Origin of the sequence: Citrobacter sp. MGH100 (assembly GCF_001034465.1) — a bacterium.
GTDB lineage: Bacteria > Pseudomonadota > Gammaproteobacteria > Enterobacterales > Enterobacteriaceae > Citrobacter > Citrobacter youngae.
In genome coordinates this window covers 1,658,350-1,773,692 of the sequence record NZ_KQ089800.1, presented here as the reverse complement: position 1 = coordinate 1,773,692, position 115,343 = coordinate 1,658,350, and the positions used below count along the sequence as shown (strand labels likewise).

The 115,343-nt window shown below is 52.3% G+C and carries 103 protein-coding genes and 1 tRNA gene (2 of these 104 only partly in view); 54 read left to right on the top strand and 50 right to left on the bottom strand.

The features are described from left to right. Positions 1-1,678, top strand: the 3' portion of a protein-coding gene (pepN, locus tag SK32_RS08420; RefSeq protein ID WP_048212126.1) for an aminopeptidase N. 935 nt of this gene lie to the left of the window's left edge; only the last 1,678 of its 2,613 coding nucleotides appear in the window; its start codon lies off the left edge, out of view; its stop codon occupies positions 1,676-1,678. A gap of 104 nt (positions 1,679-1,782) precedes the next feature. Here pepN and ssuB read toward each other — a convergent pair whose 3' ends face one another. The 5 genes from ssuB to ssuE are packed head-to-tail and all read right to left on the bottom strand — an operon-like array spanning position 1,783 to position 6,033. Then, positions 1,783-2,550 carry an aliphatic sulfonates ABC transporter ATP-binding protein gene (ssuB, locus tag SK32_RS08415; protein WP_048212125.1) on the bottom strand — a complete coding sequence of 256 codons (768 nt, stop codon included), beginning with the start codon at positions 2,548-2,550 and terminating at the stop codon, positions 1,783-1,785. Next, entirely contained in the window at positions 2,547-3,338 is a 792-nt protein-coding gene (gene ssuC, locus SK32_RS08410; protein ID WP_048212124.1) for an aliphatic sulfonate ABC transporter permease SsuC, read from the bottom strand. Before ssuC ends, ssuB begins: the two co-directional genes overlap by 4 nt. A gap of 10 nt (positions 3,339-3,348) precedes the next feature. Further along, entirely contained in the window at positions 3,349-4,494 is a 1,146-nt protein-coding gene (gene ssuD / locus SK32_RS08405) for an FMNH2-dependent alkanesulfonate monooxygenase (RefSeq protein ID WP_048212123.1), read from the bottom strand. Then, entirely contained in the window at positions 4,491-5,465 is a 975-nt protein-coding gene (locus SK32_RS08400) for a sulfonate ABC transporter substrate-binding protein (protein ID WP_048212122.1), read from the bottom strand. Before SK32_RS08400 ends, ssuD begins: the two co-directional genes overlap by 4 nt. Beyond that, entirely contained in the window at positions 5,458-6,033 is a 576-nt protein-coding gene (gene ssuE / locus SK32_RS08395; protein ID WP_048212121.1) for an NADPH-dependent FMN reductase, read from the bottom strand. The genes SK32_RS08400 and ssuE overlap by 8 nt, the downstream gene beginning before the upstream one ends. 243 nt (positions 6,034-6,276) lie before the next feature. Between ssuE and pyrD the strand changes: the two genes are divergently transcribed. Next, entirely contained in the window at positions 6,277-7,287 is a 1,011-nt protein-coding gene (pyrD, locus tag SK32_RS08390) for a quinone-dependent dihydroorotate dehydrogenase (RefSeq protein WP_048212120.1), read from the top strand. Between the two features lie 166 nt (positions 7,288-7,453). Beyond that, on the top strand, positions 7,454-7,996 hold the full coding sequence (gene zapC, locus SK32_RS08385) for a cell division protein ZapC (protein WP_048212119.1): 543 nt from the start codon (positions 7,454-7,456) through the stop codon (positions 7,994-7,996). Here zapC and SK32_RS08380 read toward each other — a convergent pair. Beyond that, positions 7,993-9,099 carry a YcbX family protein gene (locus SK32_RS08380; RefSeq protein WP_048212118.1) on the bottom strand — a complete coding sequence of 369 codons (1,107 nt, stop codon included), beginning with the start codon at positions 9,097-9,099 and terminating at the stop codon, positions 7,993-7,995. The genes zapC and SK32_RS08380 overlap by 4 nt on opposite strands. A 98-nt stretch (positions 9,100-9,197) precedes the next feature. Between SK32_RS08380 and rlmKL the strand changes: the two genes are divergently transcribed. From rlmKL to rmf, 6 genes are all read left to right on the top strand, one after another. Further along, entirely contained in the window at positions 9,198-11,306 is a 2,109-nt protein-coding gene (gene rlmKL, locus SK32_RS08375) for a bifunctional 23S rRNA (guanine(2069)-N(7))-methyltransferase RlmK/23S rRNA (guanine(2445)-N(2))-methyltransferase RlmL (protein WP_048212117.1), read from the top strand. A gap of 12 nt (positions 11,307-11,318) precedes the next feature. Then, complete coding sequence (locus tag SK32_RS08370) at positions 11,319-13,226, top strand: ABC transporter ATP-binding protein (RefSeq protein WP_048212116.1); 1,908 nt, start codon at positions 11,319-11,321, stop codon at positions 13,224-13,226. 14 nt (positions 13,227-13,240) lie between these two features. Next, a complete protein-coding gene (gene pqiA / locus SK32_RS08365) occupies positions 13,241-14,494 on the top strand; it encodes a membrane integrity-associated transporter subunit PqiA (RefSeq protein WP_048212115.1) in 1,254 nt (417 codons plus the stop codon). A gap of 4 nt (positions 14,495-14,498) precedes the next feature. Beyond that, on the top strand, positions 14,499-16,139 hold the full coding sequence (pqiB, locus tag SK32_RS08360) for an intermembrane transport protein PqiB (RefSeq protein WP_048212114.1): 1,641 nt from the start codon (positions 14,499-14,501) through the stop codon (positions 16,137-16,139). After that, entirely contained in the window at positions 16,136-16,699 is a 564-nt protein-coding gene (pqiC, locus tag SK32_RS08355; protein WP_048212113.1) for a membrane integrity-associated transporter subunit PqiC, read from the top strand. The genes pqiB and pqiC overlap by 4 nt, the downstream gene beginning before the upstream one ends. A 256-nt stretch (positions 16,700-16,955) precedes the next feature. Further along, positions 16,956-17,123: a ribosome modulation factor gene (gene rmf, locus SK32_RS24545; protein ID WP_003035871.1), complete on the top strand. Its 168-nt coding sequence runs from the start codon at positions 16,956-16,958 to the stop codon at positions 17,121-17,123. A gap of 121 nt (positions 17,124-17,244) precedes the next feature. Here the strand turns inward: rmf and fabA are convergent, their stop codons facing one another. Then, complete coding sequence (fabA, locus tag SK32_RS08350) at positions 17,245-17,763, bottom strand: bifunctional 3-hydroxydecanoyl-ACP dehydratase/trans-2-decenoyl-ACP isomerase (protein ID WP_003035875.1); 519 nt, start codon at positions 17,761-17,763, stop codon at positions 17,245-17,247. Between the two features lie 68 nt (positions 17,764-17,831). Next, complete coding sequence (locus SK32_RS08345; protein WP_048212112.1) at positions 17,832-19,592, bottom strand: AAA family ATPase; 1,761 nt, start codon at positions 19,590-19,592, stop codon at positions 17,832-17,834. 185 nt (positions 19,593-19,777) lie between these two features. On the opposite strand from SK32_RS08345, the gene matP reads away from it, so the two are divergent. Next, entirely contained in the window at positions 19,778-20,230 is a 453-nt protein-coding gene (gene matP, locus SK32_RS08340) for a macrodomain Ter protein MatP (RefSeq protein WP_048212111.1), read from the top strand. 98 nt (positions 20,231-20,328) lie between these two features. Here the strand turns inward: matP and ompA are convergent, their stop codons facing one another. Next, the gene (gene ompA / locus SK32_RS08335) at positions 20,329-21,378 is read right to left on the bottom strand and encodes a porin OmpA (protein ID WP_048212110.1); all 1,050 of its coding nucleotides are present in this window, start codon (positions 21,376-21,378) and stop codon (positions 20,329-20,331) included. Positions 21,379-21,733: 355 nt separating this feature from the next. Beyond that, positions 21,734-22,243, bottom strand: a complete 510-nt coding sequence (gene sulA / locus SK32_RS08330) for an SOS-induced cell division inhibitor SulA (RefSeq protein WP_040231828.1) — start codon at positions 22,241-22,243, stop codon at positions 21,734-21,736. A gap of 216 nt (positions 22,244-22,459) precedes the next feature. On the opposite strand from sulA, the gene SK32_RS08325 reads away from it, so the two are divergent. Continuing rightward, positions 22,460-23,074, top strand: a complete 615-nt coding sequence (locus tag SK32_RS08325; RefSeq protein WP_048212109.1) for a TfoX/Sxy family DNA transformation protein — start codon at positions 22,460-22,462, stop codon at positions 23,072-23,074. Here SK32_RS08325 and yccS read toward each other — a convergent pair. Both yccS and SK32_RS08315 read right to left on the bottom strand, forming a co-directional pair. Next, on the bottom strand, positions 23,052-25,205 hold the full coding sequence (yccS, locus tag SK32_RS08320) for a YccS family putative transporter (protein ID WP_048212108.1): 2,154 nt from the start codon (positions 25,203-25,205) through the stop codon (positions 23,052-23,054). The genes SK32_RS08325 and yccS overlap by 23 nt on opposite strands. A gap of 18 nt (positions 25,206-25,223) precedes the next feature. Further along, positions 25,224-25,670, bottom strand: coding sequence for a YccF domain-containing protein (locus tag SK32_RS08315; RefSeq protein ID WP_005123514.1), 447 nt, complete (start codon positions 25,668-25,670; stop codon positions 25,224-25,226). Positions 25,671-25,795: 125 nt separating this feature from the next. Between SK32_RS08315 and helD the strand changes: the two genes are divergently transcribed. Continuing rightward, entirely contained in the window at positions 25,796-27,850 is a 2,055-nt protein-coding gene (gene helD, locus SK32_RS08310; protein WP_048212107.1) for a DNA helicase IV, read from the top strand. Positions 27,851-27,885: 35 nt separating this feature from the next. On the opposite strand, the gene mgsA is transcribed toward helD, so the two are convergent. Together mgsA and csgI are read right to left on the bottom strand one after the other, a co-directional pair. Continuing rightward, on the bottom strand, positions 27,886-28,344 hold the full coding sequence (mgsA, locus tag SK32_RS08305) for a methylglyoxal synthase (RefSeq protein WP_048212106.1): 459 nt from the start codon (positions 28,342-28,344) through the stop codon (positions 27,886-27,888). Between the two features lie 93 nt (positions 28,345-28,437). Beyond that, the gene (gene csgI / locus SK32_RS08300; protein ID WP_048212105.1) at positions 28,438-29,100 is read right to left on the bottom strand and encodes a curli synthesis inhibitor; all 663 of its coding nucleotides are present in this window, start codon (positions 29,098-29,100) and stop codon (positions 28,438-28,440) included. A 172-nt stretch (positions 29,101-29,272) separates the two neighbouring features. Here csgI and SK32_RS08295 point away from each other — a divergent pair, with 172 nt between their 5' ends. Continuing rightward, positions 29,273-29,686, top strand: a complete 414-nt coding sequence (locus tag SK32_RS08295; RefSeq protein WP_006685217.1) for a CoA-binding protein — start codon at positions 29,273-29,275, stop codon at positions 29,684-29,686. A gap of 74 nt (positions 29,687-29,760) precedes the next feature. On the opposite strand, the gene hspQ is transcribed toward SK32_RS08295, so the two are convergent. Beyond that, the gene (hspQ, locus tag SK32_RS08290; protein WP_005123508.1) at positions 29,761-30,078 is read right to left on the bottom strand and encodes a heat shock protein HspQ; all 318 of its coding nucleotides are present in this window, start codon (positions 30,076-30,078) and stop codon (positions 29,761-29,763) included. A gap of 57 nt (positions 30,079-30,135) precedes the next feature. After that, the gene (gene rlmI / locus SK32_RS08285; RefSeq protein WP_048212104.1) at positions 30,136-31,326 is read right to left on the bottom strand and encodes a 23S rRNA (cytosine(1962)-C(5))-methyltransferase RlmI; all 1,191 of its coding nucleotides are present in this window, start codon (positions 31,324-31,326) and stop codon (positions 30,136-30,138) included. A 94-nt stretch (positions 31,327-31,420) separates the two neighbouring features. On the opposite strand from rlmI, the gene yccX reads away from it, so the two are divergent. Then, positions 31,421-31,702, top strand: a complete 282-nt coding sequence (yccX, locus tag SK32_RS08280) for an acylphosphatase (protein WP_048212103.1) — start codon at positions 31,421-31,423, stop codon at positions 31,700-31,702. On the opposite strand, the gene tusE is transcribed toward yccX, so the two are convergent. Further along, positions 31,699-32,028 carry a sulfurtransferase TusE gene (tusE, locus tag SK32_RS08275; RefSeq protein ID WP_048212102.1) on the bottom strand — a complete coding sequence of 110 codons (330 nt, stop codon included), beginning with the start codon at positions 32,026-32,028 and terminating at the stop codon, positions 31,699-31,701. The genes yccX and tusE overlap by 4 nt on opposite strands. Positions 32,029-32,116: 88 nt before the next feature. After that, complete coding sequence (gene yccA, locus SK32_RS08270) at positions 32,117-32,776, bottom strand: FtsH protease modulator YccA (RefSeq protein WP_003035917.1); 660 nt, start codon at positions 32,774-32,776, stop codon at positions 32,117-32,119. A gap of 270 nt (positions 32,777-33,046) precedes the next feature. Here yccA and SK32_RS08265 point away from each other — a divergent pair, with 270 nt between their 5' ends. Both SK32_RS08265 and SK32_RS08260 read left to right on the top strand, forming a co-directional pair. Then, the gene (locus SK32_RS08265) at positions 33,047-34,675 is read left to right on the top strand and encodes an ABC transporter substrate-binding protein (RefSeq protein ID WP_048212101.1); all 1,629 of its coding nucleotides are present in this window, start codon (positions 33,047-33,049) and stop codon (positions 34,673-34,675) included. A gap of 143 nt (positions 34,676-34,818) precedes the next feature. After that, positions 34,819-34,906: transfer RNA gene (locus SK32_RS08260), tRNA-Ser, on the top strand. Positions 34,907-35,250: 344 nt separating this feature from the next. Here SK32_RS08260 and cbpM read toward each other — a convergent pair. Both cbpM and cbpA read right to left on the bottom strand, forming a co-directional pair. Continuing rightward, on the bottom strand, positions 35,251-35,544 hold the full coding sequence (gene cbpM, locus SK32_RS08255) for a chaperone modulator CbpM (protein WP_048212100.1): 294 nt from the start codon (positions 35,542-35,544) through the stop codon (positions 35,251-35,253). Further along, entirely contained in the window at positions 35,544-36,464 is a 921-nt protein-coding gene (gene cbpA, locus SK32_RS08250; protein WP_048212099.1) for a curved DNA-binding protein, read from the bottom strand. Before cbpA ends, cbpM begins: the two co-directional genes overlap by 1 nt. Positions 36,465-36,738: 274 nt before the next feature. On the opposite strand from cbpA, the gene SK32_RS08245 reads away from it, so the two are divergent. Next, positions 36,739-37,041, top strand: a complete 303-nt coding sequence (locus SK32_RS08245; protein WP_048212098.1) for an antibiotic biosynthesis monooxygenase family protein — start codon at positions 36,739-36,741, stop codon at positions 37,039-37,041. A gap of 112 nt (positions 37,042-37,153) precedes the next feature. On the opposite strand, the gene dsbA is transcribed toward SK32_RS08245, so the two are convergent. Further along, a complete protein-coding gene (gene dsbA, locus SK32_RS08240) occupies positions 37,154-37,777 on the bottom strand; it encodes a thiol:disulfide interchange protein DsbA (RefSeq protein WP_048212097.1) in 624 nt (207 codons plus the stop codon). Positions 37,778-38,189: 412 nt separating this feature from the next. Between dsbA and SK32_RS08235 the strand changes: the two genes are divergently transcribed. The 16 genes from SK32_RS08235 (at position 38,190) to agp (ending at position 53,945) form a co-directional block, all read left to right on the top strand. Next, positions 38,190-38,552: a hypothetical protein gene (locus SK32_RS08235; protein ID WP_048212096.1), complete on the top strand. Its 363-nt coding sequence runs from the start codon at positions 38,190-38,192 to the stop codon at positions 38,550-38,552. 48 nt (positions 38,553-38,600) lie between these two features. After that, complete coding sequence (locus SK32_RS08230) at positions 38,601-40,481, top strand: protein-disulfide reductase DsbD family protein (RefSeq protein WP_048212095.1); 1,881 nt, start codon at positions 38,601-38,603, stop codon at positions 40,479-40,481. Next, positions 40,478-41,101: a DsbA family protein gene (locus SK32_RS08225; RefSeq protein ID WP_048212094.1), complete on the top strand. Its 624-nt coding sequence runs from the start codon at positions 40,478-40,480 to the stop codon at positions 41,099-41,101. Before SK32_RS08230 ends, SK32_RS08225 begins: the two co-directional genes overlap by 4 nt. Beyond that, the gene (locus tag SK32_RS08220; protein ID WP_048212093.1) at positions 41,091-41,597 is read left to right on the top strand and encodes a protein disulfide oxidoreductase; all 507 of its coding nucleotides are present in this window, start codon (positions 41,091-41,093) and stop codon (positions 41,595-41,597) included. The genes SK32_RS08225 and SK32_RS08220 overlap by 11 nt, the downstream gene beginning before the upstream one ends. Positions 41,598-41,791: 194 nt before the next feature. Next, complete coding sequence (nqrC, locus tag SK32_RS08215) at positions 41,792-42,544, top strand: NADH:ubiquinone reductase (Na(+)-transporting) subunit C (protein ID WP_048212092.1); 753 nt, start codon at positions 41,792-41,794, stop codon at positions 42,542-42,544. Between the two features lie 272 nt (positions 42,545-42,816). Beyond that, positions 42,817-44,766 (top strand): FTR1 family iron permease, encoded by a 1,950-nt coding sequence (locus SK32_RS08210; protein WP_048212091.1) that lies wholly within the window; start codon positions 42,817-42,819, stop codon positions 44,764-44,766. Between the two features lie 29 nt (positions 44,767-44,795). Next, positions 44,796-45,323, top strand: coding sequence for an iron transporter (locus SK32_RS08205; RefSeq protein ID WP_003035987.1), 528 nt, complete (start codon positions 44,796-44,798; stop codon positions 45,321-45,323). Between the two features lie 200 nt (positions 45,324-45,523). Next, positions 45,524-46,903: a Fe-S-containing protein gene (locus tag SK32_RS08200; protein ID WP_048212090.1), complete on the top strand. Its 1,380-nt coding sequence runs from the start codon at positions 45,524-45,526 to the stop codon at positions 46,901-46,903. A gap of 4 nt (positions 46,904-46,907) precedes the next feature. Further along, positions 46,908-48,191, top strand: coding sequence for an ABC transporter permease (locus tag SK32_RS08195; protein ID WP_048212089.1), 1,284 nt, complete (start codon positions 46,908-46,910; stop codon positions 48,189-48,191). Further along, positions 48,181-49,311: an ABC transporter permease gene (locus SK32_RS08190; RefSeq protein WP_048212088.1), complete on the top strand. Its 1,131-nt coding sequence runs from the start codon at positions 48,181-48,183 to the stop codon at positions 49,309-49,311. Before SK32_RS08195 ends, SK32_RS08190 begins: the two co-directional genes overlap by 11 nt. Positions 49,312-49,315: 4 nt before the next feature. After that, positions 49,316-50,011, top strand: coding sequence for an ABC transporter ATP-binding protein (locus SK32_RS08185; RefSeq protein WP_048212087.1), 696 nt, complete (start codon positions 49,316-49,318; stop codon positions 50,009-50,011). Further along, a complete protein-coding gene (locus SK32_RS08180; protein ID WP_048212086.1) occupies positions 49,998-50,483 on the top strand; it encodes a TlpA family protein disulfide reductase in 486 nt (161 codons plus the stop codon). Before SK32_RS08185 ends, SK32_RS08180 begins: the two co-directional genes overlap by 14 nt. Positions 50,484-50,507: 24 nt before the next feature. Beyond that, the gene (locus SK32_RS08175; protein WP_005122128.1) at positions 50,508-50,996 is read left to right on the top strand and encodes a hypothetical protein; all 489 of its coding nucleotides are present in this window, start codon (positions 50,508-50,510) and stop codon (positions 50,994-50,996) included. A gap of 86 nt (positions 50,997-51,082) precedes the next feature. Continuing rightward, positions 51,083-51,838, top strand: a complete 756-nt coding sequence (locus SK32_RS08170) for a sulfite exporter TauE/SafE family protein (RefSeq protein WP_048212085.1) — start codon at positions 51,083-51,085, stop codon at positions 51,836-51,838. A gap of 69 nt (positions 51,839-51,907) precedes the next feature. Further along, positions 51,908-52,615: an ArsR/SmtB family transcription factor gene (locus SK32_RS08165; protein WP_048212084.1), complete on the top strand. Its 708-nt coding sequence runs from the start codon at positions 51,908-51,910 to the stop codon at positions 52,613-52,615. Positions 52,616-52,703: 88 nt separating this feature from the next. Beyond that, positions 52,704-53,945, top strand: coding sequence for a bifunctional glucose-1-phosphatase/inositol phosphatase (gene agp / locus SK32_RS08160; protein ID WP_048212083.1), 1,242 nt, complete (start codon positions 52,704-52,706; stop codon positions 53,943-53,945). Between the two features lie 38 nt (positions 53,946-53,983). On the opposite strand, the gene SK32_RS08155 is transcribed toward agp, so the two are convergent. Beyond that, a complete protein-coding gene (locus SK32_RS08155; protein WP_048212082.1) occupies positions 53,984-54,211 on the bottom strand; it encodes a YccJ family protein in 228 nt (75 codons plus the stop codon). 20 nt (positions 54,212-54,231) lie between these two features. Next, positions 54,232-54,828 (bottom strand): NAD(P)H:quinone oxidoreductase, encoded by a 597-nt coding sequence (gene wrbA / locus SK32_RS08150; RefSeq protein WP_003832057.1) that lies wholly within the window; start codon positions 54,826-54,828, stop codon positions 54,232-54,234. A gap of 385 nt (positions 54,829-55,213) precedes the next feature. Here wrbA and SK32_RS08145 point away from each other — a divergent pair, with 385 nt between their 5' ends. The 3 genes from SK32_RS08145 (at position 55,214) to rutR (ending at position 57,161) form a co-directional block, all read left to right on the top strand. Beyond that, positions 55,214-55,387 carry a con-10 family general stress protein gene (locus SK32_RS08145; protein WP_003036022.1) on the top strand — a complete coding sequence of 58 codons (174 nt, stop codon included), beginning with the start codon at positions 55,214-55,216 and terminating at the stop codon, positions 55,385-55,387. A 162-nt stretch (positions 55,388-55,549) separates the two neighbouring features. Then, complete coding sequence (locus tag SK32_RS08140) at positions 55,550-56,464, top strand: DMT family transporter (protein ID WP_048212081.1); 915 nt, start codon at positions 55,550-55,552, stop codon at positions 56,462-56,464. A 58-nt stretch (positions 56,465-56,522) separates the two neighbouring features. Next, positions 56,523-57,161, top strand: a complete 639-nt coding sequence (rutR, locus tag SK32_RS08135) for an HTH-type transcriptional regulator RutR (protein ID WP_048212080.1) — start codon at positions 56,523-56,525, stop codon at positions 57,159-57,161. Here rutR and SK32_RS08130 read toward each other — a convergent pair. Both SK32_RS08130 and putA read right to left on the bottom strand, forming a co-directional pair. After that, positions 57,158-57,553, bottom strand: a complete 396-nt coding sequence (locus SK32_RS08130) for a lysozyme inhibitor LprI family protein (RefSeq protein ID WP_005122117.1) — start codon at positions 57,551-57,553, stop codon at positions 57,158-57,160. The two genes, rutR and SK32_RS08130, sit on opposite strands and share 4 nt — an antisense overlap. Before the next feature lie 58 nt (positions 57,554-57,611). Then, positions 57,612-61,574 carry a trifunctional transcriptional regulator/proline dehydrogenase/L-glutamate gamma-semialdehyde dehydrogenase gene (gene putA, locus SK32_RS08125; protein WP_048212079.1) on the bottom strand — a complete coding sequence of 1,321 codons (3,963 nt, stop codon included), beginning with the start codon at positions 61,572-61,574 and terminating at the stop codon, positions 57,612-57,614. A gap of 422 nt (positions 61,575-61,996) precedes the next feature. Between putA and putP the strand changes: the two genes are divergently transcribed. The 5 genes from putP (at position 61,997) to phoH (ending at position 68,336) form a co-directional block, all read left to right on the top strand. Continuing rightward, positions 61,997-63,505, top strand: coding sequence for a sodium/proline symporter PutP (gene putP, locus SK32_RS08120; protein WP_048212078.1), 1,509 nt, complete (start codon positions 61,997-61,999; stop codon positions 63,503-63,505). A 213-nt stretch (positions 63,506-63,718) separates the two neighbouring features. Continuing rightward, on the top strand, positions 63,719-64,552 hold the full coding sequence (gene efeU / locus SK32_RS08115) for an iron uptake transporter permease EfeU (RefSeq protein WP_048212077.1): 834 nt from the start codon (positions 63,719-63,721) through the stop codon (positions 64,550-64,552). A gap of 58 nt (positions 64,553-64,610) precedes the next feature. Next, positions 64,611-65,738 (top strand): iron uptake system protein EfeO, encoded by a 1,128-nt coding sequence (efeO, locus tag SK32_RS08110; protein WP_048212076.1) that lies wholly within the window; start codon positions 64,611-64,613, stop codon positions 65,736-65,738. Positions 65,739-65,743: 5 nt separating this feature from the next. After that, positions 65,744-67,027 carry an iron uptake transporter deferrochelatase/peroxidase subunit gene (gene efeB, locus SK32_RS08105; protein WP_048212075.1) on the top strand — a complete coding sequence of 428 codons (1,284 nt, stop codon included), beginning with the start codon at positions 65,744-65,746 and terminating at the stop codon, positions 67,025-67,027. Between the two features lie 520 nt (positions 67,028-67,547). Next, on the top strand, positions 67,548-68,336 hold the full coding sequence (gene phoH, locus SK32_RS08100) for a phosphate starvation-inducible protein PhoH (RefSeq protein WP_005122110.1): 789 nt from the start codon (positions 67,548-67,550) through the stop codon (positions 68,334-68,336). Between the two features lie 177 nt (positions 68,337-68,513). On the opposite strand, the gene artJ is transcribed toward phoH, so the two are convergent. The 6 genes from artJ to SK32_RS08070 all read right to left on the bottom strand — a co-directional run bounded on the left by artJ (position 68,514) and on the right by SK32_RS08070 (position 73,032). After that, complete coding sequence (artJ, locus tag SK32_RS08095; RefSeq protein WP_048212074.1) at positions 68,514-69,245, bottom strand: arginine ABC transporter substrate-binding protein ArtJ; 732 nt, start codon at positions 69,243-69,245, stop codon at positions 68,514-68,516. A gap of 179 nt (positions 69,246-69,424) precedes the next feature. Beyond that, complete coding sequence (gene artM, locus SK32_RS08090; protein WP_048212073.1) at positions 69,425-70,093, bottom strand: arginine ABC transporter permease ArtM; 669 nt, start codon at positions 70,091-70,093, stop codon at positions 69,425-69,427. Next, on the bottom strand, positions 70,093-70,809 hold the full coding sequence (artQ, locus tag SK32_RS08085; RefSeq protein ID WP_048212072.1) for an arginine ABC transporter permease ArtQ: 717 nt from the start codon (positions 70,807-70,809) through the stop codon (positions 70,093-70,095). The genes artM and artQ overlap by 1 nt, the downstream gene beginning before the upstream one ends. Before the next feature lie 6 nt (positions 70,810-70,815). Continuing rightward, complete coding sequence (gene artI, locus SK32_RS08080) at positions 70,816-71,547, bottom strand: arginine ABC transporter substrate-binding protein ArtI (RefSeq protein WP_048212071.1); 732 nt, start codon at positions 71,545-71,547, stop codon at positions 70,816-70,818. A 16-nt stretch (positions 71,548-71,563) separates the two neighbouring features. After that, entirely contained in the window at positions 71,564-72,292 is a 729-nt protein-coding gene (artP, locus tag SK32_RS08075; RefSeq protein ID WP_003027295.1) for an arginine ABC transporter ATP-binding protein ArtP, read from the bottom strand. A 224-nt stretch (positions 72,293-72,516) separates the two neighbouring features. Then, positions 72,517-73,032, bottom strand: a complete 516-nt coding sequence (locus SK32_RS08070) for a lipoprotein (RefSeq protein ID WP_048212070.1) — start codon at positions 73,030-73,032, stop codon at positions 72,517-72,519. A 126-nt stretch (positions 73,033-73,158) separates the two neighbouring features. On the opposite strand from SK32_RS08070, the gene SK32_RS08065 reads away from it, so the two are divergent. Both SK32_RS08065 and SK32_RS08060 read left to right on the top strand, forming a co-directional pair. After that, positions 73,159-73,482, top strand: a complete 324-nt coding sequence (locus SK32_RS08065; RefSeq protein ID WP_001160725.1) for a heavy metal-binding domain-containing protein — start codon at positions 73,159-73,161, stop codon at positions 73,480-73,482. Further along, positions 73,479-74,309: an N-acetylmuramoyl-L-alanine amidase gene (locus SK32_RS08060; protein WP_048212069.1), complete on the top strand. Its 831-nt coding sequence runs from the start codon at positions 73,479-73,481 to the stop codon at positions 74,307-74,309. Before SK32_RS08065 ends, SK32_RS08060 begins: the two co-directional genes overlap by 4 nt. Before the next feature lie 106 nt (positions 74,310-74,415). Here SK32_RS08060 and SK32_RS08055 read toward each other — a convergent pair whose 3' ends face one another. The 4 genes from SK32_RS08055 to poxB form a co-directional block, all read right to left on the bottom strand. Then, entirely contained in the window at positions 74,416-75,429 is a 1,014-nt protein-coding gene (locus SK32_RS08055; protein ID WP_048212068.1) for an NAD-dependent epimerase/dehydratase family protein, read from the bottom strand. A 97-nt stretch (positions 75,430-75,526) separates the two neighbouring features. Further along, positions 75,527-76,957: an SDR family oxidoreductase gene (locus tag SK32_RS08050; protein WP_048212605.1), complete on the bottom strand. Its 1,431-nt coding sequence runs from the start codon at positions 76,955-76,957 to the stop codon at positions 75,527-75,529. Positions 76,958-76,967: 10 nt separating this feature from the next. After that, entirely contained in the window at positions 76,968-77,969 is a 1,002-nt protein-coding gene (gene ltaE, locus SK32_RS08045; RefSeq protein WP_048212067.1) for a low-specificity L-threonine aldolase, read from the bottom strand. Positions 77,970-78,124: 155 nt separating this feature from the next. Next, on the bottom strand, positions 78,125-79,843 hold the full coding sequence (gene poxB, locus SK32_RS08040; protein ID WP_048212066.1) for a ubiquinone-dependent pyruvate dehydrogenase: 1,719 nt from the start codon (positions 79,841-79,843) through the stop codon (positions 78,125-78,127). Positions 79,844-79,996: 153 nt separating this feature from the next. Here poxB and SK32_RS08035 point away from each other — a divergent pair, with 153 nt between their 5' ends. Further along, the gene (locus tag SK32_RS08035; RefSeq protein WP_048212065.1) at positions 79,997-80,431 is read left to right on the top strand and encodes a DoxX family protein; all 435 of its coding nucleotides are present in this window, start codon (positions 79,997-79,999) and stop codon (positions 80,429-80,431) included. Positions 80,432-80,518: 87 nt separating this feature from the next. On the opposite strand, the gene hcr is transcribed toward SK32_RS08035, so the two are convergent. The 4 genes from hcr to aqpZ form a co-directional block, all read right to left on the bottom strand. Beyond that, positions 80,519-81,487: an NADH oxidoreductase gene (gene hcr / locus SK32_RS08030; RefSeq protein ID WP_048212064.1), complete on the bottom strand. Its 969-nt coding sequence runs from the start codon at positions 81,485-81,487 to the stop codon at positions 80,519-80,521. A 10-nt stretch (positions 81,488-81,497) separates the two neighbouring features. Further along, the gene (hcp, locus tag SK32_RS08025; RefSeq protein WP_048212063.1) at positions 81,498-83,150 is read right to left on the bottom strand and encodes a hydroxylamine reductase; all 1,653 of its coding nucleotides are present in this window, start codon (positions 83,148-83,150) and stop codon (positions 81,498-81,500) included. A gap of 155 nt (positions 83,151-83,305) precedes the next feature. After that, positions 83,306-84,205 (bottom strand): LysO family transporter, encoded by a 900-nt coding sequence (locus tag SK32_RS08020; RefSeq protein WP_048212062.1) that lies wholly within the window; start codon positions 84,203-84,205, stop codon positions 83,306-83,308. Between the two features lie 268 nt (positions 84,206-84,473). After that, on the bottom strand, positions 84,474-85,169 hold the full coding sequence (gene aqpZ, locus SK32_RS08015; RefSeq protein WP_048212061.1) for an aquaporin Z: 696 nt from the start codon (positions 85,167-85,169) through the stop codon (positions 84,474-84,476). 364 nt (positions 85,170-85,533) lie between these two features. On the opposite strand from aqpZ, the gene SK32_RS08010 reads away from it, so the two are divergent. After that, positions 85,534-87,192 carry an ATP-dependent endonuclease gene (locus SK32_RS08010; RefSeq protein WP_048212060.1) on the top strand — a complete coding sequence of 553 codons (1,659 nt, stop codon included), beginning with the start codon at positions 85,534-85,536 and terminating at the stop codon, positions 87,190-87,192. On the opposite strand, the gene SK32_RS08005 is transcribed toward SK32_RS08010, so the two are convergent. Beyond that, positions 87,189-88,139 carry a VirK/YbjX family protein gene (locus SK32_RS08005; RefSeq protein ID WP_048212059.1) on the bottom strand — a complete coding sequence of 317 codons (951 nt, stop codon included), beginning with the start codon at positions 88,137-88,139 and terminating at the stop codon, positions 87,189-87,191. The two genes, SK32_RS08010 and SK32_RS08005, sit on opposite strands and share 4 nt — an antisense overlap. A gap of 161 nt (positions 88,140-88,300) precedes the next feature. Here SK32_RS08005 and macA point away from each other — a divergent pair, with 161 nt between their 5' ends. Both macA and macB read left to right on the top strand, forming a co-directional pair. Further along, the gene (gene macA, locus SK32_RS08000) at positions 88,301-89,416 is read left to right on the top strand and encodes a macrolide transporter subunit MacA (protein WP_048212058.1); all 1,116 of its coding nucleotides are present in this window, start codon (positions 88,301-88,303) and stop codon (positions 89,414-89,416) included. Continuing rightward, positions 89,413-91,359, top strand: coding sequence for a macrolide ABC transporter ATP-binding protein/permease MacB (gene macB / locus SK32_RS07995; protein WP_048212057.1), 1,947 nt, complete (start codon positions 89,413-89,415; stop codon positions 91,357-91,359). Before macA ends, macB begins: the two co-directional genes overlap by 4 nt. A gap of 84 nt (positions 91,360-91,443) precedes the next feature. Here macB and cspD read toward each other — a convergent pair whose 3' ends face one another. After that, on the bottom strand, positions 91,444-91,668 hold the full coding sequence (gene cspD / locus SK32_RS07990; RefSeq protein ID WP_005128369.1) for a cold shock-like protein CspD: 225 nt from the start codon (positions 91,666-91,668) through the stop codon (positions 91,444-91,446). Positions 91,669-91,990: 322 nt separating this feature from the next. Here cspD and clpS point away from each other — a divergent pair, with 322 nt between their 5' ends. Then, positions 91,991-92,311 carry an ATP-dependent Clp protease adapter ClpS gene (clpS, locus tag SK32_RS07985; RefSeq protein ID WP_005128368.1) on the top strand — a complete coding sequence of 107 codons (321 nt, stop codon included), beginning with the start codon at positions 91,991-91,993 and terminating at the stop codon, positions 92,309-92,311. Between the two features lie 30 nt (positions 92,312-92,341). Continuing rightward, entirely contained in the window at positions 92,342-94,618 is a 2,277-nt protein-coding gene (gene clpA / locus SK32_RS07980) for an ATP-dependent Clp protease ATP-binding subunit ClpA (RefSeq protein WP_048212056.1), read from the top strand. Positions 94,619-94,887: 269 nt separating this feature from the next. Here the strand turns inward: clpA and trhP are convergent, their stop codons facing one another. From trhP to SK32_RS07945, 7 genes are all read right to left on the bottom strand, one after another. Beyond that, complete coding sequence (gene trhP, locus SK32_RS07975) at positions 94,888-96,249, bottom strand: prephenate-dependent tRNA uridine(34) hydroxylase TrhP (protein ID WP_048212055.1); 1,362 nt, start codon at positions 96,247-96,249, stop codon at positions 94,888-94,890. 165 nt (positions 96,250-96,414) lie between these two features. After that, the gene (gene baeR / locus SK32_RS07970; RefSeq protein WP_008785214.1) at positions 96,415-97,137 is read right to left on the bottom strand and encodes an envelope stress response regulator BaeR; all 723 of its coding nucleotides are present in this window, start codon (positions 97,135-97,137) and stop codon (positions 96,415-96,417) included. Beyond that, a complete protein-coding gene (gene baeS / locus SK32_RS07965; protein ID WP_048212054.1) occupies positions 97,134-98,537 on the bottom strand; it encodes an envelope stress sensor histidine kinase BaeS in 1,404 nt (467 codons plus the stop codon). Before baeS ends, baeR begins: the two co-directional genes overlap by 4 nt. Then, positions 98,537-99,949, bottom strand: coding sequence for an MFS transporter (locus SK32_RS07960; RefSeq protein ID WP_048212053.1), 1,413 nt, complete (start codon positions 99,947-99,949; stop codon positions 98,537-98,539). Before SK32_RS07960 ends, baeS begins: the two co-directional genes overlap by 1 nt. After that, positions 99,946-103,026 carry a multidrug efflux RND transporter permease subunit MdtC gene (gene mdtC, locus SK32_RS07955; RefSeq protein WP_048212052.1) on the bottom strand — a complete coding sequence of 1,027 codons (3,081 nt, stop codon included), beginning with the start codon at positions 103,024-103,026 and terminating at the stop codon, positions 99,946-99,948. Before mdtC ends, SK32_RS07960 begins: the two co-directional genes overlap by 4 nt. Next, positions 103,027-106,149 (bottom strand): MdtB/MuxB family multidrug efflux RND transporter permease subunit, encoded by a 3,123-nt coding sequence (locus SK32_RS07950; RefSeq protein WP_048212051.1) that lies wholly within the window; start codon positions 106,147-106,149, stop codon positions 103,027-103,029. Next, positions 106,149-107,396 carry an MdtA/MuxA family multidrug efflux RND transporter periplasmic adaptor subunit gene (locus SK32_RS07945; RefSeq protein ID WP_048212050.1) on the bottom strand — a complete coding sequence of 416 codons (1,248 nt, stop codon included), beginning with the start codon at positions 107,394-107,396 and terminating at the stop codon, positions 106,149-106,151. The genes SK32_RS07950 and SK32_RS07945 overlap by 1 nt, the downstream gene beginning before the upstream one ends. Positions 107,397-107,620: 224 nt before the next feature. Here SK32_RS07945 and SK32_RS26710 point away from each other — a divergent pair, with 224 nt between their 5' ends. Continuing rightward, positions 107,621-107,734 (top strand): type I toxin-antitoxin system Ibs family toxin, encoded by a 114-nt coding sequence (locus SK32_RS26710; protein ID WP_115602258.1) that lies wholly within the window; start codon positions 107,621-107,623, stop codon positions 107,732-107,734. A 99-nt stretch (positions 107,735-107,833) separates the two neighbouring features. On the opposite strand, the gene yegD is transcribed toward SK32_RS26710, so the two are convergent. After that, the gene (gene yegD / locus SK32_RS07940) at positions 107,834-109,186 is read right to left on the bottom strand and encodes a molecular chaperone (protein ID WP_048212049.1); all 1,353 of its coding nucleotides are present in this window, start codon (positions 109,184-109,186) and stop codon (positions 107,834-107,836) included. A gap of 136 nt (positions 109,187-109,322) precedes the next feature. On the opposite strand from yegD, the gene alkA reads away from it, so the two are divergent. Then, positions 109,323-110,192 (top strand): DNA-3-methyladenine glycosylase 2, encoded by an 870-nt coding sequence (gene alkA, locus SK32_RS07935; RefSeq protein ID WP_048212048.1) that lies wholly within the window; start codon positions 109,323-109,325, stop codon positions 110,190-110,192. Here alkA and SK32_RS07930 read toward each other — a convergent pair. Then, complete coding sequence (locus SK32_RS07930; protein WP_048212604.1) at positions 110,160-113,489, bottom strand: diguanylate cyclase; 3,330 nt, start codon at positions 113,487-113,489, stop codon at positions 110,160-110,162. The genes alkA and SK32_RS07930 overlap by 33 nt on opposite strands. 315 nt (positions 113,490-113,804) lie before the next feature. On the opposite strand from SK32_RS07930, the gene udk reads away from it, so the two are divergent. The 3 genes from udk to asmA all read left to right on the top strand — a co-directional run. After that, positions 113,805-114,446 carry a uridine kinase gene (gene udk / locus SK32_RS07925; protein WP_005128328.1) on the top strand — a complete coding sequence of 214 codons (642 nt, stop codon included), beginning with the start codon at positions 113,805-113,807 and terminating at the stop codon, positions 114,444-114,446. 91 nt (positions 114,447-114,537) lie between these two features. Further along, positions 114,538-115,119: a dCTP deaminase gene (gene dcd / locus SK32_RS07920; protein ID WP_003036774.1), complete on the top strand. Its 582-nt coding sequence runs from the start codon at positions 114,538-114,540 to the stop codon at positions 115,117-115,119. A gap of 25 nt (positions 115,120-115,144) precedes the next feature. Then, positions 115,145-115,343: the beginning of an outer membrane assembly protein AsmA gene (asmA, locus tag SK32_RS07915; protein ID WP_048212047.1), read on the top strand. Its footprint extends 1,655 nt past the window's final position; only the first 199 of its 1,854 coding nucleotides appear in the window; the start codon lies at positions 115,145-115,147; the stop codon falls past the right edge of the window.

Genomic DNA, 115,343 nt, shown 5'->3' with positions numbered 1-115,343 from the left:
TTGGTTCCAGTTGAGCCTGAAAGAGGGGTTAACCGTGTTCCGCGATCAGGAATTCAGTTCCGATCTTGGCTCACGTGCGGTAAACCGTATCAGCAATGTGCGTACCATGCGCGGCCTGCAGTTTGCTGAGGACGCCAGCCCGATGGCGCATCCTATCCGTCCGGATATGGTCATCGAAATGAACAACTTCTATACCCTGACCGTATATGAGAAGGGTGCGGAAGTGATTCGTATGATCCACACCCTGCTGGGTGAGGCTAACTTCCAGAAAGGGATGCAGCTGTACTTTGAGCGTCACGATGGTAGCGCTGCGACCTGTGATGATTTCGTGCAGGCGATGGAAGATGCGTCGAACGTCGATCTCTCCCATTTCCGCCGCTGGTACAGCCAGTCCGGTACGCCGATTCTGACCGTGCGAGATGACTACAATCCAGCAACGGAACAGTACACACTGACTATCAGCCAGCGTACGCCAGCCACGCCGGATCAGGCTGAAAAGCAGCCCTTGCATATTCCTTTTGCCCTTGAGTTGTATGACAACGAAGGGAAAGTGATCCCGCTACAAAAAGGCGGGCACCCGGTGAATTCCGTACTCAACGTGACCCAGGCAGAGCAGACGTTTGTCTTTGATAACGTCTACTTCCAGCCGGTTCCGGCGCTGCTGTGCGAATTCTCCGCGCCGGTGAAACTGGAATATAAATGGAGCGATCAGCAACTGACCTTCCTGATGCGCCATGCGCGTAACGATTTCTCTCGTTGGGATGCGGCGCAAAGCCTGCTGGCGACCTATATTAAGCTCAACGTTGCCCGTCATCAGCAGGGACAACCGCTGTCGCTGCCGGTCCACGTGGCCGATGCATTCCGCGCGATTCTGCTCGATGAGAAAATCGATCCGGCACTGGCGGCAGAGATCCTGACGCTGCCTTCAGTAAATGAAATTGCCGAACTGTTCGACATCATTGATCCGGTGGCGATCGCCGAGGTACGCGAAGCGTTAACCCGCACGCTGGCGGCCGAGCTGGCGGATGAATTCCTCGCCATCTATAACGCTAATCATCTTGATGAGTATCGCGTAGAGCATGGCGATATTGGCAAACGTACGCTGCGCAATGCCTGCCTGCGATTCCTGGCCTTTGGCGAAACCCATCTGGCTGACACGCTGGTAAGCAAGCAATACCGTGAAGCGAATAACATGACTGATGCGCTGGCGGCGCTGTCTGCGGCGGTCGCAGCACAGTTGCCGTGTCGTGACGCGCTGATGCAGGAATACGACGACAAATGGCATCACGACGGTCTGGTGATGGATAAATGGTTTATCCTGCAGTCCACCAGCCCGGCGAGAAATGTGCTGGAAACGGTACGCGGCCTGCTGAAGCATCGTTCCTTTAGTATGAGTAACCCGAACCGCATCCGTTCGCTGATTGGTGCCTTCGCGGGCAGCAACCCGGCGGCATTCCATGCGGAAGATGGTAGCGGCTACCAGTTCCTGGTGGACATGCTGACTGAGCTCAACAGCCGTAACCCGCAGGTGGCGTCACGTCTGATTGAGCCGTTGATTCGTTTAAAACGCTATGATGCAAAACGTCAGGCGAAGATGCGTGCGGCGCTGGAACAGCTGAAAGGTCTGGAGAATCTGTCGGGCGATCTGTTCGAGAAAATTACTAAAGCGTTGGCCTGAGACGTTGACCTGTAGTTTTGTAGGCCGGATAAGGCGGTAACGCCGTCATCCGGCAAAATGCCCGGTGGCGCTCATGCTTACCGGGCCTACAACGTCCTGAATGTTTATCCATGCAGTCGGATTGACTGTTCTGCCTCGCCACGCTGCATCACCCGATTCAACACCTCGGCTTCCAGTTCTGTCAGACGAAGAGAGCCAATCCGGCGTGGTCGCGCAATATCCACCGTTAAATCCAGTCCGATTTTTCCATCCTCAATCAGCAAAACGCGATCGGCCATTGCCACCGCTTCACTGACGTCATGGGTGACCAACAGCACGGTAAAGCCGTGCTCTTGCCATAAAGAGACGATCAGCTCCTGCATTTCAAGGCGGGTTAAGGCATCCAGTGCGCCGAGGGGTTCATCCAGCAGAAGCAGACCGGGGCGATGAATTAATGCCCGCGCCAGAGCCACGCGCTGTTTTTGTCCGCCAGAAAGTGCTGCGGGCCACTCCTGAGCACGATTCTCCAGTCCAACGGCGGCCAGCGCATCTCGGGCCGCATTGTGCCAGTGACCTTTCAGACCCAGACCGACGTTATCGATAACCGTCTTCCATGGCAGCAGACGCGCATCCTGAAACATCATTCGCGTATCATCCTGAATCTCTGCCAGCGGGGTGGTTCCGGCGAGTAATGCGCCAGAGGTGGGCGACTCCAGTCCAGCCAGCAGGCGCAGCAACGTACTTTTACCTCCGCCACTGCGGCCTACGACGGCAACGAACTGTCCGGCCGGAATATGCAAATCTAACTGATTGAGCACCGTATTGGCGGCGTATTGTTTCGTTACGGCGCTTAGCAAAAGCGGCGTGCCCTGGTTCAGGCGAGCGGTGTTCATATGGTAGCCTCCTTCACATGGTAAGCCGGGTTCCAGCGCAGCCAGATTCGCTCCAGCAGTTGGGCACTGACATCGGCTAGTTTGCCGAGCAGGGCATAGAGAATAATGGCCACCACGACCACATCGGTTTGTAGAAATTCGCGGGCGTTCATCGCCAGGTAGCCAATACCGGCATTGGCTGAAATGGTTTCTGCGACGATAAGCGTCAGCCACATCAGCCCGAGAGCGAAACGCACCCCAACCATAATCGAGGGCAGGGCGCCGGGGAGGATCACATGAATAAACAGTGAAAAACCAGACAACCCATAGCTGCGCGCCATTTCAACCAGCCCGCGGTCGATATTGCGTATCCCGTGCCAGGTGTTGATGTAAATCGGGAACAGCGTGCCCAGGGCGACGAGAAAGATCCTGGCGGATTCATCAATACCGAACCACAAAATCACCAGCGGGATCAGCGCCAGATGCGGTACGTTACGCAGCATCTGCACCGAGGTATCCAGCAGGCGTTCTCCCCAACGCGAAAGACCGCTGATCAGTCCCAGCGTCAGGCCAATCGATCCACCGATAGAGAATCCGATCAGCGCGCGCCAGGCGCTGATCGCCAGATGCTGCCAAAGTTCGCCGCTGGCGGAAAGCGTCCAGAAAGCTTCGACCACGCCCTCCGGTGAGGGCAGGATGCGGTTGGACAGCCAGCCCATTGATGATGCGAGCTGCCAGAACGCCACCAGACCTACCGGTAAAAACCAGGGCGCGAGGCGCAATAACCACCTATTTTTCTGTGTTGCCATTAGCCGCTCCTTAGCTTTGTGCGACTTTGCGCGGGATGAATTCGTTCGCCACCGCTTCGCCTTGCTGTTGCAGGCGCAGCGGTTGCGGAATTTCTGGTATCGCGACATCCAGATGCGGGAACAGCAGCTCACCAACTCTGTATGCCTCTTCCAGATGCGGATACCCGGACAGCACAAAGCTGTCGATTCCCAGCGCGGCATACTCGTTAATACGCGCTGCGACCGTAGGACCATCCCCAACCAGTGCGGTCCCTGCGCCACCGCGCACCAGTCCTACCCCTGCCCACAGGTTCGGGCTAATTTCCAGTTTGTCGCGTTTACCGTTGTGCAGTGCAGCCATTCGCTGCTGACCAACCGAATCCGTTTTTGAGAAGGCGGCCTGGGCTTTGGCGATGGTGTCGTCATCCAGATGGGATATCAGACGATCCGCTGCCTGCCACGCCTCTTGTGTTGTCTCCCGTACGATCACATGCAGACGAATACCAAAGCGGATCTTGCGCCCGAGTGCCGCTGCTTTGGCCCGTACCTGTTCAATCTTCTGTTTCACCTGTTCAGGCGGTTCGCCCCAGGTCAGGTAGAGATCAACCTGTTCTGCAGCCAGATCTTGTGCGACATCAGACGAGCCGCCGAAATAGAGTGGAGGATGTGGCTGCTGGATCGGCGGGAAGAACAGTTTTGCCCCGCGAACATGAATATGTTTGCCTTTGAAATCAACGGTTTCACCTTGCAGTAAGCGTCGCCAGACCTGAGTAAATTCGCCAGAGGCTTCATAGCGCGCGGTGTGATCGAGGAACACGCCGTCGCCAGCCAACTCCTGCGGATCGCTGCCGGTCACCAGGTTAAATAGCGCCCGACCATTAGAAAGCCTGTCGAGCGTTGCTGCCTGACGCGCGGCAACCGTCGGCGAGGTGACGCTTGGGCGTAGCGCGACCAAAAATTTTAACCGCTGGGTGACCGGGATCATCGAGGCGGCGACAAGCCAGGCATCTTCGCAGGAGCGACCGGTGGGGATCAGCACGCCGGTAAACCCCAGACGGTCGGCCGTTTGAGCAATTTGTTGCAGATATCCGTGATCGACCGGGCGCGAACCTTCTTCCGTTCCAAGATAATGACCGTCACCGTGGGTGGGTAAAAACCAGAACATGTTCAGACTCATAATTTTTCTCCTGCCTGCTGAGTGGGTTGCCAGATACGCTGGCGAATATCGATTTTTTTCGGCACCAGGCGGTTGTCATAAAACAGATCCGCGGTTTGTTGCTGTAGCGCAGCAACAGAGTCGCTGACGGGCGTAATGGTGGTTGGCGGGCGGTGATCCAGATAAGAGGCAATTACCGGCTCAGGCAGGCCCATGGTTTTAGCCAGCAGGGCAATGCTTTGCTGCCGCTGGCTGAGGGTTAACGCATCGGCCTGGCTAAAGGTATTCAGTACGCCAAGAATAAAAGCGCCATTTTTTTCGGCATAAGGACGTGCGGCGAGATAAAACGAACCGGTTTGCTTGAGGTCTGAGCCGTCTTTCAGCACGCGTACATCACCTTGCAATAACGCGGCGGCATAGTAGGGATCCCAGATAGCCCATGCATCAACGTTTCCTTGCTGGAAGGCCGCTCGCGCATCGGCTGGCGTCAGATAAGTCGGTTGAATATCGGTAAATTTCAGCCCAGCCTGTTGCAGTGCACGGAGCAGTAAATTGTGGGCGCTGGAACCTTTCTGGAAAGCGACTTTATGTCCTTTAAGCTGCGCGACGTTCTGGATCGGGCTATTTTTCGGCACCAGAATCACTTCAGCTTTCGGTTTGGGGGGCTCAACGCCCACGTAAACCAGATCTGCCCCCGCGGCCTGGGCGAAAATGGGTGGAATGTCACCCGTACTGCCGAGATCGATACTGCCGATATTGAGCGCTTCCAGCATTTGTGGCCCGGCAGGGAACTCAACCCACGAGATTTTGGTTTGCGGGTAGCGTTTCTCCAACAATTGATGGCTTTTTGCCAACACCATGCTGACGCTCCCTTTCTGATAACCAATGCGTAGAGCATCGGGCGCAGGTTCTGCGGCGTGCGCCAGCGTTGACAGTGACAGCAGCCCAGCCAGTGTGAACCACGACGTGTGACGTTTGAGCAGATTAAGCATGGGCGGCACCTCGCAGGGCATTCAGTTGAGGGAGTTGGATATCGCGACGATGCAATGCCAGCCAGAAGGTGTCGAGCGCACTATCCATGCGCTGCTGCAGGTTGGGCGTAAACTGCGGTTTATGTTGATAATCGATGACCTGCGAATCATCGGCAAATACGCCGTGCAGGATCTCCTGGGCTTTTAACGCACTCAGTACCGGTTTCAGCGCGTAATCGACGGCCAGTAAATGCGCCACGCTGCCGCCGGTCGCCAGCGGCAACACCACTTTTCCTTCCAGCGCCCGCTCGGGGAGCAGATCGAGCAGCGTTTTCAGTGCGCCAGAGTAAGCGGCTTTGTAGACCGGCGTGGCGACAATCAGCCCGTCAGCATCTTGCAGTTGTTCAATAAATGTCTTCAACGCCGGACTGTCAAAACGGGCATAGATTAGGTCTTCCGGGGCAAAGTTATGCAGGTTCCAGTGAAAGACTTCGACATCATGACCGTTGAGTTTTTCTCGGGCATATTCCAGTAACGCACTGGAGCGAGAAGGAAAGCGAGGGCTCCCCGCCAGAGTGATGATGCGCATAATTTCATTCTCCGCTTATAACCAATTGTTTGCTTTTAGTTAACATTGATAACAATTTATGCAGTCTGGCAGAGAGATTTTGTTTATCGAAATGATTTATACGGGATAGAAAAGTTGGAAATTGAATAAAAAGGCAGGGGCCAGGAAAACGATTGCTATTTATTGCCGCAGGTCAATTCCCTTTTTGCTCACGATCGCACATAATACGCCCCCGGTTTGCACACCGGGAATCCAGGAGAGTTCATGTACTACCCCTTCGTTCGTAAAGCCCTTTTTCAGCTCGATCCAGAGCGCGCTCATGAATTGACATTCCAGCAATTACGTCGCATTACCGGCACACCGCTTGAAGCGCTTGTGCGCCAGAAAGTACCGGCAAAACCGGTTACCTGTATGGGGCTGACGTTTAAAAATCCGCTCGGGCTTGCTGCCGGACTGGATAAAGACGGGGAGTGCATTGATGCGCTCGGCGCGATGGGATTTGGCTCAATTGAAATAGGTACCGTGACGCCGCGTCCTCAGCCGGGTAACGATAAACCGCGTCTGTTCCGTCTGGTCGATGCAGAAGGTTTGATCAACCGTATGGGGTTTAATAACCTGGGTGTTGATAACCTGGTTGAGAACGTTAAAAAATCGCATTTTGACGGTATTCTGGGGATTAATATTGGCAAGAATAAAGATACCCCAGTAGAGAATGGCAAAGATGACTATCTGATTTGTATGGAAAAAGTCTATGCTTATGCGGGTTATATTGCGATTAATATCTCTTCACCGAATACGCCGGGATTACGTACGCTGCAATACGGCGAGGCTCTGGACGATCTGCTGACGGCTATTAAAAATAAGCAAAACGATCTGCAAGCGATCCACCATAAATATGTGCCGGTGGCGGTAAAGATCGCGCCGGATCTTTCTGTGGAAGAACTGATCCAGGTTGCTGACAGTTTAGTTCGGCATAATATTGATGGCGTAATTGCGACTAACACCACGCTCGATCGTTCGCTCGTTCAGGGAATGAAAAATTGCGATCAAATGGGTGGTCTGAGCGGGCGACCATTGCAATTAAAAAGTACAGAAATTATTCGCCAGTTGTCTCAGGAATTAAAAGGGCAGTTGCCAATTATTGGTGTTGGCGGGATCGACTCGGTGATTGCCGCGCGGGAAAAAATGTCTGCCGGCGCAAGCCTCGTGCAGATTTATTCGGGCTTTATTTTTAAAGGTCCGCCGTTGATTAAAGAAATCGTCAGCAATATCTGATCTATGCCTTAATCCGACAACCAGGGCTTTATTTCTGGCCCTGGTTGTTTTATATTCCTTTACTGTTGCTTATTTAAACATTCTGAGCTTTTATTATTAAGGCAATAAACGAAGCGGCAAAAGGATACTGTCGTAATGGCGATGATTAAGGAAAGGAGAGAAACTGATGCGAATTAAACCCGACGATAACTGGCGCTGGTATTATAATGAAGAGCACGATCGTATGATGCTCGATTTAGCCAATGGCATGTTATTCCGCTCGCGTTTTGCGCGTAAAATGCTCACGCCTGATGCTTTTTCTCCATCTGGTTTTTGTGTTGATGACGCCGCGCTTTATTTCTCCTTCGAAGAAAAATGCCGTTATCTGGATTTAGCTAAAGAACAAAAAGCGGAACTGGTGCTAAATGCGCTGGTGGCTATTCGGTATCTTAAACCGCAAATGCCAAAAAGCTGGCACTTTGTTGCGCACGGTATTAACTGGTCGCCAACCGTGGGTGACGCCGCCTGTGTGGATTTAAGCGATACCGAAGAACAGGTAAATCTGTTAGTGGTAGAGCCGGGTGAAAATGCCGCACTGTGTTTGCTTGCGCAGCCCGGAGTGGTCATCGCTGGTCGCACCATGCAACTTGGCGATGCGATTAAAATCATGAATGACAGACTGAAACCACAGGCAATTGTCGACAGTTTCAACCTTGAGCAGGCGGTCTAACTTTCCAGCCTGATTGCTGTCTTGGGTACACAACTGCAGCAAAGAATCGTTCCGTCATCGCCAATCGCTGATTTTTTCAGTGGGTTGACTTCGCCTTCTACCAGCCGAATCCGGCAGCATCCGCAAATTCCCGCACGACACGAGTAGGGAACACGGATCCCCTGGTTTTCCAGCTGTTCCAACAATACCTGCTGATTATTTCCGCGAAACGTTTGACCCTGCCAGTCAATCATCACTGTTGCATCGGGTTGTTGTTGCAAAGCCGTATCATCAGATTCCGCCGCGCTGTACAGCCGGGCGGGTCGGGTCGCCAGTATTTCGACTTCATCACCTACACGAATTACGCCGCTATTACGGGCGATGAGATTCTGGCCGAAATCGACATCACCGTTGTCCGCCGCCGTGCGGAAGGTTTGCAGCGTTGCCAGTGGCTCGCCAGACGGATGTTTCTGGCCTTTTTCCGGGCTGACGGTAGTGAAAATACAGCGGCTACAGGGTTTTGCCACATCAAAAATGACGTCGCCGATGCGAATCACTTTCCAGGTATCTTCTTCCCAGGCGCCAGCGCCTGAAATCACCAGATTAGGGCGAAACTGTTCCATTTTGACGCTTGCCGGACAGCGCTGTTGCAGATCGCGTAGTGATGCTTCATTGGTCAGCAGATAGGGATAACCGTCGGCGAAGGATAAGGGAACGTCATCGTGGCGCTTTACCCGGCGCGTCAGTTGCGGGCCAACCCAGCGTAACTGCACATCACGGGAAAAGAAACCGCTGATCCAGCGATTGATATCCGCTGGTGCTACTCGCGCGGTAAAATGATTTCCCCATACTTCAGTTGGCGCATCCTGGGTGGCAAAGTCGGCAAAGCGCACTAACGCGCTGCTGCCGTCTGGCGCCGTAAGATGCAGTCCATCGTGGAAAGGAGAAGGGGTAAAGCGGACCATTTGCGGGAACTGTCGGGCAGTGATGAACGTTCCGTCAGGTTCAGTGATCATAAATATGCGATCAAAGGCAAGGCCGCTGATATCTGCCAGGGCGTGCGTTAGCCCAATGCCGCGCATTGATTTAACCGGATGGATAAAAAGTCGGGTTAACGTGACCACTGTACTGCCCCTCGAATGAAAATAAGCCTTCAACTTTATGACATACAGCCCATATTAGCTATAATGCGCAGCAATTTTCTTGGAGTAAAAGTGACATTATGAATTCTCTGTTTGCCAGTACGGCCCGCGGGCTGGAAGAGCTGTTAAAAACTGAACTGGAAAACCTCGGCGCGCTGGAGTGCCAGGTCGTTCAGGGTGGGGTCCATTTTAAGGGCGACACGCGGCTTGTTTACCAGAGCCTGATGTGGAGCCGCCTGGCCTCGCGCATTATCCTGCCGATGGGAGAATGCAAGGTCTACAGCGATCTTGATCTGTACCTCGGCGTTCAGGCAATCGACTGGACAGAGATATTTAATCCTGGTGCCACCTTTGCCGTGCATTTTAGCGGCCTGAACGAGACGATTCGTAATAGTCAGTACGGTGCACTGAAAGTAAAGGATGCGATTGTCGATGCCTTTACCCGTAAAAACCTGCCGCGTCCGAACGTAGATCGTGAATCACCCGATCTGCGCATTAACGTCTGGTTGAACAAAGATACCGCCAGCATCGCCCTCGATCTGAGTGGTGACGGCCTGCATCAGCGTGGTTATCGCGATCGCGCTGGTCAGGCGCCGATTAAAGAAACGCTGGCGGCCGCCATTGTGATGCGTTCAGGCTGGCAGCCGGGTACGCCGCTGCTCGATCCGATGTGTGGTTCCGGTACGTTGCTGATTGAAGCCGCAATGTGGGCAACCGATCGCGCGCCGGGCCTGCACCGTGGCTACTGGGGCTTCAATGGTTGGGCGCAGCACGATGAAGTCGTCTGGCAAGAAGTCAAAGCCGAAGCACAGGTTCGTGCACGCAAAGGGTTGGCGGACTATACCTCGCACTTCTATGGATCTGACAGCGATGCGCGGGTAATTGAAAAAGCGCGCAGTAATGCCCGCCGCGCCGGTATTGCCGATCTGATGACGTTTGACGTTAAAGATGTCGCTAAACTGAGCAACCCGCTGCCTAAAGGACCGTATGGTACGGTTATCAGCAACCCGCCATACGGCGAACGTCTTGATAGCGAACCGGCGTTGATAGCTCTGCACAGCCTGCTGGGACGCACGATGAAAAACCAGTTTGGCGGCTGGAATTTGTCGCTGTTCAGCGCCTCGCCGGATCTGCTCAGCAGCCTGCAATTGCGTGCGGATAAACAGTTTAAAGCGAAAAATGGTCCGCTGGATTGCGTACAGAAGAACTATCACGTTGCAGAAACGACCGCTGACAGCAAACCTGCAACGGTGGCGGGAGATTATGCCAACCGCCTGCGCAAGAATATTAAGAAATTGGAAAAATGGGCACGTCAGGAAGGGATTGAATGCTATCGCCTGTATGACGCTGACCTGCCGGAATACAACGTTGCAGTGGACCGCTATGGTGACTGGGTCGTGGTTCAGGAATATGCGCCGCCGAAGACGGTTGATGCGCAGAAAGCACGTCAACGCCTGTTCGACATTATCGCCGCAACGCTGTCGGTACTGGAAATCGCACCAAACAAACTGGTGCTGAAAACCCGTGAGCGCCAGAAAGGGAAGAACCAATACCAGAAAATGAACGAGAAGGGCGAGTTCATTGAGGTGAGCGAGTATAACGCGCGCCTGTGGGTAAACCTGACCGATTATCTGGATACCGGCCTGTTCCTCGATCACCGTATTGCACGCCGCATGTTGGGGCAGATGAGCAAAGGGAAAGACTTCCTTAACCTGTTCTCCTATACCGGCAGCGCCAGCGTACATGCGGGATTGGGCGGTGCGCGCAGCACCACAACGGTAGATATGTCGCGTACCTATCTGGAATGGGCAGAGCGTAACCTGCGACTGAACGGGTTAAGCGGACGTGCGCACCGCTTGATTCAGGCCGACTGCCTGGGCTGGTTGCGTGATGCCAATGAACAGTTTGATCTGATCTTCATTGATCCGCCGACGTTCTCTAACTCTAAGCGTATGGAAGACTCGTTCGATGTGCAGCGCGATCATCTGGCGCTGATGAAAGATCTGAAACGCCTGCTGCGTAAAGACGGCACGATTATGTTCTCCAACAACAAACGTGGATTCCGTATGGACCTCGACGGTCTGGCTGAACTGGGATTGAAAGCACAAGAAATTACCCAAAAAACGCTTTCCCTAGACTTTGCCCGTAACCGCCAGATCCACAACTGCTGGCTGATTACCGCAGCCTGAAAGGAAAAATAAATGTCATTGATCAGTATGCATGGCGCATGGCTGTCGTTCAGCGATTCGCCACTTCTTGATAATGCAGAATTGCATATCGAGGATAACGAACGCGTCTGTCTGGTAGGCCGTAACGGCGCGGGCAAATCGACGCTGATGAAGATCCTGAACCGTGAGCAGGGTCTTGACGATGGGCGTATTATTTATGAGCAGGATCTGGTTGTGGCGCGTCTGCAGCAGGATCCGCCGCGCAACGTGCAGGGTAGCGTCTACGATTTCGTCGCCGAAGGGATTGCAGAACAGGCGGTTTACCTCAAGCGTTATCATGATATCTCGCATCTGGTGATCACCGATCCGAGTGATAAAAACCTCCAGGAACTGGCGAAGGTTCAGGAACAGCTGGATCACCATAATCTGTGGCAGCTGGAAAACCGTATTAATGAAGTACTGGAACAGCTTGGCCTGGAAGCAGACATGGAGCTGGCATCGCTTTCCGGCGGCTGGCTACGTAAGGCGGCGCTGGGCCGCGCGTTAGTGAGCAACCCGCGCGTGCTGCTGCTGGATGAACCGACGAACCACCTGGATATTGAAACCATCGACTGGCTGGAAGGGTTCCTGAAAACCTTCAATGGGACAATCATTTTCATCTCCCACGACCGTTCATTTATTCGCAATATGGCGACGCGCATTGTCGATCTCGACCGCGGCAAGCTGGTGACCTATCCGGGGAACTACGATCAGTATCTGCTGGATAAAGAAGAAGCGTTGCGCGTAGAAGAGTTACAAAACGCGGAATTTGACCGCAAACTGGCGCAGGAAGAAGTCTGGATCCGTCAAGGTATTAAGGCGCGTCGAACCCGCAATGAAGGCCGCGTGCGTGCGCTGAAAGCCATGCGTCGCGAGCGTGGCGAGCGGCGTGAAGTGATGGGCACAGCGAAGATGCAGGTCGAAGAAGCGAGCCGCTCAGGCAAGATTGTTTTCGAAATGGAGAATGTTGATTACCAGGTTGACGGGAAGCAGCTGGTGAAAGATTTCTCCGCGCAGGTGCAGCGCAGCGACAAAATTGCCTTAATTGGGCCTAACGGCTGCGGCAAAACAACGCTGCTGAAGCTGATGCTGGGACAATTACAGGCCGACAGTGGTCGCATCCACGTCGGGACGAAACTGGAAGTTGCCTATTTCGACCAGCACCGTGCTGAACTGGATCCCGATAAAACCGTGATGGACAACCTGGCTGAAGGTAAGCAAGAGGTGATGGTGAACGGTAAGCCGCGCCATGTGCTGGGCTATCTTCAGGACTTCCTGTTCCATCCGAAACGTGCGATGACGCCAGTACGTGCTCTCTCTGGCGGGGAACGTAATCGCCTGTTATTGGCGCGTTTGTTCCTGAAACCCAGCAATCTGTTAATTCTCGATGAACCCACCAACGATCTCGACGTCGAAACGCTGGAACTGCTCGAAGAGTTGATTGACGGTTATCAGGGGACCGTATTGCTGGTGAGCCACGACCGTCAGTTTGTCGATAATACCGTGACCGAATGCTGGATCTTCGAAGGCGGCGGTAAAATTGGTCGTTATGTCGGCGGTTATCATGATGCGCGCAGTCAGCAATCGCAGTATGTGGCGTTTAAACAACCCGTTGAGAAAAAAACGGAGGAAACTGTTGCGCCTAAAGCAGAAATTGTAAAACGTGGCACCAGCAAACTAAGCTATAAACTACAGCGCGAACTGGAGCAGCTTCCTGCGCTGCTTGAAGAACTGGAAGCTAAGCTGGAAGCCTTACAGACTCAGGTTGCTGACGCCGCGTTTTTTAGTCAGCCGCACGAGCAAACGCAACAGGTGTTAGCTAATCTGAACGAAGCGGAACAAGAACTTGAGCAAGCCTTTGAGCGCTGGGAGTATCTTGAGTCTTTGAAGAATGGCGCATAATTAAAGGAGCACCTATGTGCGAACATCACCATGCCGCGAAGCATATTTTGTGCTCGCAGTGTGACATGCTGGTGGCGCTTCCTCGCCTTGAGCATGGTCAGAAAGCGGCATGTCCACGATGTGGCACTACGTTAACGGTTGAGTGGGACGCGCCACGGCAGCGTCCTACCGCCTATGTGTTAGCAGCATTGTTCATGCTGCTTTTATCAAACCTGTTTCCCTTTGTGAATATGAACGTCGCAGGGGTGAGTAGTGAAGTGACGTTGCTGCAAATTCCCAGCGTGCTCTTTTCTGAAGATTACGCCAGTCTCGGCACCTTCTTTATCTTATTCGTTCAGTTGGTTCCGGCCTTTTGTCTGCTGACGATCCTGCTACTGGTAAACCGGGTTCAGATGCCCGAGCGGCTTAAAGCATGGCTGGCGCGCATTTTGTTTCAGCTAAAAAGCTGGGGAATGGCCGAAATCTTCCTCGCGGGCGTGCTGGTGAGCTTTGTTAAACTAATGGCCTATGGCGATATCGGTGTGGGCAGTAGTTTCATCCCGTGGTGCTTCTTTTGTCTTCTCCAGTTACGAGCATTCCAGTGTGTCGATCGTCGCTGGCTGTGGGATGATATTGCGCCGATGCCGGCTATCAAACAGGTCTTAAAACCTGGCGTGCCTGGTATCCGACAAGGATTGCGTTCCTGCTCCTGTTGCACGGCTATTCTTCCGGCTGATGAGCTGGTGTGTCCGCGCTGTCAAACGAAAGGCTATGTGCGTCGTAAAAACAGTTTGCAATGGACACTGGCATTACTGTTCACGTCGATCATGCTTTATCTTCCTGCCAATATTCTGCCGATTATGATCACCGATCTGCTGGGGTCAAAACTGCCATCAACCATTCTTGAGGGCGTGGTTTTAATCTGGAGCGAAGGTTCTTATCCCGTGGCTGCAGTTATCTTTATCGCCAGTATTATGGTGCCGACCTTAAAAATGATCGCCATTGCCTGGCTATGTTGGGATGCCAAAGGGCATGGCAAACGCGACAGCGAACGTATGCACCTGATTTATGAGGTGGTGGAATTTGTCGGTCGCTGGTCAATGATCGACGTTTTTGTTATTGCGGTACTCTCTGCGCTGGTGCGCATGGGAGGGTTAATGAACATTTATCCTGCAATGGGTGCTTTGATGTTTGCTTTAGTCGTCATTATGACAATGTTTTCTGCGATGACATTTGATCCGCGTCTGTCGTGGGACCGTGAACCAGAACCAGGCCATGAGGAGTCCTGACAGCATGGAATCTAAAAGTGGGGAAGCCAAAGTGCAGAAGGTAAAAAACTGGTCGCCCGTGTGGATATTCCCGATCGTCACTGCACTCATTGGCGCATGGGTTCTGTTTTACCACTACAGCCATCAGGGGCCGGAAGTCACGTTGATTACGACCAATGCCGAAGGTATTGAAGGGGGCAAAACGACGATTAAGAGCCGCAGTGTGGACGTCGGCATCGTTGAGAGCGCAACCCTGACGGATGATCTGACCCATGTGGAGATTAAAGCGCGTCTTAATTCCGGTATGGAAAAGCTACTGCATAAAGATTCTGTTTTTTGGGTTGTGAAGCCGCAGGTGGGGCGTGAAGGTATCAGTGGCCTGGGAACGCTGTTGTCCGGGGCATATATTGAGCTGCAACCCGGTAATAAAGGCAGCAAGCTGGAAAATTACCAATTGCTCGATTCTCCACCGCTGGCGCCGCCTGATGCGAAAGGGATCCGCGTGATCCTGGACAGTAAAAAAGCCGGTCAATTGAGTCCGGGTGACCCGGTGCTGTTCCGTGGATATCGCGTGGGCTCGGTTGAGACCAGCACGTTTGATGCTCAAAAACGCACGATCAGCTACCAGCTTTTCATCAATGCGCCAAACGATCGACTGGTAACCAGTAATGTCCGTTTCTGGAAAGACAGCGGTATTGCCGTCGATCTCACTTCGGCAGGTATGCGAGTAGAAATGGGCTCGCTCACGACGCTGTTTGGCGGTGGGGTAAGCTTTGACGTACCGGAAGGGCTGGAGCAAGGCCAACCGGTTGAACAGCATTCCTCTTTTAATCTGTATGACGATCAAAAAAGTATTCAGGATTCCTTGTATACCGATCACATTGATTACCTGATGTTCTTCAAGGATTCAATTCGTGGTCTGCAGCCGGGTGCGCCGTTGGAATTCCGTGGTATACGCCTGGGTACAGTAAGTAAAGTGCCTTTCTTCGCGCCAAATATGCGCCAGGTATTTAACAATGATTACCGCATTCCTGTTCTGGTGCGTATTGAACCTGAACGGCTGAAAGCGCAGTTGGGTGAAGACACCGATGTGGGGGCTCATCTTGCTGAGTTGCTCAAACGTGGGCTGAGAGGCTCATTGAAGACGGGGAACCTGGTGACCGGCGCGCTGTATGTCGATCTCGACTTTTACCCGAAAGAGCCGCCAATTACAGGGGTACGCGAGTTTAATGGTTATCAAATTATCCCAACAGTGAGTGGCGGTCTGGCGCAGATTCAGCAACGTCTGATGGAAGCGTTGGATAAGATTAATGGCCTGCCGCTGAACCCGATGATTGAGCAGGCAACCAATACGCTGTCGGAAAGCCAGCGCACGATGAAGCATCTGCAAACTACGCTGGATAACATGAATAAGATCACGTCCAGCCAGTCGATGCAGCAGCTTCCTGCGGATATGCAGAATACGTTACGTGAACTGAATCGCAGCATGCAGGGCTTCCAGCCGGGTTCTGCGGCCTATAACAAGATGGTGGCAGATATGCAGCGTCTTGATCAGGTACTGCGTGAACTGCAGCCGGTTCTGAAAACGCTGAACGACAAGAGCAACGCGCTGGTGTTTGAAGCGAAGGACAAAAAAGATCCAGAGCCGAAGAGGGCGAAACAATGAAAAAGTGGCTAGTGGTGATGATGGCGGTCTGGCTGACGTCATGTAGCTCCAGCGGAGAGAGTAAAAGCTATTATCAGCTCCCCATTGCGCAAGGGGGGGGACAAAGTTCAGCTAATCAGGGCAATCGCCTGTTGTGGGTTGAACAGGTTGCAGTACCTGATTACCTGGCGGGGAATGGTGTGGTGTACCAGACCAGCGACGTGAAGTATGTGATAGCAAATAACAATCTCTGGGCCAGCCCACTGGATCAGCAACTGCGTAATACCCTTGTCGCAAATCTCAGTATGCAACTTCCTGGTTGGGTGGTTGCATCTCAGCCGTTGGGAAGCACTCAGGATACGCTTAACGTGACGGTGACAGGCTTTCACGGACGTTACGACGGTAAAGTGATTGTCAGCGGTGAATGGTTGCTGAATCACCAGGGGCAATTAATCAAGCGTCCGTTCCATATCGAAGTTGTACAGACGCAGGATGGCTACGATGAAATGGTGAAAGTTCTGGCCAGCGCCTGGAGTCAGGAAGCGACGGCAATCGCCCAGGAGCTGAAACGCATTCCATAAGCTTAAATAATTGTAAATTATGCCGCCTCAGGCTCATCGCCAGAGGCGGTTTTTTTTATTTTTTTAGCAGTTGAGGTAGCTGTTCTGACAGAGAATTTTTGTACAAATGATTTACCAGCTAGCTCACAAATATGACACTGGCGTGAATTTTGCGCATTGACGAGTCTAATGTTTAGGGGTATTCGTTTAGTGTGATTGCACACTTAGTAATCACTGTTTTCTTTTCCACCAGACCTAAAAATGAGGGAAACGAGGCATGAAGAGACAAAAACGAGATCGCCTGGAACGGGCACATCAACGTGGATATCAGGCCGGCATTGCCGGACGCTCAAAAGAAATGTGTCCCTATCAGACGCTGAATCAGAGGTCATACTGGCTGGGAGGCTGGCGAGAAGCCATGGGGGATAGGGTTTTAATGGCCTGATTCTGTCTCTTTAGATAAAAGAAACCTCCGCTTAGCGGAGGTTTCGCCTTTTGTAGACCGGCAAAATAACGTGCGCTGCCATTCGGCCATGTCGCACTGCCAGACCTACAGATGTCTGCGATTAGAACGCCGAGGTGTCCTGGAACAGACCCACTTTCAGATCATTTGCGGTGTAGATCAGGCGACCATCAACCAGCACTTCACCATCAGCCAGACCCATGATCAGGCGGCGGTTAACGATGCGTTTGAAGTGAATGCGGTAAGTGACTTTCTTCGCGGTCGGCAGAACCTGACCTGTGAATTTCACTTCGCCCACGCCCAGTGCACGGCCTTTACCTTCGCCGCCCAACCAGCCGAGATAGAATCCAACCAACTGCCACATGGCATCCAGACCCAGGCAACCTGGCATTACCGGATCGCCGATAAAATGGCATCCGAAGAACCACAGGTCCGGGTTGATGTCCAGTTCAGCTTCCACATAACCTTTGTCAAAGTTGCCGCCGGTTTCGGTCATCTTGATGACACGATCCATCATCAGCATGCTTGGTGCAGGCAGTTGTGGGCCTTTAGCACCAAACAGCTCACCGCGACCAGAGGCAAGAAGGTCTTCTTTTGTATAGGATTCGCGTTTATCTACCATGTTCTCTGTAAGCCTTATTTTATTGAAGCACGCAGGATAGCTAACACGTGTACGCTGAACAAGTCCGATCAGTTCGGAATAATCCAATTCAGCCAACGTAGCGGCCATGGAAAACGGTGACGGCCTTCCTGTTGCGTTGCCGCAGCAATACGCTCCTGGATAGTTTGCATCAGCGTCGTCTGACCTTCTCCATCCCACACCAAATTTAATAGCAGTGGCAGCGCATCGGTCACGTCGTCTACTGCCCAGATAGTGAATTTTTCTTCTTCAACAGCCTGCAACAGTGCGGGTGGCAGGCTCAGATGTCTGACGTTGGCTGCAGGGATAATCACACCCTGAGTCCCCGTTAATTCACGCTGCTGGCAGATGGCAAAGAAGCCTTCAATTTTCTCATTCAGACCGCCGACAGGTTGAGCACGACCAAACTGATCGACAGAACCGGTTATCGCGATGCTTTGATTGACGGGAACGTCAGCGAGGGCGCTTATTAGCGCACACAGTTCTGCCATAGAGGCGCTGTCACCGTCTACTTCACTGTATGATTGCTCAAATGTCAGAGAGGCAGAGAACGGTATTTGCTGTTCAAGCTGGAGTTCCGACATCAGGAACGCCTGCATAATCATCATACCCTTGGCATGAATATTTCCGCCCAGCTCGGCTTTACGTTCAATATCGGTAAATTCGCCATCGCCAATATGCACGACGCAACTGATTCGTGAAGGTTCACCAAATGCGCGGGGATGACCTGGAAATTCAATCACCGACAGGGCGTTTATTTGCCCAATACGCTCGCCTTCCGTTTCAATGAGGATCTGCTCTTGCAGGATCTCATCCTGCATCCGTTCAGAGAGGAATCCTTCTCGCCATTCACGCTGAGCAAGCATCAGGCTCAATTGCTCCGCAGTGCAGGTATCACTGTCGCAAAGAGGGGCCACTTCTTTGAGCTGGCGGGTGATCCATAGCGGATTAAGCGGCAGCGTATCCTGTTCGCCGGTATAGCGAACGGCTTCGCGGATGAGAACCTGCCAGGCATCGGCAGCGGGATAGGGCAGATTGTTGCGGCGGGCAGTATGCGTTACCCACTGACACCACTGTGTCATGGTTTCGGCATCCACTATCTGCAAGTTATCTTCAAATTCGCTGTAGATAGCCTGTTCTGCCAGTTCTGGTTCCATTTCCTGGAAGTCTGCCAGCGATTCACGTTCGCCGACCAACACCACTTTCAGTTTAAGCGGCATAGAAGGGACGGAGACTGGCAGGGGGCGAGACTCATCAAAGGCCACCCAGTCAAAACGTTCGTGGCTGACAATGGCTTTCAGGCGCATCCACAACAACGGCTGAGCCAGAAGTGTGCGCAATGAGATAACCAGCACACCGCCGTTGGCCTGATGGACCAGTCCCGGTTGCAGCGTAATTTCGCCATTGAACTGGCGCAGACAGCCAAACAGTTGTTCGGCCTCAACCCAGTCAGCATTAACCACCTGAGTTAACGTCGCAAAGTTGTCGTCTGCTTTCTCTGCTGCGCGGTAACGAATAGTGTGGCCGGATACATCGTAATGCCCCCCGGTTAACTTATCGGCATCCGCATGCAAGGTACGTGCAGCCGTTGCAATAAGATTGAGATACTCCAGCTCTTCGGGCGCTTTCACCAGCATAAACGAGGACGTAGCCCAGTGCTGAAGAAGTTGCTCTAGCGCGAATTGTAAACGTGGCTGAGTATCACTGAGTAAGGTGTCGGTGTCGTCAGTGACGTGCGGCTGTGCAAATATTTCCTGATAGCTATCGGTATCAGGAACCAGATCACGCCATGCAAGTTTCGTAATGGTCAAAGTTGATGTTTTTTAGTCTGTTGTAAAAAACGAGATTATACCGTAACCATCAGCACTGCACACGTGGAAAGCGCCGCTAAACGAATGTGATGACGAGCGACAGTTCACAGGCTGGATATTCTTTTCTTCAGATGCCGAAAAAGCTGATATTCTGATAAGAGTTACACGGTAACATTGAGATCGCAATGAAATATCAACAACTTGAAAATCTTGAAAGCGGATGGAAATGGAAGTACCTGGTGAAGAAGCATCGCGAGGGGGAGTTGATTACCCGCTATGTGGAAGCCAGCGCTGCCAAAGAAGCCGTTGATTTGTTGCTAACCCTCGAAAATGAACCGGTTCGGGTCAACGTCTGGATTGAAGAATACATGAACCCAGCACTGCTCAATCGTATGAAGCAAACGATCCGGGCGAGGCGTAAGCGGCACTTTAATGCAGAACATCAGCATACGCGTAAGAAATCGATCGATCTGGAGTTTATGGTCTGGCAGCGTTTAGCCGGGCTTGCGCAGCGACGTGGTAAAACGCTCTCAGAAACGATTGTGCAGTTGATTGAAGATGCGGAACATAAAGAAAAGTATGCGAACAAGATGTCGACATTGAAACAGGATCTACAGGCGTTACTGGGTAAAGAGTAGGGTACGGGTAACGTCAATATGGAGCGTGTCTGTGCTTTTGCATGATATGTAGGTGAAAAAAAACCCCGCCAGGCGGGGTTTTTTTATAAGACGATAACTTAAGCCTGAGGCTGAGTTACAACGTCTTTGATGCCTTTAACTTCGATCTCAACACGACGATCCGGAGCCAGGCAGTCGATCAGCGCAGCGCGAGCTTTCACGTTGTCACAGGTGTTGCCGGTAACCGGGTTGGATTCGCCCATACCACGTGCGGAGATTTTGTCAGAAGGAATACCTTTAGAGATCAGGTAATCAACAACAGACTGAGCACGTTTCTCAGACAGACCCTGGTTGTAAGCGTCAGAACCGATGCGGTCAGTGAAGCCCAGAACAACGACGGAACCGTCTTTCGGATCCAGGTTGCTCAGCTGGCTGTACATCTGATCCAGAGCCTGCTGGCCTTCTGGTTTCAGAGTTGCTTTGTTGAAGTTGAACAGAACGTCAGACTTCAGAGTGAAGTGTTTGGTCTGTACTTCTGGAGCCGGAGCCGGAGCCGGAGCAACTACCGGAGCTGCTTCTTCCTGCTGGCCGAAACGGTAAGAAACACCAACGCTCAACAGACCGTTGTCTGGACGACCACCAACGGTGTTCGCGTCACCGATGTTGTTGGTCCACTGGTATTCCAGACGGGTAGCGATTTCAGGAGTAATTGCATACTCTACGCCGCCAGCGAATACTGGGGATACACCAGTGTCGTGGTCTTTGAAGCCGTCGTTGTTTTTAGCATCTGCACGCCAAACCATACCACCCAGACGGGTATAAACGTCCAGATCGTCAGTGATTGGGTAACCCAGTTTAGCGGTCAGCTGAACGCCCTGAGCTTTGAATGCGCCATTTTCAGTGTTGCCTTTGTACGGCATACGACCTAACCAGTCGTAACCCATTTCAAAACCAACGTACGGGTTAACCTGGTAACCACCGAACGCACCAGCACCCAGTTGGCTTTCGTGGGTCGGTCCGTTGTTGTTGATCTGATTGTTGCCGATGTCATGGAACTGGGACCAACCCAGTTTAGCACCAGTATACCAGGTGTTATCTTTCGGAGCGGCCTGCGCCACGGTAGCGAAACCAGCCAGTGCCACTGCAATTGCGATAGCTGTCTTTTTCATTTTATGCGCCTCGTTATCATCCAAAATTCGCCATGAATATCTCCAGAGAGATAACACGGTTAAATCCTTCACCCGGGGACCAGTTCAATAGTTACTCTACCGATATCTGCGGCTTACGCCGAGCACCCCTGGCGATGTAAAGTCTACAACGTAGTTGAAAACTTACAAGTGTGAAGTCCGTCAGGCATATGAAAAAAAAAGGCTTGTATACACAATATTTAACATTTGTGGATGATTAATTGTACAGCTACTATCGCGGAAACCGCTTCACACAGGCGTTCTCACAAAAAAGGTGTTAAAGCTCAAAGCCGAATTTGAGGGTGAAAAAAAATTCCAGGATAAATCCTAATTTTACTTAATGATACAAATTCGAGTGAATTTTTAGCCCGGAATGCTGTCTCCCCGCAAGTGTCTGAGCGCGTACAGGACGCATGATAAATCCCATCGCATTGCCTTCATCTGCTGCTTTTACCAGCTCGGCATGTTCATCTTCGGTTAATTCTTCCGTCAGCCAGCCAATTACGACGCTGTAGTTACCCGTGCGTAGCGCACGAACCATAGATTCCAGCGTATTGCAGGGAGAGAGTTGGCTAATTTGCATGACTTTCGTCAATGGAAGCCCGGCCGACTGCACCCACTCCCGGCTTAGTTTTTGCTGAGGCGTCAGCCACAGCTGCCAGCGCGACTGCTGACCTAATTGCTGAAGCAGGGGAAGCAGCAGGAGCTGCGTCATCATGGGCTGGTCCTCGCGATAGACCACTTCACTGATAAGCCCAGCGGTAGTGTGCTCTGACGACACGCGCGCAATTTTGCTTGCTGTGGAAGAGAACGACGAAGAACGATTTGCATAGCCTGAAGTGTACATAATCAATCCAGCCCTGTGAGTTACTGTATGGATATACAGTAACCCTGCTATAACCAAAGATCAACCTTATTTTCTGAAACAGGTTCGCAGTTTTTGGTTGTTGTTACGGGAAAAACAAAATTCATCTTGCCCCTTGCGAATAAGTTGCCTATTTTCGTCATTAACGGATCCGCTACTGCAAATCATTTTATTACGTTATGATTTAAAAGGATTTTTATGAAAAAACTTTCTTATGCAAGGATCTATAAATCACAAGAATATCTGGCGTCATTGGGGACTATTCGTTATCGATCGCTGTTTGGGGGTTATAGCCTGACGGTTGAGGACACGGTATTCGCCATGGTCGCCAGTGGCGAGTTATATCTTCGGGCCTGTGAACAGAGTGCGCAGTACTGTGTAAAACATTCCCCTGTCTGGCTGACATTTATAAAACGTGGACGTCCGGTGGTGCTCAATTATTATCAGGTGAACGATACGCTGTGGCAAAACCAGCAACAACTGGTGTCGCTATCACGGTATTCACTGGATGCGGCGTTAAAAGAAAAGCAAAGTCGTTTTGCACAGCATCGCCTGCGTGGACTGCCGAACATGACATTCCATCTGGAAACCCTGCTGAATGAAGCAGGTATAAAAGATGAAAGCACATTACGCATGTTGGGGGCAAAAATGTGCTGGTTGAAACTGCGACAGGTTAATCCCGCCCTGACGGTGAAAATACTCTATGCCCTTGAAGGCGCAATTGGGGGAATTCATGAGGCGGCGCTCCCGGCGATTCGTCGCCAGGAGCTTGTGGAGTGGGTGAGTTCTCTTACGCCTGAACCGGTGTACTAGACGGCAATGCGGCAATTTGCTGCTGTAATCGTCTGATTTCTGGTAGTAGCGCTATCAATAGGCCAACTTGCTGTACGACCAGTGGTTCTTTACTGTCCGGGCGTGGTTCAAGATGCTGAATCCGTTGCTTCAGTCCTTCAAGCGCCTGGTATACGCGCTGCTCGTCAGCGGGTTGATGATGAAGTGCATCATCAACATAGCAAACGGCATCGTCCAGTAATGCCAGAACGTCCGGGTTGGTTAACTGTTCACGGTGTGCGCCCAGTGCCGAGATATAACTGGTAAAGGTATGGTTGAGGCACAGCAAGCGGAATGCCGTTTCGCGCGTTTGGGCAGTGACATCCGGTTCACTCGACATATTCGACACCACGGATGCCAGCTCCGCATCACGATTATGCGCATCGCGGCGCGCAATACGGTATGCCAGGCGATTGTCTCGCCCCTGATGATACTGTTCGAGAATGGCATCAAGGTAACGACAGTTTGCATCGGTCGCCCGTTCAATCACCCGTGGCAGGTTGCGAAAGCGCCAGTCTGGCCAGATGAAACTGACGGCTGCCCATGCGATGGCACAACCAATCAGCGTATCGATGACGCGCGGCAGTGCGACTTCAAACCCTTCACCAAGCAGGTTAAAGCACAGCAATACCAGCAGCGTGATAAACATTGTGGCATGTGCGTACTGAACATTGCGGAAAGCAAAAAAGAGCACGCCGGTGATCACCAGCAGTATTAATTGCCCTTCCAGCGATGGGACGAACCACAGGATGGGCAGTCCAATCGCTATCCCGACTAATGTGCCGATAATCCTTAACGCCAGACGATGTCGTGTGGCGTTGTAGTTGGGCTGGCAGACAAACAGGCTGGTCAGCAGGATCCAGTAGCCATGGTTCATGCCCGTTATCTGGATAATGGCGTACCCGACGCAGAGCACCAGAGACATGCGAACCGCGTGGCGAAACAGCGCCGACTCTGGCGTAAAATTGCGACTCAGACGCAGCCAGATATCACTGAATCCGTGCGGACTGTCATCGGCAAGCTGATTTTCTGACTCATTGCGCGAGAGTACCTGAGCCTGTTCAGACTCAATGGTGGCCAGTTGCGCATCGATAGCCCGCAGGTTCGATAGTAAGAATCCCAGCGTATTGAGCAGATCTGCAGGGGCACCGCTTGCACGCATGCGCTCAAGGGCAGCATCTATATGTGTAAAGACTCGCTCAAAGTGTGGATCGTGCTGGTAAGGGGTGCGTAGCAAAATGCAGTGAGACAGTTGCGTACAGGCTTGTCCCTGCATCGACATTAGTCGTTGGAAACGAAACATCACATCGCTGTGACGGAAATGGTCGCGTAGCGTCTGGTACTGAATATGTGAGGAACTTGCGCGTTCGTGAATATCCTGCGCGACAAAATAGTAATGCAGTGTGCGGCGGGTTCCTCGCTGTCCGCGGTCACCGCGCAGACGGGTCAGTAATGATACTTTTGTTTGGTTCAGCGTCGCCATCAGTTGCCCATTGGCCAGCGCTAACTCATACAAGGGGGCCTGACTTTCATCTTCAATGTCGGGATCAAAAAGGCGGGATTTCAGCTCCAGGTAGTGTGCCAACTGTTCGTAGCTGCGTGCCAGATTGTCCTGCAGTGGACGAATCGGGAACAGAAGGTGACCGATGAGCGTCAGAAGGTTATACCAGATGGCGCCTGCAAGCAGCAGGATCGGTTGCTGATACCACTGATCGTACAGTGATGTTCCCAGCATGGTGTAAATGGCGATCAGTAATGCACCAAAGGCGATGGTCGCATAACGCTGACCTAAGCCCCCCAGCAAAATAAAGCCGCTGGTGGAAAGCGTTAATCCAATTGCGAAAAGCCACGGCCAAGGGAAGAGCAATTCGACGGAAGCCGAAGCAATGAAAAAGCAGATCAGCGTAATAATCAAATTACGCAGACGGCCCGCGAGCCGATCGTCCAGATCGGTCAGCGCGGCAGCAACCATGCCCAGCGTGAGCGGGATGGTCAGTTTGACGTCACCCAGCCACCACGGCAGCGCCGTAGTGCCGCAGAGCGCGATAAAAATCCGCACGTAGTACAGCCAGGTGCTGTTCCAGGTATAGCGTTTAAGCAGTGGACTTAACATAAAGGCCATCAGTTCCGATTATTCAAAGCGACGACGCGCGTTGGCTTCGCGTGCGGCACGGGCAACTTCGACTGAAACCACGCGACGACCAACGGGCCAGAGTGCAATTGCGGCGATTTTAAAGTTCGCAATACCAACCGGAATACCAATAATCGTAATGCACTGGGCAATACCGGAAACAATATGCATCAGGCACAGCCACCAGCCGAAGAAAATCAGCCAGAAAATGTTGAGCAGCGTACCGCCGGTATTCAGAAGCACGTTTTTACCCGCCGGGTTGAGTTCATCAACGTGAATCGCCTCATTACCGTAGGGGAACAGCGACAAGCGTGTGATTTCCCAGCAGGAGCGGGTCAAGGGTAGTGTGAAGATAAGCACGATACTGACTAACGTCGCCAGTAACCAGGCTAAGGTGGTGGCGAATCCCCCAAGCACAAAATTTAAAATATTCAGAACAGTACGCATAAACCCTCGGTTAACTCTGGTTTTCTGTGAGTTTGGCAATTGTAACGTTTTTTTGGGCTGGAGCACGTTTTCTCTGGCGGTTACACTGATAAGCAAACCTCTTCGTGTGGATCCGCGTAAGTCTTATGGAACTGAAAGCAACTTCTCTGGGAAAACGTCTGGCGCAACACCCTTACGATCGGGCCGTTATTCTCAATGCCGGCATTAAAGTCTCTGGCGACCGTCATGAATATCTTATTCCATTCAATCAGTTACTGGCTATCCATTGTAAAAGGGGCCTGGTATGGGGTGAGCTGGAATTTGTGCTTTCTGATGATAAAGTTGTACGCCTTCACGGCACTGAATGGGCGGAAACCCAACGTTTCCACCATCATCTGAACATCCTCTGGCAGCAGTGGAGCCAGGAGATGAGCGACGTCGCTGCGGGAGTTTTACAGCAACAGCTGGATGCGATCGCGGCGCGTACCAGTGATAACAAATGGCTGACGCGCGAACAAACGTCAGGGCTGCAGCAGCAGATCCGCCGTGCCTTTGCCGCGCTCCCGCTCCCGATCAACCGACTGGAAGAATTTGATAATTGCCGTGAGGCGTTGCACCAATGCCAGGCATGGTTAAAGGACATTGAAGCCTGCCGCTTACAGCACAATCAGGCATACACCGATGCAATGCTGGAAGAGTATGCTGAGTTTTTCCAGCATATTGAATCTTCGCCGTTGAACCCTGCTCAGGCGCGTGCGGTAGTGAACGGTGAGCAATCATTGTTGGTACTTGCAGGGGCCGGAAGCGGCAAAACATCCGTATTGGTCGCCCGTGCGGGCTGGCTGCTTGCTCGAGGAGAGGCGGCGGCTGAACAGATCCTGTTGCTGGCGTTTGGACGCAAAGCAGCCCAGGAGATGGATGATCGCATTCGCGAACGGCTGCAGACGCAAGACGTCACTGCACGGACGTTCCATTCACTGGCGTTGTACATTATTTCGCAAGGTAGCAAAAAAGTTCCAACAGTGAGCAAGCTGGAAAATGATGCCGCCGCTCGCAACAAACTATTTATAACAACCTGGCGTCAGCAGTGCAGTGAGAAAAAGGCTCAGGCTAAAGGCTGGCGACAATGGTTAGAAGAAGAAATGCAGTGGTCTGTGCCAGAAGGCAATTTTTGGGACGATGAAAAATTACAACGTCGTCTGGCCTCACGTCTGGATCGCTGGGTTAGCCTGATGCGTATACATGGTGGAGCACAGGCGGAGATGATCGCCAATGCGCCGGAGGCGATCCGCGACCTGTTCAGCAAACGTATAAAGCTGATGGCGCCGTTACTCAAGGCCTGGAAGAGTGCTCTGAAAGAAGAGAATGCCGTCGATTTTTCTGGATTGATCCATCAGGCGATTGTCATTCTGGAGAAGGGACGCTTTATCAGCCCCTGGAAGCATATCCTGGTTGATGAATTTCAGGATATCTCCCCACAGCGCGCCGCCCTGTTAGCCGCATTGCGCAAGCAAAACTCACAGACCATGCTATTTGCCGTAGGGGATGACTGGCAGGCCATTTACCGTTTCAGTGGTGCACAACTTTCGTTAACTACCGCCTTCCGGCAACACTTTGGTGAGGGCGATCGCTGCGATCTGGATACAACATACCGTTTTAATAGTCGTATTGGCGAAATAGCCAATCGGTTTATCCAGCAAAACCCGCATCAGCTTAAAAAACCGCTCAATAGCCTGACAGCAGGCGACAGGAAAGCCGTCACTCTGCTCGATGAAAGTCAGCTGGATGCGCTGTTGGATAAGCTATCCGGCTTTGCGAAAGCAGAAGAACGCATACTGGTGCTGGCGCGATATCACCACCTCAAACCTGCCAGTCTTGAGAAAGCAGCGACCCGCTGGCCCAAACTACAACTGGACTTTATGACTATTCATGCCAGTAAAGGACAGCAGGCGGATTATGTCATTGTCGTTGGGCTTCATGATGGCAACGATGGTTTTCCGGCCCCGGCCCGTGAGTCGATTATGGAAGAAGCATTACTGCCAATGGTCGAGGATTTTCCGGATGCAGAAGAGAGAAGGTTGCTCTACGTGGCACTTACCCGTGCCCGGCATCGGGTGTGGTTGCTGTTTAATAAAGACGCGCCATCCTGTTTTGTTGATGAACTAAAACAACTGGATGTCCCGGTAGCGAGAAAACCCTGAAGAACAGGCGGCGACGGCGGCCGCCTGTCTGGCGATTATTTGAGGCGCTCTGCCAGATAACGGGCGTAATCCGGGATCAGGATGTCCGTTGCATCGTTGAAGTTTGGCGACTGGATAATAAAATCGGCGGTAGATACGTTGGTGGCAACCGGAATATTCCAAACTGTGGCCAGGCGCAGAAGGGCTTTAACATCCGGATCATGAGGCACGGCGTTGAGTGGATCCCAGAAGAAGATCAACACATCAATTTTCCCTTCAGAGATCAGTGCGCCGACCTGCTGATCGCCGCCCATTGGACCGCTAAGCATGGCGTTGACATCCATGCCGGTCGCGCGTTGAATGAGATTTCCTGTCGTGCCTGTCGCATAGAGGACATGCTTTTCTAACAATGGCTGGTGGCGTTCCACCCAGCTCATCAGCATCTGTTTACAGTGATCATGTGCAACCAGCGCAATATGCTTACGCGCCGGTAAAGTGCGAGTCGTCAGTTCCATAGTACAGCTCCCAAGTTAACCTTATTACAGAGTACTGGAAGCGTTTGACGCTGCAAGAGAAAGACAAAAAAAATGCGTAGGTGAACATAAACGTCATGAGGGTGGCTGTTTCTCTGCCCATTGCAGAAAATTACTTCGTGTTTGCGCATCGGCCTGGCCAAACCAATATTTCAAACGCTGTTCGGTGAGTGTTTGTGACTGCGGCGGCACCCGATCCAGTTCAGAGACCCCTGAGAGCAATGCGCTGTCATCTGCCATCATAGTGGCAAATTGTGGGAGTGAAGCATGCTTAGACGATTTGTTATAGCGTTCAGTCTCGAGTTCATAATCCACGATTTTTGCCGATGAGGTAATCGACAAAATATCCAGCTTGACCGGAATGGGCATGGAATCGCCATCTAATAGTTCCACACGGGGAGCTTCATCGAAATGCGTTGCGTCACGTTCGTTGTTCAGACGGGGGAGATGAAAATTGACCTGACTAACCAACTGAGTATCAAAACTGATGACCAGCGGAGGAGAAATATACAGACGTTCTTCATGGCTGGAGAGACGAATCGTTTTCTCAACGCGAAAGACAAGCTGATGCCGACCATTCTCCAGCTCAATACTGTCGGCACCGCGCAGTAAAGAGCTGGACACCTTTTTTCCGTCCAGCACCAGCAGGTCAATATCATTAGACAGGCGCAAAGAGGTCGCACAAACGGTTACCGGCAAAAACAGAGCAATCAGGGCTGTCACAATGCCGGTTTTCATAAGGTTCTCCTGTCCAGAAGATTTCTGTATAAGATGTATCTAAATTTTTCGACAATCATGTTTACTAACATATAGACATATTTTCTAGTTTAGCTCTCATGCGCCAGTATGGGATGAATGGTTGCGACGTCAGCTTTGTCGTACACTTTGCAAAACAGCCTGGAGGAAGACGATGAAAGAGACCGATATTGCTGGCATTTTGACATCTACCCGTACGATTGCGCTGGTAGGAGCAAGCGATAAACCCGATCGCCCGAGCTATCGGGTGATGAAGTATTTACTCGATCAGGGTTATCACGTTATCCCCGTGTCTCCTAAAGTTGCCGGGAAAACGCTGCTGGGGCAGCAGGGCTATGCGACACTGGCAGACGTACCAGAGAAAGTGGATATGGTGGATGTCTTTAGAAACTCAGAAGCAGCATGGGGAGTCGCACAGGAGGCTATTGCTATTGGTGCGAAGACTTTGTGGATGCAGCTTGGCGTGATTAATGAGCAGGCTGCCGTGCTGGCGCGCGATGCGGGCCTGGCAGTAGTGATGGATCGTTGCCCGGCGATTGAAATCCCCAGACTGGGACTAGCGAAGTAAGGTTGTACTGTTGCCGGATGGCGCATTGTATATCCGGCCTACAACGGTGTTTGTCGTAGGCCGGAGAAATGTTGTCAGTTGCGCAGGCGTGGAGCCTGGAGCTGTTTACGGATTGTCCGTGCCAGTTCATCCATCGATGGTTGCTCTGGATGTTCTTCCTGTAGCTCGCTACTCAACTGTGCTTCAGCCAGATACGTATGTACTGGCAGGCCATTATCGTCTTCCATCACCACGTGATACCAGGGAGCGGCGCGAAGTTCGTCGTTAACCGCCAACTCATCAGGTGACGGGTCATCAAGCGAATATTCCGGGTCGATATCCACGACCACTCCGAGGTAACCTAACAGGGAATGGCGGACCTGCTGGCCGATACCGAATTTGCTGGCAATCATAGTCACCTCCCGGGAAATAGATACCCTCTATGTAAGGGTAATATTCCACTTTTCAAGTTACATGATGCGACAGGCAAACCCTTTCAGATACAGCCCTTCCGGGTAGGTAGCGATCACAGGATGATCGGCGGCCTGACGGAACTGCTCTATAAATTGTACATCACGCCCGGCATCTATTGCGGCATCGGCGATGATTTTCTGAAATAAATCGGTGGTCATCAATCCGGAGCAGGAGAATGTCAGCAGTACGCCACCCGGATTCAGCAACTGAATTGCCAGCATATTGATGTCTTTATAGCCACGGCAGGCGCCCATCAACTGGCTCTTGTTTTCGACAAACTTCGGCGGGTCCATCACGATAACATCAAATTTCTCACCACGATCGCGATAGGCGCGCAGCAACTTGAACACGTCATCACGCACAAACTCAGCTTTGCTCAGATCCAGCTTGTTCAGCTCTACGTTCTGGCGGGCAATATCGAGCGCTTCCTGGGAGGTGTCGACGCTGACCACCTGACGGCATCCGCCCATTAATGCTGAGACAGCAAAGCCGCCGGTATAAGAGAAACAGTTCAGGACACGTTTGTTTTCCACGTAACGACGCGTGGCCAGGCGGCTGTCACGCTGATCGAGGTAATAACCGGTTTTATGTCCGTGCTGAATATCAACCAGCAGCTTCATTCCGTGCTCTTCAATTGGCAGCAGTGCTGGCGGAAGCTCGCCCGTTACTGGCCCTTGAGTCAGCTCCATACCTTCTTTTTTACGCACCGCTACATCGCTACGGTCATAAATGGCGCAGTCAGGGAAAACAATTTGCAGAGCGCTAATCAGCGCGGCGCGTTGGTATTCAGCCCCCGCACTGAGCAACTGCAACACCAGGAAGTTGCCGAAGCGGTCAATGGTGACACCCGGCAGACCATCGGATTCTCCGGCGATCAGACGATAGCTGTCCAGACCGTCTTTTTTCGCCAGCCAGTCACGCCATGTCTGCGCCTGCTGCAGACGACGGGTGAAGAAATCAATATTGATGGACTCAGACTTGTCAAATGTCCAGACGCGTGCACGGATCTGCGACGCGGGTGAGTACGCGCCGCGTGCTAACCATTTACCCTGATGGTCAACAATATCGATGGTTTCACCGAGGTTGGCTTTACCTTCCATACGTGCGACGGCACCGGAAAATACCCACGGATGGCGGCGCAGTAATGATTTTTCGCGCCCTTTGGCTAACACTAAACGTACACTCATAATTTACTATTCTGTCAATTCAAAGAAATGGGCGCCATTGTCCTGAGTTTTACGTGTATTTGCAACGCGCGCTGTGATGATAAGGAGAACCGCAATGTCGAAAGTCTGCATAATCGCCTGGGTCTATGGCCGGGTTCAGGGGGTAGGATTTCGCTACACCACCCAGCATGAAGCACAACGGCTGGGATTGACCGGATACGCGAAGAATATGGATGACGGCAGCGTAGAGGTTGTCGCCTGCGGTGACAGCGAGCAGGTAGAACAACTGATGAAGTGGTTAAAAGCCGGGGGCCCGCGTAGCGCCAGGGTAGACAGAGTCCTCAGCGAACCGCATCGGCCTGGCGAAGAGTTAACGGGATTTAGTATCCGCTATTAAATACATTTGACCGGTTTTGGCAGACCTGCAATTTTGGTTGCCTGCTTGGCCGGACCTTTCGGGAACAGGCGGTAGAGATAACGGCTGTTGCCTTTCTCTTCGCCAAACTTATTGGCCATCGCTTTGACCAGCATACGAATAGCGGGGGAGGTATTAAACTCCAGATAAAACTCGCGCACAAAGCGCACTACTTCCCAGTGTTCAACTGACAGCGTAATTCCTTCGTTTTCAGCAATGGCAACTGCCAGCGGTTCGCTCCATTCGGTTGTGTCTTTTAAATAGCCTTCGCTATCAGTACTGATTTCTTTACCTTCAAAGATCAACATAATTCTTCACTGCGTTAGTCAAACTGGCGGCAGTTTACCAAAAAAGAAAGCCCCGCATAAGCGGGGCTGGATAATGTACGTGGTCATTTTAATCGCGGCTGGCGAAGCCCAGAATGCTAAGCAGGCTGACGAAGATGTTGTACAGCGATACATACAGGCTGACGGTTGCACGGATGTAGTTGGTTTCACCACCACGGATGATGTTGCTGGTTTCAAACAGGATGGCACCTGAAGAAATCAGGATAAACACCGCGCTAATCGCCAGATGCAGCGCTGGCAGTTGCAGGAAGATATTCGCAACCATACCAATCAGCACCACCACGATACCTGCCATCAGCATACCGCCGAGGAAGGACATGTCTTTACGCGTGGTCAGAACATACGCAGAGCAGCTGAAGAAGACCAGCGCCGTACCACCCAGTGCCATACCGATCACGTCACCCATACCTGCCGACAGGTAAGTGTTCAGAATCGGTCCCAGGATGTAACCCAGGAAACCGGTGAAAGCGAAAGCAGACAGAATACCTACTGGTTTATCTGCCGTTTTGTAGGTCAGGAACATCAGACCATACATACCAACCAGCGTCAGAATCAGACCCGGAGATGGCAGCATCAGTACTGTACTGGCAGTTGCGGTGATCGCTGAAAACGCCAGCGTCAGGCTGAGCAGGAAATAGGTATTACGCAGCACCTTATGTGTGCTGAGTAGCGATGTACGATCGCGCGAAGAACTAATAATACGATCCATGAGTCACTCTCTTATGACAGATGTAATTAATGATGGAGGATAATGAAATCAAGGGGAATGACACAGCGGTTTTACCCATCTTTACGCATTTTAACCCGCCAGGCTTAAGCATATTATTTCAACAAAAGCTCCCGAATCAGATGTTAGCACTATAAGTGCAAAAATGTCAGATCCACCTCTCCCAGGTAACTGAAAAATATTGCGTTATTTCCGAATCTCTCTGACAGTGACAGCGGTGTTTACATAAAACAGAGCAATAAGGTAAAGGGAATGACTCAACATAAATCGAAGATATTGACGTTTACGCTGTTGGCTGTCTGTTTGATGTCTATCAACGGCATGGCGAGCGCTGCGACAGTTCCCGCGGGCACAGAACTGGCAGCTCAACAAGAACTGGTCAGAAATAACGGCAGTGAGCCAGCCTCACTGGATCCGCATAAAGTTGAAAGCAACGTTGAGTTTAATTTAATCAGCGATATGTTCGATGGACTGGTGGCCGTAAACCTGGATGGCACTATTGCGCCCCGTCTTGCTGCCTCCTGGGAGAATAAAGATAACACTGTCTGGATCTTTCATTTACGTCCAGGCATAACCTGGTCAGATGGATCGGCTATTACTGCACAGGATGTCGTCTGGAGCTGGCAGCGCCTGGTTTCACCGCAAACTACCTCACCCTATGCCTCTTATCTGGGCAATATACATGTCGCAAATGCGGTTGATATTGCTCAGGGGAAAAAAGATCCCGCGACGCTTGGGGTCAAGGCACTGAATGACACCACGCTGGAAATTACCCTGACGCAGCCGACAGCGGCATTTTTAGCGATGCTGGCGCACCCATCACTGGTCCCGCTGGATAAAGTGCTGATTGGCCGCTTTGGCGATAAGTGGACTCGTCCGGAGCACTTTGTCAGCAGTGGTGCGTATAAGTTGTCGCAGTGGGTCGTCAACGAGCGGATTGTTGCCGTGCGCAACCCGCATTACTGGGACGATCAGCACACGGTCATTAATAAAGTGACGTATTTGCCCATCAGTTCAGAGGCTGCAGACGTTAACCGTTACAAAGCCGGGGAAATCGATATTGTTTTTAGTGTTCCGGTCAATCAGTTTGCTCAATTGAAAAAGACGATGGGTGATGAACTCCATGTCTCACCTCAGCTTTCAACCTATTATTATCAGTTTAATACCACGCGTGCGCCGTTTAACGACCCGCGCGTGCGTCGGGCGCTAAATATGGCGTTAGATAAAGACATCATTGCGCAAAAGGTGATGGGGCAGGGACAACGTGCGGCGTGGGTTATCAGCCAGCCTGAAATTGGCGGGGTAAAATTACACGCGCCAGACTACGCATCATGGCCACTCGACAAACGCATTGCCGAGGCAAAAAAACTGCTGGCGGAAGCGGGCTACGGTCCTGAGCATCCGCTTACATTAAATCTGCTCTACAACACTTTCGAAACGCATCAGCGAATCGCGATTGCCGCCTCGTCAATGTGGAAGAAAAATCTTGGCGTTGAGGCAAAACTGCAGAACCAGGAATGGAAAACGATGCTGGATACCATGCACACCGGCAATTTTGACGTCGTACGCTATGCATGGATAGCGGATTACGACGATGCGTCGAGCTTCCTCAATATTTTCCGCACAGGCGATAGTGAAAATACCACCCGATACAGTAATCCAGCCTACGATGAAGCGATGCGTAATGCGGCAAAAGCCCGTTCTTTGCCAGAGCGCGGGAAATATTACCAGCAGGCGGAAGATGTGTTAGGCGAGGATGTACCGGCGATTCCGGTTTACCACTATGTCCGCACACACCTGGTAAAGCCGTGGGTAGGCGGATTTGCACCGGATAACCGCGGTAATTACTTCACCAAAGATATGTACATCAAAAAACATTAAACAGCAGTAGCCCGGATTTGTGCTGAATAAACGGTCAATTTGTTGTTATTTAAGTCGATTAACAACATTTTGGCTGTTTTTCAGGCAAACGAACACATTGGTGCTTTACAGGTCCGTTCGGGATGTTTATAGTGCGCCTCATTGGAAGCGTGGCCGAGCGGTTGAAGGCACCGGTCTTGAAAACCGGCGACCCGAAAGGGTTCTAGAGTTCGAATCTCTACGCTTCCGCCAAACATGAAAAGGGGTTACCGAAAGGTGACCCCTTTTTGCTTTTGAAGCATTAGAATCGCCTGGCAATATTCGCCCATCCCCTCATGTCACATTCGAACACTTGCTTACCCCGATCCCAGGCTTTTCCTTGTCGTGCTATACGCTGCAATTTAACTACACATCTAAAGTCTTTCCATATTGCCGTGGCTGAAGGCATGGTCATGATGTCTTCATGACCTGTAAAAGCCTTAACTGAATCCAGGTTAGTCCAGTAGTGTTTCCCTGGGGGAGGCAAGTTCAGATCATCAGCAACTCGATGCGCTGCTTACCTGTAAGTGCGGCTCATCGCCGCACACTTAACATATTCACGGATGGCTAATAAATCGGGACAAGCGTTGGCGCAAAAAGCGGTTTTCCTGCCGCAGTTGCGCGTTCTCCTCGAGCAACGTCAGTGCGACGGCAATTCCTGGCCAGTCAAGCGCCAGTTCATGGCGCAGACGCAGTGCGCGTTGCACCACGGTCAGTGCATGGTCATCAAAGGTCTCATCTTCACGGGGTTCGATTACCCCTAAACCGACAATTTCATTCAGTTCTTCTGCAGAAACACCGGTATGCAGACAAAACTCGGTAATGGTAAAGGTAACGGTCACGTTAGCCATTATGCTTTCCCCCACTCTTTGCGCGGATCAAAGGACTTCTGCGCATCCGCCAGCTGTTGCCACAAGGCGGCGCTGTTGTCGTCAGGTTTCGGCGGCATCACGATTTTGATGACCGCGTACAGGTCGCCAGTCTGTTTTTTACCGACCAGACCTTTGCCTTTGATACGTAATCGCTGTCCAGCCTGGCTTCCTGCGGGGATGGTCAGCAAAATACTCTCTTTGAGTGTTGGTACAGTTACTTTTGCGCCCAATGCGGCTTCCCATGGGGCAAGCGGAACGACAACTTCCAGATCCTGATTAACAATATCAAACAGCGGATGCGGCGCGATATGAATCACCAGCCACAAATCACCGTTCGGGCCACCGTTTTCACCAGGGGTTCCCTGACCTTTCAGGCGAATGCGCTGCCCATTGCCGACACCGGCCGGGATCTTAACGTTGAGGGTTTTGGGGATTTCCCGCTCGATCATGCCAAACGCATTGTATACCGGCAGGTTGTAACTGATGGTGCGGCTATGCTCAGCAAGGGTTTCTTCGAGGAAAACGGCGACCTCGATTTCAATATCATGCCCGCGACTGGCGTGGCGCTGCCGTGACTGATGTGCGTGCTGGCCAAAAATTGAAGAGAAGATATCGTCGAAATCTTCAGCGCTGTAGCTTTGACCTTCTCCTTGCTGGAACTGACGATTAAACTGCGGGTCGTTGCGATGCTGCCACAGCTGGTCGTATTCGGCGCGGCGCTGTTCATCGCTCAGTACTTCCCAGGCTTCGGCAACTTCTTTAAAACGAGCTTCAGCGTCGGGTTCTTTGCTGACATCGGGATGGTATTTTCGCGCGAGACGACGGTAGGCGGTCTTGATTGTCTTGAGATCGTCTGTCGGCTTCACGCCCATAATGGCGTAATAATCCTTTAATTCCATAGCGTTCTCTCGTGTAAATCAACACATGAAGAAGGCAATCCCTCTCAAAAGGTATCACCGTTAAGTTTAGGGTAATCCCGATAGGCGCGAATGCCAACCATGAAAAAGGGGGGCGCAGGTCATAAAAGGGTCACCGGATAATGCGGTGAGCCTGCTTGTTTATTTACCTGTCATACTCACATTTTCCCTTTTCACCAGACTGTTCGTTGTTGAGCGAAGCATCGCATTTTATCCAGTAATAGAGTGGCTGAAATTAACAAGGGAGAGATACTGAATGATCGCCGTTATTTTTGAAGCAGATGTGCATCCTCAGGCTGGAGAGCGATATCTTCAACTGGCCTCAGAGCTGAAGCTGTTGTTGGCAGAGATCCCTGGGTTTATTTCTATCGAACGATTTCAGAGCATTAATACGCCCGGGAAAATGCTGTCACTTTCATGGTGGGAGGATGAGGATGCAGTGCGCAGGTGGAAATGCAACGTCAGGCATCAGGCCGCACAACAGGAGGGTAAACAGTTGATTTTTTCATACTACAGAATACGTGTTGCCACTGTTTTGAAGGATTACGCCTCTGAATAAGGTTCTGCCAGCGTATATGACAGCTGACAGTCAACAATGTCTGCCTGTAGCAACAGGAGCCAGAACAGGCTCTGGCTCCTGTTGGTGGTGCGTCAGTAATATTAACGGCTTATCAAGGTCTGGAAAAAAGAAAACGAACGGTATCAGCGTAGTTCTGGACAAAAGCGTTAACGTTATCTGATTTTAATCCTTTCGGGTTAATCATATATTTACCCTTGATAAAGATAGCCGGTACACCTTTCAGGTCTACCGCTTTAGCCAACTCCTGTTGCTTCGCCGTTAATGATTTTACGGCAAAGCTATTCCATGCAGCATCATAGTCATTTGCACTGACACCAGCGCGGATAAATACATTGCGAATATCATCTGCTGTTTTAACAGTTTGTTTTTTCTGCACGGCATCAAACAGTAAAGGTTTTACTTTATCTTCCACGTTTAACAGCATAGCGACAGACCACGCGTGCGTCATCTCCGGCCCCAACGGACCTAAGAAATCAACGTGATAGTCAGTAAGTTTGACATCAGTAGGTAATGCTTTTTTCACATTATCAGTGACTTCCAGAACTTCATCGTATTGGTAGCATGAAGGGCAATAAAATGAAAAGAACTTAAGCGCAGCGGGCGCTGACGCAACTGGCTTTTCAAGTGAAATATATTCCTTGCCATCGGTAAATGTTGCTGCCTGAACGCTCACAGTAAAAATCAGGCCTAGAAGAGGAAGTAAGATTTTTTTCATTTCCATATACTCTAAATAACATTTAACAAACAATTGTTTTGATGATGAACATAATGTTCATGGCGGTAAGTTATAATACAATATTTATCCGAAAATGTGCTGGCCCTTACTTTCATTTACGCAGGCATATCTACTGGCATACTTGTCATTCAATTTCATGGCAGTGGTGAAATACTTGTAGGGACGCTTTGTGAATAGTAAATAATAAACCCCGTGATATTCTTAGCTTTGTTTTATTAGCGTCATTATTTTGCAATAATGAAATTAATTAACAATATTAATTATCATTTCTGGGCAGCGCGCTGGGGCGGAATGAGAATTGACCGGCCTCTGCCGACATAACTTTACAGGGTAAAGGTTGCCAAAACCTCGCCAGTGACTAAGATAACTCGCGTCAATCAGTGAGGGTATAATGGCGAAACGTCAACGGATGGGATGGTGGTTCCTCTGCCTGGCATGTGTTGTGGTGATGGTATGCACCGCGCAGCGCATGGCGGGTCTGCACGCGTTGCAGATGAACACCACGACCACTGCTGTTGTCGCGAGCGCCCAGGCCGATACCGATGAAGCTTCGCCCGTTACGCCTTGTGAGCTGAGCGCAAAATCATTGCTGGCTGCACCGCCAGTATTGTTTGAAGGCGCGATTCTGGTGCTATGTTTGCTCCTGTCGCTGTTGGCACCCGTGCGGGCATTTCGCCTACCTTTTTTCCCTCCGCGCGCTATCTCGCCGCCCACACTTAGGGTTCATCTCCGATTTTGTGTCTTCCGTGAATGACAGCGCAGCCGTTGCTGACTGTTAGATAATTATTCACGGAGAAAAACTATGATGACTGTTTTCAGGCAGGCACTGCTCTGTCTGTTATTGCTATGGCTGCCCGTATCCTGGGCGGCTGATATCGGCTGGCTGCGTTCACCCGATAACAATCACGCCTGTGTGCGGTTACGTGCCGATACAGCAGCTGACGGTGAAACCCGTCTGCTGCTCGATGTTAAACTGGAGGATGGCTGGAAAACCTACTGGCGATCGCCGGGTGAGGGAGGCGTTGCGCCTGCTATCGCCTGGAAAGAGGAAATGCCTGCGGTCGACTGGTTCTGGCCAACCCCTGCTCGTTTTGAGGTCGCCAATATCACCACCCAGGGATATCACGATAATGTCACCTTCCCGATGGTCGTACGTGGCACAACGCCAGCCACCCTTAACGGTGTATTGACCCTATCAACCTGCAGCAATGTCTGCCTGTTAACGGATTTTCCCTTTTCCGTGACGCCGAGCGTCCAGGCCCCGTCTTTTGCTCATGACTATGCGCAAGCGATGGGGCAGATACCGCTGGCCAGCGGGCTGACCGATGCGCTTAGTGCCGGGGCGCGAGCCGGAGATCTGGTGGTTGAGGCTCGTCGTGCGGGGGGCTGGTCTGCGCCAGGCCTGTACCTGGACACCGTTGATGATGCGGATTTTGGTATGCCGCAAATCCGCGTAGAGGGCGAAATACTACGGGCAACGGTTCCGGTTCATGACAGCTGGGGGGAAGGGGCGCCGAATCTTCGTGGTAAACAACTTACACTGGTTCTGGCTGATAACGGCGTTGCCCAGGAAAGTCGTCTTACGATTGGCGAAGCCCCGGTTATTGAAAACGCTTCACTCCCGCTGTGGCAAGTGGCGCTTATGGCGTTATTGGGCGGTTTGATTCTCAACCTGATGCCCTGCGTTTTACCGGTTCTGGGCATGAAGCTGGGCTCGATTTTACTGGTTGAGGAGAAAAGCCGTCTTCAGGTTCGCCGCCAGTTTCTGGCATCGGTGGCTGGGATCCTGGTCTCTTTTATGGCTCTCGCGCTGCTGATGACGGTGCTGCGCCTGACCAATCAGGCGCTTGGTTGGGGGATCCAGTTCCAGAGTCCGTGGTTTATCGGCTTTATGATGCTGGTGATGCTGACGTTCAGCGCCAGCCTGTTTGGGCTGTTTGAATTTCGCCTTCCTTCAGCAATGACCACCATACTGGCAACTCGCGGCGGTAACGGCTTGTCAGGGCATTTCTGGCAGGGCGCGTTTGCGACGTTGCTTGCCACGCCGTGCAGTGCGCCGTTCCTGGGGACGGCAGTGGCGGTGGCGTTGACCGCCTCGCTGCCGACGCTATGGGGGCTGTTCCTCGCGCTCGGGCTGGGGATGAGTTTGCCATGGTTGCTGGTGGCACTGCGTCCGGGTCTGGCGCTGCGTCTGCCGCGTCCGGGGCGTTGGATGAATATCTTGCGGCGTCTTCTTGGCGTGATGATGCTTGGCTCGGCTATTTGGCTGGCAACATTGCTGCTCCCGCACCTGGGGTTCGCAAGCCAAAGTACAGCCAAAGAGAGTGTGAACTGGCAACCGCTGAGCGAGCAGGCCATTGAAGATGCACTGGCTCAGCATAAGCGCGTAGTTGTAGATGTGACGGCTGACTGGTGTATTACCTGTAAAGTCAATAAATTCAATGTTCTACAAAAAGAAGATGTCCAGACTGCACTGCAACAACCCGATGTGGTGGCTCTGCGGGGTGACTGGACGCTGCCCTCTGAAGCGATCACCGAATTCCTGAAAAAACGCGGCCAGGTTGCTGTGCCGTTCAACCAAATTTATGGTCCCGGTTTGCCGCAAGGTCAGGCATTGCCGACGTTGTTAACCCGCGATGCGCTGCTGAATACACTGGCCGATGCCAAAGGAGTGAACCCATGAAAATGATGATTGTCCTGCTGCTAACCCTGTTTTCTGCCGTCAGCGTGGCGAAAGAACCTGCACCGTTTACCCCGGAACAGGAAAAGCAAATTGAAGCATTAATTCAGGAAGCCCTGTTTAACGATCCCAACAGCCCGCGGATTGGCGCAAAGCAGGCAAAACTGACCCTGATAAACTTCACCGATTACAACTGCCCATACTGCAAGCAATTGGATCCGATGCTGGAAAAAATTGTACAGAAATATCCTGATGTGGCGGTGGTGATTAAACCGCTGCCGTTTAAAGGGGAGAGTTCGATTCTGTCGGCGCGAACCGCGCTGACGACCTGGCGTGAGCATCCGCAGCAGTTTCTGGCGTTACATGAGAAACTGATGCAGAAGAAGGGCTACCACACGGCAGTGAGTATTAAACAGGCACAGGAGAAAGCCGCTGCCAGCCCTGTGACGCTGGATGCACAAAGTGAGGAGACGCTGAGCACCAACTTGCAACTGGCACGTCTGGTCGGTGTGCGAGGCACGCCTGCAACGATTATTGGCGATGAGCTGATCCCGGGTGCAGTACCGTGGGAAACACTGGAAGAGGTGGTCAAAGAAAAACTGGCGGCCGCAAATGGTCAGTAAACTGCGCCGCTGGCTGCGCGAAGGACTGATCTTACTGGTGTTATTCGCCGGGGCGATGTTGTTGATGGATGCCTGGCGAGCGCCCCAGCTTCCCGTAGCGTTTGACAGTACGCCTTTGCAGACGCTGGATGGTGAAAACGTTACGCTGGCCTCGCTCAGCAAAGAGGATCCAGTGCTGATCTATTTCTGGGCGAGCTGGTGCGGCGTGTGTCGGTTCACTACACCGGAAGTCGCCAGACTGTACTCAGAAGGCGAGAACGTGATAACCATTGCGCTGCGTTCTGGTAATGAGGCGGAGGTGACGCGCTGGCTGGCGCGTAAAGGCGTAGACTTTCCCGTCATCAACGATGCCGACGGGACCATCTCCCGCAGCTGGGACATCAGCGTCACGCCAACGCTGGTCGTGATGTCGCACGGTCGCGTGGTGTCGACAACCAGCGGCTGGACCAGTTACTGGGGAATGAAGCTACGCCTCTGGTGGGCAAAAAACGTCTGATTCTGATGCCGGGGAAACCCGGCATTTTTTTACGATAAAAAGGTAAGAAAAACATGTTGTTCTGATATTGGATCCTGAAATTATATACTAATAGTTATATATTTTTGATTTTTTCTGTAGTTGCAAATCCACAAAGGTAATGGCATATCTGATGGTGTTTTAAATATCTTATTTCTCGCAGGGATTAAAGAATAATGCGCAAGGGTAAAGTTATTGTTATATCAATGATGTTTTTTTGTATCCTTATTTTTATTGCTGCTATTGTCTGGTTTATGATGTATCAGGGGGAACTCGCTGAACCTACCGGTGAAGAGAAACATGCCGCTATTCTGCATGCTTCAGGCCTGTTGAAATCAGATGCGCAGGATAAAAAAACAATTAACAATTTGTATCAACGTTATATTTTAGCGCGTAAGGTTAATCTGGATTCCGGTGAATGGGTAGCTGATGACGTCCAGACGCAGGGATGTAAAAAACTCGCTCCGGAACATGATCCCGCGAAGATCCATCAGCGCTGTACGATTGCAGATGTATATCTTGTAAAAGATAAAAGCAATAAAATTCAACAAATTATACTCCCTGTTTTCGGTAAGGGCGCGAAGTCAATGATGTATGCCTTTCTGGCTCTTGACCCAGACGGACGTACGGTTAAAAACCTGTATTACTATCAGCAGCGGGAAACTCCTTTTTTGGGAGCCAGAGTGGAAGATGAGAGTTGGCGCAAGCAATGGCCGGGTAAAAAAGTGGTTGATAATAACTGGATGCCAGCACTAAGAATAACTCAGGAGAAACCACAGAATATCGATGAATATACAGTAGATGGTATTTCTGGTGCGACCCTGACATCGAATGGGGTTGAGAGAAGCATCAACTACTGGACAGGCGAACAGGGTTACGGCCGTTTTTTACAACGGATTACTCGTGGTCCTGATATAATAGTTCCCTGATCGCTTTTGTTTTAAATAACGTTTATCTTCATACTCATTGCCGGCCTCATTTGCGTCAGTGAGTATGGGGCAACTCAATTCCATATCACCGATAAATTCTCCTGTATTGACGGCATCATTAATAAATCCCGAATGTCTCAATTTCGTATTCATCACATTTTCATGAGATAAATTTACATAACTTGTTACCTATTGACATTTTTATGATCCAGGTCATGTACAACGCAAGCCAAAATCGATAATGATAATAATTATCATTTGTATTTTACGGGATGCGTACCGTGCGTAAGTTCTGTGTTTTCCTGCTGACCACTTTGTGTAGCTTGCTTGTAAGCCTTCATGTATGGGCCGCAACAAACTATGCTCCGTTAATTGAGGATATTGAACAACGTCTTGATAAAACAGCAGAACTTTACTCTCAGCAACAAACTGATGAAGCGCGGCGAACGGTGCAAATGGCTTACTTTGAGGTATTTGAAAACCTTGAAGGTCCTATTCGAATCAACATTTCCGCCAGCAAAAGTTATGAGATGGAAAGCGCTTTTGGTGAGATTCGTCGCATGATTGGCGAAAAAAAATCGCTCTCTGACGTGCAGTCTAAAATCGACTGGCTCAAAGCCTCGCTGCGCGAAGTTGAACCTGTGTTAGATGGCGGACATCGCCTGGTTGCCGAAGAGCAGCACAATGCGTTTTCCAGGACAGATATCGCCGTACACTGGCAAGAAAGTTTTCGCGTTATCGACGATTTGTTGGCTCAGGCAGTAAATAACTATCAGGCCGGGAATTTAAGCGTAGCCAGCCAGAACGTTCAACAAGCGCACTATCAGGGTTTTAAAAACTCAGAGATGGAAATGTCGGTCAGACAGAATCGATCGGCAAAAGACGCTGCTGCGATTAACCAGCAATTTTCTGCGTTGATTGCGCTCACCGCAGAGCCGGATCGCCTTAATGATGTCTCTTATCAGGTCACGACGTTGTTACAGGATATTGAGGATCTTCTGCCTGGTCTGCCTACTACCCGTGACGAACAGCAGGTTACGGCGGTGCAAAACACGGGGAATACGCCCACGGCACAGGATGATATAGCCCGCGCAGACTGGGCTGCCGTCTCGTTGGGTATCCATCAAAGTATTCAGAAAGCGATTGCCCGTTACCAGGAGGGCGATGCGAAGAATGCCATTCTGGATGTGCAAGACAGTTATTTTGACCGCTTTGAAGCTAGCGGTATGGAAAACAAAATCGGTTCTCGCGATTCGGCATTTAAAACCTCGCTGGAGGCTTACTTCACGCGTCTGGTTAGTCTGATGAAAGCGGGTCAGCCAGTGGAAAGACTCAACGCTGAAGCCAGCGCACTGGAACAGGATTTACAAAAAGCAGTGGTGATGTTGGGGGAAGGAGAAGAAACCCAGTGGAGCCTGCTGCTCTACAGCCTGATGATTATCGTGCGCGAAGGACTGGAGGCCCTGCTTATTGTGGCGGCCATCGTGGCTTATATGGTGAAAAACAATCACCAGGATAAGCTTCCGTTAATTCGCCAGTCGGTGATTGTCGCGTTAATCGCAAGCGTTATTACCGCTGTGATATTCCAACTCCTGTTCACGAATTCCGGCGCCAGCCGAGAACTGCTGGAAGGCGTAACGATGCTGATTGCCGTCGTCATGCTGTTCTTCATGAGCTACTGGTTACTGTCTAAAGTCGAGGCTCGCCACTGGAAAGCATGGCTGGAAGGGAAACTGTCCCACTCACTTTCCCGTGGTTCACTGGTTGGACTGTGGCTTACCAGCTTCCTGGCGGTTTACCGCGAAGGGGCGGAGACCGTGCTGTTTTACTACGCCCTGATCGGGGATGCGAATGATATTTCTGGGCATATGGCGATTGCGGCAGGTTTTGTTATCGGCTGTGTTGTTCTGCTGGTCGCCTGGCTCATCATGCGCTACTCGGTTGTACGCCTGCCTTTGAAGCCGTTCTTTATGTTTACCGGCAGTTTTATGTACCTGATGGCCTTTGTATTTGCGGGCAAAGGGGTTCTGGAACTGGTGGAAGGTAAGCTGTTCCAGCCAACGTTGATTAACGGCTTCCCTGAAATCAGTTGGTTGGGAATTTATCCCTACGTGGAAACGTTATTACCGCAGGCCATATTGCTACTTGCGGCGCTGGTGGCGCTGTGGGTGATGCGGCGGAAAAGCACTGTTCCTGGGGAAACGATAAAAACTAATCTATAGATGTTATTTGAGACGAGAGGATATGTCTGATGACCATGAAGAAAACCCTGATTGCCAGTGCAGTGATGGCCGGTATTTTCACTGCTCCGGCAGCGTTTGCCTTTAAGGAGTATCCGGCAGGCGAGCCTGTCACCATGAATGAGATGGAACTGGCCGCTGTGTACCTGCAGCCAATCGATATGGAACCGCGTGGCATGGGATTACCGGCAGCAAAAGCCGATATTCACCTTGAGGCGGATATTCATGCCGTGGAAGGCAGTAAAAATGGTTTTGGCGCAGGCGAATGGATCCCTTATCTGACTATCAGTTACACCTTGATTAACAGTGATACGGGTGAAAAACAAGAAGGTACGTTCATGCCGATGGTTGCCAGCGATGGCCCTCATTACGGTGCGAACATCAAAATGATGGGGGTGGGTAACTATAAAGTGACCTATCACATCGAACCGCCGTCAAAAGCAGGTATGCACCGTCATACAGACAGTGAGACCGGCGTTGGTCGCTGGTGGAAACCATTTGATGTGAGTTATGAATTTAAATACGTCGGCCTGAACTAAGCGCTTTTCCATCAGGCTGCTTGATTTGCCATTTTGGACCGGGCAGTGCTCACAATCTTACGTACGAAGTGTACCCACGATTTGTTTTGCGCTGCTCATGTCTTAACTGACCGCGAACTTATCCCCCTGATGGGCAGGCTCTAAATTATCGATGTACCTGGATAGTTACATCATTCAATCCGCCGTACAGAGTCGATGTTATGAGTTATTTTTTTGTCACGACGCTACAGGTTTTTTTCTGCATTGCGCTGCTCTCCGGGGTTCTCTGGAGTCGCATCGATCCCCCTTCATTGCGCCCACTCGTCTGGACCTTATTCACAGGCTTAATCCTTGGCGTGCTGGTGGGACTTACCCTCCGCGGCTCGCAGCCAGTGCAATTGTTGCTGGTTGGCACAGAAGTGATGATTACGCTGCTGTTTGTGTTGAGCTTCTGGTGGGTATCAAAGCGCATTCGCTACCTGTGGCAAGGGATTTTGGTGTTTGGCGCAGCCCGACATTGGGCTTTGGATCCCAATCTCGGCGGATTAACCAGCACCCATGTGCTAAATACCGATCTGCTGTTGAATCTGACGGCAATGCTATTGGCATTTGCGATCCTCTGCCTGGCGGGGGTACTGAGCGCCATGCTGTTGCGTCGTATTCGTGGACTCTACTGGCCGTTGACGCTGATTCTGATGGTCATGATTTGGCTGCCATTAAGCGGTAATTTGTTGCTGCTGTTAATGAAACTGCAGGTGCTACCGCTGGCGAAATCGCTATTGAGTTTCGTGGCCAAAGTGACAAACAACGCGGCGATGTATAACTGGTTGGGGGCCGCCTTATTACTTGCTCTGGCACTGTGCTGGGTACCGGCGTTGTTACACGCGATCCGCCAGACGCGTAAAGCCGATGAGCCGATTGCTTATCGACTGGCGCTGGCGCATCGTCGAAATGCATTTCGTCTTTGGCTGGTCACGTTAGGTTGTGCGGTGGTGGTGATCGCCGGGCAACTGTGGTGGGAAAAAGTCGCCTCTCAACCGCCGCAGTTGTCAGAAGCCATTCCGGTACAACTTGCCAGTGATGGCATGGTTCATCTGCCAATAGAACGACTCCGTGATGGCAAGCTGCACCGCTTTGTTTGGGTGGCCGATGATGGTAAAGCGGTACGTTTTTTCGTGATTAACCGCTATCCCGACAAGTTGCGTTTGGGGGTGGTTTTTGATGCCTGTCTACTGTGTGGCGATCAGGGTTACGTGATGGAAGGTAATCAGGTTATCTGCGTGGCATGCGGGGTACACATTTTCATTCCTTCGATTGGTAAACCTGGTGGTTGCAATCCGGTGCCAATTGAAAACTGGCGTAATGATGAGAAAGAGCTGGTGATCCCAGGTAAAGAGCTGGCTGCTGGCGTGAATTACTTCTCGACGGTCATGACCATCAAGGTGACCGACCCGGTTGATGGTTCCACATTGACCAATACTTCTGCTGACTACAAATACAGCTATGGTGGCAAAACCTGGTTTTTCTCGTCCGAGGCCAATTACGATCGCTTCCGTAAAACTCCGGAACAGTTCGTCCCTGCTGAATTGAGGGAGGAGTAACAAAATGCTGTGGAGAATGTTACGACAATCCTGGGGGCGTAATCTCCGACGCAAGGGGCTGGCTATTATGACCGTCTTTCTTGCGTCCAGCCTTATCTCCGCCCTGCTGGCGGTGTCGATTGATATTGGCGATAAAATGTCCAGAGAATTGAAGTCCTATGGTGCCAATATTTTGATTGAACCTGCCGGACAGGCGGCGCTGCCTGCACTTTTCAGTGAAAACAGTAATCCACTATCAGGACAGGATTTCCTTGATGAAGCGGAACTCCCCAACATTAAGGATATCTTCTGGCGCAACAACATTGTCGGCTTTGCCCCTATGCTTGGCGGTGATGTCGACGTTAACGGCAAAGAAGTACGTATTCTCGGCACCTTCTTCAGCCAACCGGTAGATATTCCAGATGAAGAAGGGTTTGAGACGGGGCAAAAAACGGTAAGCCCGTTCTGGCAAGTGACAGGCCACTGGCCGCAAGAGCCTGCTGGTGATGCTCCTCAAACACTGGTAGGGCATGCGTTGGCGCGACAAACGGGCTGGAAGCCAGGCGATCAACTGGTGATCCGTACCAGCAATACAACGTTGAATGTGACCGTCAGCGGCATCCTCTCCAGCGGCGGGGATGAGGATAACCAACTGGTTATGCCGTTGAGCACGGCGCAAACGTTGCTGGGTTTACCCGGCAAAGTGCAGGCCATTCGTGTCTCGGCGCTGACGGTGCCGGAAAATGAGTTGTCGCGTCGGGCGCGTGAAAATCTCGATGCACTGAATGCTGAAGAGTACGACCTTTGGTACTGCACGGCCTATGTCTCGTCCATTGCTCATCAACTGGAGGAGGCTATTTCCGGTGCAGAAGTTCGCCCTGTGTGGCAGGTTGCTGCATCTGAGGGGGTTGTAATCGATAAAATTCAGTTGCTGATGGCCGTCGTGACCGTCGCAGCACTGGCAGCTTCGGCTATGGGAATCGCGTCACTGATGACCAGCACCATTATGGAGCGCGCTAAAGAGATCGGCCTGATGAAGGCGCTTGGCGCGCATCAGTGGCAAATCATGCTGTTGTTCTATCTTGAAGCCGCGTCCAGTGGACTGGCCGGTGGGGCATTGGGATGTGTTGCTGGATGGGGAATGGCGAAAGCGATTGGCCTGATGCTATTTGATGCGCCATTGAATTTTGCCTGGATTGTGGTGCCATGTGTATTGGTTATTGCGGTCCTGATTGCCCTGATTGGCACCTGGTTCCCGGCCCGCCGTATTGCCCGCCTGTATCCTGTGGAGGTGCTGTATGGCCGCTAAACGTACCATGCTCTGGTTGCTGGTATGGCGGGCGCTGCGTCTGCGTTTTCAGCGAGTTAGCGTAGTATTTGCCGCATTGATGGTCGGGGCGACCATTGTGACCGCGCTATCTGCGGTGTGGTTCGACATCAATACCAAAATGAGTGAAGAATTGCGGACCTTTGGCGCAAATTTCTACATCGGGCCAGGCCATGGCTCCAGCATGCCGCAGCAAGCGTTGCAGACTATTTTAGATCAGGCACCGCAAGGCCTGGTTCACGGAGCCAGTCCTTGGCTTTACGGTATGGCGCGTACCGAGCTGGAGAAGGTGGTGATTGTCGGCGTGTGGTTTGAATCCTTGCAAAAGCTGGTACCGTACTGGCAGGTTCAGGGGAGTTGGATTGGTGTTAGCTTTGACGATCGCAATGCGATGATTGGCGTCAAATTGGCTGAGCGTCTTAACGTCCAACCGGGCGATAACATCATCCTGGTGGATCACAATCAGCGCAAAAACTTACAGATAAAAGGCATTGTTGAAGCCGGTGATGCGACAGATAACATGCTAATTGTGAGTATTGATGTGGCGCAGGCGTGGTTGCATCAGCCCGATAAAATCAGCCATGGGCTGCTGAGTGTCAGTAACGATGTCGGTCAGGTGGAAAACTATGCCAGCCGATTGCAGGCTCAATACCCGGATCTGGAGATCCGTCCTATACGGAAAGTCTCCGCATCAGAAGGACAGGTACTGGATAAAATAAAAGGGTTAATGGGGCTGGTATCGGTTGTGATCCTTGCGCTGTCATCTTTGTGCGTGAATACCACGTTGATGGCCATTGTGGGTGAGCGGGCCAGGGAATTTGCGCTGCAAAAAGCGTTGGGGGCCAGCAACGGTGATATTGTCCGGCAAATTCTCCTTGAAACCTGCATTATCGCGCTGGCTGCAGTGGTTTGTGGGTGGATCTTAGGGTACATGTTGGCCCAACTACTGGGACTGACCGTATTCAATGCCGCAATAGCGCTACGCTGGCCAGTGCTGCCCATCACCCTGACATTATCTTTACTGGTCGCCATTCTGGCGGCGATTGTTCCGGTCCGTCGCGCGGTTAGCGTCGAACCCGCAAAAGTGTTGAAAGGAGAGTAACGCAATGTCCGTTGTGCAGACCCCGTCAATGGCGATTGAAACCCGCCATTTATATAAACGGTTCGGCGATGTTACCGCCTTAGATGACATTAACCTGCAAATAGTGCAGGGGGAGTTTGTCGCGATTATGGGCGCTTCTGGTTCGGGTAAAACGACACTGATGAATATTCTGACCTGCCTGGACACCGCGACAGAAGGTCAGGTGTTTTTAGATGGGATTGATGCTGCCGCACTGGATGAAGAGGGGCGTCGCCGTTTTCGTGCTGAGAAAATAGGGTTGGTATTCCAGCAGTTTCATCTGATCCCGTTTTTAACCGCGCTGGAGAATATCATGCTGGCGCAACACTACCATAGCGTGGTAGATGAAGCGGCGGCCAGGAAGGTTCTGGAACAAGTCGGTCTTGGGCATCGAGTGACGCACCTGCCGAGTCAACTTTCTGGGGGAGAGCAGCAACGGGTGTGCATTGCCCGGGCGCTGGTCAATGAGCCGCCGGTGATTTTTGCCGATGAACCTACGGGTAACCTTGACGAAGAGAATGAACAGCGGGTGTTGGATCTACTCACTGACCTGCATCGGCAGGGGCGCACGATTGTGATGGTGACGCATAATCCGGCGCTTGGGTTATTTGCCGATCGTATTATCCGTTTGCAGCATGGCAAATATCAGGGTGAGGAGGCGAATCAACATGCGCTGGATTAACGTATTAACTTTCGCCATTTTGGTTCTGATTAGTGGATGTAAAGAAGAGAAGTTGGTGGTTGGGCAGCAAGCCCCGGCGCTGGCAACATTCGACCTGCAGGGGGGAGAAGCAGGGCTTGAACGCTGGCGTGGAAAGGCTGTTTATCTAAACTTTTGGTCGGCGGGATGCGGTGGCTGTCTTGCAGAAATGGACGCGCTGGAAGCGCTAAGTAAAAAGTGGGGCGATAACGTTGTGGTCGTGGCCGTGAATACCGATCCGGCGACGGTTGACATAGATAACTTACTGGCGAAACATCAGGTTTCTTACCCGGTACTCCGCGATCAGCTTAAGATTTCCCAGGAGCGCTATCAGGTCATCGGCACGCCAACCTCTGTGTTAATTGACAGGGACGGTCGTGTACTGGAATTACACCAGGGGATGCGGAAACCGCCTGAGTTAGATGCAACGTTTGCGCGACTGGCCGCCCGATGAACGCGATACAAAGAGAAACACTATATGGCATTCAGGTGGAATAAAGAGAGTCTGGCCGTCCTGCGTGAAAACGCAGGCGTTCTCACGACGGAGCAGATTGCGGGGATGCTTCGCACTAATATTACGGTTGTGCGCAATATGGCGTATCGACTGAAACTCAGCCTGCGGGTATCCGCCTACAATCAAAAACGTATTGAGCAGGTACAAACTCTCTATACGTCTTCTGAACCACTAAATCTGAAAGAGATTGCTGCAAAAACTGGACTGACATTCAGTACGGTGCAATACATTGTGTATGTGAAATTAAAAAGTAAACCCTATACCAAACGGGAATACGTTTCCTTTGAAACTGATGATGCGGTTCATTATCGGATACAACGAGAGTTCATTGATACTGAGCGTTCCCTTTTACACAACATCCCAGATAACACGCGCTTTCATCAATTGTATCTGACAGACGGAACCTTATATTGTGCACGTAATATCCGCAGCGAAGTGATTATCTGCGAATAATTGGATGGCATATTTCGTCACCCGACGAAGCAAGTATTCATAGTCGCGTTTAACCTGGCTTATCTTTTTTTGTGGGAAAATAAAGAATGGCCAATGTATACGCATTTGAATCCTCCCTGGTGATGATGATTACCGTCACGTTTGTCCTCGCCGGGATGGTGAAAGGTGTCACCGGTATGGGGCTGCCCACCGTGGCGATGGGGATCCTCGGATCGCTTATTTCACCGGTTGCGGCGGCGGCCATGCTGCTGTTGCCTTCGCTGATCAGTAATCTGTTTCAGTTTGGCGGTGGCGGAAATACGCGTCAATTGCTCAAACGGCTGTGGCCTATGCTGCTGGCGGTGGTGATTGCCACTTTGCTTGCCAGTGTCTGGATCACCGGGGGCGACACAACCCGGACCCAGTTTGCGCTTGGCATGGCACTGGTTGCCTATGCCCTCTGGACGCTGGCGGGAAAGAAAATTGCGGTGGCCCCGCAGCGTGAAAAACCCTTTTCCCTTGTCATTGGATTCGTGACCGGTTTATTGACGGGGGGAACGGGGGTATTTGTCATGCCCGCCGTGCCATGGATCCAGTCTTTGGGCTTTGAAAAGGATGAACTGGTACAGGCGCTTGGGATCTCTTTTACGTTTTCGACACTGGCGTTAGCACTGGGCTTGTGGTGGCACAACGCGCTGCCCGTACAATCCCTAAGTTTGTCGGCTTTGGCCATTGTTCCTGCACTTATTGGCCAGTGGATAGGAACCCGTGTTCGAAGAGTTATTTCTCCGCTCGTGTTTAAACGCTGTTTTCTGTTTTGTCTGATCGGGCTTGGCGTAGAGATGATGCTGCGAGCGGCGTGACCTGTGCAGTGACTTTAGGGCGCTCTCATGGCATCGTTCATTCAGCTATTTAGGGTCAAAGGGGGCGTTATGGCATCAGTGGTGTTAAATGAAGAAGAGGACGATCTGGAGTCGAGAATGGCGCTTACTGCGGCGGCAATGGCCGATAAGTCGCGCTCGCGTATGCTGTGCGCCCTGATGGATGGGCGCGCCTGGACTGCAACCGAACTTAGCGCTGTGGCGGATGTGTCTGCGTCGACCGCCAGCGCGCATCTGGCGCGTCTGTGCGAACAACGCTTTGTTGTGGCGCTTGCGCAGGGCAGGCATCGTTATTTTCGCCTTGCGAGTCCCGATATCGCCGAACTGCTGGAGCGCCTGATGGGCGTGGCGTGGAGCACATCCGTACCACGAAAAATTACTACGCCGCTAAGCTTGCGGCATGCCCGAACTTGCTACGATCATCTGGCTGGAGAGGTGGCGGTAAGGCTGTTCGATACGCTGGTTTCCCGCCAGTGGTTAACGCCGGATGGCGAAACGCTGACGTTACTTGGACAGGAAAAGCTGGCGCTGATGGGGATTGTCCTCACTGCTGGCTCATCCCGGCGGAAATTAACCTGTGGTTGTCTGGACTGGAGCGAACGACGTTATCATCCCGGCGGCGTGCTTGGCGCATCGCTGCTGCGCTGGTTGATTGAAAAGCAATGGATAAAAACGCAGACAGGCAGCCGCCACGTTACCTTTACCCCACTTGGTGTGCGCAAACTTCAGACGGAGTTTGGCATCCAAACGACACGGTAGATGCCCCATTTTTGCGAAAGCGTTCCCGGAAAAATGTCATATATCTGTCACACTCTGTGGTGATTGATAACAACAAGAGGTCGTAGGGATGAATAAATCGTTAATCGCCGCCGCTGTGGCAGGGGCTGTATTACTGTCCACCGCCGCGCAGGCGCAGACCGCGCCGGAAGGCTATCAGCTTCAACAAGTATTGATGATGAGTCGGCATAACTTACGCGCACCTTTAGCCAATAACGGCAGCGTTCTTGAGCAGTCTACTCCCAAACAATGGCCAGAATGGGATGTCCCCGGCGGACAACTCACCACCAAAGGCGGTGTGCTGGAAATCTATATGGGTCACTATATGCGAGAGTGGCTGGCAGAGCAGGGGATGGTGAAATCGGGCGAATGTCCGGCACCGGATACGGTTTATACCTATGCTAACAGCCTGCAGCGCACTGTTGCTACGGCGCAGTTTTTTGTCACTGGTGCTTTCCCTGGTTGCGATGTTCCGGTCCATCATCAGGAAAAAATGGGCACCATGGATCCCACCTTTAATCCGGTGATCACCGATGATTCCGCCGCCTTCAGCCAGCAGGCCGTACAGGCCATGGAGAAAGAGCGTAGCAAAATGCAGCTCAAAGACAGCTATCAGTTGCTTGAGCAAATGACCGACTACAAAGACTCTCCATCCTGTAAAGAAAAACAGCAGTGTTCTCTGACCGATGCCAAAGACACATTCAGTGCTAAGTATCAGCAGGAGCCAGGTGTGTCGGGGCCGCTGAAGGTGGGGAATTCGCTGGTTGATGCCTTCACCTTGCAATATTACGAAGGCTTCCCGATGGACAAGGTTGCCTGGGGCGAGATTAAATCCGATCAACAATGGAAGGTGCTGTCGAAGCTGAAAAACGGCTATCAGGACAGTCTGTTCACCTCCCCGGAAGTGGCGCAGAACGTCGCCAAACCGCTGGTGAAATATATTGATAATGCGCTGGTTACTGAACGCGCGAAAGCACCGAAAATAACTGTGCTGGTGGGACATGACTCAAACATCGCTTCGCTGCTTACCGCGCTGGATTTCAAACCATACCAGCTTCACGATCAGAACGAGCGTACGCCGATTGGCGGGAAGATTGTCTTCCAGCGCTGGCATGACAGCAACGCAAATCGTGATCTGATGAAAATCGAGTATGTGTATCAGAGCTCGCAGCAGTTGCGTAATGCAGACGTTCTGACGCTGAAATCCCCGGCGCAGCGCGTAACGCTTGAGCTGAAAGGATGTCCGATAGATGCGGATGGTTTTTGCCCGATAGATAAGTTCGACAGCGTGCTGAATGAGGCGGCGAAGTAAAAGAAAAACTCCCCCGTGTTCGCGGGGGAGTCTGAGCGCTAGACGTTTTTACGTTCGATAGTCTGTTCACCCCAAAAGAGCGAATCTTTGTCTGTTTTTTCAAAGGCTTTGATGAGTACCTCGTCGCTACCTTCTTCCCAAATTTTTTCCGCCAGTTTTTCGTCATAATTCGCGACTTCAAAAATGGCTTCGGCTATTTCCAGCGATGTATTGCGCAGACTTGCCCATTCACCAACGTGATGAGCTTTCGCTTCTTGAGTTGGCATTCGAATCCTCCTGTTGAAGATTAGCCGTTGAGTTTTACTGCCAGACCCGCGACATATTCACCCTGATAGCGGGCGATAGATAACTCTTCCTGACTTGGCTGACGAGAGCCGTCGCCTCCGGCGATGGTCGTTGCGCCGTAAGGTGTGCCTCCACGAACTTGTGAGACATCAAACAGTTCTTGCGCCGCATAACCGATGGGTACAATCACCATCCCATGGTGGGCAAGTGTTGTCCAGGTTGATGTAATGGTTTGTTCCTGACCGCCGCCAGTGCCTGTTGAGCTGAATACGCTGGCGAGTTTGCCGTAAAGGCCGCCAGAAGCCCACAGTCCGCCAGTCTGGTCGAGGAAGGTGCGCATCTGGCCGGACATATTGCCAAAGCGTGTCGGGGTACCAAAAATAATGGCGTCGTAATCAGCCAGTTCTTGCGGGGTGGCGACTGGTGCGTTTTGGGTTTTGCCGCCAGCCTTGAGGAAAATCTCAGGCTGCATGGTCTCTGGTACGCGCTTAATAATCACTTCCGCGCCATCTACCTTATTTGCGCCTTCTGCGACTGCATGGGCCATAGTTTCAATGTGTCCGTACATGGAATAATAAAGCACCAGAACTTTTGCCATTTTACACTACTCCTCGAGTTAACTGTGTCCGTAGCGATTCGCTACCTCCCTTTAAAGATATGACGTACGGCCAGGAGTGCAAATTTCACAATCACTTCTTTGATTTATAACAATTTTTATAACAACTGTTTTTGTTGCAAAATGATACATTTTTAACCGAACGGAATTTGGTAGCCATAAGAAAGACTTATTGATTTCATGCCGCGATTATTAACATCTGGCGGCCATTCCTGTTGCAGAATATTACAGTTCGCCGGTTATCCGGCTACTCTTCACTATGCTTAATCCCACGCAGTAAAAATCAGGGCACGGCCCTTGCGCTGCGTGAGGTATCACTCCTCAGTACCTATGCAATATGATGGCTAATCAATGACGGAGGTCAGTAATGGCAAACCATCGGGGCGGTTCCGGCAACTTTGCGGAAGACCGCGAAAGAGCATCAGAAGCAGGTCGAAAAGGTGGCCAGCACAGCGGGGGCAACTTCAAGAATGACCCGCAACGCGCTTCAGAAGCAGGAAAAAAAGGGGGCAAGAATAGTCACGGCAATAACAAATCGTAATTGTCGGGCTGTCTGTTAGAGATATCGTGACGGCTGAGTGTTCAGAGACAGACGTTACGTCGCCACCGCCGCCGGGTCGTTCCGGCGGTTTTTTTTGTCTGCAAGGTTGAACTGTAACAAAACGCAACGCAGACTAATGACATTCAGATAATCGGGTGTCTCATGTCATTACTTTCTCGTTATTCCTTCTCTGTTAAACCCCAGGAGGCGATCCTCATTGTGATCACCATGTTCTGGGGCGGAACGTTTTTGGCTGTGCAATATGCTGTCACGCTGAGCGGTCCCTTTTTCTTTGTCGGCGTGCGTTTTGCCACCGCCGCGCTGGCGGTCGCGCTTTTGTCGTTACGCACATTGCATAAGCTAACGTGGCTGGAATTCAAAGCAGGCGTGGCAATCGGTATCGCCATTGCGCTGGGCTATAGTCTGCAAACCTGGGGACTACAGTTTATTCCCAGCAGTAAATCGGCGTTTATTACTGCGATGTACGTGCCACTGGTACCGCTTTTACAATGGCTGTGTCTGGGACGTATGCCCGGACTGATGCCGTGCGTCGGTATTGTACTGGCCTTTATCGGATTGATTTTTCTTGCCGGACCGGGAGGCAATTTACTGGCTTTAGGCGAAGGCGAGTGGATCACGCTCGCCGGTGCGGTGGCGATTGCGGCAGAAATTATCCTGATTAGCGCGTGGGCGGGAAAAGTGGATGTACGGCGGGTAACGGTAGTGCAACTGGCAACTGCTTCGATAGTGGCGTTTATTGCGATGGGACCAGCCGGAGAGACCGTACCGCCAATGTCTACCGGATTGCTGGTGGTGGCGCTGGGGCTGGGGATTTTCAGTGCGATTATCCAGGTCACCATGAACTGGGCGCAGCGCAGCGTTTCGCCGACACGCGCAACGGTAATCTATACCGGTGAGCCTGTATGGGCGGGGATTTTTGGTCGACTCGCAGGGGAACGCCTGCCGCTGCTTGCTCTGTTGGGGGCGGCATTCATTATCATTGGCGTACTGGTCAGCGAACTCAAGTTCAAAAAGAAGAAAGCCGTCCAGCAGGAGGCTCCGCCCGAGTCGCTTTAATTTAACGTTTCAGTGTGCGATTTGTTATGCTGGCGCCCTCAGAACAAGGAGAGGGTGCATGGCTCAAGGCGCAGAGAAAAAAACAGGTAAACGCTCGCAGGCCGTGAGTGCAAAACGCCAGGCTATCTTAACCGCGGCATTAAATGTCTTTTCCCAGTATGGCATTCATGGCACGCGTCTGGAGCAGATTGCGGAACTGGCGGGGGTGTCTAAAACGAATCTGCTTTATTACTACCCTTCTAAAGAAGTGCTCTATATTGCCGTATTACGCCAGATCCTCGATATCTGGCTGGCACCGCTGAAGGCCTTTCGCGAGGACTTTGCGCCACTGGCGGCGATTAAAGAGTACATCCGACTCAAACTGGAAGTGTCCCGCGATTATCCCCAGGCATCGCGACTATTTTGTATGGAAATGCTGGCAGGCGCGCCGTTGTTGATGGCTGAATTAACTGGCGATCTCAAAACGCTGATTGATGAGAAATCTGCGCTGATTGCTGGGTGGATTAAAAGCGGGAAGCTGGCGCCGGTCGATCCGCATCATCTGATTTTTATGATTTGGGCTTCAACCCAGCATTACGCCGATTTTGCCCCACAGGTAGAGGCAGTGACGGGCGCAACGCTGCGTGATGAAGCCTTTTTTAACCAAACCGTTGAGAGCGTACAGCGGATGATTATTGAAGGGATCCGCGTGCGTTAACCTGCCGGCGGTAACGGGCAGCTTAAGTCACCCTCTTCGCACTGTAAGAGCGAGGCGAGAAACGCTTCGCGCTCGTTGGTTTTGTCCGTTAAACACTGGCTGGTGATCATCGACTGTATGCTGCCGCCTTCCGTGCCTGAACTGATCAATGCGCAGTCTGCATCGCGCAGGGTAATCCATGCGACCTGTGCTTTTTTCAGTAAATCACGTTGGGTGGGGGCGGCGCGCTTCAGTGCATTCTGATAAGTATCATTTAGCTTTGCGTCGGCCGTCTTATACTGCTCAGCGGCGCAGGTATTCATTTCAATTTGGTTGTTTGCGTTGGCGCAGTCATCCGCCAGTGCGTGACTGCTTAGCAGCAGTGCGGCACAGGTCAGTACAATTCGTTTCATGCTTCCCTCTGGCTTCATAAAAAAGGCTCCGTTGCCGGAGCCTTAATTAACCACAACCTTAGCCGATTGTCATCAGGCTGGCGTTCCCCCCGGCAGCGGCAGTATTGACGCTCAGGGAACGTTCAATGTACAGCCTCTCCAGCAGAATATTGCTTTCGCCACGGGCAAAGCCCTGGACCGAAACAATCGCCCCTTCGCGGGCCGCCACTGATTCACACAGTGCGCGAAGCTGATCGGAATCGCCGTGGAAAATAACGGCATCAAACGGCTGCGAGGTGATGTTGTCCGCTTTGGCAAACTGAATACGCCCGGAAACCGCAGTTGGCAGGCTTTTTGCCAGGTCGCGATGGAATGCATCATCAGGCCACAGGATTAAGCTACCTACGGAAGCCACCGCGGCAACCTGTACCAGTGCATCCTGTTCGTCATCGGCGATACACAGCACACGTTCGCGCGGCAACAGCGTCCAGGTATTGCGCTCGCCGGTGGGTCCTGGCAGCAGGCGTTGCGTTCCGGCCTGTGCCAGTTCGCCAAACTGCTGACAGAGCGCATGCAGCGACGGGCGATCGATTGCCCATGCGGTGAGCGCTTCCAGCGGTTGAATCAGCGCTGATTTAAGCTGCGCATCGACCGGGTAGTCTGCATCCTGGCGGGCAAGGGTAATGCCTAACGCATTTTCCGGTCGGTTTGCCAGCAGGCGGTACAGATACAGCGGTCCACCCGCTTTTGGCCCGGTTCCTGACAAGCCTTCGCCACCGAATGGTTGCACTCCGACGACGGCGCCGACCATATTGCGGTTAACATACAGGTTCCCCACATGTGCCGAGCCCGTGACCTGGGCGATGGTTTCATCGATACGGGTGTGTACGCCCAGCGTCAGACCGTAGCCGGAGGCATTGATTTGTTCAATCAGGCTGCCCAGATTGTTACGGGTGTAACGCACGACATGCAGTACCGGACCAAACACCTCTTTTTGTAATTCATCGAAGCTTTCCAGCTCAATAAGCGTCGGGGCGATAAAGGTACCGGTTTGCCATTCCCGCGCATCGTCGCTATTTTCGCGCACGGCCTGGAACACCGGACGCCCTTTGGCGCGCATGGCCTGAATATGGCGCTCAATATTGGCTTTGGCTTCTTCATCGATAACCGGTCCAATATCGGTGGTCAGGCGGCCCGGGTTGCCCATGCGGCATTCCGACATCGCGCCGCGCAGCATTTTCAGCGTATGGTCGGCAATATCATCCTGCAGGCACAGGACGCGCAGTGCCGAGCAGCGTTGTCCGGCACTGTCAAAGGCAGAGGCCAGAACGTCGACCACGACTTGTTCCGTCAATGCGGAGGAGTCGACGATCATGGCGTTCATCCCACCGGTTTCGGCGATAAGCGGGATTGGACGCCCCTGCGCATCGAGACGAGTCGCGATATTGCGTTGTAACAGCGTGGCGACTTCCGTGGAGCCGGTAAACATCACGCCGCGAACGCGCTCATCGGAAGTGAGCTGCGCCCCGACCGTTTCACCCTGACCAGGCAACAGTTGCACCACGCCCGGCGGGACTCCCGCTTCGAGTAAAATCGCGATGCCCTGGGCGGCAATCAGTGGGGTTTGCTCCGCAGGTTTCGCCAGCACGCTATTGCCCGCCGCCAGTGCGGCAGCAATCTGTCCGGTGAAAATAGCCAGCGGGAAGTTCCATGGGCTGATACAGACCACCGGGCCTAACGGACGATGGGTTTCATTATCGAAGTCATCGCGCACCTGGCCGGCATAATAGTGCAGGAAGTCGACCGCTTCGCGTACTTCCGCAATGGCGTTGCTGAAGGTTTTACCCGCTTCTCGCACCAGGATGCCAATCAACTGCTGCATCTGACCTTCCATCAGCACGGCGGCGCGATGCAAAATAGCGGCGCGCTCTTGTGGCGGTGTGGCGAACCAGATCGGCGCGTTATTTACCGCGTTCTGTAATGCCTGTTCCACCTCGCTGTGAGTCGCTTCACGCACGTAACCGACTATGTCTTTCGGTTCGGCCGGGTTGACGACGGGCGTCATTTCACCGTCAGCAACCGGATGTTCGAGTATTGGCTTAGCGTGCCATTTTTGCAGCGCGCTGTTGAGCAGGGCAGAGGACAGCGAGGCCAGACGATGTTCGTTAGCTAAATCCAGCCCGCCTGAGTTTTCGCGGCCTTTACCGTACAGGTCACGCGGCAGGGCAATTTTCGGATGCGGCAGCCCGGCCTGACCTTCCTGCTGTGCCAGTTTTTCAACGGCTTCAACTGGATCGGCAACCAGTTCGTCCAGCGGCAGGGTGGTGTCTGCAATACGGTTGACGAATGAAGTGTTGGCACCGTTTTCCAGCAGACGACGTACCAGGTACGCCAGCAATGTTTCGTGCGTACCGACGGGCGCATAAATGCGGCATGGGCGGTTCAGTTTGCCATCAGCGACTTTGCCGGTGACCTGTTCATACAGCGGTTCGCCCATACCGTGCAGACACTGGAACTCATACTGACCTGGATAGTAGTTTTGACCCGCTAACTGATAAATGGCCGCCAGCGTATGCGCGTTGTGGGTGGCGAACTGTGGGTAGATCAGATTCGGTACAGCAAGCAGTTTTTTCGCACAGGCCAGATAGGAAACGTCGGTGTACACCTTACGGGTGTAAACCGGATAGCCTTCCAGACCGTCCATCTGTGCGCGTTTGATTTCGCTATCCCAGTACGCGCCTTTGACCAGGCGGATCATCAGTCGGCGACGGCTGCGTGTAGCCAGATCAATGAGATAATCAATGACATACGGACAGCGCTTCTGGTAGGCCTGGATAACAAAACCGATACCGTTCCAGCCCGCCAGCTCAGGTTCAAAGCACAGTTTTTCCAGCAGATCGAGGGAGATCTCCAGTCGGTCTGCCTCTTCAGCATCAATATTGATACCGATGTCGTACTGGCGGGCCAGCAGAGTAAGCGACTTCAGACGCGGATAGAGTTCATCCATCACGCGGTCATACTGCGCGCGGCTATAACGCGGATGCAACGCCGACAGCTTGATAGAAATGCCCGGCCCTTCATAGATGCCGCGACCATTTGAGGCTTTACCAATGGCGTGGATTGCCTGTTGGTACGAAACCATATAAGCCTGGGCATCAGCGGCGGTTAGAGCCGCTTCACCCAGCATGTCATAAGAGTAGCGGAAACCTTTTTCTTCCAGTTTACGCGCGTTAGCCAGCGCTTCGGCGATAGTCTCTCCGGTGACAAACTGCTCGCCCATCAAGCGCATTGCCATGTCGACGCCTTTACGCACCAGTGGTTCACCGCTCTTGCCGATAATACGGTTGAGTGAGCGTGAAAGGCTGGCTTCATTATGCGTAGAAACCAGACGACCGGTAAACAACAGCCCCCAGGTCGCCGCGTTGACGAAAAGTGACGGGCTGCGTCCAATGTGCGACTGCCAGTTGCCGTTGCTGATTTTGTCGCGGATTAACGCATCGCGGGTTGCCTTATCAGGAATACGCAGCAAGGCTTCCGCCAGACACATCAGCGCAACGCCTTCCTGTGAAGAAAGGGAGAACTCCTGCAATAAACCCTGAACCATCCCTGCGCGGCCGCTGGCGGTCTTCTGGTTACGCAGTTTGTCGGCCAGGCTGTATGCCAGCTTGTGCGCTTGCTCAGCGATGGGTTGCGGCAGACGAGCCTGCTCCATCAGCATCGGCACTGCGTCGGTTTCGGCGCGGCGGTACGCGGCGGTGATTGCTGCGCGGGAAACTGACTGCGGCAGGATCTGCTCGGCAAATTCAAGGAAAGGCTGGTGCGCTTCATTCTGCGGCGTGGTTGGCTCCTCACCCTCATTCGCGGCACCCGCCAGCAGGGCCGGTAGTTCAGGAAGCGCGTCGTCATTTTCCAGTCTTTCGAGATAATTAAAGATGGCTTGTTTGATCAGCCAATGTGGCGTGCGATCGATTCGTGATGCTGCTGTTTTAATCCGCTCGCGCGTAGCGTCGTCCAGCTTAACCCCCATCGTGGTGGTTCCCATGCCGTTTACTCCTGTTGTACTGAAATACGGGTCTGATAGTTACCGAGAAATATCCACTATGTTGCAACTTTGTGCAACCGTGTTAAATGTGACTTGGTTTGCAAGCTTGGAAATGAATGAAATGTTAATAAATGTGAGTTTTATGATGTGGGCTGTAAAAATTACAAAATCTTTTTCTCTGCGGTAGTTAACACTTTTAAAAGGTGCAACCGAAAAAAATGTGAGAGAGTGCAACCTACAGAAAAATGCTATCTACTCTGGATCAAATTTGATGTAAATGGTGTGTTAAATCGATTGTGAATAACCATCGCTTCCGGCAGGATACGGTCGCCCTGGTCAACATAGATATCTTTGCCACGTTCCGGCAGGGTAATAAAACGGCAAGCCACGGCATTGCTGATACATAATTTTGGAGAGTTTTGATGGCTATTAGCACACCGATGTTAGTGACATTCTGTGTCTATATTTTCGGCATGATATTGATAGGGTTTATTGCTTGGCGTTCGACCAAAAACTTTGACGATTATATTCTGGGTGGACGCAGTCTGGGTCCGTTCGTAACGGCGTTGTCCGCCGGGGCATCTGACATGAGCGGCTGGCTGCTGATGGGGCTGCCTGGCGCGATTTTCCTGTCGGGGATTTCAGAAAGTTGGATCGCTATCGGTCTGGTATTAGGGGCATGGATTAACTGGAAACTGGTGGCCGGGCGTTTACGTGTACACACCGAATACAATAACAACGCGCTAACGTTGCCGGATTATTTTACCGGCCGTTTTGAAGATAAAAGTCGTATCCTGCGAATTATCTCAGCACTGGTTATCCTGCTGTTTTTCACCATCTATTGTGCTTCAGGTATTGTGGCAGGGGCGCGTTTATTCGAAAGCACCTTTGGTATGAGCTACGAAACCGCGCTGTGGGCGGGCGCGGCCGCGACGATCATTTACACCTTTATCGGTGGTTTCCTGGCAGTAAGCTGGACCGATACCGTCCAGGCCAGCCTGATGATCTTCGCCCTGATCCTGACGCCGGTGATGGTTATTATTGGCGTGGGTGGGTTTGATGATTCGCTGGAAGTGATTAAACAAAAGAGCATTGAGAACGTGGATATGTTCAAAGGGCTTAACTTTGTTGCCATCATTTCCCTGATGGGATGGGGACTGGGTTATTTCGGTCAGCCGCATATTCTGGCGCGCTTTATGGCGGCAGATTCTCACCATAGCATTGTCCACGCACGTCGCATTAGTATGACCTGGATGATCCTGTGTCTGGCTGGCGCGGTTGCCGTTGGGTTCTTCGGCATTGCTTACTTCAATAACAACCCGTCGTTGGCGGGTGCCGTGAACCAGAATGCTGAGCGTGTGTTTATTGAACTGGCGCAGATCCTGTTCAATCCATGGATTGCCGGTATTCTGTTGTCTGCGATCCTTGCGGCGGTGATGTCGACGCTGAGCTGCCAACTGCTGGTATGCTCCAGTGCGATTACCGAAGATTTGTACAAAGCGTTCCTGCGTAAAAATGCCAGCCAGAAAGAGCTGGTATGGATTGGGCGTATCATGGTGCTGGTCGTGGCGCTGGTGTCCATCGCGCTGGCGGCAAACCCAGAGAACCGTGTGCTCGGCCTGGTGAGCTACGCCTGGGCTGGCTTTGGTGCTGCCTTTGGTCCGGTTGTTCTGTTCTCCGTAATGTGGTCGCGTATGACCCGTAACGGCGCACTGGCAGGGATGGTCATTGGTGCAGTGACGGTTATCGTCTGGAAGCAGTTTGCCTGGTTGGGCCTGTATGAAATCATCCCGGGCTTCGTGTTCGGCAGCATCGGGATTGTGGTCTTCAGTCTGTGGGGGAAAGCGCCATCAGCAGCAATGCAGAAACGTTTTGCCGAGGCTGATGCGCATTATCATTCAGCACCGCCGTCGCGTTTGCAGGAAGAATAATCAGCCTCTGTCCTCAAGCCCGCCGTGTGCGGGCTTTTTTATTGACCCGGTCGTAAAACCGTCATAACCGTTACCTACCTAACCTTTTACATTCAGTCATCATTCTCAAAACATTCTGCTTGAGTTTTTCTTTGCTGTAATGATAATCACTATCACTGTAATTTACTTTTCTTTTCATCAGTTGACTGAGAATAACGTTAAAGGGTACTTCGCATGTTTGTTCCATTTCTAATTATGTTGCGCGAAGGGTTAGAGGCCGCGCTGATTGTCAGCCTGATTGCCAGCTACCTGAAACGGACTCAGCGTGGCCGCTGGATTGGCGTGATGTGGATTGGTGTGTTGCTGGCGGCGGCGTTGTGCCTGGCGTTAGGCATTTTCATCAACGAAACCACCGGTGAATTTCCGCAAAAAGAACAGGAGCTGTTTGAAGGCATCGTGGCGCTCATTGCCGTGGTGATCCTGACCTGGATGGTCTTCTGGATGCGTAAAGTATCGCGCAACGTCAAAGTACAACTGGAACAGGCTGTCGATAACGCGTTACAGAAAGGCAATCATCATGGCTGGGCGCTGGTGATGATGGTCTTTTTTGCCGTTGCCCGTGAAGGGCTGGAGTCTGTCTTCTTCCTGCTGGCGGCATTTCAGCAGGATGTGGGTATTTGGCCACCGCTAGGTGCGATGCTGGGACTGGCTACCGCGGTGGTACTGGGTTATCTGATTTATCTCGGTGGGATTCGCCTCAATCTCGGGGCTTTCTTTAAATGGACCAGCCTGTTCATTTTGTTGGTTGCCGCAGGCCTTGCTGCAGGGGCCATTCGTGCATTCCACGAAGCCGGGTTATGGAATCATTTCCAGGACGTGGCGTTTGATATGAGCAGCGTTCTGTCAACGCATTCGCTGTTTGGCACATTGATGGAAGGGGTCTTCGGTTATCAGGAAGCGCCAAGTGTTAGTGAAGTTGCTGTCTGGTTTATCTACCTGATTCCGGCGTTGATTATGTTTGCACTACCGCCGCGTTCAGGCACTACGGCATCGCGTACCGCACCTTGATAAAAACGCGATGCAGAATACTTTTTAGTTACAATATACTTATTTATAGGGATAGGTTATGACGTTTAATTTTCGCCGTAGTGCGCTGCAGTTGGGTATTGCCGCGCTGTTTGCATCCGCTTTTTCTGCACAAGCCGCCGATATTCCGCAGGTGAAAGTCACGGTTAACGACAAACAGTGTGAGCCGATGACCATCACGGTTAACGCCGGGAAAACGCAGTTCATCATCCAGAACCACAGCCAGAAAGCGCTGGAGTGGGAAATTCTTAAAGGCGTTATGGTGGTTGAAGAGCGCGAAAACATTGCACCAGGCTTTAGCCAGAAAATGACGGCTAATCTGCAGCCGGGTGAATATGATATGACCTGCGGTCTGCTGACCAACCCGAAAGGCAAGCTGATCGTGAAGGGGACTGCAACGGCAGATGCCGCGCACAGCGACGCTCTGCTGAGCCTGAGTGGTGCAATTACTGAATACAAAGCCTATGTAACGGCAGAAACCGCGCAACTGGTGACAGGCACGAAAGCCTTCACGGATGCCATTAAAGCAGGCGATCTGGAGAAAGCCAAATCGCTGTATGCGCCAACCCGTCAGCATTATGAGCGTATTGAGCCAATTGCCGAATTGTTCTCCGATCTCGACGGCAGCATTGATGCGCGTGAAGATGATTATGAGCAAAAAGCCGCCGATCCGAAATTCACCGGCTTCCACCGCCTGGAGAAAGCGCTGTTTGGCGACAATACCACTAAAGGTATGGACAAGTACGCCGACCAATTAAACAGTGATGTTCTTGACCTGCAAACGCGTATTAGCGAGCTGGCTTTCCCACCGTCTAAAGTGGTTGGCGGAGCAGCAGGGCTGATTGAAGAAGTTGCTGCCAGCAAAATCAGTGGGGAAGAAGATCGCTACAGCCATACCGATCTGTGGGATTTCCAGGCTAACGTCGATGGTGCGCAGAAAATTGTCGATCTCCTGCGTCCTCAATTACAAAAATCCAATGCTGAACTGCTGGCGAAGGTGGATGCGAACTTCAAAAAAGTCGATACCATTCTGAGCAAGTACCGTACCAAAGACGGTTTTGAAACCTATGACAAACTGACCGATGCCGATCGCAATGCGCTGAAAGGGCCAATCACGACGCTGGCGGAAGACTTGTCGCAATTACGCGGTGTTCTGGGTCTGGATTAAGCACTATGCAGCAAGATAATGAAAACGGCGTGAGCGAACCGTCACGCCGACGTTTACTGAAAGGGATGGGCGCCCTGGGTGGGGCGCTGGCGCTGGCGGGTGGATGCCCGGTCGCTCACGCGCAAAAAACGCAAAGCGCGCCGGGAACACTGTCACCTGATGCGCGCAGTGAACAACAACCGTTTTATGGCCAGCACCAGGCCGGGATCCTGACGCCGCAGCAAGCCTCAATGATGCTGGTGGCGTTTGATGTGCTCGCCAGTGATAAGGCTGATCTTGAGCGTCTGTTTCGTTTACTAACCAGCCGGTTTGCGTTTCTAACCACCGGTGGGCCGGCGCCAGAAACGCCGAATCCACGTTTACCGCCAATGGATTCCGGTATTCTTGGGGCATACATAGCGCCGGATAATCTGACGATGACGCTGTCGGTTGGATCTTCACTGTTTGATGATCGCTATGGTCTGAAAGCACAGATGCCGAAAAAACTGCAAAAAATGACGCGTTTTCCGAATGACTCACTGGATGCAGCGTTATGTCATGGCGATTTGCTGTTGCAGATTTGCGCCAACACGCAGGACACCGTTATCCATGCGCTGCGCGATATCATTAAGCACACGCCTGATCTGCTCAGCGTGCGCTGGAAGCGGGAAGGGTTTATTTCCGACCACGCCGCACGCAGTAAAGGTAAAGAGACACCTGTCAATTTGCTGGGATTTAAGGATGGAACCGCGAATCCCGACGCAGCCAATGCAACGCTGATGCAAAACGTGGTGTGGGTCACTGCGGAGCAGGGGGAACCGGCATGGGCACAAGATGGTAGCTATCAGGCCGTCAGGCTCATCCAGTTCCGCGTGGAATTCTGGGACCGTACGCCGCTTAAAGAGCAGCAAACGATTTTCGGCCGCGATAAACATACCGGCGCACCGCTGGGTATGCAGCATGAGCATGATGTGCCGGATTACGCCAACGATCCCGAAGGCGAGGTAATTGCACTCGACAGCCATATCCGTCTGGCAAATCCGCGCACCAAAGAGACTGACTCCAGTTTGATGATGCGCCGTGGCTACAGCTATTCGCTCGGCGTGACCAATTCTGGTCAACTGGATATGGGACTGTTGTTTGTTTGCTATCAGCACGACCTGGAAAAAGGGTTTTTGACGGTGCAGAAACGCCTGAACGGTGAAGCGCTTGAGGAGTATGTCAAACCTATTGGTGGGGGATACTTCTTTGCCTTGCCGGGCGTCAAAACTGCAGACCATTATCTGGGACAGGCCCTGCTCGAAGCATGATGATTGTGCCCCGCAGTGCGGCGGGGCATTTCCTGACACTCTGATGAATGAAAAAATTATTTTTCATGATCGGCGGCGACTGAAATAATTCTGTCATCTCTCTGCAAGAGACTGTTGCTGGCGATAAGATGAAATTAAGTTAACAATAAGTAAAAATATTGTTGCATTAACGAAGGGTTATGATGTAATTATAAGTAATAGCGGTAGTTCCCGGCGGTGATAGTCGTTCACTATGGAGATCGCGAATGGAAAAGTCCTGTACTGGACATGTTTTTCAACGTTATTGCAGTCCCTTACGCGGACGTTTCTCTTCCGGTAGCCATCTCGTCACCGTTAAATCTCTCTCCCTTTCACTTCTTATCCTTGTAACTGACACCCTGTACGGTGCGCGTAGCCGTGTATGGCGTCTTATCCGAAGGCAGGCAATGGCTTACAAGGAAGCCAACCCTCAGATGTTCGTGCGCATAATCGTGCCGCCAACGGCGCGTGTGATGTATACCTACAACTCAAGGTGCTATCCATGGGAAGACAAAAAGCAGTGATCAAAGCTCGTCGCGAAGCAAAACGTGTGCTGAGGCGGGATTCGCGTAGCCATAAACAGCGCGAAGATGAATCGGTCACCTCGCTTGTGCAGATGGGCGGCGTAGAAGCGATTGGTATGGCGCGTGATAGCCGCGACGCCACACCGATCACGGCGCGAAATGAAGCTCAGGCGCACTACCTGAATGCTATCGAGAGCAAGCAGCTGATCTTCGCCACCGGTGAAGCCGGGTGTGGTAAAACCTGGATCAGCGCGGCGAAAGCAGCAGAAGCCCTGATCCACAAAGATGTGGACAGGATCATTGTAACCCGTCCAGTTCTGCAAGCTGATGAAGACCTCGGCTTCTTACCTGGGGATGTCTCCGAGAAGTTCGCTCCCTATTTTCGTCCGGTTTATGACGTGCTGGTAAAACGTCTGGGAGCCTCCTTTATGCAATATTGCCTGCGACCTGAGATTGGTAAGGTAGAAATCGCGCCGTTCGCGTATATGCGGGGACGTACATTTGAAAATGCTGTTGTTATTCTGGATGAGGCTCAGAATGTGACTGCTGCGCAAATGAAGATGTTTTTGACCCGACTCGGAGAGAATGTGACGGTGATTGTGAATGGGGATATTACCCAGTGCGATCTCCCCGCTCATGTTCGTTCAGGGCTAAGCGATGCGCTGGCCCGTTTCGAAGAAGATGACATGATTGGGATCGTTCGATTCAACAAAGATGATTGCGTTCGCTCGGCACTGTGTCAGCGGACGCTCAATGCTTACAACTGATCTGTTTTGCGTCTTCAAGGCCCGGGAAACCGGGCTTTGTTTTTTGTACCCCTATGAGCACAACGGACTGATGGCGTGGCCAACATTGTTGGTGAGGTCAGGTGTTCACGTTGTATCCCGCATGGGAAAATAGCTATAAAAAAGCCGCTGGTCGCGGCTTTTTAAATAAAACTGAGGTTACTGTGGGAACCACTGGTCACTGATTTTCTGGTACGTGCCGTCCGCTTTGATAGCCGCCAGCGCACTGTTCAGTTTTTCCAGCAGGGCTTTGTTATCCGGGCGAACAGCAATACCAAGACCCGTACCAAAGTATTGCGGATCGGTGACTTTTGCCGTTGCAGTACCTAACTGTGGATTAGTTTTCAGCCACTCATTGACGACGGCAGTGTCGCCAAATACGCCATCAATACGGCCATTTTTCAGGTCGATAATCGCATTCTGATAGCTGTCGTAGGCCACGGTTTTTACTTCAGGATGTTTGTCCTGCAGGTATTTCTGGTGCGTGGTGCCGTTTTCCATCCCAATACGTTTGCCTTTCAGATCATCAAAGCTTTTATAGGTGTCTTTCTTCGCAATTACCAGCGCTGAGTTGGCATAGTACGGCTGGGTGAAGGAAACCTGCTTGCTACGTTCAGGCGTGATGTCCATGCCGGAAATCACCGCATCATATTTTTTGAATTTCAGCGCGGGGATCAGGCTGTCAAAAGCGTGATTGGTGAAAGTACAGTCAGCCTGCATTTGTTTGCACAGCGCCGTCGCCAGATCGATGTCAAAACCGACAATTTTATTGCTGGCGTCCAGCGACTCAAATGGCGGGTAAGTCGCTGATACACCGAAATTAATTTTATCTGCAGCTGAGGCGCCAGCGGCGAAAGTAGCAAGTAATGCGGCCAGTACTAACTTTTTCATGGTGGAACTCCCGTCTGTCAATCTTATGATTATTTACCGTGTCTGCGGCGTGGATTAACAATGCCATTTAATGAATTTATATGCAATAAAAATGATTAAATATTTTTATTGCATAAAAAAAGACGGGCAATTGTGACACTTGCCCGTCTTGTGTTTTTCAGTTTATGCAGTTATTCGGCTTAATTACGCTGTTCAAACGCCAGCGCTTTACGTTCGATTAAGCGCATCATCAGCGTCAGCAAGCCGTTGACGATCAGGTAAATCACACCCGCAGCACCGAATACCATCACGTCATAAGTACGACCGTACAGCAGCTGGCTATAACCCATAACTTCCATCAGGGTGATGGTGTAAGCCAGTGAGGTACTTTTAAAGACCAGCACCACTTCGTTGGAATATGAGGAGAGGGCGCGTTTAAAGGCGTACGGCAGCAGAATGGCCAGCGTATCCTTCTTGCTCATCCCCAGCGCACCACAGGACTGCCACTGGCCTTCCGGGATTGCACGGATAGCGCCGTAAAACAGTTGCGTGGTATAGGCCGCACTGTTTAAGGACAGCGCGATTAACGCGCACAGCCACGGTTCGGACAGCAAATGCCAGAGCACCGGATATTCCTGCAGCGCAGGGAACTGCCCTGGTCCGTAGTAGATCAGGAAAATTTGTACCAGCAGCGGTGTACCGGTAAACAACGTGATATAGGCGCGAACCAGCCAGACCACAATCGGCGTCTTAAGCGTCAGGATGACAGTGAAAATCAGCGCCAACACCAGAGCAACTACGATGGAGGCGACCGTCAGCGTCAGGCTGGTATGCAGCCCTTTCAACAATTCAGGTAAATACTCAAGCATCAGCCCGGTCTCCGCTCAAAACGTGTCGCGCGCAGGTCAATGCGTTTGAGAATGTACTGACTCACCAGCGTAATCACCAGGTAAATAGCGGCCGCCACAATGTACCAGGTAAAGGGTTCCTGGGTACGGGTGGCAATACTCTTGGTTTGCAGCATCAGATCGTTCACGCTGATGAGGCTGACCAGCGCGGTATCTTTCAGCAATACCAGCCACTGGTTACCGAGCCCCGGCAGAGCGTGACGCCACATTTGCGGCATCACCAGGCGAAAGAAAATCGCGGTTTTAGATAAACCCAATGCCTGACCTGACTCCCATTGCCCGAGTGGTACGGCCTTCAGCGCGCCACGCAGCGTTTGCGACGCGTAAGCGGCGTACAGTAATGACAGCGCAATCACACCGCACAGGAACGGGCTGACGTCGAAGTTTTCGATCTGCATCTGCACCGGAATTTGTACAAATCCGAGATTGATCGTAAAGCCATCGGCCAGCGTCAGTAGCAACTGTGAGGAGCCGAAATAGATAAACAGAACCACCAGAATTTCTGGTAACCCGCGCAGAATGGTGACCAGGGCCGAACCCGCCAATGCCACTGGACGCCATTTTACTGACTCCCAGACGGCAAAAAACATGGCGAGCGCGAGGCCGATGATCAGCGCACAAACGGCAAGGCCGACGGTCATCCCGGCGGCGCTTGCTAAAGGAAAAAATTCATTCATCAAATATTACTTCTGGAACCATTTGTTGTAGATGGTCTCGTAAGTCCCATCTTTCTTCACTTTTTCCAGCGCAGCGTTAAATTTCTGCTGCAGCTCGGTATTACCCTGGCGCACAGCAATGCCCAGACCGGTACCGAAGTAATCTTTATCCGTGACTTTGTCGCCAACCGCGGCCAGTTTCGGATTGTCTTTCAGCCATTCCGTTACTACAGCGGTATCACCAAAGACGCCGTCAATACGACCGTTTTGCAGATCGAGTTTGGCATTCTGATAACTGTCATACGGCACGGTAGTCACTTCCGGATGTTTATCCATGATGAATTTCTGGTGCGTAGTACCGTTTTGAACACCGACTTTTTTGCCTTTCAGCTGCTCAATGCTGGTGTATTTACCCTGTTGGCCAACAAACAGCGCAGAGTTGTCGTAATACGGGGTGGTGAACAGAACCTGTTTTTCACGTTCAGGCGTGATGTCCATACCGGCCATCACCGCGTCAAAACGACGGAATTTCAGGCTCGGGATCAGGCTGTCGAAGGCCTGATTGGTGAAGGTACATGTGGCGTCAATCTCTTTACACAGCGCATTCGCCAGATCAACGTCAAAGCCTACGATCTTGTTGTTAGCATCGATCGATTCAAATGGAGGATAAGACGCTTCGGTGGCGAAACGAATGGTTTGGGCTGCGGTAGCGGAAAGGCTAAAACCTGCGATTAGCGCGGCAATCAGAACTTTTTTCATTGTATTGTCCCGAATCTTAGTGAGAAAGATAGTTTTTAAACGCTTCGGTTTGCGGGTTGGCAAAGCAGCTCGCATCCCCAAACTCGACGATATGACCGTTTTCCATGTACACCACGCGACTGGCCGTTTTACGAGCAACTTCCACTTCGTGGGTGACGATCACCTGAGTAATATTGGTTTCTGCCAGCTCACGAATGATGCTGACGATTTGGGCGGTAATTTCCGGATCAAGCGCTGCGGTAGGCTCATCAAACAGCAATACCTGTGGCTCCATCATCAATGCGCGGGCAATAGCCACACGCTGCTGCTGGCCACCGGAGAGATGCAGCGGATAGCGATCGCTGTATGGCTTCAGGCGCAGACGTTCCAGCAGTTTCTCGGCGCGCGCCATCGCCTGCTCTTTTGTCAGACCGAGTACGCGGCAGGGCGCTTCAATCAGGTTCTGCACCACCGTGAGATGCGGCCAAAGATTATATTGCTGAAAGACCATGCCCACGTTTTGACGCAGATCCCGAATGGCTTTATCTGACGGGGTTTTCGTGAAGTCGAAACGGTTACCCGCAATAGAGAGCGTGCCCGAGCGCGGCATCTCAAGCAGGTTGAGTACGCGCAGTAGCGAGCTTTTCCCGGCTCCACTTGGGCCAAGTAACACCAGTGTTTCACCCTGAGGGCAATCCAGCGTGATATCGAACAGCGCCTGATGTGCGCCGTAGAAGCAGTTAATGCCGTTTAATTGAATACTCATTGACACTCGATACTGGCAGTCTGATAGCTATTGAAGCCGCAGATACTACCTTTGACAGAATAGTTATGCAATATTTATGCGTTAAAAGTTAAATGCAAACCGCATTCTTATCTAAACATAGCACAAAATAGCGGGGCTACCAGTGGGCAAGAATAATTGTCGGCATTCTATGCAGAATGCCAGACAATTTAAGGGGTTTATGATTTTGACGGTGAATGGGGCAGTTAGCGGTTTTCGACAGACTGGCGCAACGTCCCGGCTGGCGCGTGTACGCTGCCGCCCAGATAACGCACATCATCGATCACCCAGCACTGGCCTTCGCGGATCATCAGCACTTCATCGCGCCAGCTCTGGTCACCCTGTTTCAGCTCTACGCGTAGCGGAATGTTGCGTGCATCGCTATTCGGAATGGTTGATGCGCTGGCGACGCTGGCGCTATCTGGTAATGTGGCACGACTGGAAAACGGATCGCTGTTAAACAGAGCGCGATGCGCGTTATCACGGCTGGCATCGTTCAGCAGTTTTGCCAGGTTGTCGCTGAGGTATGGGCGCAGGGCGGTAAGATCGTTGTTTCGATGCTGAATACGGTAATCATAGAATTGTTGAGCCACGCTGTCTGGCCCACCTTCTACGCATGAACCGCTACGCGCGCCGTTATCTTTATAAACCGGCGCCACGGTAGTACAGGCGCTGAGAAGGAGTGCACAGGGAACCAGCAGAGAGAGTTTCGAGTAGCGCATAATGATTTCCTTATTAGCTTTCTACTATTAGTGTTCTACGTTGATAGAATATATCCTTTCAATGATAGTGGATCGGTTCGATAATGCTTTTGAGATCGTGCTCTTAGCGCAAAAAGGAGATTAACCATGCAGTTTTCGACTACCCCTACGCTGGAAGGGCAGAGCATCGTGGAATACTGCGGTGTTGTTACTGGCGAAGCCATTTTAGGCGCGAATATCTTCCGCGATTTTTTCGCCGGCATTCGCGATATTGTCGGCGGTCGCTCCGGCGCGTATGAAAAAGAGCTGCGTAAAGCGCGTGAAATTGCTTTCCAGGAGTTGGGCGAACAGGCGAAAGCGCTGGGTGCTGACGCGGTGGTCGGTATTGATATTGATTACGAAACCGTGGGCAAAGACGGCAGTATGCTGATGGTGAGCGTCAGCGGCACGGCGGTGAAAACCCGCCGATGAAGCGTCTGTTGTGGCTGCTGGCATTTACGCTGTTGCTGGTGGGATGCGCTGGCGAAAAAGGGATTGTCGACAAAGAAGGATATCAGTTAGATACCCGCCGTCAGGCGCAGGCTGCTTACCCGCGTATTAAAGTGCTGGTTATCCATTACACGGCGGATGATTTTGATTCTTCTCTGGCTACGCTGACCGATAAAAACGTCAGCTCGCACTATCTGATCCCGGCTGTGCCGCCGCTCTACCACGGCAAACCGCGTATCTGGCAACTGGTGCCGGAAAAAGATCTGGCCTGGCATGCGGGGATTAGCTTCTGGCGTGGCGCTACGCGTATTAACGATACCTCAATTGGCATTGAGCTGGAAAACCGCGGCTGGCAAAAATCGGCAGGGATAAAATATTTTGCGCCGTTTGAGCCCGCGCAGATTCAGGCGCTGATCCCATTGGCGAAAGATATTATCGCCCGCTACGACATCAAACCGCAGAACGTGGTAGCCCATGCGGACATCGCCCCGCAACGAAAGGACGATCCCGGACCGCTTTTCCCATGGAAAGTGTTGGCCGAACAGGGCATTGGCGCGTGGCCGGACACTCAGCGCGTGGCATTTTATCTTGCCGGGCGAGCGCCTCATACGCCGGTTGCAACCGAATCTTTACTCGATCTGCTGTCGCGTTACGGCTATGAGATAAAATCTGATATGACGTCTCGTGAACAGCAGCGGGTGATTATGGCCTTCCAGATGCACTTCCGCCCGACACTGTGGAACGGCGTGGCGGATGCAGAAACTCAGGCGATTGCCGAAGCGTTACTGGAAAAATACGGGCAGGGTTAACGTAGAACACCAATGCCTGATGGCGCTTCGCTTATCAGGCCTACGGCTAATTTGGGCTGGTTTTTTGTAGGCCGGATAAGGCGCTTGCGCCGCCATCCGGCAATGGTTAACGCGGCAGCTTACCGTGGTCGCGCAGCCAGGCCGCGGTACGTTCAATCCCTGCATCCAGCGTCACAATGGGCTGATAACCCAGCTCTTCCTGAGCGCGGGTAGTATCCAGCGTAAAATCAAAATTCAGCTTCGAGACGCCGTAATGCGTCAGCTTTGGCTCTTTTGCCGATTTATTGCCTAAACGCTCCATGCTGCGGGCAATCATGTCCAGCATCGGGTAGGGAACGGAGCGGATCCGACAATCAATATTCAGCTCGTCGATGAGCTTCTGCACAATGCTGCGCAGAGTGCGATGCTCGCCGTTGGTAATGTTGTACGCGCGACCTGACGGCAGCTTATCGCAGACTTGCTGACTTGCCAGCCACATCGCGTGCACTGCATTTTCGTAGTAGGTCATATCTACCAGCGCACTTCCGCCGTGCGGCAACAGGATACTGCCATAGTGGTACATCATATGGGCTAGGCGCGGGATAAAGACCTTATCGTGTGGTCCGAACAGGCTTTGTGGACGCAATACCGTAAAACGGGTCTGCGGGTTGGCCTGTGCCAGCAACGCGATCACGTCTTCGCCAGCCGCTTTGCTGCGGGCAAATTCATTGGCGAAGCGGTGCGGACGAAAGTCCTCTTTGATATCGCGATGGTGATGATAATCAAAATAGAGCGACGGCGAGGAGATATGAATGAAGTTACGCACGCCCCAGGCCACGGCCCACTCGCCCAGACGGCGAGTTGCGCGAACGTTAGCCAGATCGAAGGCTTCCTGAGTTCCCCACGGTGAGGTAAAACTGGAGCAGTGCCACAGCGTGTCGATGCCGGCAAGCATCACTTTTGCCTGCGAAGAAACCAGCTCGGTCAAATCGGCATGCACAAATTCTGCGCCCATTTTTTCCAGCAGTTTGCCCATCGCTTCGTTGCGACCGGTCGCTCTGACGCTGACGCCTCTGCTGCATAAAAACTCAACCGCGTTTCGGCCTAAGCCGCTGGTGGCTCCGGTAACCAGTACCTTCATATCAATCCACTGTGTTTAAAAAACGTCGTGCGCATTCTTCCGTGAATTACGTCTGTATGCAATGGGAAACATGAAAGAATACAGTCTCTTTTTCGCATTAGTCTGTGATTTGTTCTGCAAGTTTGGCTATACGCTTCGCCATCCCCCTGAAAATGAACAGGTGGGCGGGAATCATCAACAGCCAGTAGAAGAGGCCAGGCATGCCGTGCGGATGCCACCAGGCGCGTACATCAATGCGTCGGTGATCGCCTTTATCTTCCAGTGTGAAGCTCAGGCGACCCAAACCAGGCGCTTTCATTCCAAACAGCAGCGTCAGCTGTTTCTCGGGTTCAACAATGATAACTTTCCAGCTATCGACAGTATCGCCAACCTGTAATAGCGGGTGTTGTGGTCGGCCTTTTGCCAGCTTATGGCCGACCAGCAGATCTAACGCCGCACGCGTTTTCCACAAAATGTTGCCAAAGAAGTAGCCTTCTTTGCCGCCGAGCCGGTTCACGACCTGCCACAACGCTTTTTTGCTGGCGGAGGTTTCGACGCTAAAGCCAGCCTGTTTGGCAAAATAGCCATATTCAGGACGCCAGCGGGCAAACGCCTGTGCGTCGTAACCCCAGTCGCTGGAGTTGACCAGCTTCTCTTCTTCCTTCAACGTGCTGCGCACCGCGTCATCAAAGGCAATCAGCTTTTGCGGGATCAGCGCACGTAGTTCGGTGTCATCGGCCAGCAGGTCGTGTTTTAAGCCCTGGATCAGCGCTTTGGCCGTGGTTGGCGGCACTGACGTAATGACGTTTAAAAACCAGACCGAAATCCAGCGGGTAGGAAAGGGGATGGGGATGAGCAGGCGATGTTTACCGCTGACCGCCATAAAATGCTCGAACTGTTCCTGATAGCTCAACACCTGCGGCCCGGCGGCTTCGAGTACGCGGTGATGTTGTGTGGGATGGTCCAATAGCGCCACCAGGTAGTACATTAAATTCTCCAGCGCGATAGGCGTGGTACGCGAGCGTACCCAGCGTGGAGGGGTGAGAACCGGCAGGTTGTAAACCATATCGCGCATTACTTCAAAGGCAGCAGAACCTGCCCCCACGATAATGCCCGCACGCAATTCCGTCATTGGCACGCCCGATTCACGCAGAGTATCTGCGGTTATCTGTCGCGCACGCAGATGATCGGATTGTTCATGCCGGGGAGCCTGTAATGAGCTCAGGAAAATAAGCTGATTGACCGGTGTATTACGCAGCGCATCGCGCACGTTCATCGCCACCTGACGTTCGTGGGCGATAAAATCACCGCCTTCACCCATGCCATGGACCAGGTAATAAACCGTATCAACGCCGGTCAGCAACGGCGTAAGGTTTTCTGGCCAGTTTAAATCGACCTTATGGCAACTGACGTGGGCCAGTTGCTGCTTTTCCAGCCGTTCAATGCGGCGTGCCGCAGCCAGCACCTGATGCCCTTGCTGGCTGAGCGCCTGTACCAGATGCTGACCAATGTAACCACTGGCGCCAAGAACCAAAATCCGTTGCGGCACGCCCATCTCCTTAGCGGGTTAAAAAAGCGCGCCAGTGGGCGACGACTTCGGTAAGTTGTTCACGCGATACGTCCAGATGCATCACCAGGCGCACAATCGGCGAGGCGTTAATCAGCACACCCTGTGCTTTCATATATTCACCCAGCGCGGCAGCGTGCTCTTCGCCAACGCGAACAAACAGCATGTTGGTGTCGTGGCGCATGACGTCCGCCCCTGCTTCGCGCAGTTGCTCCGCCATCCAGGCGGCGTTGTCATGGTCTTCCTGCAAACGCGCCACGTTATTTTTCAGCGCATACAGTCCGGCCGCCGCCAGAATACCCGCCTGGCGCATTCCGCCGCCGGTCATTTTGCGCCAGCGAATGGCACGCTTGATGTACTCGTGGCTGCCGACCAGCAGCGAGCCTACCGGCGTTCCCAGACCTTTGGAAAGACAAATGGTGAACGAGTCGCAGTATTGCGTGACATCTTTAAGCTCACAGCCATAGGCGACGATGGCGTTAAAAATACGCGCGCCGTCGACGTGCAGGGCAAGATTGCGCTCCCGGGTGAATTCCCAGGCCTCTTTCAGATACTCGCGTGGCAGCACTTTGCCGTTATGCGTGTTTTCCAGGCTGAGCAGACGGGTGCGGGCAAAATGGATATCGTCTGCTTTGATTTTTGCTGCAACTTTGTCCAGCGGCAGGGAGCCATCCGGAGCGGCATCAATGGGTTGCGGTTGAATGCTACCAAGCACCGCTGCGCCACCCGCTTCGTAGAGATAGTTATGCGCGCCCTGACCGGCGATATACTCTTCGCCGCGCTGACAATGGCTGAGCAGGGCCACCAGGTTCGCCTGAGTACCGGTAGGTAAGAAAATTGCGGCTTCTTTGCCAGAAAGCTCGGCCGCGTATTGCTGGAGGGCATTAACGGTAGGATCATCACCGTAGACGTCGTCCCCGACCGGGGCGGCCATCATCTCTTCGAGCATGGCGCGACTGGGTCGGGTGACGGTATCACTGCGTAAATCAATCATGGTATCTCCTTATTACACTTCATCCTTCAAGCTGCCTCGGCGTTGGCCTCACCCTCAAACCCCAGTCACATAGTATTCCTATGCTCCTGGGGATTTTCGGGCTTGCCGCCTTGATGCATCATGAATGATTTTGTGTGTGGTTTAATAAGGATGTTTTACCTGAGCCAGTTAGTTTTCGCCAGTTCGATCACTTCATCACCGCGTCCGCTGATGATTGCGCGCAGCATATACAGGCTAAAACCTTTGGCTTGTTCGAGCTTGATCTGCGGCGGGATTGCCAGCTCTTCTTTCGCCACAACGACATCGACCAGAACCGGACCATCGATTGACATGGCGCGTTGCAGCGCCTCATCAACCTCTGAGGATTTCTCCACGCGAATGCCCGTGATGCCACAGGCCTCGGCAATCCGCGCGAAATTCGTGTCGTGCAGTTCGGTGCCGTCAGTCAGATAACCACCAGCCTTCATCTCCATCGCCACAAATCCCAGCACGCTGTTGTTGAAGACAATAATCTTCACCGGTAACTTCATTTGTACCACCGACAGAAAATCGCCCATCAGCATGCTAAAGCCGCCGTCACCGCACATTGCCACAACCTGGCGTCCCGGTTCGGTCGCTTGTGCGCCGAGTGCCTGCGGCATGGCATTAGCCATCGACCCGTGGTTAAACGATCCAATCAGGCGGCGTTTGCCGTTCATTTTCAGATAGCGTGCCGCCCAAACCGTTGGCGTGCCCACGTCGCAGGTGAAGATGGCGTCGTCAGCGGCAAAGTGGCTGATTTGCTGTGCCAGATACTGCGGGTGAATGGCTTTATCACTGGGTTTGGCTAAATCATCCAGCCCTTTACGCGCCTCGCGATAGTGTTCCAGCGCTTTATCCAGGAACTGTCGCTCGGTTTTTTCTTCCACCAACGGCAGCAGGGCGCGGAGGGTGGATTTAATATCGCCTACCAGCGCCATATCCACTTTGCTGTGTGCGCCAATGCTTGCGGGATTGATATCAATCTGAATAATTTTGGCATCAGAGGGGTAGAACGGGCGATAGGGGAACTGGGTGCCGAGCAAAACCAGCGTGTCGGCATTCATCATGGTATGGAAGCCGGATGAAAAGCCAATTAACCCGGTCATACCCACGTCGTACGGGTTGTCGTACTCAACATGCTCTTTCCCACGCAGAGCGTGAACAATCGGGGCTTTGATTTTAGCCGCAAACTCAACCAGCTCTTTATGCGCACCGGCGCAGCCGCTGCCGCACATCAGGGCGATATTGCTGGAGTAGCGCAGCAGTTGCGCCAGTTTTCTCAGTTCTTCCTCTTCCGGGGTGACTACCGGGAGCGGCGCATGATACCAGTGCGTGGTGGCGCTTTCAGGGGCAGGTTTTAGCGCGACGTCACCGGGTAAAACCACCACGGAGACGCCACGGTTGAGCACCGCTTTACGCATAGCTATAGCCAGCACCTGGGGGATCTGCTCAGGGCTGGAAACCAGCTCGCAATAGTGGCTACATTCGCGGAACAACTCCTGCGGGTGGGTCTCCTGAAAATAACCACTGCCTATCTCACTGGAGGGAATATGCGCGGCAATCGCCAGCACCGGGACATGGTTGCGGTGGCAATCAAACAGGCCGTTAATCAGGTGCAGGTTTCCCGGTCCGCATGAGCCGGCACAGACGGCCAGCTCACCGGTCAGTTGGGCTTCTGCGCCTGCGGCAAAAGCGGCAACCTCTTCATGGCGGGTTGGCATCCAGTCAATCGTTCCCATACGATTCAGACTGTCACTAAGGCCATTGAGCGAGTCGCCCGTCACACCCCAAATACGTTTAACGCCAGCTTGTTCGAGTGTTTTAGCAATAAAAGCGGCAACCGTTTGTTTCATGGTTTTCCTTCTCCTCTAATGTGATACCGGTTACAAGTTTAGATGAAGATAATCGTTATGCTTCTCATTACCCCTTATTTCCGGCAGGTTTCATTTAATCTGTATTAAGCGTAGTTTGTTAATTGCACATGGTGAAACAAGGAATAAATTCAAATGGTTATAAAACTATTAAATACAGTTAACCGGGTACTGGCTCACGAAGATTTTGGCAAGTTTTTGTTACGCCTTGCTGTCGGTGGACTGATGCTGTTTCATGGGCTGCATAAACTGTTCGCGGGTATTGATGGCATCAGCGGCATGCTGATAGCGAAAGGTTTCCCGGGCTTTATTGCGTACGGCGTTCTGCTGGGAGAGGTTGTAGCGCCGTGTCTGATTATTCTTGGGATCCTGACACGCCCGGCGGCATTAGGGCTGGCGTTTACGATGGTTGTGGCATGGCTGATGGTCGGGATGGGCGAAACCTGGACACTGGATAAAACCGGTGCATGGGCGATTGAAAGTCTGGTGTACTTTTTTGTTGGCGCGATGGCGGTGGCGTTCCTGGGCGCGGGAAAATATGCCCTGGGCGGCAATTCAGCCTGGCGGTGATAAATGACCGGATGACGGTATTAATACTCCGTCCGGCCTACAACGGTTCTTGTAGGCCGGATAAGTATGCCATCCGGCAATGACTCTTTACGCAAGTACCAGATCACCCTGCGGATGACAGGAACAAGCCAGAACGTAACCTTCCGCAATTTCCGCATCGGTCAGCGTCATGGTGCTGCTGACCGTGTAGTTACCGTCAACCACTTTGGTTTTGCAGCAGCCGCAAACGCCTGCACGGCATGCGGCAACGACCGGAACCTTGTTGCTTTCCAGTGCTTCCAGTAGCGTCGTGCCCACCGGCGCATAGAACTCTTGTGCGGGTTGCAGCTTGGTGAATTTCAGACCACTGGTGGCGGCTTCGGCAACAGGTGTGAAGAACTGCTCTTTAAAGAAGCGTGTTACGCCAAGCGCTTTCACTTCTTTTTCGACCAGATCCATATACGGTGCCGGGCCACAGGTCATCACGGTACGCGAGGTCAGATCCGGGACGTTCTTCAGCAGTTCGGTGGTCAGTCGGCCGGAAACAAAACCCTGAGTGGCATTGTTTTCAGCGACTAATGTCACCGGATATTCACGCCATTCATCGGCAAAGATGACATCTTCTGGCGAGCGAACGTTGAAAATCACCTGCACGTCGGCTTGTGGACGGTACTTCGCCAACCAGCGACGCATCGACATGATTGGCGTTACGCCACAGCCGGCAGCCAGCATCAGGAACTTGTCTTCTGCTTTATCTTCACAGGTAAATTCACCCATGGCATCGGACAGCCAGATGTAGTCGCCGCGCTTCACGTCACGGGTCAGCCACTGCGAACCTGCACCCTCGTCAATGCGGCGGATGGTCAGCGTAATGTATTCGCTAACGCCCGGCGTTGAAGAAATGGTGTAAGCACGCAGCGTGTCCGCTGAATTACGTACGCTGACCAGTGCATACTGCCCGGCGCGGTACGGATAATAGTCGTGGCACAGCAACGAAATTGTCCATACATCCGGCGTTTCCTGATGGATGTGATGAACCTGCATCCGCCATGGGCACTGATGAGTTGGCATTGTCATTCTTTACTCCTTACGCGCTCAGCAGTTGCTTCATGTCTTCTTCAACGGTGGTCACGGAACGCAGACCAAATTTCTCGTTGAGAACTGCCAGCAGATCTGGCGTGAAGAAGCCAGGCGCAGTCGGGCCAGTCACGATGTTTTTCACGCCCAGCGACAGCAGGGTCAGCAGAATAACAATCGCTTTCTGTTCGAACCATGAGAGCACCAGAGACAGCGGCAGATCGTTCACGCCACAACCCAGTTTCTCCGCCAGCGTGACCGCCAGGATAATGGCAGAGTAGGCATCGTTACACTGACCGGCATCGACCAGACGCGGCAGACCTTCGATATCGCCGAATTCCAGTTTGTTGAAACGGTATTTACCACAGGCCAGAGTCAGGATCAGGCAGTCGTCTGGTACGCTGGTGGCGAAATCGGTGAAGTAGTTACGTTCACCACGTGCGCCGTCGCAGCCGCCAACCAGGAAGATGTGACGCAGTTTTTCACGGCTCACCAGGTCAATCAGGGTATCAGCTGCACCCAGCAGCGTCTGACGACCGAAACCAACGGTGATCAGATGCGGAATTTCGCTGTACGGGAAGCCAGCCATCTGCTGCGCCTGAGCAATAACCGGACCGAAGTCATCACCTTCGAGGTGGCTCACACCCGGCCAACCGACGATGCTACGGGTCCAGATGCGGTCATCATATGCGCCAACGGTTGGGTCGATGATGCAGTTAGAGGTCATGACGATTGGGCCAGGGAAGCGAGCAAATTCAACCTGCTGGTTCTGCCAGCCGCTGCCGTAGTTACCGATCAGGTGTTTGAACTTACGCAGCTCCGGGTAGCCGTGCGCCGGCAGCATTTCACCGTGGGTATAAACGTTAACACCGGTGCCTTCAGTCTGCTCAAGCAGGTTGTACAAATCTTTCAGGTCGTGACCGGAGATCAGAATGCACTTACCTTCGGTTGCTTTCACGTTGACCTGGGTTGGGGTCGGGTGACCGTATTTCGTGGTTTCACCGGCATCCAGAATGCTCATCACTTTAAAGTTCATCTGGCCGATTTCCATTGAACACTCCAGCAGAGCATTCATATCGGAAGGCCAGGTACCCAGCCACGCCATGATTTTGTGGTACTGAGCGTAGATATCGTTGTCGTACTGGCCGAGAACGTGTGCGTGCTCCATGTAAGCTGCCGCACCTTTCAGACCGTACAGACACAGCAGACGCAGGCCGAGGATATTCTCGCCGATGGTCGCTTTGTCTTTGTTCGGGGTGAATTCAGCGGCCTGACGTTGCAGGTCGCCCAGATCGTCGCTGACCAGTTGCAGGTCGGCCATCGGGTTTTCAACAGTTGCGTTAGCATCAATGTTCAGGCATTGCGCTTTCAGTGCATCGCGCATGGCGATAGCTTCACGAGCATAGCCAACAATACGCGGGGAATCGAAGTTCACGTTGGTCAGCGTGGAGAAGAATGCACGCGGCGCAAAGTTATCAACCTCATGGTCGATGATGCCGTATTCACGTGCTTTAACAGCCCATGCAGACAGACCTTGTAGGGCAGCAATCAGCAGATCCTGCAGATCGGAGGTTTCAGCCGTTTTACCGCACATACCCTGCGCGTAAGAGCAGCCGTTTCCTGCCGGAGTACGGATGGTTTGTTCACATTGCACACAAAACATGGTCACACCTTTTAAAGTTATATTTGATATACATGTTTAAGGTTATGCCTGCGCGCGAAGGGATTAAAGGGATTTCTGCTACAACTTGCAGGGAGATTGATTTAGCGCAATTTTGGCGGTAGCTGACTACCGCCAGAGAGGTATTTGTCTGTGTATCAGGCGGAGAAAAAGGCCATTAACAGTGGCACTAACAGACTCAGAATAAAGCCGTGCACAATGGCTGCGGGAACCATCTCCAGACCGCCACTGCGTTGTAACACGGGCAGCGTGAAATCCATTGACGTCGCCCCGCAAAGACCCAATGCGGTTGAACGGCTGCGGACCGCCAGTCCAGGGATCAGCATAATGGCAATCAACTCACGCGCCAGGTCGTTAAAGAAGGCGGCGCTGCCAATGACTGGACCGAATGATTCGGTCAACAGAATGCCTGACAGGGAATACCAGCCAAAACCCGATGCCATCGCCAGTGCTGTTTTCAACGGCAGGCCGAGGATCAGCGCATTGATGACGCCGCCCAGCAGAGAACTGGCCACCACGACCACGGCAACAATCATGCCCCGACGGTTCAGTACAATCTGCTTTAATGTCATACCGCTGTTTCGCAGTTGGATCCCGACCAGGAATAATAAAAAGATCAGCGTATATTCGCTGGCTTCGGTCGCGTGTTGCAGCATCGACAATCCGCTAAGACCCAACAGAAAACCCAGCACCACGACGCCGCAAAGCTGTAGCGACTCAAGCGCCATCGCGATCCGGGAGGGGAGCTTCTCTTGCTGGTGGCTGTGTCGCCAGGGGAGTGAGCGCTCCAGCCACAGCAGCGCTGCGATATTACACAGCAGAATGACCGTCACACTAACGGCAGAATAATAAAGAATGGATAACAGATTACTGGCGAGATTATCCAGAAACGCCAGACTGATCCCCATAAAAAAGAGAATAAGGTAGACGATCCAACTCAACAGCCGATTGATAAGTTTTAATGCGGCTCTGTGTCGAAGCGGAATGAGGTAACCCACAATAAGGGGTACCAGAATGATTAACAGCCCTGAGAACATGAAACCCCGATCCTTGCTGAGAAGTAAGACGAAATGCACAACTATAACCTAAATAATTCAAGTTGCAGGAAGGCGGCAAGGGAGTGAATCCCCGGGAGCGTACATAAGTACGTAACTGGGGGGAGCGAGCGCAGTCAACACATCTGCAACTTGAAGTATGACGGATATACACACTACTGAAAGCAAAGAGGGGAGTAAAGTTGCAAATAAAAGGAAATATAGCGAGGAAAAAAAGGCCTGACAATTCATCAGGCCTTGTTGTTAGCGATTAATCGCGTTTTTCCAGCAGGGTGCGGTAAATAAGACCGCCGACGATCCCGCCGATAATCGGCATAACCCAGAATAACCAAAGCTGTTGTAATGCCCAGCCACCCTGGAAGATAGCAACCGCAGTACTACGAGCGGGGTTTACGGATGTATTGGTGACCGGGATACTGATCAGGTGAATCAACGTTAATGCAAGACCGATGGCAATTGGCGCAAAACCTGCCGGAGCATGTTTATCGGTCGCACCGTGGATCACTAATAAGAAACCTGCGGTCAGGACGATTTCAATTACGATGGCAGAAAGCATGGAATACCCGCCAGGTGAATGCTCACCGTAACCGTTTGAGGCGAAGCCACTGGCTGCTGCATCAAAACCGGCTTTGCCGCTGGCAATAAGATAAAGTACTGCTGCTGCTACAATGCCGCCCACAACCTGAGCAATAACATAACCAATAACGTCTTTCGCCGGGAAGCGACCACCAGCCCATAAACCGAATGTCACTGCTGGGTTAAAATGGCCACCTGAAATATGACCCACAGCGAATGCCATGGTTAATACTGTCAGACCAAAGGCCAGGGCGACACCGGCAAACCCAATACCTAACTCCGGGAAAGCCGCGGCCAGAACGGCACTACCACACCCGCCAAAAACAAGCCAAAACGTGCCGAAGAATTCGGCTGCTAATTTCCTGAACATAACCACCTCAATTAAAAGTTCCGGGTTAGTTTTTCTATCCCGGTATTTCATCGCTAAAAGGGACGATGATTAAAACGCGCTTATTCTAGAAAAAAATCTCATCCCTTCGCCACTTAAATTAATAAAAAAATTTGATTTAAGGCAATGTGATGCGAATCCTTTTTGGAGTTCAGGTGAATAAAGCATAGTTCAGTTATCAGAAGTCTGATGATTGACGTCTGAAATTATATTCAAAAGTAATTTTTAAAGAGAATATTCTTAACTCTTTCGATTTATCTGCGGATGATATCGGGTGTTCTGAGCGCCCGCTTACCGTTATACTCCTGATAACTTGAAGGAAAAAGTGAGCATTTCCGGAGGCTATATGATTCTCGAACGCGTTGAGATTGTTGGGTTTCGTGGTATTAATCGGCTGTCGTTGATGCTGGAGCAAAACAACGTGCTGATTGGGGAAAACGCGTGGGGTAAGTCCAGCCTGCTGGATGCGTTAACCCTGCTGTTGTCGCCAGAGTCGGATTTGTACCACTTTAACCGCGAAGATTTCTGGTTCCCGCCGGGTGACATCCAGGGCCGGGAACATCATCTGCATATTGTCCTGACATTTCGTGAATCTCAACCGGGTCGCCATCGTGTGCGTCGATATCGCCCGTTAGAAGCGTGCTGGTCGCCGTGCCATGATAACTATCACCGTATATTTTATCGGCTGGAAGGCGAGTGCGCTGATGACGGCAGCGTCCTGACATTACGCAGTTTTCTTGATGGCGAAGGCCACCCATTACCCATCGACAATATTAACGATCAGGCGCGTCATCTGGTGCGTTTGATGCCAGTATTACGTTTACGTGATGCGCGTTTTATGCGGCGCATCCGTAATGGAACGGTGCCGGATTCCGCGGATGTTGAAGTGACTGCACGCCAACTGGATTTTATGGCACGTGAGTTGGCCACCCGACCGCAGAATCTGACAGATGGGCAGATTCGCCAGGGGCTTTCGGCGATGGTTCAACTGCTGGAGCACTACTTTTCAGAACAAGGTTCCGGTCAATCCCGCTATCGTCTGATGCGCCGACGCTCCAACAACGAGCAACGCAGCTGGCGTTATCTGGATATTATCAACCGTATGATTGATAAACCCGGAGGGCGCACGCACCGTGTGATTCTGCTGGGACTGTTTTCTACGCTGTTACAGGCCAAAGGGTCGCTAAGACTGGATAAAGATGCTCGTCCGTTGCTACTGGTAGAAGATCCTGAAACGCGCTTACACCCCATTATGTTGTCTGTTGCCTGGCAACTGTTGAATCTGCTTCCCCTACAGCGGGTGACGACGACCAACTCTGGTGAACTGTTATCGCTTACGCCCGTTGAACATGTGGTCCGTTTGGTTCGAGAATCTTCCCGCGTCGCGGCCTGGCGACTGGGACCGGGAGGACTCAATGCGGAAGATGGGCGGCGCATTGCCTTCCATATCCGTTTTAATCGGGCGTCTTCACTGTTTGCCCGTTGCTGGCTGTTGGTGGAGGGAGAAACAGAAACATGGGTCATTAACGAACTGGCTCGTCAGTGTGGGCATCACTTTGATGCCGAAGGGATTAAAGTCATTGAATTTGCCCAGTCAGGGCTTAAACCCCTGGTGAAGTTTGCCCGCCGGATGGGAATTGAGTGGCATGTGTTGGTCGATGGCGATGAGGCGGGGAAAAAGTATGCGGCCACGGTACGCAGCCTGCTGAACGATGACAAAGAGGAAGAGCGCGAGCATTTGACCATGTTACCTGCGCTGGATATGGAACACTTTATGTACCGCCAGGGGTTCTCGGACGTTTTTCATCGGGTGGCGCAAATACCGGAAAATGTGCCGATGAATATGCGGAAAATTATAGCGAAGGCGATCCATCGCTCGTCAAAACCGGATCTGGCGATTGAAGTGGCGATGGAAGCGGGGCGACGCGGTGTTGAAGCGGTGCCAACGTTGCTGCGGAAAATGTTCTCCCGCGTGCTGTGGTTAGCACGCGGGCGAGCGGATTAGCGGCGGAACATGACTGATAACTGCGAGTGGATACTGTCGAGTAACTGATAGCGGCGGCGATATTCCGCGCGCTTCTTACTGGCAATATCTGTTTCGCTTTTACGCGCCAGCGTACGCGGAATATGATAGTAGCCATTGCTGTCACATTCGCCGCCAACTGACTCCCAAAATGAATTGTAGTCAGAAAGAATAACCTTGTTTTTATCATGGTAACGCTGGCTGCGAAAAATATGCTGGTCATTGCTGACGGCCAGTACTTGTTCAATATTCAATTGTTCTGCAAAACGACAAATAGCTTCCATTACAATACGTTTAGGAAACAAACCATGGCATGATTTTGTCGCTTTTTGAATTTCTTCGTGCGGCATTAATCGGTTACCCCCCTGCAAGCCACCAATAAAAAGCGCGCTGCGCCCTTCATAGTTGCACAGGGTGAAGGTCATTTCTGCTAATGTCTCGCCCTCACTATTACGGACAAGAATGGTACTTTCACCTTCTTTATCCAGGGCAATAAATGATGACATTATAATGGTGTATATTGCGCTGTCTTTGCCTTCAATTTGTGCCAGTTGTAACCCATCGGCACTTAAATAATCATTAAATTCTGTCGATGAAAAAGCGTTGCGAATAACATTGTAATGAAAACGCACAGCATCGAGTTTTGTTTTACGGTCAAGGTTTACTGCGAGATACGCGCGATGCAGGCGAACCGGTATACGGGGTTGGATCGCGAGAATTTTTTCGAGATCCGGCCATTGCGCCAGCTCAGCCATCCATTCACGTGTTAATCGTGGCATCAGCAATGAGCGCCATACAAACTTACGGCGAAAGCTTCGTTGATGCCAAAATTTACCTGGCCGCCATTGTCCGGTTGTCAGACGACAAAAAAGACTAAAACTTGTGGCGGGTCTGGAAGAATGAAAAGTGCTTTCTGTTAGCTGGCTCATAATAACAATCCAATAGATACTCTGATACCAATTTCAGCACAGTGGACCTTAACGGTTCATCAATAACTCTGTTATTCTTTGCACTTTTCAACGTCTGTTAATTTATCGTTGATGGTTATCACTCCACTCTGGTAGGCGTATTGGGGGACACTGGGACATTTATGAAGCTCAAGGGAAAAATTAAAAAACGTTATTTTCTGCTCGCCATCATCATTATTGTGGCGATGATTTCACTTTGGCGAACGCTTAATGCGCCACTACCACAGTATCAAACGTTAATTGTACGTCCAGGCGATCTCCAGCAAAGTGTGCTGGCTACCGGGAAACTGGATGCGTTACGCAAAGTTGATGTCGGTGCACAAGTGAGTGGGCAGTTAAAAACGCTGTCAGTAGCCATCGGCGATAAAGTTAAAAAAGATCAGTTGCTCGGCGTTATCGATCCTGAGCAGGCGCAAAACCAAATCAAAGAAGTAGAAGCGACGCTCATGGAGCTGCGGGCTCAGCGTTTACAGGCCGAAGCTGAGTGGAAACTGGCGCGCGTAACGCTTTCTCGTCAGCAACAACTGGCGAAAACGCAGGCGGTTTCGCAACAGGATCTCGATACGGCAGCGACCGAAATGGCGGTCAAGCAGGCACAGATTGGCACTATTGATGCACAAATTAAGCGTAATCAGGCTTCCCTTGATACGGCAAAAACGAACCTCGATTACACGCGAATCGTCGCGCCAATGGCGGGTGAAGTGACGCAAATCACCACCCTCCAGGGGCAAACCGTGATTGCCGCCCAGCAAGCGCCCAACATTTTGACGTTGGCAGATATGGGCACCATGCTGGTAAAAGCGCAGGTCTCCGAGGCAGATGTTATTCACCTGCAGCCAGGCCAAAAAGCCTGGTTCACTGTGCTGGGCGATCCGCAGACACGGTATGAAGGCGTGCTCAAAGATGTCCTTCCGACGCCTGAGAAGGTGAATGACGCCATTTTCTACTACGCCCGCTTCGAAGTGCCTAACCCGAAAGGGATCCTGCGCCTTGATATGACCGCGCAGGTGCACATCCAGCTCACAGACGTTAAAAATGTACTGACGATCCCGCTGTCGGCGTTGGGCGATCCTATTGGCAACAACCGCTATAACGTCAGGCTGCTGCGCAATGGTGAAACCCGCGAGCGCGAGGTGGTCATCGGTGCCCGTAATGATACCGACGTAGAGATTGTGAAAGGGTTGGAAGAGGGTGATGAAGTTATCACCGGTGAGGGTAAAGCGGGAGTAGCACAATGACGGCATTGCTTGAGTTGAGCAATATCCGCCGTAGTTACCCGTCAGGCGAGGGACAGGTCGAGGTATTAAAGGACGTTTCCTTACGCATTCAGGCCGGTGAAATGGTGGCGATTGTCGGGGCGTCAGGCTCGGGTAAATCGACGCTGATGAACATTCTGGGATGCCTGGACAAGCCGACCAGTGGAACCTATCGGGTTGCGGGGCGGGATGTTTCTACACTGGATAGCGATGCGTTAGCGCAACTGCGGCGTGAGCATTTCGGCTTTATCTTCCAGCGTTATCATTTGCTGTCACATTTAACGGCGGCACAAAACGTAGAGGTCCCGGCGGTGTATGCCGGGACTGAACGTAAGCAGCGTCTGGCGCGTGCTCAGGAATTACTTCAGCGCCTGGGATTGGGCGACCGGGTTGATTATCAGCCTTCCCAGCTTTCCGGTGGTCAGCAGCAACGTGTCAGTATTGCGCGTGCGTTGATGAACGGTGGTCAGGTTATTCTGGCCGATGAACCCACTGGCGCGTTGGACAGCCACTCCGGCGAAGAGGTGATGGCTATTCTGCATCAGCTACGCGATCGCGGGCATACGGTAATTATCGTCACGCACGACAGCCAGGTTGCCGCCCAGGCAGAACGCGTCATTGAAATTCGTGATGGCGAGATTGTGCGTAATCCACCACCACAAAAGCCCACTGCCGGACGTGATATTGATGAACCAACGGTGACGACGGCTTCTGGCTGGAGCCAGTTTGTCAGCGGTTTTCGTGAAGCATTGACCATGGCATGGCTGGCCATGGCCGCCAACAAGATGCGTACACTGCTCACAATGCTGGGTATTATCATCGGTATCGCTTCGGTGGTGTCGATTGTGGTGGTGGGCGATGCGGCAAAACAGCTGGTGCTGGCAGACATCCGGGCGATTGGTACGAATACTATCGATATCTATCCGGGCAAAGATTTCGGTGATGACGACCCACAATATCAGCAGGCGCTGAAGTATGACGATCTAGTCGCGATTCAGAAGCAACCCTGGGTCAGTTCCGTTACGCCTGCGGTATCGAAGAACCTACGCCTGCGCTATGGCAATATTGATGTCGCCGCCAGCGCAAACGGCGTTAGCGGTGATTACTTCAACGTCTATGGCATGACGTTCAGTGAAGGCGCCACCTTTAATGCAGAACAGCTGGCGGGTAGGGCGCAGGTGGTGGTGCTTGACAGCAATACCCGACGTCAGTTGTTCCCCAGCAAAGCAAAAGTGGTGGGTGAGGTTATTCTGGTGGGAAATATGCCAGCCACCGTTATTGGCGTCGCGGAAGAAAAACAATCGATGTTTGGCAGCAGCAAGATCCTGCGCGTCTGGCTGCCATACAGCACCATGTCAGGGCGGATCATGGGGCAATCGTGGTTAAACTCTATTACCGTGCGGGTAAAAGAGGGTTTTGATAGCGCCCAGGCCGAGCAGCAACTCACCCGTCTGTTATCGCTGCGTCATGGCAAAAAAGATTTCTTCACCTGGAACATGGATGGCATCTTGAAAACCGCCGAAAAAACCACACGTACATTACAGCTCTTTCTGACGCTGGTGGCGGTGATTTCGCTGGTGGTGGGCGGGATCGGTGTGATGAACATTATGCTGGTATCGGTGACAGAGCGTACGCGTGAAATCGGTATTCGGATGGCCGTGGGTGCGCGGGCCAGCGATGTGTTACAACAGTTCTTAATTGAGGCTGTGCTGGTGTGTCTGGTGGGCGGCGCGCTCGGCATCAGTTTGTCGATGTTAATTGCCTTTACGTTACAGCTGTTCCTGCCCGGGTGGGAAATTGGTTTCTCTCCTGTCGCGCTGCTAACGGCTTTCCTGTGTTCAACCGCCACCGGAATTTTGTTTGGCTGGCTTCCGGCCCGTAATGCAGCGCGTCTGGATCCCGTTGATGCTCTGGCACGAGAATAACGCGTTGTATTGCATAAGAAATAAAAATGCCAGCCTTAGGGGCTGGCATTTTGTCTGCGGGATGTACACAATGAGACAGAAGAGCTATGCGACAGCTTCTGCTTCAATGACGGGCACGATAAGACTGGCATGATTGCCTTTTGGCCCCTGGTGGACATCAAACTGGACAGACTGTCCGGCTTTTAGCGTTCTGTAACCATCCATCTGAATGGTGGAGTAATGGGCGAAGATATCTTCACCACCGCCTTCGGGGCAGATGAAACCAAACCCTTTGGCATTGTTGAACCACTTAACAGTACCCGTTTCCATACTTCGACATCCTTCGTAAATCTTATATAAGTAAGATGGAATGAACCGGTGGCGGAGTGGGGGCTGTTCAAAACCTCGCCAACTCTCGAAACTACAATTTAGAGAAATCAGGCGAGGCGTCAAGCGCCAGGCAGGTGGAATAGGGTAAAAATGCATCAAAATTTGAAGCAGTTAACGCTATTGTCGGATATGTGACAGATGTCGCGGATGGCACTGATAGATGATAGTTATCTAATACTTGAGGTAGATTGATTGTGCGCATAGGCTCTTGTCAGCGGCAAGTTATTCTGCCGGTAACCGTAACTGAAGATGACGACTGACAATGGGTAAGACGAACGACTGGCTGGATTTCGAACAGCTGGCGGAAGACAAATTGCGCGACGCGCTAAAACCGCCATCTATGTATAAAGTGATATTAGTCAATGATGATTACACTCCGATGGAGTTTGTTATTGACGTGTTACAAAAATTCTTTTCTTATGATGTAGAACGTGCAACGCAACTGATGCTTGCTGTTCACTATCAAGGTAAAGCCATCTGCGGCGTATTTACCGCCGAGGTTGCTGAAACCAAAGTGGCGATGGTGAACAAATATGCGAGGGAAAACGAGCATCCGTTGCTGTGTACGCTGGAAAAAGCCTGAATGCAGGCATAAATATTGGGGGAGGTGCCTATGCTCAATCAAGAACTGGAACTCAGTTTAAACATGGCTTTCGCCAGAGCGCGCGAGCACCGACATGAGTTTATGACCGTCGAGCACTTGTTACTGGCGTTGCTCAGTAACCCATCGGCCCGCGAAGCGCTGGAAGCGTGTTCTGTGGATCTGGTGGCGCTCCGTCAGGAACTCGAAGCCTTCATTGAACAAACCACACCCGTATTGCCTGCCAGCGAAGAAGAGCGCGACACGCAGCCGACGTTGAGTTTTCAGCGTGTTTTGCAACGCGCTGTCTTTCATGTTCAGTCCTCCGGGCGCAATGAAGTGACTGGCGCGAATGTGCTGGTCGCTATTTTCAGCGAGCAGGAGTCACAGGCGGCCTATCTGCTGCGTAAGCATGAAGTCAGTCGCCTGGACGTGGTGAATTTCATTTCTCATGGCACGCGTAAAGACGAACCGAGTCAATCTTCTGACTCCGGGAATCAGCCAAATAACGAAGAGCAAGCTGGCGGGGAGGACCGTATGGAGAACTTCACGACTAACCTTAACCAGCTTGCCCGTGTGGGCGGAATTGATCCGCTCATTGGCCGGGACAAAGAGCTGGAGCGCGCCATTCAGGTCCTGTGCCGTCGCAGAAAAAACAACCCGCTGCTGGTGGGAGAGTCTGGTGTCGGTAAAACCGCCATTGCCGAAGGTCTCGCCTGGCGTATCGTCCAGGGCGACGTGCCGGAAGTGATGGCTGATTGCACCCTTTACTCTCTGGATATCGGTTCGCTGCTGGCTGGTACCAAGTACCGCGGCGATTTTGAAAAACGCTTTAAGGCGCTGCTGAAACAACTGGAACAGGATACCAACAGCATTCTGTTTATCGATGAGATCCACACCATTATCGGTGCGGGTGCGGCATCGGGCGGCCAGGTGGATGCGGCTAATCTGATCAAGCCGCTGCTCTCCAGCGGGAAAATCCGTGTGATAGGTTCAACCACTTATCAGGAGTTCAGCAATATCTTTGAGAAAGACCGTGCGTTAGCACGTCGCTTCCAGAAAATCGATATCACTGAGCCGTCAGTGGAAGAGACCGTGCAGATCATCAACGGTCTGAAACCGAAGTACGAAGCGCACCATGATGTTCGCTACACCGCCAAAGCGGTACGTGCAGCGGTCGAACTGGCGGTGAAATACATTAACGATCGTCATCTGCCGGATAAAGCGATTGACGTGATTGATGAAGCGGGCGCACGTGCGCGTCTGATGCCGGTCAGCAAGCGCAAGAAAACCGTCAACGTGGCAGATATCGAGTCCGTCGTGGCCCGCATTGCGCGGATCCCGGAGAAGAGCGTTTCGCAGAGCGATCGTGATACGCTGAAAAATCTGGGCAACCGTCTGAAAATGCTGGTATTCGGGCAGGATAAAGCCATTGAAGCACTGACCGAAGCGATCAAAATGAGCCGTGCTGGTCTGGGACACGAGCATAAACCGGTCGGGTCGTTCCTGTTTGCCGGGCCGACTGGCGTTGGTAAGACCGAGGTCACGGTACAACTGTCCAAAGCGCTCGGCATTGAGCTGCTGCGTTTTGATATGTCCGAATATATGGAGCGCCACACCGTCAGCCGCCTGATTGGTGCGCCTCCGGGTTATGTCGGTTTTGACCAGGGTGGTTTACTGACCGATGCGGTGATTAAACATCCTCATGCGGTACTGTTGCTGGATGAAATCGAAAAAGCGCACCCGGACGTCTTCAACCTGCTGCTGCAGGTGATGGATAACGGTACGCTGACCGACAATAACGGGCGTAAAGCGGATTTCCGCAACGTGGTGCTGGTGATGACGACCAACGCCGGGGTACGTGAAACTGAGCGTAAATCGATTGGGCTTATTCATCAGGACAACAGTACTGATGCGATGGGCGAAATCAAAAAAGTGTTTACGCCGGAATTCCGTAACCGCCTCGACAACATTATCTGGTTCGATCATCTCTCTACTGAGGTGATTCATCAGGTGGTGGATAAATTTATTGTCGAGCTGCAGGTTCAACTGGATCAGAAAGGTGTCTCTCTGGAAGTGAGTCAGGAAGCACGTAACTGGCTGGCGGAAAAAGGCTACGACCGCGCAATGGGCGCACGTCCGATGACGCGAGTGGTTCAGGACAACCTGAAAAAACCATTGGCCAACGAATTGCTGTTTGGTTCGCTGGTGGATGGCGGTCAGGTTACCGTCGCACTGGACAAAGAAAAAAATGAGCTGACCTATGGTTTCCAGAGTGCGCAAAAGCACAAGCCAGAAGCTGCCCATTAATTTCTAATTACATGATAAACCGGGTGTAATGCCCGGTTTTTTTTCGCCTGAAAGTAGTGATTTGAATTGGGGGGACTCGGAGAGTATAAACGGCAGGCAAAAAATAAGCCTGCGTAAGGGAGATTACGCAGGCTAAGGAGGTGGTTCCTGGTACAGCTAGCATTTATGGGTTATGTTTTTCAGCGGAGGGGATAATACCCTTAATGAACGAAACGGTATGTGATCGATTTCTAAGAATCTTCCGAACGCTGAAAAATAACCGTAATTAACTACTTAGCATGCGGGTTGCGCGTAGACTCACCGGCAAAATTACGCATCAACAATGCATAATTCAGATCGATATCCTGCGGTACGGGCATCCATACGGTATAACCATCACCAGGCGCAACTGGCATAGCTTCGCCTTTCGCGTTTTCCATCTGCTCAAGGGTGAAATTGACGTTACCCTGCGGCGTCATCAACTCCAGACTGTCACCAACGGTGAATTTGTTTTTCACCAGCACAGCGGCCAGATCGCCTTTGCGTTCGCCGGTGAATTCGCCGACAAACTGCTGACGTTCGGAAACAGAAAAACCGTATTCGTAGTTCTGATAGTCGTCATGCGTATGGCGGCGCAGGAATCCTTCGGTATAACCACGGTGCGCCAGGCCTTCCAGTGTTTCCAGCAGTTGCGGATCGAACGGTTTACCGGCTGCAGCATCGTCAATGGCTTTACGATAGACCTGTGCGGTACGGGCGCAGTAATAGTAAGACTTGGTACGGCCTTCGATTTTCAGCGAATGCACGCCCATCTGGGTCAGGCGTTCAACGTGGGCAATTGCGCGTAAATCTTTTGAGTTCATGATGTAAGTACCGTGTTCGTCTTCGAACGCGGTCATGTATTCACCCGGACGCTGGGCTTCTTCAATCATAAACACTTTGTCCGTAGGCGCGCCGATCCCAAGCGTCGGTTCCACGTTTTGTACCGGTATGGGTTCATATTTGTGTACGATATTACCCACTACATCTTCTTTCCCTTCCTGCACGTTGTATTCCCAGCGGCAGGCATTGGTACAGGTACCCTGGTTAGGGTCGCGTTTGTTGATGTAGCCGGAGAGCAGGCAACGGCCGGAGTAGGCCATGCACAGCGCACCGTGCACGAAGATTTCAAGCTCCATATCCGGAACCTGGGTGCGGATCTCTTCAATTTCTTCCAGCGACAGTTCGCGAGACAGGATCACGCGGGTCAGCCCCATCTGCTTCCAGAATTTCACCGTTGCCCAGTTTACGGCGTTAGCCTGTACTGAAAGGTGAATGTCCATCTCCGGAAAGTTTTCGCGCACCAGCATGATAAGCCCTGGATCGGACATGATCAGCGCATCCGGCCCCATTTCCACAACGGGTTTCAGGTCACGAATGAAGGTTTTCAGCTTGGCGTTATGCGGGGCAATGTTAACCACCACATAGAATTTTTTACCCAGTTCATGGGCTTCATTAATGCCGAGCTGCAGGTTTTCGTGGTTGAATTCGTTGTTGCGTACACGCAGAGAGTAACGCGGTTGGCCCGCATACACAGCATCTGCGCCATAGGCGAAAGCGTAACGCATATTTTTCAGCGTTCCCGCCGGGGAAAGGAGTTCCGGTTTAAACATAGTTTTCTCGTTCTGATGACAGGTCAGACTCGCTTCACTGAATGAAGCGGTTGGGGGAGTGCCCCCATATTAAGGGCGGGCATTGTATCGCTGCGTGACGGGTAGGTAAAGTTATTGTGCCGGGTGGGCGTTTCGCCTTACCCGGCCTTTTTGACTTCTGGCAGATTACGCAATCCGGCAGGCATCGGCTTCCCAGCGATATCCTACGCCATAGACCGCGCGGATAAACGACTGCTCTGTATCAAGCGATTCCAGTTTACGGCGCAGGTTCTTGATATGGCTGTCGATAGTGCGGTCGGTAACCACGCGGTAATCGTCGTAGAGATGATTAAGCAACTGTTCGCGAGAGAATACTTTTCCCGGTTCATGCGACAGCGTTTTGAGTAAGCGGAATTCGGCGGGTGTTAAGTCGAGCATTTTCCCACGCCAGGACGCCTGAAAACGACCTTCATCGACAATCAGCGGGCTGTCTGCATCCATTTGTTGCAGTTCGCGCTGCGGCTTGCAACGGCGCAGGATCGTTTTCACTCGCGCGACGACTTCCCGCGGGCTGTACGGTTTACAAATGTAGTCATCGGCGCCGATCTCCAGCCCCAGCAGGCGGTCAATCTCTTCGATTTTGGCGGTCACCATCATGATGGGGACTTCCGAGAAACGACGAATCTCCCGACACAGAGTCAGACCGTCGGTACCTGGCAACATCAGATCTAACAAGATCAGATCGGGCGGCGTCTGGCGTACGTAAGGCAACACCAGATCACCGTGATTGATGAGCGTAGGGGCATAGCTTGCCGCACGCAGGTAGTCGATTAGCAGTTGCCCCAGCTTGGGTTCGTCTTCCACGATCAGAATACGCGGCGTGTTTTCATCAATGGGTAACTCAGTCATACATCTCTCTGTAAATCGCGTTCCAGCGGTAATTCTACTGTAATGCTAACCCCGCCAAAAGGCGAATGGGCGGCGCGGATCAGACCATTATGCGCCTGGACGATGTTGACGCAAATTGCCAGCCCCAGCCCGGACCCTCCGCTGGCCCGGTTACGGGACCCTTCGGTGCGGTAAAAACGTTCAAACAGTTTCTGTAGCTGTTCGTCGCTAACGCCGGGGGCGGAATCGGCGAAGGTTAATAACACCATCCGCTCGCGCTGTTCGGCGCTGATATGCAGACCGCCACCGCTGTCGGTGTAGCGCAGGCTGTTTTCCAGTAGGTTGTTAAACAGTTGCATCAGGCGATCCCTGTCGCCAAAGACTGTCATGCTGTCCGGGAGTGAAAGTTGGATCGTCAGTCCACGGCTGGCAAAACGTTCACGAAACGCGCCGCTGGCCACTTCCAGCAGAGGGATCAGGTCCAGCGAGGTTTTCTGATAGGCCAGCGCACCTTCATCAGACATAGAAAGCTGATGGAGATCGTCTACCAGTTTGGTGAGCGTACCGACTTCGGCCTGCAGTGAGGCTACCGAATCCGGCGTGAACTGACGTACACCATCCTGGATGGCTTCGAGTTCGCCGCGCAAAACTGCCAGCGGCGTGCGCAGTTCATGAGAAATATCGGCCATAAAGTCACGGCGCATCTGCTGGTTTTTTTCCAGCGTACTGGCGAGCTGGTTAAAGTCCAGCGCCAGTTTACCCAGCTCATCCGTACTGGTCGGCGCAACGCGAGTGGTGAAATCACCAGCCGCAAGTTTGTGCGTGCCTTCCACCAGCCGTTTGACCGGGGCCAGCAGGCTACGCGCCAGCGTAAATGTTGCCAGCGCCGCCAGGATCGTGGAGAGCGCAACGATAAGCCAGCTGGAACGTCTTTGCTGCATGTCGAAATTGATATCGGTATTACGCGTTAAGCGCTCCACCGGAGAGGCAATCACAGCACCCACTTCGCTACCGTTGACGCGGATGGGATGGCGCATACCGTCGCGGGGAACCGGAGCCCGCGGGCCGACCAGTACGTGGGCATTTTGATCGACAACCCAAAACTGTGTACGCCAGCCGTGCGGCGGCATACCTGGACCCGGTTTATCATCGTCGTTGTCGTGTTCAAAAGAACGTAGGATCTGAAAAACAAACCGATCGTTATTGCGCAAAAATCGCCAGTTGCCATGTTGTTCATACTGTTCGCCGAGCGCATCACTCAACATTTGCAGCCGCTGTTCGTTACCGTGCTTAATATAGTCGATAAAACCGCGTTCGAAGCTTATGCGTACGGCCCAGTGCATGCTGATCAGCAACACAATGCAGGTGGCGAAAATCGCCAGAAACAGTTTGCCGGTGATACCGGGCCGCCAGAACTTCATCAGGTACTCCTTTTGCGCCGTGAAATCACCGCGTTGGTCTGCGTGTCGTCCGGCACGCGGGCAAAAATGATGGCGGGCAGTGCGATAAGGAACGCAATGCACAGCCAGGTATACATAAAGACGGTATGCGTAGACGCGCTGTCGATGGCGATATGTTGCTGCCCGAACATGCCTAACAACAGACCGGCGATGGTTACCCCGATACTCATCGACAGTTGCATGATCATCGACAGCAGGCTGTTGCCGCTGCTCGCGAGGTCATCCGGCAGGTCTTTTAGCGTCAGCGTGTTCATTGAGGAGAAGCGGGTAGAATTGACCATTCCCTGTAAGAACAGTATGAACGGCAGGGCGTAATACCAACCGAGTAACGCGGTGCTCATCAGCAACAAGCTGACCATCGACAGGCCAAGCGTGGTGGTGACCAGTACGCGACGGTAACCAAACCGGTTGACGACCTGCACCACGATGCGTTTCATTCCCATACTGCCCAGCACCATCGGGATCATCATCAAACCGGCATGAAATGGCGAAAAGCCCAATCCAATCTGCAGGAATACCGGGGTCATGAACGGTAACATCCCGCTACCAATCCGCCCGGCAAAGCTGCCAAACAGGCCTAACGAGAAGGTGTGTGTACGAAACAGGTGCAGGCTAAACAGTGCACGAGGGTTGTTGTGGGCGTGTTTCAGATACAGCAGGATCGCCAGTACTCCACAGATAACCAGTGCTGCCAGCGTGATGTGGGAAATGCCGGTTCCCTTACTACCATCAAGCGCTAAGGTGAGTACCGCCATGCCGACAGCCAGCATCATGAATCCAGAAAGGTCGAAACGGCGAGTTTGCATGGTGTAGTTGGGCATCAGCATTAACGTCGCTATTGCCCCGACAATGCCTACCGGAATGTTAATCAAAAAGATCCAGTGCCAGGAGGCGTACTCAACCAGAATACCGCCTAATGCCGGGCCCAGAAGTGGACCAATCTGACCGGGCAAGGTGACGAATGTCATTGCCGCCATGTATTGCTCGCGTGGGACGATTTTCATCACCGTCAACCTGCCGACCGGCACCATCATCGCGCCGCCTACACCTTGTAACACGCGAGCCATCACCAGTTCATTCAGCGTTCCGGACCAGGCGCAAAAAAGCGATCCCAGCGTAAACAGAATGATAGCGGTGAAGAATATATTGCGCACACCGATTTTATCAGCCAGCCAGCCGCTGGCGGGGAGCATTACGGCAACGGTAAGCACATACGACACAATGACCATGTGCATATGCAGTGGGCTTTCCCCGAGGCTTTTGGCCATCGAGGGAAGCGCGGTGTTGACGATGGTGGTATCCAGCGACTGCATAAAAAAGCCAAATGCCACAATCCAAAGTTGCCAGCGGGTGCTGTCGGGAAGTTCTGTCATAACTCTGCTACCGGTTTGCTGTTTTTACGCGAAAAACGCAGACGCAGACGGTCGAAAAAGAGATAGACCACCGGAGTGGTGTACAGTGTCAGTAGCTGACTGACAAACAGCCCGCCAACAATGGTTATCCCCAGTGGTTGACGCAGTTCAGAGCCGTCACCTGCGGATAATACCAGCGGCAGCGCACCAAACAGGGCCGCCAGCGTGGTCATCATTATTGGGCGAAAACGCAGCAGGCAGGCCTGGAAAATCGCTTCTTCCGGCTGCAAATTGCCATTTCTCTGCGCTTCCAGCGCAAAATCGACCATCATGATGGCGTTTTTCTTTACAATGCCAATTAATAGCATGATCCCTATCAGGGCGATTAGGCTGAACGGGGCATTGAACAGCTCCAGCGCCAGCAAAGCCCCAACGCCCGCTGAAGGTAGCGTGGAGAGAATGGTCAGCGGGTGAACATAGCTTTCATACAGCATGCCCAGCACGATGTAGACCGTGGCAATAGCGGCGATGATCAGGATCACCTGTGAGTTCATGGTGTCCTGAAATACCTGCGCCGTACCGGCAAAGCTGCCGCGAACCGTGGAGGGAACGCCGAGCTGGGTCATGGTTCGGTTGATGGCCTCTGTCGCCTCAGATAAAGAAGAACCTGTTGGCAGGTTAAACGACACGGTTGAGGCGGCAGATAATCCCTGATGATTTACCGATAGCGGCGCATTCGCCGGTTGCCATTTGGCAAAGTACGATAACGGGATCGCCTTACCGTCATTGTTGATGACGAACATTTTGTCCAGCGCGCTAATGTCCTGGGTGTAACGCCTGTCGACCTCCATCACCACTTTGTACTGGTTCATCGGCTGATAGATGGTTGAAATTTGTCGCTGACCAAAGGCGTTATTCAGCAGGCTGTTGGCGGCTGCGACGTCGATCCCCAGACGAGACATGGTGTCGCGATCGTAGATAAGATTCATCTCCGCGCCATTGTCCTGCTGATCGGAGTTGACGTCCGCCAGTTGGGGCAGGGCGGCAAGCGCCTTACGGATCTTCGGTTCCCACTCACGCAGCGCCGCCAGATCGTCGGACAGCAATGTGTATTGGTAGCTGGCATTAGCCTGACGACCACCGACGCGAATATCCTGCACCGCCATCAGAAACAGGTTTGCGCCGGGTTCTTTGGCAAGCGCGACACGCAGGCGGTCGATCACCTGTTGCGCCGTTTCGTGACGTTCGCCACGTGGCTTCAGGGTGATAAACATCATTCCGCTGTTGACGCGTGATCCGCCGGTAAACCCGGTAACGTTATTTACCGCAGGATCGTCGCGGATGATCTTCATAAAGTCCTGCAGTTTGCCGCGCATCGCCTGGAAAGAGATGCTCTGGTCGGCCTGGATCCCGCCCATGAGTACGCCGGTATCCTGCTCCGGGAAGAAGGTTTTGGGGATTGAAATATAGAGCCAGACGTTCAGGGCAATGGTTGCGAGTAGCACCACGCCCACCATGCGCGTGTGGCGTAGCACCCACTTCAGCGAGGTGGCGTAGCTTTGTTGTAATGCCACCAATACACGGCCAAATCCCCGCTTACGCGATTGTTCGCGTGGCGTGCTGGATTTGAGCATCCAGCCGCACATCATCGGCGTCAACGTCAGCGATACCAGCAGTGAAATACCGATGGCAACCGACAGCGTGACGGCAAATTCGCGCAACAGGCGTCCAGGCAACCCGCCCATTAACAGCAGCGGCAGGAAAACCGCCACCAGCGACAGGCTCATGGAGAGCACCGTGAATCCCACTTCGCGCGTACCCTGTAATGCCGCCTGGAGTGGCTTCATTCCCGCTTCCAGGTGACGGGCAATATTTTCCAGCACCACAATGGCATCATCGACGACAAATCCCGTCGCAATGGTTAACGCCATCAACGACAGGTTATTCAGGCTGAATCCGCACAGATACATGGCGGCAAAGGTACCAATCAGCGAGACCGGAACCGCTACTGCGGGGATTAAGGTCGCGCGCCCGGAGCGCAGGAAAACAAACACCACCAGGATAACCAACGCGACGGAGATAATCAGCGTCTGTTCGACTTCCTCCAGCGAGGCGCGAATAGTCGGCGAACGGTCCTGGGCGATTTGCAGATCGATGGCGGCCGGGACCAGCGTTTGTAATTCCGGCAATTTGGCGCGAATGCTGTCTACTGTCTGAATAATATTGGCTTCCGGCAGTTTGCGGATCATCAGCAGAATGGCCGGTTTGGCGTTGGTCATCCCCGCGTTACGAACATCCTGTACTGAGTCGGTTACAGACGCAACGTCACCCAGCCGCACCGCTGCGCCGTTGTTATAGTGGATGATAATAGGTTGATATTCGGCGGCGGTTTTCAGCTCATCGTTAGTTTGTACCTGCCAGCGATGGGTTTCATCTTCGATAGCGCCCTGTGGCTTACGCACGTTAGCGTTGTCGATCGCGCTACGCACTGCGTCCAGTGATACACCCTGGTTAAACAGCGCCTGCGGATTAAGCCCCACACGCACGGCGGGAAGAGAGCTTCCTCCGACATCCACATCACCGACGCCATTGATTTGTGCGATGGTCTGCGCCAGTTGCGTCGATGCGAAATCGTACAGTTCACCCTGTGAGTATGTGTCAGACGTGAGCGTCAGGATCATGATTGGCGCATCAGAAGGGTTGGCCTTCCGATATGTCGGGCGGCTGGGCATCCCGCTGGGCAGCAGGCTTTGCGCTGCGTTAATGGCGGCCTGTACGTCCCGTGCTGCACCGTTGATGTCGCGGTCAAATTTAAATTCGAGAATAATGCGCGTACTGCCAAGCGAACTGCTTGATGTCATCTCATTTACGCCCGCGATCCGCCCAAGTGAGCGCTCCAGCGGAGTTGCGACCGAAGATGCCATCGTTTCAGGGGAGGCACCGGGTAATGATGCGCTGACCATAATCACCGGGAAATCAACCTGCGGCAGTGGAGCGACCGGCAGCAGACGAAAGCCCAGAATGCCGCACAGCGTAATCGCCACCGAGATGAGAATGGTCGCTACCGGACGATGAATGAAAAGCGCGAAAAAGTTCATTTACGCTTCCTCTTCCTGACGTGGGAAGCGGCTTTTTACGTACAGCGACAGTCGATCAAACAGCAGATAAATCACCGGCGTGGTAAACAGAGTTAATACCTGACTTACCAACAGACCGCCAACCATGCCAATGCCTAACGGACGGCGTAACTCTGCGCCCACACCGGTACTTAACATCAGCGGCAACGCGCCGAGCAGTGCTGCCAGCGTAGTCATCAGGATCGGGCGAAAACGCAGTAAACACGCCTGGAAAATGGCGTCACGTGGCGCCATACCCTGTTCGCGTTCAGCGGCAAGGGCAAAGTCGATCATCATGATGGCGTTTTTCTTGACGATCCCAATGAGCAAAATAATGCCGATAATCGCGATGACGTCCAGTTCGCTGCCGGCAATCATTAACGCCAGCAGCGCTCCGACGCCCGCCGTAGGCAGTGTGGAGAGAATGGTAATCGGGTGAATAAAGCTCTCATACAACACGCCGAGCACGATATACATCGCCACAACCGCGGCCACAATCAACCAGATAGTGTTGCCCAACGCAGCCTGGAAGGCGAGGGTACTGCCCTGGAACTGGGTGGTAATATTCGCGGGCAGGTTAAGCGTTTTTTCAGTATCCAGAATCGCCTGTACTGCATCGCCCAATGACTGATTATCTGGCACATTGAACGAGATAGTCGTCACCGGGAACTGATCAAGATGGTTAATCGACAGCGGGGCAAAACGCTGTTCAATACTGGCGATCGCGCTGAGCGGTACGATCCCGCCATCGCTACTGGTCAGACGAATGGTATCCAGCGCAGCAATCCCAGGGGTATTGTTGGTGTCATGTTCTAACACCACGCGATACTGGTTGGCCTGGGTGTAAATGGTTGAAATCAGCCGCTGACCGAAGGCGTTGTACAGGGCGTTATCGACATCCGCCATGCTGATGCCTAAACGGCTGGCGCTGTCGCGATTGACGTTCACATACGCTACCAGCCCTTTGTCCTGCCAGTCACTACTGACATCGGACAGTTGCGGTAGCTGATTTAGTTTTGCTATCAGCTGTGGAACCCAGGTGCTGAGGGCATCAAGGGATGTCGCTTGCAGCGTGAACTGATATTGCGTCCGGCTGACCTGGGTATCAATTGTCAGGTCCTGGGTCGGCTGAAGGTAGAGGTCAACGCCGGGGACTCTGTCAACCGCGTCCTGTAACCGGGCGATCACTTTCTGCACGCGATCGTCACGTTCATCCAGCGGTTTAAGGTTGATTTGCAAACGCGCGCTGTTTAATGCCGGATTCGTACCATCTACGCCAACAAACGCGGTCAGGCTCTCTACCGCCGGATCTTTAAGGATGACATCTGAAACCTGACGCTGGCGCTCGGACATGCTGGCAAATGAACTGGATTGTGGAGCCTGCAGCGTGCCCTGAATAATGCCGTTGTCCTGAATTGGGAAGAAACCTTTGGGGATGAAAACCCACAGCATGACGCTCAATGCCAGCGTGCCGAGCGCCACGCTCAGCGTCAGCCACGGATGGTTAAGCACTTTTGCCAGCCAGTGACCGTACCCGGCAATCACACGATCGAACATGCGCTCCGAGGCGCGGGAGAAGCGGTTTTGCTTACGCAATGAGGCCTGACTAAGCATACGCGCGCACATCATCGGCGTGAGGGTAAGTGAAACGACGGCGGAAATCAGAATCGCCACGGCCAGCGTAACGGCGAATTCACGGAACAAGCGCCCGACGATATCGCCCATGAATAGCAGTGGGATCAATACCGCAATCAATGAAAACGTCAGGGAGATGATGGTAAAACCAATCTCGCCTGCGCCTTTCAGGGCGGCAGTCAGCGGTTTTTCCCCTTTTTCGATATAGCGCGAAATATTCTCGATAACCACGATAGCGTCATCCACCACAAAGCCCGTTGCGATGGTGAGCGCCATTAAGGTCAGGTTGTTGATGGAGAAATCAAGAAATACCATCACCGCGAAGGTGCCGATTAACGACAACGGTACGGCGACTGCAGGAATAATCGTCGCCGGAACATTGCGCAGAAACAGGTAGATAATCATCACCACCAGCGCTATCGCCAGCATCAACTCGAACTGGGTGTCTGCAACAGAGGCACGAATATTGGTGGTACGATCGGAAAGTACGCTGACCTTAACCGATTTGGGCAGGCTTTCGGTGAGTTGTGGCAGCATCTGGCGGATACTGTCTGCCGTGGAGATAATGTTCGCCCCAGGCTGGCGCTGCACATTCATCACTATAGCTTGTTGCTTATTTGCCCATGCACCCAGCCATCTGTTTTCTGCTCCTTGTTCGACGGTAGCGACATCGCCCAGACGAACCGGCGCACCGTTTTTATAGGCAATAATGAGCTGACGATATTCATCTGCGGACTGCATCTGGTCATTAGCGGAAAGCGTAACGGCGCGCGTAGGCCCATCAAGACTCCCTTTCGCTGAATTAACGTTGGCACCGGTGATGGCCGTACGGATGGTTTCGCTGGTTAAACCGAGGGCGGCAATGGCCTGTGCGTTAAGCTTCACGCGGACCGCCGGACGTTGTCCACCGGAAAGGGTTACCAGACCGACGCCGGAAACCTGAGATATTTTCTGCGCGACGCGGGTTTCGACCATATCTTCCACCTGCGTCATCGGCATGGCGGTCGAGGTGACGGCCAGCGTCATGATTGGCGGATCGGCTGGATTAACTTTGCTGTAGACCGGTGGGTTAGGTAGGTCACTCGGCAATAAATTGGTAGCAGCATTGATGGCGGCCTGAACTTCCTGCTCGGCAACATCCAGTGGCAGGGTCAGTTGAAACTGCAACGTGACGACCGATGCGCCACCGGAGCTTTGCGAGGACATCTGTTTTAAGCCAGACATCTGACCGAACTGACGTTCAAGCGGCGCGGTAACCGCAGACGTCATGACATCCGGGCTGGCTCCGGGATAGAGCGTTATGACCTGAATGGTGGGGTAATCCACTTCCGGCAATGCCGCAATGGGCAGGAAACGATAGCCGATGATACCCGCAAGCAGAATCGCGACCATCAGCAACGTGGTGGCGACGGGGCGCAGAATAAACAGGCGGGACGGGCCGCCTGTATTGCCGGGAGGTAACACCTGCATCAGGAGTTGGCTCCTTTTTTGCCGTATCCGCGTGGCGCTGTTTTCTCATCGGAAACAGAGGCGTCGTGCGCCTCAACGACTTCGACTTTTGCGCCTTCCGTCAGACGATCAATCCCGTCGGTGACGACGCGATCGCCCGCGGACAACCCTGCGGCGATCACCACTTTTTGGCTGTCCTGAATACCCGGTTTAACCAGATGTTTGCTGACTTTGTTGTCGCTGTTCAGCACCCAGACAAAGTGGCCTTCGTTGCCCATCTGCAGGGCGGCTGTTGGGATCACAACGGCATTTTGCTGCGTGTCGACCAGCATGCGAGCGTTAACAAACTGATTCGGGAACAAGGCATCGTCCTGGTTGTTAAAGCGGGCCTTTGCTTTGATGGTGCCGGTGGTGGCGTCAATCTGGTTATCGAGGCTCAGCAGCACGCCTTCGCTCAGTTTTTGTGAGTTGGTACGGTCCCAGGCCTCAACTTTCAGTGGCGTCCCCGATTTCTGTGCCTGTACTACGGTCGCGATATCGTTCTCTGGCAAAGTGAAAACCAGATCAATAGGATGGGTTTGTGTAATGACGACAATCCCGGTGGTATCGCTGCTGGATATCTGGTTACCCACATCCACAAGCTTCAGGCCCACCCGACCATCAACAGGTGCCGTTACCCGGCTCCAGTCGAGTTGCAATTGCGCGCTGGCGACGCTGGCTTCATCGGCTTTTATCGTCCCTTGTGTTTCGTTGACCAGCGCCTGTTGCGCATCCAGTTCCTGACGAGAGACCAGATTGGTTTTAACCAACTGCTGATAGCGGGCGAGGTCGCGACGAGCATTGGCCAGCGTGGCTTTATCTTTTGCCAGTTGCCCCTGCGCCTGCGCCAGTGCGACTTTGAACTGACTGGGGTCTATCTCAGCCAGCAGATCGCCGGCTTTCACCTGTTGCCCTTCCTGAAAGTGTATGGCGATGAGTTGGCCGTCCACGCGACTGCGTACCGTCGCGGTGTTCGCGGCAGTAATGGTACCCAGCCCGGTCAGATAGCGTGGAACTGCTTGTTCGACTGCCGTGGCCGCCTGAACCGGAGCCAACGGACCGGAACGCATTCCTCGCCGTCCCGTAGCCGGAGCAGGTTGCGTCTGACGGGTTGCGCCGGGGGCTGTTCCCTGGGGCTCGCTGCGACTTTGCCAGAACCAGAAGGCGGCGATGGCGGCCACGACGATCACGATTACTATCACCCAGCGGGATTTGTTACGGCCTTTCATTGTTATGAGTTTCTCATCCTGAAACGTTTCGCGGAATGATACTAGTTTAGCCAGTGAACAAGGGAGAAAAATGGAGGAATTATGAAACACTGTCGGGATTCGTCTGAATGACGGCGCGGCTTTGCGAGGCATTACGCAACAATTTGCGGCGAAAATAGCGAATGCGTCATTGTGCGTTAGAGTGCGGTCAAGGCAAAAGGAGGTAAGCCAAAGATTTCAGCGGGATGCTGGAACGGGAAAGCCCCTCCCGAGGAAGGGGCCAAAATAAGGAAAGGGTTATGATGAAGTACGTCATCATACTGGTGGTACTCTTAGTCATTAGCTTACCGGCTTACTAAGACACCAGGGGGAGGGGAAACCTTCCCTAACCCTCACTCCTGAAAATAAGCCACAGTAACGATGATGTCAATACGCGCACCTTTAAGCCTGCGAGCCGCTTAGCGGAAAACAACGTCAGCCCAGCGGGCCAGTCCGGCGGTGACAGAGCCGAAATCATCGCCACCGGCGATAGGGATCCCCGGAAGCTGTTCAGCAAGGGCTTTTTTGATCAGCGGTGAACGGGCGCTACCGCCGGTCAGATAAATGACATCTGGTTTTTCCTGCGCGTTATCCAGCGCTAAGTGAACCTGCTCAAGAATACGTGCCAGCGGTTGATTTAACGCCATTTCCAGTCCTTGCTGGCTGATAGCGGTGGCCAGCGCATCGCTGATAAACGGCAGTGCCGCGGTAACGTTTGTCTGGTCAGAAAGCGCAATTTTGCTCTCTTCTGCGCTGCGTACCAGGCGATAACTCAGGCGTTCACGCCAGACTTTAAGCAGCAGCGCGACTTTGTCTGCTTCACGCGCATCGCGGATCAGATCGTTGAGTAAACGTCCATTGGCGGTACTGTAGAAATCACTTTGCGCGGGAACATCGTTGATCGCGACCGCGTTCCACCAGGGTAAAATCGGCAATGCGATGCCTTTTTCCGTTTCGCCGCCCATGCCCAGCAGTGGCATCAGATGTTTAAAGGCTAACGCAATATCCAGATCGTTACCGCCCACGCGGCAGCCGCTGTGTCCCAGCAGGCTGTTTTCGCGATCGGCGCGCTGATGCCATTGCGGTCCCATCAGCAGTAGCGAACAGTCAGTGGTGCCACCGCCGATGTCCACCACCAGTACGCGTTTTTCTTCCTGCAAGGTTGCTTCAAAATCCAGACCCGCGGCTACCGGCTCGTACTGGAAGACGACATCCTGAAAACCGGCGCGTTTGGCCGCACGTTCAAGAATACCCTGCGCCTGGGCGTTGGCGTCATCGCCGCCTAACCCCTGGAAGTTGATCGGGCGACCGATAACGGCCTGGGTGATCGCTTCAGGCAGCTGGTTTTGCGCCTGATTGCGAATATGCAGCATCATCGCACAAACCAAATCCTCAAATAGCGCAACCTGCTGCGGCTTCAGACCGCTGGCACCCAAAAATGATTTCGGCGATTTAACGAAGTACACCTCTTCCGGGTCGTCAATGTATTGCGCCAGTGACGCCAGACCAAACTGCACGCTATTGGCGCTAACATCGATGTCTTCATCGCGGTTATAGCGCATTGCACGACTCAGTAGCGCCTGTGTTTCGGCATCCGTCGTGGGGACATCATGATGGCGATACAACCATTCGCTCACCGCTTCGCGCGTAGGCGCACAAAGCATTGAGGGCAGTAACGTGCTGTTGTTTTCCATTTTGAGCAAGTGTGGCTGCCCGTCACGCATTACGGCTACTGAACAGTTTGCCGTACCGTAGTCAAAACCAATAAACACCGTAGAAATCCCCATGCCAGTGAAGAAGGGGCGTGACTTTAGCGAAATGTCGCCGCCCCGACAACTGGAATATGAAAGCAAGGCGTATCGATTGAATACTGTTTATGCTGTAGGTTTAACTAAAAAGGACACCTGAATGTTAACACTGAGCTGGCAGCCGCCCTATGACTGGCCCTGGATGCTAGGGTTTCTTGCCGCCCGTGCGGTGGATGGCGTCGAAACCGTCGGGGAGCTGTATTACACCAGAAGCCTGGTTATCGGTGAATATCGTGGACTGGTGAGCGTAGTGCCTGACCTGAAGACACACCAGCTGCAGGTCAGGCTAAGTCCGGGGTTACAGCCCGTTGCGCCAGAATGCCTCGCCAAAATTGAGCGGTTGTTCGATCTTCGCTGTTGCCCACAGCATATTGCTAACGCGCTGGGCAGCCTGGGCGCAGCGCGTCCTGGACTGCGGCTGCCTGGCTCTGTCGATGCCTTTGAACAAGGTGTGAGGGCGATATTAGGCCAGTTAGTTAGCGTTGCAATGGCGGCAAAACTGACCGCGAAAGTTGTACGCGCCTACGGTGACAGGCTTGATGACGCGCCTGAGTATGTTTGTTTTCCCACACCACAAGCGCTGGCTGCAGCTGAGCCTTTGCATCTGAAAGCCTTAGGGATGCCGCTCAAACGCGCCGAAGCGCTCATTCATCTGGCACGAGCAATGCTTACCGGAAGGCTTGCATCGGTTGCACCAGTTGATATTGAGCAAGGCGTAAAGCACTTACAAACGTTTCCCGGTATAGGGCGCTGGACTGCCAATTATTTCGCGCTACGCGGTTGGCAGGCGAAAGATGTTTTTCTTCCTGACGATTATTTGATCAAACAACGCTTTCCGGGCATGACACCAGCCCAGATCCGGCGCTATGCCGAGCGCTGGAAGCCGTGGCGCTCCTATGCGTTATTACATATCTGGTATACGGAAGGGTGGCAGCCGTCAGTTGATAGCGAAGTTGCTGGTATTGAGTAGCAGATCCAACGGCTGAGCATCAGCAATGATGTCGCCGTAGATCATATCAATACCGATACCAGAAAGTGCGTCCATAATAAGCGGCATTTGCACGGGGCCGGCGATCGTTTTGATATCCAGTCGCTGTGCATGACCCTGGATAATAGAAACCCACATTTCATCCATCAGGTTGCCGTGAACACTGGCGCTGATCTCACTGTCGAGTAACAGGTAATCGACGGTGTGAAACTTCAGGTTTTCAACAATCTCTAAGTCGCGTCCTACCTGGCTTAAAATAATCCGACAACCCGCGTGACGAAGTCGCTGAATGGCCGATAGGCTCTGAGCTGGATGCGATTTCATCACTCCGGCTGGAACGGTCAGGTGTAATAAGCGTGGTGGTAGCGGACTATGCTGCAACTGCGCCAGAAGTTCATCCACAAGTTCGGTACTCAACAGTCCGGCGGCAGAAAGGGGCAGGGCAATACTGAGCCCCTTACTGGCAATCGCCGTCGCTGCATGCTGGAAAAATTCGTTAAAAACCCGGCGGTCAAGCGCATGATTAAGCGTGGGGTCAACGAGTCCGGTACGGAAAATATGCTCTTCGATAACATCACCGTCCTCTGTTCCCAGGCGCAGTGAGAGTAGCCAGAAGCTGAATGTCTCAGGAATGCGTGGAGAGGCCACTCCCCGGGCGATCATGAGCATCGGGTTGTGCGCAATAATGTGCTTCTGTTCATCAAACGACAGCAGTTCCCGTGAGGCGTGCGTCTGACTTTGCTGGGGTTCATACACGCAGACCCGGCCACGCCCACTATTTTTGGCGGCATAACAGGCGATATCTGCCTGAGACATGACCTCAGTCGCGACATGATTTTTCTCATCGATCAGCGTAATACCCGCACTGGCGCCTATGCGGTGCAGACGGCCTTCCCACCTGAACTGATACTCGTTGATGGCGCTGATAATACGGCCTGAGATAAAGCGAGCGCTTTCGATGTTGCAATCCGGCAGCAACAGGCCGAATTCATCGCCACCGAGACGAGCCAGTACATCGCTGGTACGCAGCATGCTGAGCATCAGAGAAGCCAGTTCGCGCAGCAGGGCATCGCCTGCAGCATGGCCCGCGCTATCGTTCACGGCTTTAAACCTATCCAGATCGATAAAGACCAGAACATGGCGCTGATGCGTATTGTGTACGGCTTGTAGCAATTGTTTCAGATGGTTCTCGAAGCTGACCCGGTTAGCAAGATGGGTGAGGTCATCATGCGACGCGCTGTAGCTCAGTTGGCGTAACATCTTACGCGACTCGGTGACATCCTGAATGACCAGTACGGAGCCAATGCTACCACCGTCAAGGGTACTGAGTGGCGTAATGCTGTACTGAATGTCGTAACTGCTGCCGTTACGGCAATGCAGAACCACCTCCTGCTCTATGGCAGTACGCGACATATCGGCACTGTAGATGTTTTCCATCAATGGGCCGTTATCGCCAAAGGTAATTCGCAGCACTGTCAGTAACGGAATACCTATCGCGTCGTCCTGCTGCCAGCCGCTCATCTTCTCGGCAACCGGGTTCATGAAGGTCACGTTCATGTCGACATCGATGCAAATCACCGCTTCGCCGATTGAGTCCAGCGTGATGTGCAGGCGCTCTTTTTCCTGGTACAGCGCTTCGTTAAGCTGCTTCACTTCGGTCATATCCAAATTGATACCGAGTAAGCGTTCAACTTCTCCGTCTTTATTCAGTACCCGGTTAGCCAACGAGCGGATATGGCGTACGCCGTCACGTACTGCAATACGAAATTCGAGCTTAAAGGGAATTCGTGCGGCCAGAGAGTCGCGAATCACATTTTCAGCATGCTCGCGATCTTCCGGTACGACGCACTCGTACCAGACTTGCCAACTGGGTTTGATATGTAGCGGGACTTCATAGAGATCGAACATGCGCTTATCCCAACTGATCACGTCGGGTTGCAGTTCCCACTCCCAGATACCGATACCGCCCGCTTCGTTGGCGAGGGTAATGCGTTCCATCAGCCGCTTATTCATCCACTCGGTGTGCTTCAGGTCGTTTATGTCTTCAACCTGTGCAATAAAGTAGAGCGGGGTGTTGTCGCTGTGGCGTACCAGCGAAACGGCCAGCAATGCCCAGACAACGTCGCCCGCGCGCGTGTAATAGCGCTTTTCCATGGAGTAACTGTTGATTTCACCACGGACCAACATGCCGAGTTGTTCGAGGTCGTTATTCAGATCTTCCGGCCAGGTGAGCTGCTGGAAGGTCAGCGCTCTCAGCTCTTCCTGACTGTAGCCAAGAAACTGACACAACGCCTTGTTTGCCTGTAACCACTGCCCTTCGGTACCGACCAGCGCCATGCCAATCGCAGAATATTCCATAGCATTACGAAAACGCGATTCGCTTTCCGAGATGTGTTTTCGCTCGGCCCGAAATGCGTACATCACCATAGTCATCATGTTGGCTGGCAACAGAATCATCAAAAACGGCAGCCACGGAATACTTGTCATCACATTCGCTTTCGGGGTGTAGAGCAGCGATGGGTTGGCCGCCAGCATCAGAGAGACCATCAGGACGGTGCTGAGGAAAATTAAAAATGCTTCCATACGCGGCAAACGGACGGCGCTCCACATCAGCAACACAATGACGCAGGTAAACGGCCACGGCACGTACATCATGGAAAGCCAGCTGAACGTTAAGGTGACGAGCAGCGTGATGAGGGTCTCAAGCAGTAAACGTGGATCGCGGTGGCGCAGCAGATAATGAGGCTTGAATAACAGACCTAATGGCACCAGCGCCAACGCGCCGATGGATTCGGAAAGCACCCAAATGAGAAACGTATTTAACGAGGTTCCCTCCGGGAGCAGTAGCCACATCAGCACACCACCTAACAGCGGAGGGATGACGGCGCTACCGAAGGCCAAACGCGCCCAGTCATTCAGATTCTGTAAAGGGTTATACCAGGGGAGCAGTTTGCGCAATAACATCGCGCCGGCGACCGCTTCAATAATATTGATGGTCGTATAAGTATAGTTAAGCGAACCTCCAGGAAAAAACAGCAAAGACGCGCCGATGCTGCCGAATGAGCAAGCCAGCGCTATCCCGGGCCACATTTTTCCTGCATGGCGGTAAAACGCCACCATCATGATTGAGGTTGGAAACCAAAGCGGTGCCAGTTGGGTACCGAAGCGCGACAGCTCCAGCGAAAATAGCGTAAAGATAAATGCTACCAGACCTAAACTGACCAGGCGCAGCAGAGGATGGGGTAGGGTAACTAAAACATGTTGGAATTGTTTACTCATTACCACTTTACCCAAATAGCCGATGTCGGCCAGCAGAGTTACCGGCCGCATCACGTTTAATCTTCGTTTATGCTAGTACAAACAATTTACAATTTATACGCCAGTTGCTCATAAATTAACACGCCCAAGCCATTAATTCCTAAGGCGGGTGAATAAAATTTGAGCTTGCTTTAAAATTAACCGTTTTAATTTGCGACAGGGAAAGCATTGGTGCAGCCTGGGCTGGCATCGCGCTGCTGAAATCCCTATAATTGCCGCGTTTGGCGTTTCGACGCCGCCCTTCCTTACATCCAGGTTAATCAGGTCGCTAAATTTATGACTGATCAGTCCCATCAGTGCGTCATTATCGGCATTGCCGGCGCATCGGCTTCCGGCAAGAGTCTTATTGCCAGTACCCTTTATCGCGAATTGCGTGAACAAGTCGGTGACGAACATATTGGCGTTATTCCCGAAGACAGCTATTACAAGGATCAAAGCCATCTGTCGATGGAAGAACGCGTAAAAACGAACTACGACCATCCGAACGCGATGGATCACAGTTTGCTGTTTCAGCATCTGCAAACACTTAAACGTGGTTCCGCCATTGAATTGCCCGTTTATAGCTATGTTGAACACACGCGCACACAAGAAACTATTCATATTGAACCTAAGAAAGTCATTATTCTGGAAGGCATTTTGTTGCTGACGGATGCACGTTTGCGTGATGAAATGAACTTCTCTATTTTTGTTGATACGCCGTTGGATATTTGCCTGATGCGCCGTATCAAACGGGATGTGAATGAACGTGGTCGTTCAATGGATTCGGTGATGGCGCAATACCAAAAAACCGTACGTCCGATGTTCCTGCAATTTATTGAGCCTTCAAAACAATACGCCGATATCATCGTGCCTCGCGGGGGTAAAAACCGCATTGCTATCGATATTCTGAAGGCGAAAATCAGTCAGTTCTTTGAATAAGTTCAGCGAATTGTGTACCGTTCAGTGATAACCTGGTTCACCCTTAACGCGCCTGGCATTAAGGGTTTGAAGCACGAAAGGAGAAAGTGCCATGCGTTTATGTGACCGAGATATTGAAGCCTGGTTGGATGAAGGTCGTCTGTCGATCAATCCACGTCCTCCTGTCGAGCGTATCAATGGCGCAACGGTAGATGTGCGCCTTGGTAACAAATTTCGTACGTTCCGCGGTCATACGGCGGCGTATATCGATTTGAGCGGACCGAAGGATGAGGTCAGTGCTGCGCTTGACCGCGTAATGAGTGATGAAATTGTCCTCAAAGACGGTGAGGCGTTTTTCCTGCATCCGGGTGAATTAGCGCTGGCGGTAACTTTCGAATCCGTTACGCTGCCTTCCGACCTTGTTGGCTGGTTAGACGGCCGTTCTTCGCTGGCACGTCTGGGCCTGATGGTACACGTTACGGCACACCGTATTGATCCGGGCTGGTCGGGGTGCATCGTCCTGGAATTTTACAACTCAGGAAAATTACCGTTGGCTCTGCGCCCCGGTATGCCGATAGGGGCACTGAGCTTCGAACCGCTTTCCGGCCCGGCAGCGCGACCTTACAACCGTCGCCAGGATGCGAAGTATCGCGATCAGCAGGGCGCGGTAGCCAGCCGGATCGATAAAGACTGAGTGTTTTCAGTCCATTGGGGATAGCATGAGACGATTTCTGACGACGCTGATGATTATTCTGGTCGTGCTGGTGGCCGGTTTCTCTGCGTTAGTATTGTTGGTTAATCCGAATGATTTCCGCGCATACATGGTGAAGCAAGTTGCGGCGCGTAGCGGATATCAACTGCAGTTGGATGGTCCTCTGCGCTGGCACGTATGGCCCCAGTTGAGCATTCTCTCCGGGC

Coding starts and splice junctions, on each gene's coding strand:
- ssuB (WP_048212125.1), bottom strand. CDS start 2,550: ATGAACACCGCTCGCCTGAACCAGGGCACGCCGCTTTTGCTAAGCGCC.
- ssuC (WP_048212124.1), bottom strand. CDS start 3,338: ATGGCAACACAGAAAAATAGGTGGTTATTGCGCCTCGCGCCCTGGTTT.
- ssuD (WP_048212123.1), bottom strand. CDS start 4,494: ATGAGTCTGAACATGTTCTGGTTTTTACCCACCCACGGTGACGGTCAT.
- SK32_RS08400 (WP_048212122.1), bottom strand. CDS start 5,465: ATGCTTAATCTGCTCAAACGTCACACGTCGTGGTTCACACTGGCTGGG.
- ssuE (WP_048212121.1), bottom strand. CDS start 6,033: ATGCGCATCATCACTCTGGCGGGGAGCCCTCGCTTTCCTTCTCGCTCC.
- pyrD (WP_048212120.1), top strand. CDS start 6,277: ATGTACTACCCCTTCGTTCGTAAAGCCCTTTTTCAGCTCGATCCAGAG.
- zapC (WP_048212119.1), top strand. CDS start 7,454: ATGCGAATTAAACCCGACGATAACTGGCGCTGGTATTATAATGAAGAG.
- rlmKL (WP_048212117.1), top strand. CDS start 9,198: ATGAATTCTCTGTTTGCCAGTACGGCCCGCGGGCTGGAAGAGCTGTTA.
- SK32_RS08370 (WP_048212116.1), top strand. CDS start 11,319: ATGTCATTGATCAGTATGCATGGCGCATGGCTGTCGTTCAGCGATTCG.
- pqiA (WP_048212115.1), top strand. CDS start 13,241: ATGTGCGAACATCACCATGCCGCGAAGCATATTTTGTGCTCGCAGTGT.
- pqiB (WP_048212114.1), top strand. CDS start 14,499: ATGGAATCTAAAAGTGGGGAAGCCAAAGTGCAGAAGGTAAAAAACTGG.
- pqiC (WP_048212113.1), top strand. CDS start 16,136: ATGAAAAAGTGGCTAGTGGTGATGATGGCGGTCTGGCTGACGTCATGT.
- rmf (WP_003035871.1), top strand. CDS start 16,956: ATGAAGAGACAAAAACGAGATCGCCTGGAACGGGCACATCAACGTGGA.
- fabA (WP_003035875.1), bottom strand. CDS start 17,763: ATGGTAGATAAACGCGAATCCTATACAAAAGAAGACCTTCTTGCCTCT.
- matP (WP_048212111.1), top strand. CDS start 19,778: ATGAAATATCAACAACTTGAAAATCTTGAAAGCGGATGGAAATGGAAG.
- ompA (WP_048212110.1), bottom strand. CDS start 21,378: ATGAAAAAGACAGCTATCGCAATTGCAGTGGCACTGGCTGGTTTCGCT.
- sulA (WP_040231828.1), bottom strand. CDS start 22,243: ATGTACACTTCAGGCTATGCAAATCGTTCTTCGTCGTTCTCTTCCACA.
- SK32_RS08325 (WP_048212109.1), top strand. CDS start 22,460: ATGAAAAAACTTTCTTATGCAAGGATCTATAAATCACAAGAATATCTG.
- yccS (WP_048212108.1), bottom strand. CDS start 25,205: ATGTTAAGTCCACTGCTTAAACGCTATACCTGGAACAGCACCTGGCTG.
- SK32_RS08315 (WP_005123514.1), bottom strand. CDS start 25,670: ATGCGTACTGTTCTGAATATTTTAAATTTTGTGCTTGGGGGATTCGCC.
- helD (WP_048212107.1), top strand. CDS start 25,796: ATGGAACTGAAAGCAACTTCTCTGGGAAAACGTCTGGCGCAACACCCT.
- mgsA (WP_048212106.1), bottom strand. CDS start 28,344: ATGGAACTGACGACTCGCACTTTACCGGCGCGTAAGCATATTGCGCTG.
- csgI (WP_048212105.1), bottom strand. CDS start 29,100: ATGAAAACCGGCATTGTGACAGCCCTGATTGCTCTGTTTTTGCCGGTA.
- SK32_RS08295 (WP_006685217.1), top strand. CDS start 29,273: ATGAAAGAGACCGATATTGCTGGCATTTTGACATCTACCCGTACGATT.
- hspQ (WP_005123508.1), bottom strand. CDS start 30,078: ATGATTGCCAGCAAATTCGGTATCGGCCAGCAGGTCCGCCATTCCCTG.
- rlmI (WP_048212104.1), bottom strand. CDS start 31,326: ATGAGTGTACGTTTAGTGTTAGCCAAAGGGCGCGAAAAATCATTACTG.
- yccX (WP_048212103.1), top strand. CDS start 31,421: ATGTCGAAAGTCTGCATAATCGCCTGGGTCTATGGCCGGGTTCAGGGG.
- tusE (WP_048212102.1), bottom strand. CDS start 32,028: ATGTTGATCTTTGAAGGTAAAGAAATCAGTACTGATAGCGAAGGCTAT.
- yccA (WP_003035917.1), bottom strand. CDS start 32,776: ATGGATCGTATTATTAGTTCTTCGCGCGATCGTACATCGCTACTCAGC.
- SK32_RS08265 (WP_048212101.1), top strand. CDS start 33,047: ATGACTCAACATAAATCGAAGATATTGACGTTTACGCTGTTGGCTGTC.
- cbpM (WP_048212100.1), bottom strand. CDS start 35,544: ATGGCTAACGTGACCGTTACCTTTACCATTACCGAGTTTTGTCTGCAT.
- cbpA (WP_048212099.1), bottom strand. CDS start 36,464: ATGGAATTAAAGGATTATTACGCCATTATGGGCGTGAAGCCGACAGAC.
- SK32_RS08245 (WP_048212098.1), top strand. CDS start 36,739: ATGATCGCCGTTATTTTTGAAGCAGATGTGCATCCTCAGGCTGGAGAG.
- dsbA (WP_048212097.1), bottom strand. CDS start 37,777: ATGAAAAAAATCTTACTTCCTCTTCTAGGCCTGATTTTTACTGTGAGC.
- SK32_RS08235 (WP_048212096.1), top strand. CDS start 38,190: ATGGCGAAACGTCAACGGATGGGATGGTGGTTCCTCTGCCTGGCATGT.
- SK32_RS08230 (WP_048212095.1), top strand. CDS start 38,601: ATGATGACTGTTTTCAGGCAGGCACTGCTCTGTCTGTTATTGCTATGG.
- SK32_RS08225 (WP_048212094.1), top strand. CDS start 40,478: ATGAAAATGATGATTGTCCTGCTGCTAACCCTGTTTTCTGCCGTCAGC.
- SK32_RS08220 (WP_048212093.1), top strand. CDS start 41,091: ATGGTCAGTAAACTGCGCCGCTGGCTGCGCGAAGGACTGATCTTACTG.
- nqrC (WP_048212092.1), top strand. CDS start 41,792: ATGCGCAAGGGTAAAGTTATTGTTATATCAATGATGTTTTTTTGTATC.
- SK32_RS08210 (WP_048212091.1), top strand. CDS start 42,817: ATGCGTACCGTGCGTAAGTTCTGTGTTTTCCTGCTGACCACTTTGTGT.
- SK32_RS08205 (WP_003035987.1), top strand. CDS start 44,796: ATGACCATGAAGAAAACCCTGATTGCCAGTGCAGTGATGGCCGGTATT.
- SK32_RS08200 (WP_048212090.1), top strand. CDS start 45,524: ATGAGTTATTTTTTTGTCACGACGCTACAGGTTTTTTTCTGCATTGCG.
- SK32_RS08195 (WP_048212089.1), top strand. CDS start 46,908: ATGCTGTGGAGAATGTTACGACAATCCTGGGGGCGTAATCTCCGACGC.
- SK32_RS08190 (WP_048212088.1), top strand. CDS start 48,181: ATGGCCGCTAAACGTACCATGCTCTGGTTGCTGGTATGGCGGGCGCTG.
- SK32_RS08185 (WP_048212087.1), top strand. CDS start 49,316: ATGTCCGTTGTGCAGACCCCGTCAATGGCGATTGAAACCCGCCATTTA.
- SK32_RS08180 (WP_048212086.1), top strand. CDS start 49,998: ATGCGCTGGATTAACGTATTAACTTTCGCCATTTTGGTTCTGATTAGT.
- SK32_RS08175 (WP_005122128.1), top strand. CDS start 50,508: ATGGCATTCAGGTGGAATAAAGAGAGTCTGGCCGTCCTGCGTGAAAAC.
- SK32_RS08170 (WP_048212085.1), top strand. CDS start 51,083: ATGGCCAATGTATACGCATTTGAATCCTCCCTGGTGATGATGATTACC.
- SK32_RS08165 (WP_048212084.1), top strand. CDS start 51,908: ATGGCATCAGTGGTGTTAAATGAAGAAGAGGACGATCTGGAGTCGAGA.
- agp (WP_048212083.1), top strand. CDS start 52,704: ATGAATAAATCGTTAATCGCCGCCGCTGTGGCAGGGGCTGTATTACTG.
- SK32_RS08155 (WP_048212082.1), bottom strand. CDS start 54,211: ATGCCAACTCAAGAAGCGAAAGCTCATCACGTTGGTGAATGGGCAAGT.
- wrbA (WP_003832057.1), bottom strand. CDS start 54,828: ATGGCAAAAGTTCTGGTGCTTTATTATTCCATGTACGGACACATTGAA.
- SK32_RS08145 (WP_003036022.1), top strand. CDS start 55,214: ATGGCAAACCATCGGGGCGGTTCCGGCAACTTTGCGGAAGACCGCGAA.
- SK32_RS08140 (WP_048212081.1), top strand. CDS start 55,550: ATGTCATTACTTTCTCGTTATTCCTTCTCTGTTAAACCCCAGGAGGCG.
- rutR (WP_048212080.1), top strand. CDS start 56,523: ATGGCTCAAGGCGCAGAGAAAAAAACAGGTAAACGCTCGCAGGCCGTG.
- SK32_RS08130 (WP_005122117.1), bottom strand. CDS start 57,553: ATGAAACGAATTGTACTGACCTGTGCCGCACTGCTGCTAAGCAGTCAC.
- putA (WP_048212079.1), bottom strand. CDS start 61,574: ATGGGAACCACCACGATGGGGGTTAAGCTGGACGACGCTACGCGCGAG.
- putP (WP_048212078.1), top strand. CDS start 61,997: ATGGCTATTAGCACACCGATGTTAGTGACATTCTGTGTCTATATTTTC.
- efeU (WP_048212077.1), top strand. CDS start 63,719: ATGTTTGTTCCATTTCTAATTATGTTGCGCGAAGGGTTAGAGGCCGCG.
- efeO (WP_048212076.1), top strand. CDS start 64,611: ATGACGTTTAATTTTCGCCGTAGTGCGCTGCAGTTGGGTATTGCCGCG.
- efeB (WP_048212075.1), top strand. CDS start 65,744: ATGCAGCAAGATAATGAAAACGGCGTGAGCGAACCGTCACGCCGACGT.
- phoH (WP_005122110.1), top strand. CDS start 67,548: ATGGGAAGACAAAAAGCAGTGATCAAAGCTCGTCGCGAAGCAAAACGT.
- artJ (WP_048212074.1), bottom strand. CDS start 69,245: ATGAAAAAGTTAGTACTGGCCGCATTACTTGCTACTTTCGCCGCTGGC.
- artM (WP_048212073.1), bottom strand. CDS start 70,093: ATGCTTGAGTATTTACCTGAATTGTTGAAAGGGCTGCATACCAGCCTG.
- artQ (WP_048212072.1), bottom strand. CDS start 70,809: ATGAATGAATTTTTTCCTTTAGCAAGCGCCGCCGGGATGACCGTCGGC.
- artI (WP_048212071.1), bottom strand. CDS start 71,547: ATGAAAAAAGTTCTGATTGCCGCGCTAATCGCAGGTTTTAGCCTTTCC.
- artP (WP_003027295.1), bottom strand. CDS start 72,292: ATGAGTATTCAATTAAACGGCATTAACTGCTTCTACGGCGCACATCAG.
- SK32_RS08070 (WP_048212070.1), bottom strand. CDS start 73,032: ATGCGCTACTCGAAACTCTCTCTGCTGGTTCCCTGTGCACTCCTTCTC.
- SK32_RS08065 (WP_001160725.1), top strand. CDS start 73,159: ATGCAGTTTTCGACTACCCCTACGCTGGAAGGGCAGAGCATCGTGGAA.
- SK32_RS08060 (WP_048212069.1), top strand. CDS start 73,479: ATGAAGCGTCTGTTGTGGCTGCTGGCATTTACGCTGTTGCTGGTGGGA.
- SK32_RS08055 (WP_048212068.1), bottom strand. CDS start 75,429: ATGAAGGTACTGGTTACCGGAGCCACCAGCGGCTTAGGCCGAAACGCG.
- ltaE (WP_048212067.1), bottom strand. CDS start 77,969: ATGATTGATTTACGCAGTGATACCGTCACCCGACCCAGTCGCGCCATG.
- poxB (WP_048212066.1), bottom strand. CDS start 79,843: ATGAAACAAACGGTTGCCGCTTTTATTGCTAAAACACTCGAACAAGCT.
- SK32_RS08035 (WP_048212065.1), top strand. CDS start 79,997: ATGGTTATAAAACTATTAAATACAGTTAACCGGGTACTGGCTCACGAA.
- hcr (WP_048212064.1), bottom strand. CDS start 81,487: ATGACAATGCCAACTCATCAGTGCCCATGGCGGATGCAGGTTCATCAC.
- hcp (WP_048212063.1), bottom strand. CDS start 83,150: ATGTTTTGTGTGCAATGTGAACAAACCATCCGTACTCCGGCAGGAAAC.
- SK32_RS08020 (WP_048212062.1), bottom strand. CDS start 84,205: ATGTTCTCAGGGCTGTTAATCATTCTGGTACCCCTTATTGTGGGTTAC.
- aqpZ (WP_048212061.1), bottom strand. CDS start 85,169: ATGTTCAGGAAATTAGCAGCCGAATTCTTCGGCACGTTTTGGCTTGTT.
- SK32_RS08010 (WP_048212060.1), top strand. CDS start 85,534: ATGATTCTCGAACGCGTTGAGATTGTTGGGTTTCGTGGTATTAATCGG.
- SK32_RS08005 (WP_048212059.1), bottom strand. CDS start 88,139: ATGAGCCAGCTAACAGAAAGCACTTTTCATTCTTCCAGACCCGCCACA.
- macA (WP_048212058.1), top strand. CDS start 88,301: ATGAAGCTCAAGGGAAAAATTAAAAAACGTTATTTTCTGCTCGCCATC.
- macB (WP_048212057.1), top strand. CDS start 89,413: ATGACGGCATTGCTTGAGTTGAGCAATATCCGCCGTAGTTACCCGTCA.
- cspD (WP_005128369.1), bottom strand. CDS start 91,668: ATGGAAACGGGTACTGTTAAGTGGTTCAACAATGCCAAAGGGTTTGGT.
- clpS (WP_005128368.1), top strand. CDS start 91,991: ATGGGTAAGACGAACGACTGGCTGGATTTCGAACAGCTGGCGGAAGAC.
- clpA (WP_048212056.1), top strand. CDS start 92,342: ATGCTCAATCAAGAACTGGAACTCAGTTTAAACATGGCTTTCGCCAGA.
- trhP (WP_048212055.1), bottom strand. CDS start 96,249: ATGTTTAAACCGGAACTCCTTTCCCCGGCGGGAACGCTGAAAAATATG.
- baeR (WP_008785214.1), bottom strand. CDS start 97,137: ATGACTGAGTTACCCATTGATGAAAACACGCCGCGTATTCTGATCGTG.
- baeS (WP_048212054.1), bottom strand. CDS start 98,537: ATGAAGTTCTGGCGGCCCGGTATCACCGGCAAACTGTTTCTGGCGATT.
- SK32_RS07960 (WP_048212053.1), bottom strand. CDS start 99,949: ATGACAGAACTTCCCGACAGCACCCGCTGGCAACTTTGGATTGTGGCA.
- mdtC (WP_048212052.1), bottom strand. CDS start 103,026: ATGAACTTTTTCGCGCTTTTCATTCATCGTCCGGTAGCGACCATTCTC.
- SK32_RS07950 (WP_048212051.1), bottom strand. CDS start 106,149: ATGCAGGTGTTACCTCCCGGCAATACAGGCGGCCCGTCCCGCCTGTTT.
- SK32_RS07945 (WP_048212050.1), bottom strand. CDS start 107,396: ATGAAAGGCCGTAACAAATCCCGCTGGGTGATAGTAATCGTGATCGTC.
- SK32_RS26710 (WP_115602258.1), top strand. CDS start 107,621: ATGCTGGAACGGGAAAGCCCCTCCCGAGGAAGGGGCCAAAATAAGGAA.
- alkA (WP_048212048.1), top strand. CDS start 109,323: ATGTTAACACTGAGCTGGCAGCCGCCCTATGACTGGCCCTGGATGCTA.
- SK32_RS07930 (WP_048212604.1), bottom strand. CDS start 113,489: ATGAGTAAACAATTCCAACATGTTTTAGTTACCCTACCCCATCCTCTG.
- udk (WP_005128328.1), top strand. CDS start 113,805: ATGACTGATCAGTCCCATCAGTGCGTCATTATCGGCATTGCCGGCGCA.
- dcd (WP_003036774.1), top strand. CDS start 114,538: ATGCGTTTATGTGACCGAGATATTGAAGCCTGGTTGGATGAAGGTCGT.